Consider the following 99794-nt stretch of genomic DNA (forward strand, 5'->3'; position numbering starts at 1 on the left):
ACGTGCTGTACGGCAACAAGGCGGCGGACACGCTGTTCGGCGGGCAGGCGGACGACACGCTGTTCGGCGGCCAGGACGGCGACCTCCTCTATGGCGGCCGGGGCGACGACGTGCTGGACGGCAACCAGGGGGCCGACACCCTCTGGGGCGGCGCCGGCGCCGACCTGTTCGTCGTCCGCCATCCCGGCGAGGGCGGCGACACCGTCGCCGACTTCGAGAGCGGGGCCGACCGCGTCGCGGTCGTCGGGCCCAACTTCGGCCTCGTCGGGACGGGCACGCTGTCGGCCGGCCACTTCGCGCTCGGCGCGCCGGGCGACGCCGACGACTGGTTCGTCTTCGACACCGCCACCGGGGTGCTCTCCTTCGACGCCGACGGCAGCGGCGCCGGCACCGCGGTCACCGTCGCCACGCTGAACGTCAGGTCCCTGTCGGCCTCCGACATCGCCGTGCTGGCGGGGTAGACGGCAAGGCCGGGCCCCGGTCGCCCTGTCGGTCGGCGTCTCCGCGGCCCCGTCCACCGTGGGCGCTTGACCAACGCATATCTCGTCGGTTATGAGTAACGCATAGCCGACGAGTTATCTGTCGTTGGCGCCGCCCGTGCAGCGAACGCAGCCGAAGGATCCGCAGATGAAGATCAAGCTTGCGACCGTTTATGTGGACGACCAGGAAAGGGCCTTGCGCTTCTACACGGAAGGGTTGGGCTTCCTGAAGAAGGCTGACGTCACCAACGGCCCCTTCCGCTGGCTGACCGTGGTGTCCCCGGAGGAGCCGGACGGCACGGAACTGCAACTGGCGATGAACGACACCCCGGCGGCCGAGGCGTACCAGCGGGCGTTGTTCCAGCAGGACCGGCCGGCCGTGAATTTGTTCACGGACGACGTCGAGGGCGATCACGAACGTATCTCCGCACGCGGCTTCGCCTTCACCATGCCGCCGACCGACGTGCCCGGCTCGACCATCGCCCGGCTGAACGACACCTGCGGAAATCTCGTCCAGATCACCCAGCTTGCGCGCCGGTAGAACGGCACGACGGACCGGTCACCCTTGCAGGCCGCTCGACGACCCACCGACACGGACGTCCCGATGAACGACTCAGCAGCCGAGGCCCGGTCCGTGGTGGTCGAGCGGGATCTGCCCCATCCGCCGGCGCGGGTGTGGCGGGCCATCACGCAGCCGCACCTGATCGAGGAGTGGTTGATGGCGAACGACTTCGAGCCCGTCGTCGGCCATCGCTTCCAGCTGCGCACGGAATGGGGCGTGATCGACTGCCGCGTGCTCGAGGTCGAGGAGAACCGGACGCTCTCCTACACCTGGGCCGCCCGGGGCCTCGACAGCGTCGTCACCTGGACCCTCACCCCGACGTCGACGGGGACCCGCGTGCGCATGGAGCAGTCGGGCTTCCCGCCGGATCATCCTCAGTATCACCAGGGCGCCCGGGCCGGGTGGCCCAAATTCCTGGCGTCCCTCGAGCAGGCGTTGGCGCGGATGGAACAGGGCGGCCGGTCCCGAAACGGCTGAGGCGCCGGCGGCCGGCGCGTTTGTCACCGGCGGACGTCGTGCGGTAGCATCCCTTCCCCGCCCCCGTCACGCCAAGGGAATCCGCCGATGTTCGATCTGGTCCTGCGCCGCGCCACCCTGCCCGACGGGCGCACCGGCGTCGACATCGGTGTGCGCGCCGGCCGCATCGCCGCCGTCGAGGCGAACCTGCCCGGCGACGCCGGGACCGAGATCGACGCCACCGGCCGTCTGGTGACGCCGCCCTTCGTCGACGCCCATTTCCACATGGACTCGACGCTCAGCTACGGGCTGCCGCGGGTCAACCGGTCGGGCACGCTGCTGGAGGGCATCGCCCTGTGGGGCGAGCTGAAGCCCCAGCTCACCCAGGACGCCATCGTCGAGCGGGCGCTGGCCTACTGCGACTGGGCGGTGGCGCGCGGCCTGCTGGCGATCCGCAGCCACGTCGACGTGTGCGACCCGCGCCTCTTGGCGGTGGAGGCGCTGCTCGACGTCAGGCGGCGGGTCGCCCCCTATCTCGACCTGCAGCTCGTCGCCTTCCCGCAGGACGGGGTGCTGCGCGCGCCCGGCGCCGTCGACCTGCTGAAGCGGGCGCTCGACATGGGGGTCGACGTGGTCGGCGGCATCCCGCACTTCGAGCGCACCATGGCCGACGGGGCCGCCTCGGTGCGGCTCTTGTGCGAGATCGCCGCCGAGCGCGGGCTGCTGGTCGACATGCACTGCGACGAGAGCGACGACCCGCTGTCGCGCCACGTCGAGACCCTGGCGTACGAGACCCAGCGCCTCGGCCTGCACGGGCGGGTGACCGGCTCGCACCTCACCTCCATGCATTCCATGGACAACTACTACGTCTCCAAGCTGATCCCGCTGATGGCCGAGGCGCGCCTCGGCGTGGTCGCCAACCCGCTGATCAACATCACCCTCCAGGGCCGCCACGACACCTACCCCAAGCGCCGCGGCATGACCCGCGTGCCCGAGCTGATGGCCGCCGGGCTGACGGTGGCGTTCGGCCACGACTGCGTCATGGACCCCTGGTACCCGCTGGGCTCGGCCGACCTCCTGGAGGCGGCGCACATGGGCCTGCACGTCGGCCAGATGACCGGCCACGACGCCATGAAGGCCTGCTTCACCGCGGTGACCGCGAATCCGGCGAGGCTGCTGCACCTCGACGGCTACGGCCTGGAGCCCGGCTGCCACGCCGACCTCGTGATGCTGCAGGCGGCCGACCCGGTGGAGGCCCTGCGCACCCGCGCCGCCCGGCTCTACGTGCTGCGGCGCGGCGCCGTGGTGTCGCGCTGCGCCCCCGTCGAGGCGCACCTGTCCCTGCCCGGACGGCCGGAGCGGGTGGACTTCAGTCTGCCGCCGCGGCGGTGAGGCTCGGCGCCGGGTGATACCGTCGAGCGGAATGGCTGACACACCTGCTGCCTCCACCCTCCCCATGGCTCCGCCGCGGGTCGCCTCCCTCCCCTGCGAAGCGGGGGAGGGGCGGGGTGGGGGCACTCGTGGTCAGGGGTTCGGCTCGGGGTATGACATAAAGAGGACATTCCGCCCCGGCGCGGAACCGGGTCCGACGGCGGGCCGTTGTCCGGCTGTCTGGAAGCAGCGGGCACACTCGGCAGAGCGGGTCCGGGGCGGCTTCACTGGCTTGGCATTCCACACTCGCGGCCGCCCCACCGGCGGCCGCTTTTTCTTGCCCCACCCGGCCGTCCGCCCACCGCTGCGTCACCGTCCGACGTCACGGCCGTCGCCGCGCAGCGGGTGCCAGACCTGCACCGCCCGGGGCTCGCGCAGGAGCTCCGGCAGGCGCGCCTCGTAGGCGGCCCGGTAGGGACGCGCCATCTGCACCTCGACCACCTCCGTCAGGTCGGTCCAGGTCTCGTACAGCATGAAGCGGCCGGGGTCGGCGGGATCGCGGTGGAGCACCGCGTTGACGAAGCCCGTCTCGTGGCGCATGGCGTCGAGCAGCGGGTGGAGAAGGCCGAGGAAGGCCTCCTCGCAGCCGGGGCGGACGGTCAGGGAGACGACGAACACGACGGGACCGGTGGCGGGCATGGCTGGGCTCCGTTGGCGGGTGGGGACGGCGGTCAGGGCGGCGGTCAGGCGGCGGGCACCGCCGTCCGGCGGACGCACAGCCACTCGGCCTCGGCGAAGGCCAGGACGAGCACCGCCTGGGCCAGCACGAAGGCGGTCCCCAGCCCCGTCGGCTGCACCCAGCCGGACAGCAGCAACGCCACGCTGTCGGCCGCCCACAGGGCGTTGAGGGCGATCACCGCTCCCACCGCCGGCCGCGGCATCGCCGGCCGGGTGGCGAGGAGCAGCACGGCGGCGGCGCAGGCCAGCAGGACGGCGCCGGCCCCGCCCAGCAGGGCTACCGGCAGGCCCAGCGGGCCGGACAGACCGCCGGCGCCGGCCAGCAGCACCGTGCCGGCCACCGCGCAGGTGGCGGCATCGGCCAGCAGGACGCGGCGCAGCCGGGAGGGGGAAAAGCGGATCGTCATCGCACGCTCCATCGTTCATGGGGAACCAACGGTGCGCAGCATGGCCGCGGCGCGGCGGGGACGCGATTACGTCGGGGGTAATGGAGCGGCGGCGGCCGGCGGGCTATCCTCGGCGCCATGACGATCCTCGACGACGGCCGCACGGTGGGGGAGCTCCTGCGCACCTGGCGCCAGCGGCGGCGGCTCAGCCAGCTCGACCTGGCCTGCGACGCCAACATCTCCACCCGCCATCTCAGCTTCCTGGAGACCGGACGCTCGCGGCCCAGCCGCGACATGGTCCTGCATCTGGCGGAGCACCTGGAGCTGCCCTTGCGCGAACGCAACGCGCTGCTGGTGGCGGCCGGCTTCGCGCCGGTGTTCGCCGAGCGCCCGCTCGCCGACCCGGCGCTGGCGGCGGCGCGGCGCGCCGTCGACCTGGTGCTGGCCGGCCACGAGCCCTACCCGGCCCTGGCGGTGGACCGGCACTGGCACCTCGTCGCCGCCAACCGGGCGACCGGGCGGCTGATGGCGGGCCTGGCACCGGCGCTGCTGGAGGCGCCGGTCAACGTGCTGCGCCTCAGCCTCCACCCCGACGGGCTGGCGCCGCGCATCGCCAACCTGTCGGAATGGCGCGCCCATCTGCTGGCCCGCCTGGCCTCGCAGCACGCCGCCACCGCCGACCCGGCGCTGGCCGCCCTGCTCGACGAGCTGAATGCCTACCCGGTCCCGGCGACGGAGCGGCCGCACGGCGACTACGGCGGCATCGTCGTGCCCTTCCGCCTGGTCGCCGACGGGCGCGTGCTGTCCTTCTTCAGCACCACCACCGTGTTCGGCACGCCCCTCGACGTGACCCTGGCCGAGCTGGCGATCGAGGCCTTCTTCCCCGCCGATCCCGAAACGGCGGAGGCGATGGCGGCGGCGGCGCGGTGAGCGCCGCTCGGAGCAAGATCGCTTTTGGCCGATCCGGCCAAAAGCGTGAATCTTGCTCCAAACATTTGAATTGAGAGCGGGATCACTCCAGGTGATTCCGCTCTCAGGTCACCCGCCCCCGCTCGGCCAGGAAGTCGAGCAGCGCGCGGACGCGCGACGGCAGCGGCCCGCCCTGGCCGACGAAGACGGCGTGGAAGTCCTCGCGGTCGCCGGGATTGAGGTGCTCCAGCACCGGCACCAGCCGCCCCGCCGCCAGGTCGGCGCGCACCGTGAACGCCGCCATGCGGGCCAGCCCGGCGCCGCCCAGCGCCAGGTGGCGCAGGGCCTCGCCGTCGCTCGCCTGGACCGGCCCGGCGACGGGAACGGTGACGACGGCCCCGCCGTCGCGCAGCGGCCAGCCCTCCACCGCCCGCGCGTAGCCGAGCCCGAGGCGGTGGTGCCGCTCCAGGTCGGCACGGCTCTCCGGCTCGCCGAAACGGGCGAGGTAGGCGGGGGCGGCGACGATCACCATGGGCGTCGCGCCGAGCTTGCGGGCGATCAGGCTGGAGCTCTTCAAGGGTCCGGCCCGCACCGCCACGTCGGCGCGCTCGGCCAGCAGGTCGACCACGGCGTCGGTCTGCACCAGGTCGACGGTGACGCCGGGATGGCGGGACAGGAACTCGGGCAGCGCCGGCGCCAGGACGTGGGCGGCATAGGAGGCGCTGGTGTTGAGCCGGACCCGGCCGACGGCCGCCTCGCCGGTGGCGGCGCCGCGCTCGGCGTCCTCCAGGTCGGCAAGGATGCGCGTCGCCCGCTCGTAGAAGGCGCAGCCCTCGGGGGTCATCCGCAGCGCCCGGGTCGAGCGGTTGAGCAGGCGCGCGCCGAGACGGCTCTCCAGCCGGGCGATCAGCTTGCTCACCGCCGACGGGGTCATGCGGCAGGCGCGGGCGGCCGGCGAGAAGCCGCCGCGCTCGACGACCCGCACGAACACCTCCATCTCCGCGAACCGGTTGACCTCGCGGCCCGCCATCCTTGACCTCAGCTCACAGATGATGGTCGTTCCCGCAGTCTATCTCATCACCGGCCGGCCTCCTACTGTCCCCCCGACGCGCCGCCTCGGGCGGCGCCACGGACACGGGGAGAAACCGTCATGGACCACCGTCAACTCGGCGCCTCCGGGCTCAAAGTGCCGGTCCTGAGCTTTGGCACCGGCACCTTCGGCGGCTCCGGCCCGCTGTTCGGCGCCTGGGGGGCCACCGACGCCAAGGAGGCGCGCCGCCTCGTCGACATCTGCCTCGACGCCGGCGTCACCCTGTTCGACACCGCCGACGTCTACTCCGACGGCGCGTCGGAGGAGGTGCTGGGCCAGGCCATCCGCGGCCGGCGCGGCGACGTCCTGATCTCGACCAAGACCGGCCTGCCCATGGGCGACGGGCCGAACGACGCCGGCACGTCGCGCCGCCGCCTCGTCGGCGCCGTGGAGGACGCGCTGCGCCGGCTCGACACCGATCACATCGACCTGCTGCAACTCCACGCCTTCGACGCCGCCACGCCGGTGGAGGAGGTCCTGTCGACCCTGGACACGCTGGTGCGCGCCGGCAAGCTGCGCTACGTCGGCGTCTCCAACTTCTCCGGCTGGCAGATCATGAAGTCGCTGGCGGTGGCTGAGCGGCACGGCTGGCCGCGCTACGTCGCCCACCAGGTCTATTATTCGCTGGTCGGGCGCGACTACGAGTGGGACCTCATGCCGCTCAGCCGCGACCAGGGGCTCGGCGCCCTGGTGTGGAGCCCGCTGGGTTGGGGCCGCCTCACCGGCCGCGTCCGGCGCGGCCAGCCCCTGCCCGCCGGCAGCCGCCTGCACGCGACGGCCGGCTTCGGCCCGCCGGTCGAGGAGGAGCGCCTGTTCCGGGTGACCGACGCGCTCGACACGGTGGCCGCGGAGACCGGCCGCAGCGTGCCGCAGGTCGCCATCAACTGGCTGCTCGGGCGCCCGACGGTCGCCTCGGTCATCCTCGGCGCCCGCGACGAGGCGCAGTTGCGCCAGAACCTGGGCGCCGTCGGCTGGACCCTGACGGCCGAGCAGAGCGCCCGGCTCGACGAGGCCAGCGCCGTCACCGCGCCCTATCCGCACTTCCCCTACCGCCGCCAGGAGGGCTTCGCCCGGCTCGACCCGCCGATGGCGTAGCCTCCCAGCGCCCCTGTCATCGCCGCCCCCGTCGCCGCCGCGAAGTCCGGCGGTGCGATTCCCGTTGCCGTGCACTGCAAAACGATATATCGTTTGATCCACTCTTACATAGGAGACGATCATGCGCATCCATATGGGACACTGGGACTTCTGGCATCATGCGGCGCACGCCGGGCGCGGCGGCGGCGGGCGCGGCCACCGGCCCGGCGGCCGCGGCGGTTTCGGCCAGGGCGGGCCGGAGGGATTCGGGCGCGGCGGGCGGGTCTTCGGACCGGGCGACCTGCGCCTGGTGCTGCTGGCGCTGATCGCCGAGCAGCCGCGCCACGGCTACGAGCTGATCAAGGAGATCGAGCAGCGCTTCGGCGGCGCCTACGCGCCCAGCCCGGGGTCGGTCTATCCCACGCTCACCCTGCTGGAGGAGCTGGGCTACGTGCGGGCGACGGTCAGCGAAGGCGCCAAGCGCCTGTTCGAGATCACCGAGGAGGGCGGCGCCTACCTCGCGGAGAACCGGCCCACCGTCGACGGCGTGATGGCCCGCATGGAGCTGGCGGCCCGCGCCATGACCGGCGACGCCGCGCCCGACGTCATCCGCGAGGCGATGCACACGCTGCGCGCCGCCCTGCACTTCCACCGCGCCGGCTGGAGCGACGCCGAGACGGAGCGGGTGCGGACGATCCTGGAGCGGGCGACCCGGGCCATCACCGGCGGGGAGCGGGCGGATGAGTAGCCCCCGCCCGGCGCCGCCCGCCGACCCGGCCGGCGGTGTCCTGGGGCTGCGGCCGAGCCGGGCCCGCCGCGCCATCGGCGAGGCGCTGCGGCGGGCCGGCGCCCCGTGCGACGCGGCGACGCTGCTGTCCCACGCCCGGGCGGTGGCGCCCCGCACCAGCCTGGCGTCGGTCTACCGGACGCTGAAGCGCCTGGAGGACAGCGGCGCCGTGATCCGCCACGACATCGGCTGCGGCCGCTCGCTCTGGGCGCTCGCGGCGGACGACCGGCCGCTGCATCTGGTCGACGCCGGAACCGGGCGCATCCTCGACGCCGATCTGCCCGGCCTGCAGCGCCTGCGCCGTGCCGCGGCGGCGGCCCTCGGCTACGGGCCCGCCGACGCGCGGATCGACGTCGTGGTCCGCGCGACGCCGCCGCGGCCTCACGCCGGTTCGTCGTAACCGAGGCTCCAGTCCGAGCCGACGAACCAGCAGCGGCCGGGGAGCGCGGGCTGCCGCCAGCGCAGGCTGCGGACGAACTCGACACCGCCCGCCTCGAACGCGGCCCGCAACGCCCGGGCGTCCTCCGGGCGGTCGGCCAGGGCGCCTTCGGCGCACACGAAACAGGCGGGCCCGAGCCAGCGGACGGCGAAGCCGTCCGGCCGCCGCTCGACCCGCAGGCCGGCCCCATGCAGGGCGTAGCGGCCGCCCGACGGGTCGGGCCGGGGCGACGGCACGCCCAGGGGAAAGACGAGGCGTCCGCCGGGCGCCAGGGCCGCCAGCCAGGCGTCCGCCGGACGCGACACGTGGGCGCTGACGTAGACGACGTCGGCCGCGTCCTGCGGCCAGAGCGCGCCGTCTCCGTGGACGACGGTGACGTTGCCGTAGGGCGCCAGCGCGTCCCGCGCCCGTGCGGCCAGCGCCGCGTCGACCTCGACGGCGAGGACGCGGCCGGAGTCGCCGACCAGCCGGCCCAGCAGGGCGCTGTAGTAGCCGGTGCCGGCGCCGATGTGCACGACCCGGTCGCCCGGGCGGGGGCCGGCGGCGTGCAGCCACGCCGCGTGCAGGGACGGCGAGCCGTTGTTGACCCCGCGCCCGGGGTCGAGCGCCACGTTGACGTCCTGGTAGAGCAGGACGGGATCCGCGCCCGCCAACACGCCGTGGACGCCGGACGCGGCGAAAACGCGCCACGGCGGCGGTCCCAGGAAGCGCTCGCGCGGCACGGCCGCGAAGGCGTCCTCCAGGGCGCTGCCCGGTCCGAGGCCGGCGCCGGCGGTCATCTGCCGGGCGTAGGCGCGGCGGACCACCGCCAGCGCCGCCGCGTCGAACGGGACGGCGTCGCTCATCGGCTCCTCCCGCATCGCCGGGCCCGGCCGCCCGCGCCGGCGGCGGCCGGGTCTACTCGTCGGAACACAGCTTGCCGCCCGACGCCCAGTCGCTCTTCTTCACGTCGTGGAAGATGATGTCGACGGCGTCGGCCGAGCAGCCCAGGACCTGCACCGTGGTGTCGGTCAGGGCCTTGGCGTAGGCCCGCTTCTGTTCGACCGTGCGGCCTTCGAAGAGCTGGATGTTGATGGTCGGCATGGGCTCGTCCTTTCGTCGGGATCTTCGGTTCACAAGGCGTAGTCGGGGCACAGCCGGTCGAGCCGCCGCAGCAGCGCCGGCCATTCGTCGGCGCCCTCCGGCTCGGGGTCGGCGGTCAGCTGGCGGTAGGTCGTCTCGCACACCTGCGGGTCGGGCATCACCAGCGGGACGCCGGCCGCCTGGGCGGCGAGCTGCATGCGGCACGCCTTGTCCAGCGTGTCCATCAGCACGAAGGCCTCCGCCACCGTGCGCCCGGCCACCAGGCTGCCATGGTTGTGCAGCAGCAGGGCGCGCCGCTCCCCCAGCGCGGCGATCAGCCGGCCGGTCTCCGCGACGTCCAGCGCCAGCCCCTCGTACCGGTGGTAGCCGAGGTCGCGGTAGAAGCGCAGGGCATGCTGCGACAGCGGCAGCAGCCCGCCCTCCAGCATCGACACGGCGACCGCCGCCTCGTTGTGCAGGTGCATGACGCAGCGCGCGTCGGGCCGCGCCCGGTGGACGGCGGCGTGGATGACGAAGCCCGTCACGTTCACCCGGTGCGGCGTGTCGCCGACGACGGTGCCGTCGCGGTCGATCTTCACCAGGTTCGACGCCGTCACCTCGTCGAAGGTCAGGCCGAACGGGTTGATGAGGAAACGGCCGGGCTCGCCCGGCACCGCCGCCGAGACGTGGGTGTAGATCAGGTCGCCCCAACCGCGGTCCTGCGCCAGCCGGTAGGCGGCGGCGAGGTCGACGCGCACCCGCCATTCGGCGGCGCTCACGGCATCGCGGCAGGACGTGGCGGCGGTGGTCGGCACGGCGACGGCACTCCGGCGGGTTGCGGCGGCGCGAGTGTGGCATTCCGGATACCGGGCGTCCACCCTCGATCCGCCCCGTCCCTGCAGGCCCGGGCACGCCGCCTGCCGCCCGACGCTCAGCCCGGCGGCGGCACCACGCCGGCACGCACGAGGGCGTCGGCCCACCCGTCGTCGCCGCCGCCGGCGGCGCGGCGCCGGCGGGCGAGCTCGGCGAGCCGGTCGCCGTCCGCCGCCAGCCGTTCCACCAGAACCCAGCGGTTCCAGTCCGCCGCCGGGCTCCAGCCGGGCTCGCCGACGCGGGCCAGCGGCAGGCGGTAGTGGAAGGCCGGCCGGGCGCTGATCTTCTCCCGCGGCAGCCGGGCCCGCACCCGCTCCGGCTCCAGGTGCAGCAGCAGCGGCAGCAGGTCCAGGCCACGGTCGCGGCTCGGGTTGGCGTCGAGATAGTCGTCGACGAAGGTGGCGGCGTCCGGCCGGTAGGCCGGGTCGAGGAGGCGGTCGACGTAGGCGGCGGGATGGCGCGCCGGCAGCGAGGCGCGGGCCCGCGTCGCACCGCCGAAGGCGTCCAGGGCGGCCCGGCGCAGCCAGGGCTCCAGCAGCACGAACGCCCGGAGATGGGCGGTCAGCGCCGCGGCCTCGCAGCTCGGGACGTCGACGTTGAAGTGGAGGCCGGGGACCTCGACCAGGGGCAATCGCGTCGTCCTGGCGCCGGCACCGGCCAGCACGGCGACGGCGCGTTCGAACTCGTGCAGCCGGTCCAGCGGCAAGGGCCGCGTGATCAGCTCCTGCGGCACGACGCGGCGGGCCAGGGTGCCGAGCAGGCCGGCCCCCCGCCGGCCGAGGCGCCAGCGCAGAGCGCCCGCGTGGCGCTGCGGGTGGGCGTGGCGCAGGTCGAGCTCGACGGCGAGGTCGCCCAGCGCGCTGTCCAGCACGGCGTAGGCGTGCGGATCCTCGCCCACCACCCGGCCGCCGAGCGCCGCCGCGAGGGCCTGCGCCGCCCGCGCCGTGGCGACGCCCATGAACTCCAGCTCAAGGCCGACCCGCCGCGGCGCGCCGTCGGCGGTGTGCAGTCGGGGCGGCGTCGCGTAGGGGTCGGGCAGAACGGCGGCGGGGCACGCGCTCACGACGTCGGCTCCTGCGTGGCGGAGCCCAACATCTTGGCGGTGCCCCCCGCCGCTTCAAGGAGACGTCACGCGGCGTCGGTCGCCGCCGCCGTCCAGTGCGTCAGGTCCGGGGTCCGCATCTCGAAGCGGTCGCGGGTCGTCGAGCAGACGTCGCCGCCGAGCCGCGCGATGGCGTCGAGGCCGGCGGGGTCGACCAGCAGGCGCTCGGGGTCGACGACGCCGGCGCGGTAATGGGCGTGCACGATCTCGCCGAGGATGATCTGCCGCGACCGGCCCAGCTCCAGGGTCATGGTCCGCCGGCATTCGAACGCCGCGGGCGCCTCGCGGATCCACGGCGACGCCACCGCCGTCCCCGGCACCGCCGTCAGCCCGGCCTGACGCAGCTCGTCGGTCCCCGGCGGGAACCCGACGGCGCAGACGTGCATCGCCTCGGCGATGGCCATGGAGACGATGTTGACGGTGAACACCTCGGTCAGCCGGATGTTGCGGGCGGTGTCCTTGAAGCTCATGTCGGGATGGTTTTCCACCCCGAGGGCGAGGATCGGCGGGTCCGCCGACAGGCAGTTGAAGAAGCTGAAGGGAGCGGCGTTGACGCGGCCGTCGGGATCGACGGTGGTCACCAGCGCGATCGGCCGCGGCACCACGGTGCCGATCATCAGCTTGTACCGCTCGCGCGCCGACAGGGCACGGAAATCGAAGTCGACCGTATCGGTCCGGTCGGTGGAGGCGTCGGCCATGTCAGAGACCCTTGATGCGGGAGGCGTAGGGCGCGAGGACGTCGCGGATGTCCCGGCTGACCCGGGCTTCCAGAAAGGCGCGGCTGGCCACGTGCTCGAGGTGGTGGTCCATCAGCCGGCCCGCCTCCACGGCGTCGCCGGCGATCAGCGCGGCGACGATCGCCGCGTGCTCGGAGACGCCGCACTCCGCCGAATGGGGGCGGCCGTACATGGCCAGCACCAGCGAGCAGCGGGACACCACCTCGGTGACGTAGCGGATCAGCAGGCCGTTGCCGGTGAGGCGGGCGAGCAGCAGATGGAACTCGCCGGCCAAGCGGATCGACTCCACCGCGTCGGCGCCGGCGACCGCCGTCTCGCGGGCGACGAAGTCCCGCAGTTCGCTCACCTCGTCCGGCCGCAGGCGGCCGGCCAGGGTCTCGGCGACGGTGCGCTCCAGACTGCGGCGCACGACGAAGGCGTCGCGCCCCTCCTCCAGGGAGGGATTCGCGACGAAGGCGCCGCGGTTCGGCTTCAGCTCCACCAGCCCCTCCACGGCGAGGCGGCCGAGCGCTTCGCGGGCGATGGTGCGGCTGGTGCCGAAGGTCTCGCCGATGGCATCCTCCGGCAGCCGCGCCCCCGGCACGAGGCGCTGCTCGATGATCGCCTGGCGCAGCGCCTCGTGCACGGCTTCCGTGCGCGACACCGGGGCGGGCGGCCCCTTCCCCTTGGCGGTGGGGTCGTTGACGGTCCGGCCGGTGCCGCCGGGGGTGGCCTTGCGCGTCATCGTCAGCCGGCCTTCCGCATCGCCGCCCAGTCCCGCAGCACCGCCACCGCGTCGGCGGCCAGCGCCTGCTCGGCCGGCAGGGTCCGCGCGTGCACCTCGGCCGCGCACTCCGCCCGCAGCCGGTCCGTGTCGATGGGATGGCGCTCGGCCGGGGTCAGGCCGGCGAAGGCGGCTCCGGCGTCGTCCATGGCGGCGGCGTAGTACAGCTTGGAAATGCCGGCGATTGCCATGGTTGCAACACACATCGCGCAGGGTTCGCACGAGGTGTAGAGCTCGCATCCCGCGAGGTCAACGGTGTCGAGCCGGCGGCAGGCGTCGCGGATCGCCTCGACCTCGCCGTGGGAGGTCGGGTCGCGGTGGGCGGCGGAATGGTTGAGACCTTCGCCGACGATCGCCCCGTCCTTGACGACGACGGCGCCGAACGGCTCGGTGCCGGGGACGGACAGGGCCTCGCGGGACAGGGCGATGGCGCGGTGCATGAATCGTTCTTCGTACATGGATGGGTCTCCCGATGGTGGTGGGGGATCAGGCCGCCTTGGGCAGCAGCCAGGCGTGCCGGGGGTCCCAGCTCAGCTCCACCGCGCGGCCGGGGTGGAGGTCGAGCTGCTCGATCTCGTGCTGTTGCTTCTGGACGCGGAACTCGCGCCCGTCGGCCGCCTCGACGAAGACGGTCTGGGTGGAGCCGACGAACTCGAGCCCCAGCACCGTCCCCGCCACGGTGGCGCGGCTGGCGTCGCCGGCGGTGCCGCCGGTCGATAGGGCGACGCGGTCGGCGGCGATGACGAAGGCGGCCGCGCCGCCGACCGCCAGCCCCACCGTGTCGGGCACGGTGAAGCGGCCGAGCCCGCAGGCGACGCGGGCGGTGCCGTCGCCCGCCGCCTCCACCGTGCCGCGGATCAGGTTGTTCATCCCCATGAACTCGGCGACGAACGGGTTCGCCGGGGCGCGGTAGACGTCCTGCGGCCGGCCGACCTGCTGGATGCGCCCGTCGCTCATGACGACGATGCGGTCGGCCAGCGCGAAGGCCTCGGACTGGGCGTGGGTGACGTAGACGAAGGTGATGCCGAGCTGCCTGTGCAGGCGCGACAGCTCGGTCTGCATGCGCACCCGGAGATGGGCGTCGAGCGCGCTCAGCGGCTCGTCGAGCAGCAGGATGGAGGGCTCGGTGACCAGGGCACGGGCGATGGCGACCCGTTGCCGCTGCCCGCCGGAGAGCTGCGACACCCGGCGGCCGGCCATGCCGGCGAGGCCGAGGCGGTCGAGCCACTCCAGCGCCCGCCGCGTCCGCTCCGCCGCCGCCACCTTCTTCATGCGCAAGGGGAAGGCGACGTTCTCCGCCACCGTCAGGAAGGGGAACAGGGCGAGGCTCTGCCACACCATCGGGGTGTCGCGCCGGGACGCCGGGATGCCCCGCATGCTCTGCCCGGCGATGCGGATGTCGCCGCCGGTCGGCTCGTCGAGGCCGGCGATGAGGCGCAAGGTCGTCGACTTGCCGCAGCCGGACGGCCCCATGATGGCGACGAACTCGCCCTCCTGGATCTCCAGGTCGATGCCGCGCACGGCGTGGTGTCCGGGAAAGCGCTTGTCGAGCGCGTCCAACGCGACGAAGGAACGGGACATGGAACGAGCCTCCGAATCAGGCCGAGGGGGACCGGCGCCCGGCGCGCACGCCGACGAAGCGCTGGGCGACCAGGACGAGGACCACGCTGATCGCCAGCACCGCGGTGCCGACGGCGTTGATCTTCGGGTTCACCTGCCCCTGCAGCAGGTTGAGGATGCGCACCGGCAGCGTCTCGTGGACACCGCCGACGAACCAGGCGACCATGAACTCGTCGAAGGAGACCGCCGCCGACAGGAAGAACGCGGCCACCAGCGCCGGCCGGCAGAAGGGGATCACGACGTGGAGCAGCGCCCCCAGGGGTGTCGCGCCGAGGTTCCAGGCGGCCGGCTCCAACTCGTCGCCCAGTTCGCCCAGGCGCAGCCGGACCAGCGCCATGGCGAAGGAGGTGGCGATGGCGACGTGGCAGGCGATCACCGCCCACAGCGTGCCGAACAGGCCGATGCGCGACAGGAAGGCCATCATCGCCATGCCGAGGATCGCCACCGGCACCGCCGGCGGAACGGCGACCATCAGCACGAACAGCCGCTTGCCCCGGAACCCGCAGCGGAAGTCGAGATAGGCCGCGGCGAAGCCCAGCACGGTGGCCAGGGCCGCCGTGGCGAGGCCGACGACGACGCTGTTGACGAAGGCGTCGCGGATCATCGGATCGGCGAGGACGGCGCGGTGCCACTCCAGGCTGAAGCCGCCCCAGGGGATGGTGGGAAAGCGGTTGGCGTCGAAGGAGAAGACGACAATCACCAGCATCGGCGCCGCGAGGAAGGCGAACAGCGCGGCGACGCCGAGATACTGGAGGGTGCGGGAGAGCCGCCGCGCCAGAGGAACGGACATCATGCCCTCCCGTTGCCGAGGCGCCGGCCGACGGCGAAGACCGCGGCGAGGATCGCCAGCATGGAAACGCCGACCACGGAGGCCCGCGGCCATTGGGCGCCCGACTTGACGGTGTCGACGACCAGGATGGACAGGGTCGGCGGCCGGCTGCCGGTCATGAACAGCGGGCTGACGTAGTCGCCGAAGGCGAGCAGGAAAGTGGTGGTGGCGGCGAGCGCCAGCGCCGGCCGGACCGCCGGGACCAGCACGTGGGCGATCACCCCGGCCGGACCGCAGCCGAGGTTCTCCGCCGCCTCGACCAGGCGGCGGTCGACGCCCGCCAGGGCGAACACCAGGATCAGCACCGCCACCGGCAGGGTCAGCGTCAGCAGGCCGATCTGCAGCGCGACGGCGCCGCCGAGCAGCGGCAGCGGCGCGATGCCGGCGGCGCCCAGCAGCGCGTTGACCACGCCGTCCGGGCTCAGCACGATCTGCCAGGCGTAGATGCGCAGGAGGTAGCTGGAGAAGACCGGAACGACGAGGAAGGCGACCGCCAGGTCGCGCAGCCGCGCCGGCAGGCGCAGGGCGATGGTGTAGGCGGCGGGAAAGGCGATCAGGAGGGCCAGCGCCGTGGTGGTGCAGGCCGTCGCGAGGGTGTGGCCGAGCGCGCGGTGGAAGACCGTCGAGGTCAGCATCCGCTCCCAGTTGTCGAGCACGAGGGCGGGCTGCAGGCGGAACGCCTTCACCTGCCACAGGGTGATCGCCAGCAGGAGCAGCAGGGGAGCCGCGAAGAACACCGCCTGCCAGACGAGCACCGGCAGGCCGAGCAGGGCCGGCAGCGGCACCGTCCGGCGGCGGCCGGCGGGCGGCGCCCGCAGACCCGGCGGCGCGGCGGAGGCGGATGGGATGGTGAGGTCGGACATGGTGCGGCGGCTCCCCCCGGGACGGACGCGATGCGGGATCACAGGCTCTTGAATTCGCTCCACGCCTCGTTCCAGTCCTCGATCTCCTGCCGCACCGGCAGACGGCGGAAGTCGATGCGGTTCTTCTTGTACTCGTCCATGACGTTGGGCCCGGCCAGGGTCATGCGCAGGATCTCGGCCTCGCGCGGCATCGTGTCGTTCAGCAGTTTCCAGCCGGCCATGGACGGGATGGACTTCTTGTTGTCGACCTTGGTGGCCTGGCGGACCTGGCCTTCGGGCGACGTCGTGTACTGGATGAACTTGCGCGCCAGGTCGCGCTTGGCCGTTCCCTTGACGATGGACAGCGATTCCGTCCACTGCAGGCCGCCCTCCTCGGGGATGACGGTGTCGACCGGCACACCGTTCATGCGCAGGCCGAGCGTGATCCATTCGCCGATGCCCGGCACCAGGTGCGCCTGACCGTTGGTCAGCGACGAGAAGATGTCGGCGATGGTGTAGAAGCCCGCGGCCTGCGGCTTCAGGGAGAACAGCTTCGTCCGCAGCGCGGCGAAGGCGTCGTCGGCGATGTCGAACGGCGGGCGGTTGCCGTCGGACAGGCTGACCGTGCCCATGGACGGCAGATACCAGTCGAAGAAGCCGACCTTGCCCTTTGCCTTGCCGGCCCACAGGGCGGCGTAGGAGGCGACCTCCTCGGGACGGTAGACGTCGGTGTTGTAGGACAGGCCGAGATAGCCGAAATCCGTCATCACCCCGTAAAGCTTGCCGTCGAACCAGTGCAGCGGAAACCGCCGGAATTCCGGCCAGAAGTCCTGGAGGGGGTAGTCGGCCGGGTCGAGCTCCTCGACGAAGTCCGCCGCATACAGCAAGTGCATGTACTCCGCATCGGCCAGCACCACGTCGAAGGAGCCGGGCGGCGCCTGGTTGATGACCGCCAGCATCTGGTCGCCGCCGACATACTCCTTGATGCGGATCTTGACGCCGTGCTCCTTCTCGAACGCCGCGACCAGGTAAGGGTCGGCGTTGCCCGGCCAGGAGAGATAATTCAGGACCGCCGGATCGGCGGCGGCCGCGGGCGACCAGCGGGTGGCGGCGGCGGCACCGACCGCGGCGGTCCCCTTGAGGAACGAACGGCGGCTGAGATCGGAACACGGGACGTTCGGCATGACACGCTCCTCGGCAGAAAGTATTGCATGCGCTCATCGCATGCAATAACGATCGCAGGAATCGTGCCAGGACGAGTCGCCGCAGGCCGTGGCGCGCAGCGGCCTCAAGGCAAAGGGAAAACGCCGACGGGTTGCAGAAGCCGGACGCCCGACGCGTCGTGTCGAGTGCATCTGGCGCACGCAATCGCATGCGATTTAATCAGGAGATTGCCTGCAAAGCAGAGGGCGACGCGTTCCACGGTCGCCCCGGCCGTCGCCGCCGGCGGGCGCGCCACGACGCGCGCGCCCCTCTCCGGGGACCGGAGAGGGGCGGCGGCAGGAGGATGTCGGGGGACCGGCGGTCAGTCGTGGGCCGCCAGGAACGCCTCCACCCGGTCGAGGCAGGCTTGCTTGGTCTCCACGTGCGGCATGTGGCTGGAGTCCGGGAAGACGCACCACTCGGCGCCGGGAATGCGATCGATGAAGGGCTGGATGCACGCCTGCGTCGCCTCGTCGAACTCGCCGCGGAAGACGAGGGTCGGGACGGCGATGGCCGGCAGGCGGTCGATGATGCTCCAGGTCCGCATCGTGCCGATGACGTGGAACTCGTTGGGACCGTTCATGGTGCGGTAGACGGTCGGATCGGCGTCGACGGCGGCGAAGGTGCGCGCCACCTCCTCCGGCCAGGGGGTGACCCGGCAGACGTGGCGGTCGTAGAAGACCCGGGTCGCCGCGAGATAGTCGGGATGATCGGTGGTCCCGGCCGCCTCGTGGCGGTTCAGCGTCTCCTGCACCTCGGGCGGCAGGGCGGCGCGCAGCTCCTGCGCCCCCCTCACCCACAGCTCCATCGAGGCCAGCGAGTTGGCCAGGACCAGGGACTTGAGCCCGGCCGGGCGGCGCACCGCGTGCTCGGAGCCGAGCATGCCGCCCCAGGACTGGCCGAGCAGGTGGTAGCGCCCGGCGATGCCGAGGTGCGCCAGCAGGTTGTCGAGCTCGGCGAGGAACAGGGCCACCGTCCAGAAATCGCCGCCCCGGTCGGGCAGGTGGGTCGACTTGCCGTTGCCGAGCTGGTCGTAGTGGACCACCGCCCGCCCCGTCCGGGCCAGTTCCTTGAAGGAATCGACGTAGTCGTGGGTGCAGCCGGGCCCGCCGTGCAGGACCACCAGCGGCGCCTTGGCGGCGGTGAGGTCTCCGGTCACGCGGTACCAGGTGCGGTGGCCGTCGAACGGGGCATACCCTTCGTGGCTGCTCAGCGTCATGCTCTCCTCGCGTGCGATCCATCGGCCGGCGGGCGGCGACTGCCGACGAGCCTAGAGCCGGCGCGCCGGCGCGGTAAGCTGGCAAATTTGATAGTGCGCCCCTGATGGTGCCGCTGCCGCCCGCCGCTCACGGCTCGGGGTCGAGCAGCCGGTAGTGGGCCGCCCGGGCGATCGCCTGCAAGCGGTTGCGGGCCCCCAGCTTGCGGATCGCCGCGTTGAGGTGGAAGGTGACCGTGGGGATCGAGCGGTCGATGCGGAAGGCGATCTCCTTGGCGGTCAGGCCCTCGGCGCACAGGCGCAGGCACTCGCGCTCGCGGCGCGTCAGGTGCACGTGGGGGCAGGTCCGCACGGCGGCGGCGAAGCCGGGAAACACCGCGTCGTGGAAGCGGTGGCCGAGCAGGGCGATCTCCGCCAGCGCCGGCGGGAGGCGCGCCTCCGCGCCGCGGGGCGGGTCGACCCGGATGGCGGTGAAGGTGGCGAGGTCGCCGCCCGCCAGCCGGATCGGCACGGTGATGCCGCAGGTCAGCTTGCGGTCCTGCAGATAGCGCACCACCGGCCCGTGGCTGTCGCGCAGCACCCGCGCCATGACGTCGCTCTGGGCGCCGGCGTGCGACCAGGTGAAGGGCGAGGACACGGCCAGGGCGGCGTCCTGCACCGGGTCGAGCTGATAGTAGCCCCGGTTGCACCAGAGGTCGGCCATGTCCGCCGGGACGTTGCGCATCTCCAGGACGCTGGGGTTGATCAGCCGGCCGTCGTGGGTGCGCGGCACCGGGGCGTAGTCGTAGATGAGGGCGTCGAACCCGAGCGCCTTGACCCTGTCGAAGGCGGCGTCCACCTGGGCGGCGAGGCGCGCGTCGGCTGCCATGCGGTTCCAAGCTCCCGTCGGCTCTGTCCCGGAGCCGCAAGGATAGGAACGAAGCCGACCGCCTGTCAAACGCCGCCGTTCCGGCCGTTTCGAGGCAACAGCCTAAGAAATAGGCAGATATTGCCCAAACCGCGGTCATCCAACCCGACGTCTTCGCCCCCGGGCGGCGCCGGCCGCGCCGGGAAGGTCTTGCCCCGCCGGCCCGGCGGGTGCGGCGTCCCTATCATTTCTCATAGCGTGGTCCACCGCTTGCACCCCTTCCGGCGTGTTCCAGCGGCGGCTGCCCGGCACGAAGGGCACCGCCGCGCGGTCCCCAGCGCACGGACACGATCGAAGCGTTCGGAGAGGTCCAACCCATGAAGACATACCCATCGGCGGTGCGCGGCGCCCTGCGCGCCCTGTCCTGTTCGGCGCTGGCGGCCGCGCTGCTGCTCGGCCCGCCGGGCGGGGCCCATGCGCAGGAGGGCAAGCGCGGCGGAACCCTGCGCCTGCTGGCGCGCGCCGCCGCCGGCACCATCGACCCGCACGTCAACTACACGCTGCAGTTCTTCCAGATCAACTACGTGCTCTACGACGGGCTGGTCACCTTCAAGAAGGTCGCCGGCAAGGAGGGCTTCTCGGTCGTCGCCGACCTGGCGGAGGCGCTGCCGCAGCCCGCCGACGGCGGCAAGACCTACGTCTTCAAGCTGCGCGACGGCATCTCCTTCGCCAACGGCAAGCCGGTGACCGTCGACGACGTGGTCGCCTCCTTCCAGCGCATCTTCAAGGTGCTGGGGCCGACCGCCGGGACCTTCTACAACGGCATCGTCGGCGCCGACGCCTGCCTGGCCGAGCCGGCGACCTGCACGCTCGCCGGCGGCGTCGTCGCCGACCCGGCGGCGCGCACGGTGACCATCAACCTGACCCAGCCCGACGGCGAGTTCCTGCAGAAGATCGCCATCCCGCACGCGGCCATCCTGCCGGCCGACGCGCCGCCCAAGGACGTCGGCACCGAGCCGATCCCCGGCACCGGCCCCTACATGATCGCCGGCTACGACCCCAACAGCCGCATGACCCTGGTGCGCAACCCCCACTTCAAGGAGTGGAGCAAGGACGCCCAGCCCGACGGCTACGCCGACGAGATCCACTACGATTTCGGCCTGACCGAGGAGGCCGCGGTCACCGCGATCCAGAACGGCCAGGCCGACTGGATGTTCGACCCGCCGCCGCCCGACCGCCTGCCGGAGATCGGCAGCAAGTACGCCAAGCAGGTCGCGGTGAACCTGCTGACCGCCATGTGGTACGCGCCGATGAACACCAACCTGGCGCCGTTCGACGACGTGCGCGTGCGCCAGGCGGTCAACTACGCCATCGACCGCGCCGCCATCGTCAAGCTGTTCGGCGGCGCCAACCTGGCCGCCCCGACCTGCCAGATCCTGCCGCAGGGCTTCCCCTCCTACGAGCCCTACTGCCCCTACACCCAGAACCCCGGCGCCAAGTGGAGCAAGCCGGATCTGGCCAAGGCCAAGGCGCTGGTCAAGGAGTCCGGCACCGCCGGCCAGAAGGTGACGATCATCACCGAGGACACCGTCGTCTCCCGCAACATCGGCGTCTATCTCCAGGGCGTGCTGCAGGAGCTGGGCTACGACGCCGGCGTCAAGCCGATCTCGCAGAACATCCAGTTCACCTACATCCAGAACACCAACAACAACGTGCAGATCAGCGTCAGCCAGTGGTTCCAGGACTACCCCTCGCCGTCGAACTTCCTGAACGTGCTGTTCAGCTGCGCCTCCTTCCATCCCGGCTCCGACGCCTCGGTGAACATCGCCGGCTTCTGCGACAAGGCGGTCGACGCCCGCATGGAGGAGGCGTTCGCGGCCTCGGTGAGCGACCCGGCCACGGCGGCGAAGATCTGGACCGAGGTCGACCGCATGGTCACCGACAAGGCGCCGGCCGCCGTCCTGTTCACGCCCAAGCGCGTCGACTTCGTGTCGAGCCGCGTCAAGAACTTCACCTTCAGCCCGCAGTTCTACTGGATCGTCAGCCAGTCATGGGTCAACTGACCGTGCCCGACGGGTCGCCGGCCGACGGCGACCCGCCGCTTGCCACCGCCGCCGTCCCCATCCCCGGGGACGCGGCGCACGCCATGCCGGAAGGGCCGTGGCGCAGCGCGCTCCGCAAGCTCGCGCGCGACCGCGCCGCGGTCGCCGCGCTGGCGACCCTGGTGCTGGTGCTCGCCCTCTGCCTGCTGGCGCCGCTCTACGCCGCCCACGTCTCCGGCACCGACCCCTTCGCCACCAACCTCAACGGCGAGGTGGCGATCGACGGCGAGACGCGGCCGGTGCTGGAGCCCTCGACCGAAGGGCTCGGCCTCGGCCTGACGCCGATCGGGCCGACCTGGCGCCTCGGCCCCTACCTGCTGGGCGCCGACAACCAGGGCCGCGACGTCGCCGCCCGCCTCCTCTACGGCGGCCGCAACTCGCTGCTGATCGCCGGGGCGGCGACCGCCATCGGCCTCGTCCTCGCCACCGTGCTGGGGGTGGTCTCCGGCTTCTTCGGCGGGGTGGTGGACGCCGTGCTGTCGCGCCTGCTCGACATCCTCTGGGCCTTCCCCGTCTACCTCCTCGCCATCTCCCTCTCCATCGTGCTGATCAGCAAGGGCTTCGACATCGGGCCGATCTCCATCACCGCGGGCAGCCTGTGGCTGCCCATCATGATCATCGGCATCGTCTACGTGCCCTACATGGCGCGGCCGATCCGCGGCCAGGTGCTGTCGCTCATGTCGGCGGAGTTCGTGCTGGCGGCGGTCGGGCTGGGGGTGCCGGCCTGGCGCATCCTGGTGCGCGACATCCTGCCCAACGTGATGACCCGGGTCATCGTCTTCGTCCCGCTCATGATGGCGCTCAACATGATGACGGAATCGGCGCTCTCCTTCCTGTCGATCGGCGTGCAGCCGCCCGACGCGAGCTGGGGCACCATCATCCAGGACGGCCAGGGGCTGCTCTACAGCCGGCCCCTGGTGGCGGTCGCCCCCGGCGTCGCCATCGCCGTGACGGTGCTGGCCCTCAACATCCTGGGCGACGGGGTGCGCGACGCGCTCGACCCCAAGTCCAAGCTGCGGATCGGGTGAGCGGCGATGCTGGGCGCCCTCCTCCGCCGCTTCGCGCAGATGCTGTTCGTCATGGTCGGCATCAGCGTGGTCGCCTTCCTCATCTTCTTCGCCACCCCCGGCGCCGATCCGGCGGCGCGCATCGCCGGCCGCAACGCCTCCCAGGAGACCTTGCAGCAGGTGCGCCGGGACTTCGGGCTCGACCGCCCGCTGCCCGTGCAGTACGGGCTGATGATGAAGCGCCTGTTCGTGACCGGCGACCTCACCTCCTTCGTCAACCGCGGCCAGAAGGTGGTGCCGACGGTGCTGAACGCCTTCCCCGTCACCCTGTCGCTGGTGCTGGGGGCGGCCGTGCTGTGGCTGATCGGCGGGCTGGTGGTGGGTGTGGCGGCCGCCGCGGCGCGCGGCCGCTGGCTCGACCGCACGCTCATGCTGCTGAGCCTGCTCGGCGTGTCGATCCCCGTGTTCTGGCTGGGCGAGGTCGCCAACCTGATCACCCAGAGCCGCTTCCACGACACGGTGCTGTTCTCCTGGGTGCCGGCGCTCGGCTACAAGCCGCTCGGCGAGGATCCCTGGGGCTGGTTCAAGACCCTGGTCATCCCCTGGTTCACGCTGGCCACCCTCTATGTCGGGCTGTACGGCCGGGTGCTGCGCGCCAGCCTGATCGAGGTGATGCAGGAGGACTTCATCCGCACCGCCCGCGCCAAGGGCCTCAGCGAGACGCGGGTGCTGTGGTGGCACGGCGTGCGCTCCTCGCTGGTCGCCTTCGTCACCATGTTCGGCCTCGACTTCGGGGCGCTGGTCGGCGGCGGCGCCCTGCTGACCGAGGTGGTGTTCGGCCTGCAGGGAGTCGGCAAGCTGACCTACGACGCGCTGCAGAACCTCGACCTGCCGATCATCATGGCGACCGTGCTCTATTCCGCCTTCTTCGTGGTCGCCGCCAACTTCGTGGTGGACATGCTCTACGCCCTTCTCGACCCGCGGGTGCGCGATGCCGTCTGACGCCCCTCCGCTGCTGGAGGTCCGCGACCTCCGCGTCTCCTTCCGCACCGAGCGCGGCGTCGTGCGCGCCGTCGACGGCGTCTCCTTCACCGTCGGCCAGCGCGAGATCCTCGGCCTCGTCGGCGAGTCCGGCTCGGGCAAGACGCAGACGCTGCTGAGCGTGATGGGGCTGATCGACGACCCCAACGCGGCGATCGAGGGCTCGATCCGCTTCCAGGGGCAGGAGCTGGTGGGGCTGTCGCGCCGCGCGCTGCGGGCGATCCGCGGCCGGCGGATCGCCATGATCTTCCAGGATCCCATGACCTCGCTGACGCCGGTCCACACGGTGGGCGGCCAGATCGTCGAGCAGCTCCGCGCCCACACCGACCTGTCGCGCGCGGCGGCGCGGACGCGGGCGGTGGAGCTGCTGGACGCCGTCGGCATCCGCGCCGCCGCCGCGGTGGCCGGGCGCTACCCGCACGAGCTGTCCGGCGGCATGCGCCAGCGCGTGGTCATCGCCATGGCCCTGTCGTGCCACCCGGCGCTGCTGATCGCCGACGAGCCGACCACCGCGCTCGACGTGACGGTGCAGGCGCAGATCCTCGACCTGATCGGCCGGCTGCGCGACGATTTCGGCTCCTCGGTGGTGCTGGTCACCCACGACCTCGGCGTGGTGGCGGAGGTCGCCGACCGGGTGCTGGTGATGTACGCCGGCCGGATCGCCGAGGAGGGCGGCAAGGAGGCGGTGTTCCGCCGCCCGCTCCACCCCTACACCTGGGGCCTGTTCGACTCCATCCCGCCGCTGGAGGGCGAGCGGCCGGCCCGCCTGCGCTCGATTCCCGGGGCGCCGCCGTCGCTGCTGGCGCTGCCGCGCGGCTGCGCCTTCGCGCCGCGCTGCCGCCACCGCTTCGACGCCTGCGCCGAGCGGCCGCCGCTGGCGGGCGCCGGCGGCCACCGCGCCGCCTGCTTCCACACCGCCGCCGCGGAGGCCCGCCCATGACCGCCGTCTCCGCCGCCCCCACCGCCCCCGCCGTGCCGCTGCTGCGCGCCAGCGAACTGACCAAGCGCTACGCCACGCGCGCCTCCCTGTTCGGCCGGCCGGCGCGGTCGGTGACGGCGGTCGACGCGGTGTCGCTCGACGTGTGGCCCGGCGAGACCTTGGGCCTGGTGGGCGAGTCCGGCTGCGGCAAGTCGACGCTCGGCCGCTGCCTGGTCCGCCTCTACGAGATCACGTCGGGCGCGCTGGAGTTCGACGGGCGCGACATCTCCCGGGCCTCGCTGCGCCAGCTGCGGCCGGTGCGGCGGGAGATGCAGATGGTCTTCCAGGACCCCTACGCCTCGCTCAACCCGCGCCGCCGGGTCGGCGACATCGTCGCCGAGCCGCTGCGCGTCCACGGCCGCCACGGAGCGGCGGAGATCGCCGACCGGGTGGCGGAGCTGCTGCGCCAGGTCGAGCTGCTGCCCGACCACGCCAACCGCTTCCCCCACGAGTTCTCCGGCGGGCAGCGCCAGCGCATCGGCATCGCCCGGGCGCTCGCCCTGGAGCCGCGCCTGATCGTCGCCGACGAGCCGGTTTCGGCGCTCGACGTGTCGGTCCAGGCGCAGATCGTCAACCTGCTGGTGGAGCTGCGCGAGCGGCTCGGCCTGACCTACGTCTTCATCGCCCACGACCTCAGCGTGGTGCGCCACATCTCGACGCGGGTGGCGGTGATGTATCTCGGCTCGATCGTCGAGACCGCGCCGACCGACGCCCTCTTCCGCTCGCCCCGGCATCCCTACACGGCGGCGCTGCTGGCGGCGGTGCCGGTGCCCGACCTCGACCGCGTGCGGCGCCGGCGGATCGTGCCGCAGGGCGAGGCCGGCGACGGCGCCGCCACGGCGACCGGCTGCCGCTTCCGCCCCCGCTGCCCCGCCGCGACCGCGCTCTGCGCCGAACGCCGGCCGCCGCTGACCGCCGTGGCGCCGCAGCACCTCGTCGCCTGCCACCACCCGCTGACGCCGTGAGCACACCGGCGCCGGGTCCGCTCGGCCCCGGCGGCCCGGGCGCCGGTCAGCGCTCCGGCCGCGGCGGCGCGAGTCCGGGGATGGTGCCGATCCGCTCGGCGAGGAACTCGATCAGCAGGCGGACGCGGGCGATGCCCGCCCGCTCCGGGACGATGAGCATGTTCAGCGGCACCGCGGGCAAGGTGTGGTCGGGCAGCAGGACCTCGAGCCGGCCCGCCGCGAGCAGGTCGTCGACCAGCCACTGGTGGGCGGGGCCGAGGCCGCGGCCGGCGGCGAAGGCTTCGCGGGCGGCCAGCCCATGGTCGACCCGCAGCCGTCCGCCGAAGCGGACCGCGTGGTGCCGCCCGTCGGGCCCGCGCACGGTGAGCAGGTCGCTGCCGGCCACGTTCGCCATGCGGATGCCCTCGTGCGCCGACAGGTCCTCGGGAGCGGCGGGCCGGCCGCGTTCGGCCAGATAGCGCGGCGCGGCGACGAGCAGGCGGCGGCTCCGGCCGAGCGGCCGGAGCTTCAGCGAGCTGTCGGTCAGCGGCCCGAGGCGGAGTGCCACGTCGACGCCCTCCCGGACGAGGTCGACCCGCTCGTCGGTCAGGCCGAGATCCACGCGGATGTCGGGATGGCGGTCCTGGAACGCGAAGATCAGGCGGCTCACGTGCAGGACCCCGAGGGCCGCCGTGCAGGACAGCCGCACCGTGCCGGCGGGCGCCCCGCGCATGCCCCGCGCCTCCTCGCCGGCCTGCTCCACCAGGCGGAGGATGTGCACGGCGTCGGCGTAGTAGCGGCTGCCTTCGTCGGTCAGCGTGACTCGACGGGTCGTCCGGCTCAGCAGCGCCACGCCGACGGCCTCCTCGAGGTCCCGCAACTGCCGGGAGACGGTCGACTGCCCGACGCCGAACTCGCGCGCCACCGCCGACAGGCTCGCGCGCTCGGCCACGCGGATGAAGACGCGCATGCGCTCGAGCGTGACGTCCGATTTATCCATAGTACGGCAAAATCCTATCCATTTCCCCTGTGTAGCGGATTGCCGATACCCAGGCTAGCGTCGGGGCACCATCCACCCTTCGTTCGGTGTCCCCCATGAACGTCCTGTTCGTCTTCGCCCATCCCGAGCCGCGCTCGCTCAACGGCGCCCTGCGCGACGTCGCCGTCCGGGAGCTCGAATCCCGAGGCCACACGGTGCTGGTGTCCGACCTCTACGCCATGGGCTGGAAGGCGGCGGTGGATCGCGCCGACTTTCCGGCGCTGGCGCCCGACGCCCGGCTGCGGGTGCCCGCCGCCTCGGGCGACGCCTTCGCCGCCGGAACCCTGACCGACGACGTCGCGGCGGAGCAGCGCAAGCTGCTCTGGGCCGATCTGCTGATCCTCCAGTTCCCACTGTGGTGGTACTCGATGCCGGCGATCCTCAAGGGCTGGGTCGACCGCGTCTACGCCTACGGCTTCGCCTACGGCGTCGGCGAGCACAGCGACCGGCGCTGGGGCGACCGTTTCGGCGAAGGCACCCTGGTCGGCAGGCGGGCCATGCTGATCGTGACGGCCGGCGGCTGGGCCGAGCACTACGCCGAGCGCGGCATCAACGGGCCGATCGCCGACCTGCTGTTCCCGATCAACCATGGCATCCTCCATTATCCCGGCTACGACGTGCTGCCGCCGTTCGTCGCCTACCGGGTCGACCGCCTCGACGCGGCGGGCTTCGAGCATGTCGCCGACGGCCTTCGCGACCGGATGCGGACGGTGGACACCACGCCCCCCATCCCCTATCGGCGGCAGAACGGCGGGGACTATTTGATTCCGAGCCTGCAACTCCGCCCTGGTCTGGAAGACACGGGCGCCACCGGATTCGCGCTCCACCGGACCGGCGCTCCCCGCGGCCGGTGAAACGGACGGCCCCACTCCTACGTCCATCGCCCGCTGGCCGCGGCGCCCCTCGGCTTGGTAGACTGCCGCCGGTGTCGCAAGCGGCGGTGACGGGCGTGCGGGAATTCGGGCCGGGCGGCGGGTTCGCCGCGTTTCTCGACGAAGGGGTCAGCGTCGTCGTGTCGTCCAGCGACCGCGCCAACCGGCCGGTGCTGAGCCGGGCGCTGGCCTGCCGGGTCGAGCCCGACGGGCGGCGCGTCGGCCTGCTGCTGTCGGCGTCGGCGTCGGCGGCGCTGCTCGACGCGGTCGCCGAGACGGGGCGGCTGGCCGTGGTGGTGACGCGGCCCAGCACGCACCGCTCGGTGCAGCTCAAGGGCGAAGACGCACGGGTGGTGCCGCCCACGGCCGGGGCCCTCGACGCCGTCGCCCACCATGTCGGCCCCTTCGTCCGCGACCTCGAGAGCATCGGCTTCGAGGAGCCCTTCGTGCGCACCCTGATGGCCTGCGACCCGGCCGACCTCGCCGCGCTCGTCTTCACCCCCAGCGCCGGGTTCGACCAGACGCCGGGGCCGAAGGCGGGGGACGCGCTCGCCCCATGACCCTGTCCCTCGACGCCATCCGCCCCTGTCTGGAAGGCGTGATCCCCGCGGCGATCGCCACCAGCGCCGCCGACGGCACGCCCAACGTCTCCCTGCTCTCCCAGGTCCATTACGTGGACGAGGGGCACGTCGCCCTGTCCTACCAGTTCTTCAACAAGACGCGGCGGAACATCCTGGAGAACCCGCTCGCCACCCTGCTGCTGGTCGACCCGGCGACGGCCGCCCAGTACCGGGTGTCGCTGCTCTACCGCCACACGGAAACGGCAGGCCCGCTGTTCGAGATCATGAAAGCGAAGCTGGCCGGCATCGCCTCCCACGTCGGCATGGTCGGGGTGTACCGGCTGATGGGCGCCGATCTCTACCGGGTGCTGTCCATCGAGGCGGTGCCGGGCGCCGCCCTGCCCGCCCCGCCCCGCCGCCGCGCGCTGCTGCCGGCACTGCGGCGCGCCTGCGAGGGGCTGGCCGCCTGTTCCGACCTGACGGAGCTGCTGGACCGCGTGCTGGCCGACCTCAAGAACGGCTTCGGTGTCGAGCACGCGCTGGTGCTGCTGCTGGACGAGGCGGGGGAGCGGCTCTACACCGTCGCCGCGCTGGGCTATCCGGAATCCGGCGTCGGCTCGGAGGTGGCACTGGGCGAGGGGGTGATCGGCGTGGCGGCGCGCGAGCGCACGCCCATCCGCATCACCCACATGACCAGCGAGTACAGCTACGGCTGCGCCGTGCGCGACCGCGCCGCCGACGCCGGCCTGATCGGCGCCACCGAGATCCCCTTCCCCGGGCTGGCGCAGCCGCACAGCCAACTCGCCGTGCCGATCCTCGCCGGGTCGCGGCTGCTCGGCGTGCTGTTCGCGGAAAGCACGCAGGAGCTGCGCTTCCGCTACGACGAGGAGGACGCCCTGGCCACCCTGGCGCTCCAGCTCGGCGGCGCCATGCAGGCGCTGAGGCAGGCCGCGCCGGCGCCGGAGCCGGCCGCCACGGGGCCGGCCGCCACGCCGTCCGGACCGGGCGTGGTGGTCCGCCACTACGCCGCCGACGACAGCGTCTTCCTCGACAACGACTATCTCATCAAGGGCGTCGCCGGCGCGATCCTGTGGAAGCTGGCGCGCGACCATGTGGAGCACGGCCGCACCGAGTTCACCAACCGCGAGTTGCGCCTCGCCCCCGACATCCGTCTTCCCGACGCCGCGGAGAACCTGGAGGCGCGCCTGATCCTGCTGCAGCGGCGCCTCGCCGAGCGCTGCGACGCGCTGCGGATCGAGAAGACCGGCCGCGGCCGCTTCCGCCTCGCCGTCGTCCGGCCGCTGGCGCTGGAGGCGATGCCCTGACGGGGCCGCTTACGATCCTTTTAGCATTCGGTGAGGCAAGACTTAGCAACCGTCCTGACGATTGCCCGCCTAGCGTCCCGGCCATCCTGGAACCGACAGTCATGGAGACGGACGCGATGACCGCCCAAGCCCCCCGTTACGAGATCTACCGCCTGATCCACAAGGGCCTGCGCGCCTTCATGGCCGACACGCTGCTGGCCGTCGGCTCGCTGGACGGCGACGACGAGGCGGCGGTGGCCGACGCGCTGGGCCGCGTGCGCGGCCTGGCCGACTTCTGCCGCCGGCACCTGGAGCACGAGAACGGCTTCGTCCACCCGGCCATGGAGGCGCGGGCTCCCGGCTCGACCCGCGACACCGCCGGCGACCACGAGCACCACGAAGCCGACATCGAAGCGCTGGAGAGCGCCGTCGCCGAGGTCGCGAGCCGCCGCGGCGCGGAGCGTGCGGCCGCCGCCCAGGCGTTGTACCGCCGGCTCTGCGTGTTCGTCGGCGAAAACCTCGTCCACATGGAGCAGGAGGAGGGCCGCAACACCGCCGTCCTCTGGCGCACCCACAGCGACGAGGAGCTGATGGCGCTCGAACGCGCCATCGTCGCCGCCCAGCCGCCGGAGGAGCAGATGCTGGGCCTGCGCTGGATGGTCGCCGCCGCCACGCCGGCCGAGCGGGCCGAGCTGCTTGGCGGCGTCCGCGCCGCCGTCCCGCCGGAGGTGTTCGGCGGCATCCTGGACACGGTGATGCGGCCCCTCGCCGCGGCCGACCGCGCCAAGCTGCAGCGGGCGCTGGCGACGCCCGCATTGGCGGCGTGAGGGCACGCGCCGATCGCCGCGCGGCCCTCCCAGGGAGCCCTCCCTCGCCCCCGGCTCTCGGCGAATGAAGGCATTCGCCTGACGCCGTCAGCGGGACCTTTGGTTCCGCGAGAGGCGGGGGAGGGAGGGACCCGGCCGAAGGCCGGGAGGGCGGGGGCGGGGCTTTTCCCCGCCGCGCCCTCAGCGTTCCTCGAAGCGCAGCTCGACCCGGCCGAGGCCCGGCATCTCGGCGACCACGTGGGCGGACGGGCCGACCGGCACCAGGCCGGTCATGGTGCCGGTGGTGACGATGGTGCCGGCGTCGATGCCGACGCCGCGGGCCGACAGCGTGTTGGCCAGCCACACCAGCAGGGCGAAGGGATCGCCGGCCGGATTGCCGCCGCGGCCGGCCGCCCGTTCCTCGCCGTCGACCGTCAGCCGAACCGCCTGGGTCAGCGGGTCGACGCCGTGCCATTCGGTCACCGGCGTGCCGGCGACGAAGTGGCCGTTGGACTGGAAGTCGGCAAGCTGCGACAGGGGCGAGGCCGCGGTGCGCTCGGCGTAGCGGGTGTCGACCACCTCGAGCGCCGGCATCAGGGCGTCGACGGCGTCCAGCACCTCGTGGCGGCCGTAGGCGGCGGCGCGCGGCGGCAGGGCGCGGCCGAAGCGGACGGCGATCTCCGCCTCGATGCCGCGCATGGAGAAGGCGTTGCCGTTCAGCACCGCCGGCCCCTCGCTGACCGCCGAGGCGACGAGGGGGGCGCAGTTGGGCTCGGCGTCGGGGGCGCGGGCGCCCACCTTCCAGCCCTCCACAGTCTCGCCCAGGCGCGCCACCACCGCGTCCTGGATGGCGTAGGCGTCGGTGGCCGACGCCGGGCGCAGATCGTCGGGCAGGTCGGCGGGACGGGCGCCGCCGCGACGGACGGCGACCAGCAGGTCGGCGGCGAGATCGATGCAGGATGCGGTGTCCATGAATGCGCGTCCATTCCTTTTCTTGCGGGTGCCCCCTCTTACCCGATGGCCCCCTCCTCGGCCAAGCGGTCGAGGGTTGCGTCGTCGAATCCGTACTCGGACAGGACCGAGCGCGTGTGCTCGCCGAGCCGCGGCGCGGCGCGGCGGACGCCGCCCGGGGTGCGCGAGAACTTGACCGGCAGGCCCAGCGTCTTCACCGCACCGGCGGCCCCGTGCTCGACCTCCACCACCATCTCGCGGGCGAGCGTGTGCGGGTGCTCGTGCATCTCGGCGACGCTCAGCACCGGCCCGGCCGGCACCCCGGCCGCCGCCAGCCGGTCCAGCCACTCGGCGGTGGTGTGGCGCCGGAAGACCGCGCCCAGCAGCGGCTCCAGCGCGTCGAGGTGGGCCATGCGGCCGGCGTTGTCGGCGAAGCGCGGGTCTTCCGCCAGCTCCGGCGCCGCGATGGCGGCCAGCAGGCGCAGCCAGTTCGCCTGGGTCGCGGCGCCCACGTTGATCCAGCCGTCGGCGGTGGGGAACGCCTGATAGGGCGCGTTCAGCGGGTGGGCCGAGCCGAGCGGCCCCGGGCTGACCCCGGTGGCGAAGCGGATCGCCGACTGCCAGTAGGTGTGGACGATGCCGGCCTCGAACAGCGAGGTGTCGACCCGCTGGCCGCGTCCGGTGCGCCGGCACTCCAGCAGGGCCGCCAGCACCCCCATGGCGGCGAGGATGCCGGCGGTGATGTCGGTCACCGGCGCCCCCAGCTTGACCGGCGGCCGCCCCGGCCCCTCGCCGGTGATGCTCATCAGCCCGCTCATCCCCTGGGCGATCAGGTCGAAGCCGCCCTGCTCGGCGAGCGGCCCGCTGCGCCCGAAGCCGGAGATCTCGCACACCACCAGGCGCGGGTTGAGGGCCTCCAGCGCCTCCGGCCCGAAGCCCAGCTTCTCCAGGGTGCCGCGGCGGTAGTTCTCGATCAGCACGTCGGCGTCGCGCAGCAGCCGGCGCAGCGCCTCGCGCCCGCCCTCGCTCTTCAGGTTCAACGCGATGCCGCGCTTGTTGCGGTTCATCATCATGTAGGCGGCGGACTCGCCGGCGACGGTGGGCGGCACCATGCGGCGGCTGTCGTCGCCGCCCGGCAGCTTCTCCACCTTCAGCACGTCGGCGCCCATGTCGGCCAGCATCAGCCCGCACACCGGGCCCGCCATGATGTGCGCCAGTTCCACCACCTTCACGCCGGCCAGCGGCCCGGCGGTCCGTCCGTCGGTCATCGGTCCTCCCATGGTCGCGCTTGCGCGGGGCGCTCGGCTCAGTAGACCAGATTGACGAGCGCCAGCGAGAGCGCCGGCACGTAGGTGCAGATCGCCAGCACGAACAGCAGCGCGGCGATGAAGGGCAGGTTGACCTTGGTGGTCTCCCAGATGTCGGAGCGGGCGATCGAGCAGGCGGCGATCAGCACGCTGGCCACCGGCGGCGTCTGCTGGCCGATGGCGAGGTTCAGGGTCACCACCAGACCGAAATGAACGGGGTCGATGCCGACCTCGGTCACCAGCGGCATGACGATGGGCACCACCAGGATGATGGCGGCGGCCGAGTGCAGGAACATGCCGAGCACCAGGAAGGCCACGTTCATCAGCGCCAGCACCGCGTACTTGTCGGTGGTCAGGGCGGCGATGGCGCGCGCCAGCTTCTGCGGCAGCTGCGCCTCGGTGAGGAAGGTGCCGATCAGCGCCGAGGCCGCCACCAGCAGCATCACCACCGCGGTCTGGACGCCGCCGTCGAGGCAGGCGCGGTAGAGCTCGCGCAGGTTCAGCTCGCGGTAGATGACGACGCTGATGAACAGCGCCGCCGCCACCGCCAGCCCGGCCCCCTCGGTCGCCGTGACGAAGCCGCCGAAGATGCCGCCGAGGATGATGACCGGCAAGAGGAAGGCCCAGGCCGCGTCCTTGAACGTCTGCACCAGGCGCGACACCTGGAAGCGTTCCTCGACCGGGAAATCGTAGCGCACCGCCTGGATGTAGGCGGCGACCGCCAGGCCGATGGCGCCGAGGATGCCCGGCAGGATGCCGGCGACGAACATCTTGACGACCGACGTCTCCGCCATGACGGCGTAGAGGATCATCGGGATCGACGGCGGGATGATGATGGCGAGGCTGGCGGCCGAGGAGCAGATGGCGGCCGCGAACTCCTTGGAATAGCCGCGCTGGCGCATCGCCGGGATGAGGATGGTGCCGAGCGCCGCCACCCCGGCGACGGCGGAGCCGGAGATCTCTGCGAAGAACATGGAGGCGGCGATCGCCACCATGGACAGCCCGCCACGCACGAAGCCCAGGAGCGCCGAGGCGAAGGCCACCAGCCGGCGCGAGATCGAGGAGGCGTTCATCACGGCGCCGGCCAGGATGAACAGCGGGATCGCCAGCAGCGGGAAGTTGGTGGCGCCGTCGAACATGACCAGCGCCACGTTGGGCAGCATGTCGGTGCCCTGGATCAGCACGATCGCCGTCATGGCGACCAGGCCGAGCGCCACGGCGATGGGCACGTTGAGGAGAACCAGGGCGAACAGGCCGCCCAGCATGTAGCCGATGGTCATGGCCGCTGTCCCCCCTGCACCATGGTGCCGCGCAGCGGCGCCGCGGCGGCCCGCGCCGGCCTGGCGGCCAGCCGGGCGGCGTCGGCGCCCAGCGCCTCCTCGATCTCGTGGTCGGCGAAGCCGGCGCCGCGGGCGTCGCGCAGCACCTTGGGCAGGCGCATCGCCTCGGCCAGCATGAACAGCACGGCGCCGACCGGGATCACCGACTGGGAGAGCTGCAGCGGCACCCAGGGCAGGCTGACCAGGGTGTCGCCCTCGAGGATCACCACCACCTCCCAGCCGGTCCAGGCGAGCACGCCGAAGAACAGGAAGACGCAGCCCTCGGCGAAGACGGTGGCGGCCAGCCGCAGCCCCGGCGGGAAGGCGTTGACGATGCCGGGAAAGCCGATGTGCGCCCCCTTCAGCGCCGCCAGCGCGGCGCCGTAGTAGGTGAGCCAGGCCAGCCCCACCGAGGCGACCTCGTCGTACCAGACGAGCGAGCTGCCGAGATAGCGGAAGACGAAGCCGGCGATGATGAGCAGGGTGAGCAGGGCGACGAGCAGGACGACGATGACTTCCAGCAGCCGCTCGAAGCCGAGACGCAGGGACTCGAAGGTCACGGGCGCGATCCTCTCGGGAAGGGGCAATTCGGGGTGACCGAGGAACGGCCTCATCGATCCCCCACCCAACCCTCCCCCACGTCGCGGGGGAGGGCTCATTCCTCCCCCCACGAGGTGGGGGGAGGTCGGGAGGGGGGACCGGCGCGACCGCGTCGCGCGGTCGTCACGATTTCTTGGCGAGGCCCAACGCCTTGTCGATCAGTTCCTTGCCGTTCGGCACCTCGGCGGCGAAGTCCTTGTAGATGCCGGCGCTGGCGTCGATGAAGGCCTGCTTGTCCACCTCGTTGACCTGCATGCCGCCCTCCTTGAGCTTGGCCAGCAGCTCCTCGTCCAGCGCGGCGGCGATCTCGTAGACCTTCGGCTGCACCGCCTTGGCGGCCTCGCCGAGCGCCGCCTGCACCGCCGGGTCGAAACGGCTCCAGCTCCGTCCGGCGGTCAGGTAGGCCGGGGTGTAGACGTGGCCGGACAGCGACAGGTACTTCTGCACCTCGTGGAAGCGCGAGGGGTAGATCTGCGCGAACGGGTTCTCCTGGCCGTCCATGACGCCGGTCTGCAGGGCCACGAAGACCTCCGACAGCGCCAGCGGGCTGGGGTTGGCGCCGTAGGCCTGGAACATCTTGACCCGCCACACCCCCTGGGGCGTGCGCAGCTTGATGCCCTGCAGGTCGGCCGGCTTGACGATGGGACGCTTGCTGTTGGTGATGTGGCGGAAGCCGTTCTCCCACACGCCGAGGATGCGGTAGCCGTCCTTCTCCGCCAGCGGCGCCAGGGTCGGCATGACGATCTCGTCGCGGATGCGCGCCATGTGCTCGCGGTCCTGGACGAGGTAGGGCATCTCGAACAGGCCGAAGGCCGGCACCTCGGAGGACATGACGGTCGACGGCAGCGCCAGGTCGATGGTGCCGAGCTTCAGCTTCTTCAGCATCTCCGAATCGCCGCCGAGCTGGCTGGAGCCGTAGACCACCACCTTGGCTTTGTCGCCGAGCTTCTCGTTGGCGACGCGGGCGAACTCCTGGGCGGAGCGGTCGAACAGGGAACCGGGCTCGCCGACGTGGCCGAGCTTGATCTCCGTCTGGGCGGCGGCGCTCGCCGCCGCCAGCGTGCCGGCGACCAACACCGACGCGAACAGGTTCAGGCCGATACGCATGGTCTCTTCCTCCCTTTATGGTTCGTGTCCGGAACTCACTCCGCGGCCGCGGCCGCGGCCTGGCGGTTGCCGTGTTCGAGGTACTGGAGCGCCGCCTGCAGGCCGCCGGCGCGGTGGGGCACGCCGGCCGCGGCCAGTCCCATCTCGACGCCGGCGAGCGTGCCGGCCAGGGTCAGGTCGTTGAAGTCGCCGAGGTGGCCGATGCGGAACACCCGCCCGGCCAGCCGGCCGAGCCCGGCGCCCAGCGACATGTCGAAGCGCTCCAGCACGGTGCGCCGGAGATGGTCGGCGTCGTGCCCGTCGGGCACCAGCACGGCGGTGAGCGCGCTGGAATACTCCTCGGGCTCGGCGGCCAGCACCTCCAGGCCCCAGGCCCGCACGGCGCGCCGCGTCGCCTCGGCGTGGCGGTCGTGGCGGGCGAAGACGTTCGCCAACCCCTCCTCCATCAGCATGGCGACGGCTTCCTGCAGGCCGTAGAGCAGGTTGGTGGCCGGGGTGTAGGGGAAGAAGCCGCTGGCGTTGGCCTTCAGCATGTCCTCCCAGTCCCAGTAGGAGCGCGGCAGCCGGTTGCCGCGGCTGGCCGTCAGCGCCTTCTCCGAGACGGCGTTGAAGCCGAGCCCCGGCGGCAGCATCAGCCCCTTCTGCGAGCCCGACACCGTGACGTCCACCCCCCACTCGTCGTGGCGGTAGTCGATGGAGGCGAGCGAGGAGATGGTGTCCACCAGCAGGAGCGCGGGATGGCCGGCGCGGTCGATGGCGCGGCGCACCTGGGGGACGCGGCTGGTGACGCCGGTCGAGGTCTCGTTGTGCACCACCATCACCGCCTTAATGGCGTGCTCGCGGTCCTCGGCCAGCCGGCTCTCGACGGCGTCCGGATCGACGCCGTGGCGCCAGTCGCCCGGCACGAACTCGCAGACCACGCCGAACTTGGCCGCCAGGTTGCGCCACAGGGTGGCGAAGTGGCCGGTCTCGAACATCAGCACCCGGTCGCCGGGGGACAGCGTGTTGACGATGCACGCCTCCCACGCCCCGGTGCCGGAGGAGGGATAGATCACCACCGGCCCCGCGGTGCCGAAGACCGGGCGCACCCCCTCCAGCACGGCGCGGCCGAGGCGCTGGAACTCGGGACCGCGGTGGTCGATGGTCGGCCGGTCCATGGCCCGCAGCACGCGGTCGGGCACGTTGGTCGGGCCGGGGATCTGCAGGAAATGCCGTCCGCTGCGATGCGCCATCGCGGTGGGTCCTCCCCTCGGTCATTGTTCGTGATGCCAACCTAATTTTGCATGCAAAACGCAAAGCGGCAATCGGGAAATGCCTCACCGATACGCGAAAACGGCCTATGCCCATCGGGCAGGCCGCCGGGTCGACGCGTCCACTTTGCATCTTGCATGCAAATTGATAGGCTGGCTGGCCCGCTCCACCGGCCCGGAGACGCCCCATGCCGCTCGACGCCAGCGCCACCCCGCGCTTCACCGCCGCCGCCGCCCGCATCGGCGACAGCGCGCTCGCCGCACGGCTGCGCGCCGCGGTCAAGGGCGAGGTGCTGTTCGACCCGTTCTCCCGCGGCCGCTACAGCACCGACGCCTCGATCTACCAGGTCGAGCCGGTCGGCGTGCTGATCCCCCGCGACGACGCCGACGTGGCGGCGGCGCTGGCGATCGCCGCGGAGGAGGAGGTGCCGGTCCTGCCGCGCGGCGGTGGCTCGTCGCAGTGCGGCCAGACGGTGGGCACCGCACTGGTCGTCGACTGCTCGCGCCACCTGAACGGGGTGCTGTCGGTGGACGCGGAAGGCCGCACCGCGGTGGTGCAGCCCGGCATCGTGCTCGACGCGCTGAACCGCCGGCTGAAGCCGCTGGGCCTGTGGTACCCGGTGGACGTCTCGACCTCGGCGCAGGCCACCATCGGCGGCATGACCGGCAACAACTCCTGCGGCACGCGCTCGCTGCGCTACGGCAACATGGTCGACAACGTGCGCGCCGTCGACGCGCTGCTGGCCGACGGGACGGCCCTGCGCCTGGACGGCGGGGCCGCCGCCCCCGGCCGCCACGCCGAACTGGAGGAGCGCATGCGCGCCCTCCACGCCCGCGAGGCGGACGAGATCGCCACCCGCTTCCCCGGCGTGCGCCGGCGGGTCGGCGGCTACAACCTCGACCGGCTGGGCGGCGGGCGCCCCGACCTCGCCAGGCTGCTGGTGGGCTCCGAGGGCACGCTCGCCTTCTTCCGGCGCATCGAGCTGGCACTGGCGCCGCTGCCCCGCCACAAGGTGCTCGGCGTCTGCCACTTCCCCACCTTCCGCAAGGCCATGGAGTCGGCGCAGCACATCGTGGCGCTGAAGCCGGCGGCGGTGGAGCTGGTGGACGCCACCATGATCCGCCTCGGGCGCGACATCCCGCTGTTCCGCGCCACCATGGACCGCGCCGTGCGCGGCGAGCCCGAAGCCCTGCTGCTGGTCGAGTTCGCCGGCGAGGACCGCGAGCGGGAGATCGCCAACCTGCGGGGCCTGGTCGAGCTGATGGGCGACCTCGGCCTGCCGGACTCCGTGGTGGAGGCGGTGGACCCCGCCTTCCAGTCGGCCGTCTGGGAGGTCCGCAAGGCCGGCCTCAACATCATGATGTCGATGAAGACGGAGGGAAAGCCGGTCTCCTTCATCGAGGACTGCGCGGTGCCGCTGGAGCACCTCGCCGACTACACCGAGCGGCTGAGCGCGGTGTTCGCCCGGCACGGCACCGAGGGCACCTGGTACGCCCACGCCTCGGAGGGCTGCCTGCACGTGCGCCCGGTGCTCAACCTCAAGCTGGAGCTCGGGGCGCGGACCATGCGCGCCATCGCCGAGGAGGCCTTCGCCATGGTGCGGGAGTACAAGGGCTCCCATTCCGGCGAGCACGGCGACGGGCTGGTCCGCTCGGAGTTCCACGAACCCATGTACGGGCCGCGCCTGGTCGCCGCCTTCCGCGAGGTCAAGGCGGCCTTCGACCCGGCCGGCCTGTTCAACCCCGGCAAGATTGTCGACCCGCCGCGCATGGACGACCGCAGCCTGTTCCGCTTCAAGCCGGGCTACGCGGCCCTGCCGCTGGAGACGGCGCTGGACTGGTCGGACTGGCGGACCGGCCTGCTGGGAGCGGCGGAGATGTGCAACAACAACGGCACCTGCCGCAAGGCCGACCCCGGGGTGATGTGCCCGTCCTACCGCGCCACCGGCGACGAGACCCACGTCACCCGCGGCCGCGCCAACTCCCTGCGGCTGGCGCTGAGCGGCCAGCTCGGGCCGGACGCCTTCACCTCCGACGCCATGCACGCCACCCTGGACCTCTGCCTGAGCTGCAAGGGCTGCCGGCGGGAATGCCCGACCGGCGTCGACATGGCGAAGATGAAGGTAGAGTTCCTGCACCACTACCGCCGCCGCCACGGCCTGCCGCTGCGCGAACGGCTGGTCGCCCACCTCCCCCGCTACGCCCCCTGGGCGTCCCGGCTGGGCGCGCTGCTCGGCCTGCGCGACCGCGTGCCGGGCGCCGCCGCCCTGGCGGAGCGGCTGACCGGCTTCACCCGCCGCCGCCCCCTGCCGCGCTGGCACCGGCACCCGCTGCGCGACGGCGAGGCGACGACGGCGACGATGGGGGCGGGGACGGCGGGCGAGGTCGTGCTGCTCGCCGACTGCTTCAACCGGTGGTTCGAGGCCGACAACGCCCGCGCCGCCCTCGCCGTGCTGGCCGCCGGTGGCTACGGCGTGCGCCTCGCCGCCCCGGCCGACGGCGGCCGGCCGCTCTGCTGCGGCCGCACTTACCTGTCGGCCGGGATGGTGGACGAGGCGCGGACCGAGCAGCGCCGCCTGCTCGACGCCGTGCTGCCCGCCGTCCGGCGCGGCGTCCCGGTGGTCGGGCTGGAGCCCTCCTGCCTGCTGACCTTGCGCGACGAGGTCAAGGCCGTGCTGCCCGGCGCCGAGGCCGACGCGGTGGCGGCCAACGCCCTGCTGTTCGAGGAGTTCCTCGACCGCGAGCGCGCCGCCGGGCGGCTGGCGCTGCCGCTGAAGGCCCTTCCGTACCGCCGCGCCTTGCTGCATGGTCACTGCCACCAGAAGGCCTTCGGCGCGATGGGGGCGGTGGAGCGGGTGTTGGGTCTGGTGCCGGGGCTGGCGGTCGAGTCGGTCAAGTCCACCTGCTGCGGCATGGCCGGCGCCTTCGGCTACCAAGCGGAGCATTACGACGTCTCGATGGCGGTGGGCGAGCTGGACCTGCTGCCGGCGGTGCGTGCCGCCGGGCCGGACGACGTGGTGGTGGCCGACGGCACGAGCTGCCGCCACCAGATCGCCCACGGCGCGGCGCGGGACGCCGTGCACGTCGCGGTGGTTCTGGCCCAGGCGCTCGATGGGGCGCTCGATGGCGGGTCCGGCAGGGGGATGGAGGAGGGAACGCGGTGAACAAGATCGTCCGGCCGAGCCTGCACGAGGAGGCCGTGGCGCGCCTGCGCGACCTCATCATCGAGGGCGCCCTGCGCCCCGGCGAGCGCCTCAACGAGCGCGAGCTGTGCGAGCAGTTCGGCATCTCCCGCACGCCGCTGCGCGAAGCCCTCAAGGTCATGGCCAACGAGGGGCTGGTGGTGCTGCTGCCCAACCGGGGCGCCCGCGTCACCCGTCTCACCCGCCGCGACATCCAGGACATGTTCCACGTCATGGGGGCGCTGGAGGCGCTGTCGGGCGAACTGGCCTGCCGGCGCGTGTCCGAGGACGCCGTCGCCGAGATCCGCGCCTTGCACTACGAGATGCTGGCCGCCTACGCGCGGCGCGACCGGCGGGAGTATTTCCGCCTGAACCAGGCGATCCACGCCGCCATCCTGGCGGCCGCCGACAACCCGGTGCTGACCACCATGTACGCCAGCCTGGCCGCGCGCATCCGCCGCGTGCGCTACATGGCGAACATGGAGCAGGAGCGCTGGGATCAGGCGGTGCGCGAGCACGAGCAGATCCTGGACGCGCTGACCCGGCGCGACGCGACGCGCCTGGCCGCCGAGCTGCGCGCCCACCTGGAGCACAAGTGCGCCGTGGTGCTGGCGTCCGGCGCCATCGAGGCGGAGGAGGAACGGGCGACGGCGGCGGAGTGACGCGGCCGTCCGACGGGCACGGTCAGCGAGCGCCAAGAGGCCGCTTACCGGTTGCGGGCCGGACAGGACCCCCGTGGCTCAGGTGGCCGCGTCCTCGGGCGGGCGGGATGTCGTCCCCGAACCGTGGCAAAGACGTCCGCGTCTGGCACGGCACGGGTCGCGTCCCGCGGCATCGCCCATGGCCGCTATCCCCGTCCGAAGCCAGCGCTCTACCGCCGCATCATAATCCTGCGCAGTCCGCAAACCAGACGGCCACGTTAGCAATGTTGTACGCGATCTCCTCAGCGACGGAATGGGACAATGAAGGCTCTGGGAGGCAGATTTTTTCTGCGCGTGGAACCGCGCGACAGTGGGCTGAGGGCATATCACTTAGGACGAAATGATGCTAAAATTCGACATTTGGGGCGCAAGAAAGGACCATGTGACCTTCCCCGATGCTATTGGAGAGGGTATCTTGCATCCTCAGTGGAGTCGCAACCAACCCGCTTGGGGATGTTGGCTTACTTCATAATGCTTGTTATTTATGGTAGAGAATGACCCAGTGAACTAACGCGATTCCAGAAACAACTTCACTTACTCACGTTTTGGGGGATTAGATGTTTACAAAAATTGAGATAGATGGCTTCAAGACATTTGAAAATTTTTCGCTTGATTTGCGTCCGTTTTCCGCAATTGTGGGGCCGAATGCAAGCGGGAAATCAAACCTGTTTGATGCCCTTAGGTTTATGTCTCTTCTTGCCAGACACGATGTTCGTACCGCAATGCAAGATCTGCGCGGCGAACCCCAGGAACTGTTCCGCCGAACAGAATCGTGCCAATATGAGAAAATGAAATTTTCAGTTGAGGTTCTAATAGACAAAAAAGGTATAGATTCTTTTGGGACGCGCTACAATATTACGTCGCAGCGAATTCGATATGATCTAGAACTATCAATGAAAGTCGATTCTTACGGAAATCCTAGAGGTATATTTGTTACTCGGGAAGAATGCCGCGCAATACCGAAAAAGAATGATGATGCCAAGTTCCTGAAGCTCTCAAATATTTCTTATTCACGACGGGAGAATCCATTTATTGGAATGAAAATGTCAAATGAAGGCGAAGCAATTGCATTTGAGATCAGGCAAGATGGGCCAGCAGGAGAGAGTGGAGCGACTAAGCGGGGCCGCCCCATCACTCTTCCTGCAGTAGAAGCATCACGCACAGCTCTTTCTACTATTACGACAGCAGAGTTTCCGCACCTATATGCTCTGCGCGATCTATTTATGTCGACTCGCTTTTTGGAAATTAATCCGCAAGCGGCGCGGCGGCCAAACGATCGCTTCGAAAGCAAAGATTTGAGGCCGGACGCGTCAAATTTATCTGCTGTTCTTGCTCACTTGATGGAGAGCACAAAGCATGAAGATAGGCCGAATGGCGTCATTTCTGACATATCTCTAGACTTGGCTACTCTTATTCCTTCGGTCCGATCTGTCAATGTTTTCAACGACGCCAGCGCAAAAGAATACTCGTTTGGAGTTGCCACTTCAGAGCACCTTGAGTTTAGCTCAAGAGTAATCTCGGATGGCACAATCAGGCTTCTTGCTCTGCTTGCTGTATTAGACGACCCCAATCGCAAAGGCGTTCTTTGCTTTGAGGAGCCGGAAAACGGTGTACATGAAGGGCGAATCCCGGCTCTTGTGGAATTCCTCCGGTCCGCTGTTTCTGCGACAGAGACTATAGGGGTAGATCCTTTATTCCAGATTTTGGTCAACACCCACTCTCCAGCGGTTATGCACGCCTTGGAGGACAGCGAGATTGTTGCGGCCGATTCAGTCGTAAATATAGACAAAGAAAAAAATAGACGATCCGTGAGAACTAGAATGCGAGTTGGGGTCGAGCAGAAATTTAACCTTAACCCGGAGACCGATCTAACCCGGCTGGAGGTCGAAAGGCTGTTGCGTCGACCGGGATTAGAAGCATGACCTATATATCATGGGCAGCTCATTACGAAGGGAGCGCCGACCGATCTTATTTTGACATTTTGATACCCAGGGTTATGGAAGACATTACGCTTCGAGAGGGAGTTCGAAGTGTCATTATTCCAACAGCCCCAGCCATCATTTTAGGCCGCAGCGGCAGGCAAGTTGCCAATGTCGCTAGAGAATTGTGCGAAAATTCACAGGCCTTCTTTCTAGTATTTATCCATGCAGATACTGGCGGGCGAGCCGTATCGGAAACCCTGCCTAGACGTGGACGATCGTATTGCGATGCTGCGCACGACGCTTGTGGCTGGAATCCAGATCGATGCGTCGCGCTGGAACCACGGCATGAAATGGAGGCTTGGGCGCTGGCCGATCCGGTGGCCGTTGCCCTGGCTCTAGGATACAGCCGCGATCCAGCCAACCTCGGATTGCCGCGTAATGCCACTGAAGCAGAACGGCTAGGCGATCCTAAAGCAGCTTTGGAGCGAGCAGCTCGCACTGTACAAAGGCGCCGGAACAGCAGGGGATCCTCCCAGCTATTTCCGATGATTGCTCAAACCCAATCACTAAATGCTTTACGCGATTCGGATTCATTCCGCAGATTTGAAGAACAATTGCGAATTGGTTTGAGAAGTCTTGGATGCTTGTGAGTAGGAAAGCACCTATGTGAAAGCCCCGTTTCCCCCGATTCGGCCAGCATTGTCGAGATAGCACCTGCACCAGAAACCACGATCATACCGCGGTGCAGTGAACAACCATTCGCGCAAGCGGGCTGACCCGCTGGAGCAAACGAAAAGGCAGCCACGGACAACGTCCGGATTAATAGGCAGAAGTGCCAGAGTGATGTTCCTGCTCATCTTGCTATCATCATAATAATAATGACTTGGTCTCGCCGGCAATTTCGGATTTGGCGCTGATCCAGAAATAATCGTACCCCCTGACCCCGGTGTGACTGACGGTTGACAGCCCGACGTGTGCTGCATCATAGACGGGCTACGGCGTTATCCGAGCTGCACAGTTCATCGATGCGGCCCGGCTCACGCCGCATCGGCGACCAGGCCCGCCGCCGCTCCCGCGTCGCGGCCGAAGAGGGCGGAGACCTGGTCGGCGAGGCGCAGGGCCAGCGCCACGATGTTGATGGTGGGATGGTCGCTTCCCATGGTCGGGAACACCGAGCTTCCGCCGACGAAGAGGTTGCCGACGCCGTGCACGCGGCACTGGGCGTCGACCACCCCGTGGCGCGGGTCGCGGTGCATGCGCGTCGTGCCCATGTGGTGCCAGCACCAGCTCAGGTGTCCGTCCCACAGTGCCCCGGGATCGTCGGGGAGCGCGCTGGAGCGGACCAGGCCGAGGCGGACGAGCGCGCCGTCGACGATGCGGTGGGTGCGCAGGAAGTTGTCGCGGTCCTGGGCGGTCAGCCGCCAGTCCAGCCGGGCGACGTTGAGGCCGAGCGCGTCGCGCGCCGTGCCGAGGGTGACCCGGCTCTCCGGGTTGGGAACCGGCTCCAGGACCGTCTCCAGCGCGAACCGCCGCTCCACCCAGGCGGGATTGACGACGTTGTCGAACAGGGCGTAGGCGACCTCGTGCAGATGGGGCAGGATCTGCGGCAGCGTGTCCCGGAGCACGGCGGCGGCGCTGTCGACCGGGGTCCCGAACTTGTGGCGCTGCCTGAGGCGCACGCGCAGGTCGCGGATCGCCTTGACGGCGGCCGACGCCTCGCCGTGGTACTGGGCGACGAGGTAGGTGCGCGAGTTGAGCAGCCGTTCCCTCTCCTGGAGCGCCGGGGCCGGCGACAGCGCGGCGTGGATGGGCGGCCGCGGCAGATGCAGGCGGTGGCGCGCCAGACACAGGGTCTCGTCGTAGGCGCTGCGGTGCCGCCGCTGGTCGGCGAGGCGGACCACCGACGAGCGCACGCGCGGGTGGTCGGCGAAATAGCGGCCGACGAGGCCGTGCCGGTTGCCGAGCCCGGCCGCCTCCACCGCGTTGGACAGGAGGAGCAGCCGGGCGTTCTCGATGCCGCCGCAGCACAGCACGAAGACCTTGGCGCTCACCGAGAAGGCGTTGCCGCCGAGCGTCGCGACGCGGACGCGTTCGACGAGCGAGGCGTCGGCGTTGGCCTCGAACGCCGTCACGTTGGCGTTCAGCAGGCAGGTGACGTTGGCGGCCGACCGGATGCTCTCGCGGTGGACGTCGCCCAGGCGCTTGGCGCCGGCGAACAGGGCGACGCGGTTCTCCAGCCCCTCCTCCTCGACCGGCAGGAATCCCGTCCCGCCCGCCCGCAGGCGCGCGGCCCACGTCGCGACGTCGTCGAAGGGCCCCAGGCCGAGGACGTCGCGGGCGCGCTCGACGAACGGCCGCATCTCGTCCCGGGTGATCGGCCAGCCGCTGTTGGGCACCCAGGGGCGCGCCAGGAAGTCGCTGTCCTCCATCGGCCGGCACGACCCGCCCCAGCAGTTGGTGCTGCCGCCGAAGTAGCGGCTGCGCGCGGTGGCCAGCGGCTCGTAGGGGCGCCCGACGTTGTCGCCCGCGTACAGGGCCTGCGTGGGCCCGTCGGCGTCCAGCCCGCCGGCCTCCAGGAGCGCGACGCGCCACGGCCGGTCCCGCATCTCGAGGGCGATGGTGAGTCCCGCGGCGCCGGCGCCGACGATGCAGACATCGTACTGGTGGTCCTTGCCCGAAGGCATTTTACGGGCGTCGATGAACATGCACGTTCCACTCCCGCGGGAAAGCCGATGGCGGTGGGCCCATATTGCCAAGCTTGCCCGTCGCACCGGCCATGGAACTGCGGCGTAATCCGCCGGCAGGAGGATGCTCCCGGGTTGCGCAGGCGGCCGCACGATCGCCCGAAGGACGCGGCGTTGCCGTTACCCAGATTGCGCCGGCCGGCACCAAAGCCTTATTCCTACGGAGCCCGACGGCGTCGCTCCGGCCCGCCGGGAACGTCGGCGCCGACCGGAACCCGCACGGCGGGTCGACGTTGCCCCGGCGCACCTCCCGCCAACAGCCCTACGGTCCCCGGCATGTGCCTGCACCACCCGCCCCGCCCCCCGCCGCCGGCCGGCCGCCGCCCCGGCCTCGACCGGCGCGCCGTTCTCGGGCTGCTCTCCGGTGCCGCCGCCGCCCCGCTGCTGGGCGGCTGCGACGACGTCTCCCTGCCCTTCCACCTCGTCTCCGACGAGACGGTGCAACGGCTGGGGCTGGAGAGCTGGGAGCGCATCCGCGCCGACACCCCGGCATCGGGCAACGGCGCCTACCAGCGGGCGGTGCGGAGCGTCGGCCGGCGGCTGCTGGCGGCGGCCGGCGAGGACCCCGCGCGCTGGGAGATGGTGGTGTTCGCCGGACCGGAGGTGAACGCCTTCGCCCTGCCCGGCGGCAAGATCGGCGTCTACGAGGGCATGTTCCAGGTGGCGGCCGACCCCGACCAGCTCGCCGCGGTGATCGGCCACGAGATCGGCCACAACCAGGCCGAACACTCCCAGGAGCGGCTCAGCGTCGCCACCCTGAAGCAGTTCGGCCTGCGCCTGGTCAGCGCCGCCCTGCAGATCGGCGACGTCCAGTACGCCAACGAGATCGCCGCCCTGCTCGGCATCGGCGTCGAGTTCGGGCTGGTGCTGCCCTACTCCCGCGGCCAGGAACTGGAGGCCGACCGCCTCGGCCTGCACACCATGGCGCGCGCCGGCTTCGACCCGCGCGCGGCGGTCGCCCTGTGGCGGCGCATGGAGCGGATGGCCGGTCGGGGAGCGCCGGCCTTCCTGTCCACCCATCCCGCCGCCGGCGACCGCGTCGCGGCGCTCGAGGCCCTGTTGCCGGAGGTGACCGGCGGCGGCAATACCCGGTCCTGAGGCGGCCGGGATCGACCCGGCCCCCGAGCCGGACCGCCGTCGGGACGGCGAACCGTGGAGCGCACGCTCACGCCGACGCCAGCACCGTGATGTCGTTGGCCGAGAGCGTGCGGACGTTCAGGGTCGCGATGGCCACCGCGGCGCCGGCGCCCGAGCCGTCGGCGTCGAAGGACAGCGTGCCGGTGGCGGTGTCGAAGACGAACCAGTCGTCGCCGTCCGCCGGGTTGCCGAGCGCGAAGTGGGCCGCCGACAGGGTGCCGGCGGCGATGGCGCCGAAGTTCGGCCCCACCACCTCGATGCGGTCGGCGCCGGCCGTGAAGTCGGCGATGGTGTCGGCCCCCTGGTCCGGGGCGACGATGCGGAAGGCGTCGTTGCCGAGGCCGCCCGTCAGGGTGTCGCCGCCGAGGTTGCCGACCAGCAGGTCGTCGCCCTCGCCGCCGTCGAGCCGGTCCCCGTCCTGGCCGCCGAACAGCGTGTCGGCGCCGGCGTCGCCGTGCAGCACGTCGGCCCCCTGGTTGCCCGACAGCAGGTCGGCGCCGGCCCCGCCGATCAGGGTGTCCGCCCCGGCGTCGCCCATCAGGGTGTCCGCGCCGCCGCCGGCGCTCAGCCGGTCGCCGCCGCCGGCGCCGTGGATCAGGTTGTCCCAGTCGGCGTTGCCGGCCAGCGTGTCGTCACCCTGGCCGCCCCACACGGGCATCCCCTCGATCTGCCCCGCCAGCGACCCGTCGCCGCTCCAGCCGATCTGGTGGTAGGTGTTGTCGGCGCTGTCGCGGAAGACGAGGTAGTGGTAGGTGCCGTCCGCCCCCTCGGCCGGGTCGAGGATCAGGTCCTGCGACAGGTACCGCACCTCCTTCGTCCAGCCCTCCGGCAGGACGGCGGCCTCGAAGGCCGCGCGCACCTGGCTCTGGTCGGTCTGGCCGGAGGCGTGCATGATGTACTCGTTGCCCCACTCGTCGGTCACGAAGTAGCGCTCCAGCAACGCCCCGGTGGTGGCGTCGGCGGCGTAGAACTTCATGCGCTGGCCCTTGAAGTTCGCCGTCACCTTGACGACGCCCTCGTCCGGCGTGACCACCAGGTTGCCGGCGGCGTAGGCGTTGGTGATGGGAGGACGCGAGCCGGCGTAGTCGGCCGCTTCGAACGGCCACATGGCGTTGATCGCCTCCGACATGGCGGCCCAGGTGTAGCCGTCGGACGTCGTGATGTAGGTGGTGGTGCCGAGCGGCTCGCCCGGCGAGGCGAGGAACCAGGATTCGTTGAACTGCAGGTTCCGCGTGGTGTTGACGATGTAGGGCGAGGGCGCGTCGTAGCCGGCCCGCCAGACCTCCTCCGGCACCGGGTTGTCGCCGCCGCTCTTGTAGGTCGCCAGCGGCAGCGACGGGTCGACCACGAGGTTCCCGCCGTCGATGATCTCGAAGGCCTCCTCCAGCACGGCCCACTGGCCGCCGCTCTCGGTGTCCTCGGCCGCCGGGGTGAAGCTGGCGGCGTACCAGGCCACACCCTCGTAGCGGTAGCCGGCGGCCAGCGCCTCGGCGGCGTCCGTCGTGTAGAAGTGGTCGCCGCTCTCCGGCGCGTAGAACCGCTGGACGGCCGTCGCCCCTTGCGTCGGCGCGCCGTAGGCCTGGAAGGCGATGCCCTCGTCGGCGTGGAGGCCGCCCGCCAGCAGGGCGTCGCGCTCGGCCGCGTCGGTGGTGTAGAGATGGTCGCCCGTCTCGGTCTGGTAGAGGCGGTAGACGTCCACCAGGTCGACGGCGCCGCTCTCCGCCGAGAACGGCACCCCCTCCTCGCGATAGCCGCTCGACGCGGCCGCCGCCGCCTCGATCGAGCTGTTGGTGTAGAAATGGTCGCCGGAGTTCGGGTTGTAGAGGCGGAACACCACCGGCAGCCCGTCGGCGGCGTCGTAGTCGGCGATGGTCTGGGCGGCGTAGCTCACCGTGCCGAGGTCGTCGAGGCTGACGGTGATGGGAAAGGTCTGCGGTCGCGCCGGCTCGGTGTAGGTGACCCCCTCGACCGGCGTGCGTCCGGGGCCGCCGGGGTTGTAGATGTCGCTGTAGCCCTCTTCGGCGCTGGTCGGGATCTCGACCGCGGTCAGCCGGGCGATGGCGGCCTCGTCGCCGGCCAGGACGATGTCGAAGTAGTTGTCGTGGTCCTCCTGGTAGTTCGGCCCGTCGGTGACGGCGGAGCCGTCCTCCTTCTGGCCGAGCTCGGCCAGCCCGACCACCCGCACGGTGCCGACGCCGAGGTCGTAGTCGACGCCGGCCTGGTCGATGACCACCGTCTCGCCGGCGGCGTCGGTCGCCGTCAGGCGGAAGTAGCGGGCGAACTCGGTGGGCAGGAAGCCGCTGACCCCGTCCGGCGAGAAACCGCCCGAGGTGAACAGGCGCAGCCGGTACTGCGCCTCCTCGCCGTAGAGGGCGACGCCGTCGTTGGGCACCTGGTTGTCCAGCGCCGGCGGCGCGAAGTCGCCGACGCTCGACATGCGGGTGAGGCGCGCGCCCACCAGCGAGGGGCCGGCCTCGTAGGGATTGGAACTCGCCGACGACAGGCCGACGATGCTGACCGGCCCGTCGGGGCCGATCGCCATCAGCGGGGTGTCGTCGGCGACGAAGGCGACCGACACCGGGTAGACCGCCCCTTCGGTGCCGGGGGTGAGGCGGTTGCCGAACTCGCCGAACACGACGATGACGTGGCGTTCGTTGTAGTCGTAGTTCGGGTTCAGCGCCGCCACCGCCGGCGTCACCACCTCGCCCGTGTTCAGGGTGATGGCGATGTCGGTGGGATCGACCGTGCCCGGCAGCAGCGGCCAGCTCACCTCGATCGGCATCGCGTCGGCGTAGGTCGGCGCGCCGCCGAACCCCGCCCCGACGATGCCCAGCGGCGACCCCGCCGAGGTGAGGTTGCGCAGCGGCGGCACCGGGTCGAGCGACGCGTAGTCCAGGTTCACGCCGGCCCCGGCGGCGATCGCCAGGGCGAGGTCGTCGGCCGTCTGCAGGCCGGGGACCCCCATGATGCCTTCGAAGCCGAAGCCGGCCGCGAGGATCTGCGGCGTCGCCGTCCACAGGTCGGCGTTGATCACCACGTTGCGGTGGAGTTCGACGTAGGCCGGGGCGGCCGTGGCGGGGCTGGCGGCGGCCGGATCGGTCGTCGCCATGGTTCAGCGCACGCCGACGCGGTTGACCGGGCCGCCCAGGTTGGGCGAGCCGACGCCCACGCCGGGCGCCACGCCGACGCCCGGAGCGCCGACGCCGACACCCGGAGCCACGCCGACGCCGGGCGCGCCGACGCCCGGAACCACGACCGCCGGAGCGGCCGGCGTGACCACCACCGGCGCCGCCGGGGTGACGATGACGCCGCCGGGACGCACCACCGCGCCGGGGGCGACGACGCAGCCCTTGGGGATGCCGACGGCGCGGCAATAGACCACCGCCGACGACGGGAACGCGCCCGTCAGGATCGTCAGGGCGGCGGGGAGCGCCAGCAGAATGCGTGTCCGTTCCATGGGTGTCCTCCCTTTGTCCGGCCGTCGGCCGGTGGTTACTGCACGATCATCGCCAGGCACTTGCCGGCGGCTTCGGCCGCCGGGCGGGCGTCGGACCGGCTGAGCTTGCCGCCCATCACCAGGGGGCGGGTCGCCGCGCGGATCTCGTCGGCGATCTTGACGCCGGGCGCGATGCTGGGGCGCGTGGCGTCGTAGATCATCTTCGCGTCGGCCGGCAGCGCCGCCGCGCAGTTGTCCGCGGCGGCCGCGTCGGCGAGCGCCGGCGCCGGCACGAACGCCAGCAACGTCAGAAGATAGCGTGCTTTCATGGTGAGGTTCCGTCCAGCGTTTGCGTCCGCCGCCGTGCGGCCCATCCCGGGTGGCGGCGCTGGATGAACGGTAGCCAGGCATCCGGATGCGGAAAATCCCATGGATATGGGAGGCGGCGGTACCCGTCAGACCAGCAGAGCCAGGACGACCGACGCCAGCAGCGTCGCGGCGAAGGCGACGTTGACGATCCGGCTCGCGCGCGGATCGCGCAGGACGTGCGTGAGCGCCGCGCCGGCGGCCAGCCACGCCAAGTTGACGGCGACGATGATCGCCGTCAGCAGCGCCGTCTTCGCCGCGGCGTCGAGGGCCAGCCGGTCGGGCAGCAGGACGAAGCCGGAGAACAGCGCCGCCATCGCGGCATAGCCCTTCGGGTTGAGGAGCGACAGGGCGACCCCCGCCGGGAACGACGGCCGTCCCTGTCCGGCACCGGGCTCGCCCAGCGGCGGCGCCGTGGCGATGCGCAGGGCGAGATAGACGACGTACGCCGCCGCCAGGCCGATGACGGCCGGCGTCGCCCCCGGCAGCGCCAGCAGGACGCCGACGACGCCGGCGGCGGTCAGCCCCATGACCGCGACCATGCCGGCGACGATTCCCGCGAGGTAGGCGAGGCCGCCGCGGGCGCCGAACGCCGCCCCGGTCGCCGCCAGACTGAGGGTCGCGGGACCGGGGCTGCCGGCCAGCGCGCATCCCGCCAGAACGAAGCCGAGCCACCCGTCCATGCCACCGCCCCCGCCGCGCATCCCGGCATCAACATCGCATCATCCCCGGGGGCGGCGTCTTGAACGATCGTGCGCCGCCTTGGCAGCGTCCGGCCCGGGTGCGACAGTGGCACCGAGAAGAAACGATCCGCTGCGGGAGGATGCGCATGAAGGGACGACGACGCCTCTGGGCCACGCTCTGCCTGGCCGCCACGCTGGCGTCCGGGCCGGCCTTCGCCGACACGACGCTCGCCGACCCGCCGCCGAGCGTCGACCAGCCGCGGCGGATCCTCCTCCAGCTGACCAGCGACGACCCGCGGGAGATGAACAACCTGCTCCACAACGTGGTGAACCTGCAGAAGTTCTACGAGCAGGACCGGGTCCGCATCGTCGTCGTCGCCTTCGGCGCCGGCATGCAGGCGTTCTACAGGGACAGCTCGCCGGTGGCCGACCGGGTGCGCAGCCTGCTGCACTACGACGTCGCCTTCGTCGGCTGCGGCAACACCATGGCGGCGACCCACCGCACGCCGGACGAGCTGATCGAGGGCGTGCAGGTCGTCACCGCCGGCGTCGCCGAGATCGTCGAGCGCCAGCTCCAGGGCTGGGTCTACGTCCGGCCCTGAGCCGGTCCGCTCAGCCGATGCGCCCGAGCGTGGGAAAGACGTCCAGCAGGCCGTTGGCCAGGTCCGCCATGCCGCCGGTGACGAACAGCACGCCGGTCGCCACCAGCAGCACGCCCAGGATGCGCTCCACCGCGCGGGCGTGGCGGCGGAAGCGGGTCATGGCGGCGAGGAACGGGCGCGCCGCCAGGGCGGCGGCGAGGAAGGGCACGCCCAGCCCGGCGGCGTACGTCCCCAGGAGCAGCGCGCCGTGGGCGGCCCGGTCGGCGCTGCCGGCGACCATCAGGATGGTCGCCAGAACCGGTCCGACGCAGGGCGTCCAGCCGAAGGCGAAGGCCAGCCCCACCGCGTAGGCGCCGAGCGGCCCGGCCGGCCGGGCCGCGGGATGGACGCGCAGGTCCCGGTACAGCCAGCCGATCGGCAGCAGCCCCAGGAAATGCAGCCCGAGCCCGACGATGACGAGGCCGGCGAGCAGCGCCAGGCGGTCGAGGTTCATGGCCAGCCACTGGCCGGCCGCCGAGGCGCCCGCCCCCAGCGTGACGAACACCGTGGCGAAGCCCAGCACGAAGGCCAGCGCCGCCACGAACACCCGCCCGCCGCCGCGGTGCTCCCGCAGCTCGTCGAGCGACACCCCGCCGAGGAAGCAGAGATAGGGGGGCACCAGCGGCAGCACGCACGGCGACAGGAAGCTCAGGACGCCCGCCGCGAAGGCGGCGGCGAAGGGAACGTCGAATCCGTTCATTCCGTCGGCCGGGCTCCAGCGCCCTCAGGGAGCGACGAAGGCGGCGACGGCGTCGGCCGCGTCGTCGGCCGCGAAGTCGCGGAAGAAATGGTCGGAATCCCCGATCACCTGGAAGCGGACCGCCGGCGTCCCCTGCAACGCGGCCATCCGCTCCGCCAGGTCGGGCACGACCGTGTCGTCGCTGGCCGCCAGTACGAGCACCGGCACGCCGATGGCCGCCAGCAGCGCCGGCGTGTCGTGGCGCGGGTCCGCGCCGTGATAGGAGCGGACGGCGCCGGCGGTGGCCCGGCCGGGGCCGCAGTGGAGAAAGGCCGGCACATCGATCCACGCATCGTCCGCCCGGTCCCCGGCGAGGGCCAGCAGGTCGTCGGCACCGGCCGGCCGGCCGCCGGTGGGCGGCGCCAGCAGCACGGCGCGCGCCACCGGCGCCGTGCGGTCGCCGGCGAGATAGCGCGCCACCTGGTTGGCGCCGCGGGAATGGCCGAGCAGGGTGACCGGCCCGGCGCCGCGCTCCGTCAGCCAGCGCACCCAGCCGTCGATCTCCGCCACCGCATCCTCATGGCGATGGCGGTGCGGCACGCCGCAGTCGTACATCCCGCGGCGCGCGTCGAGCCCCAGGGACAGGGTCACGGCCAGCGACGACAGGCCGCGCTCCGCCAGGCGCTCCTGCAGCCCGCGGATCAGCTCCATCCCGTGATGGGCCAGCGTGCCATGCAGCAGGAGGACCGTCCCGGCGCCGAGGCCGCCGCCCGCCTCCACCAGCTCGCCGGTGACCGTCAGCCCGCCGGCGTCGCGACGCACCGCCTCCCCGAACGCCGGGACCGGCAGGAGGGGCGCCAGCACCGCCAGGACCACGGCCCACCACGCGCATCGCATCCTTGTCCTCCCGACCGCTTTCCGGCACAGTATATTAGCAACACGAACAGTAGCATCCACGAAAGTTCGGGAAAGGGGAAGGGCGATGATGAGCCGCCGGGGATTCGCGTCGGCCGCGCTGGCGCTCTGTGTCCTGGCGCCGGCGCGCGCGGGCCGTGCCGAGGCGGTGACGACGGCGGTGACGACGGCGGACGGGCTCTACACCCAGCCGTGGTTCCTGCAGAGCTTCCTCACCCTGGCGGACGATCTCGCCGAGGCGACGGCGGCCGGCAAGCGCTTCGTCATCGTCTGGGAGCAGCGCGGCTGTTCCTACTGCCGCGATCTGCACCTGGTGGCCTTCGCCGACCCGGTGCTCGCCGCCTATGTGCGCGACAACTTCGCGGTGCTGTCGCTCAACCTGCACGGCTCGCGCGTCGTCACCGACTTCGACGGCGAGGCGCTGGAGGAACGGGCGCTGGCCCGCAAGTACGGCATCGTCTTCACGCCGACCTTCCAGTTCTTTCCCGAGGACCCCGCCGCCATGGCCGGCAAGCGGGTGGCCGACGCCGAGGTGAACCGCACGCGCGGCCTGCTGGCGCCCCCCGACCTCCTCTACCTGTTCCGCCACGTCCGCGAGCGCGGCTACGAGCGCCAGAGCGGCTAAGACGCGTTCGTGCTCGGCCGGTCCGGCCGGGGGTCTGCCCGGGTCGTCACCGCGGTTCGCGTCTCTCCGACAAGCCAGTCGACGAAGCCGGCAACCAAGTTTCCGGCATCGGCCTGACGTGAAACGAGCGCGACGTAACCGGTCCTCGGAACCCGGATCTCCGGCAGCGGCGTCATCAGCCTTCCGCTGGCGATGTCGATCTCCAGCATTGGCAACGGGCCGATCCCAATGCCAAGCCCATCTTCTACCGCCTGGCGGGTCACAAAAAAGTGATCAAATATCTGGCGGGGACGCCCGGCAAGGTGTTGGAGGCCTGCCGCCTCAAGCCAGTTCGCCCAGTCGCCGGCACGGGTTTCGCTTGCGAGCAGCGTATGTCCCTCGATGTCGGCGGGCTTCAGGATCGGTCGTTGCGCGAACAGTGCCGGGCTCATGATCAGCGTATCCACATCATGCAGCACCGGAACGACGCGATGCTGAGGCCACACATGCTCCCGAGCGACGCCGCGCCGGATCGCCACGTCGACGCCGCCGCGTAATTCCTCAAGCACGGTCGAGACCGTCGAAACCGCGACTTCGACATGCGGATGGTCGGCGTGGTACCGATTGAGCCGCGGGATTAGCCAGCGCATCGCGAAGCTGGTCGGGGCGCTTACGCGCAAGATGCGGCGCGCGTTGGGCCGGCCACACGCTTCCGCCGCGACAGCCAGGCGATCGAAGGAAAGGCCGACCTCGGCGGCGAAGATTCTCGCCATCGGGGTCGCGACCATGCGGCGCCCGTCCTTCATGAAGAGCCTCTGCCCGAGCCAGCTTTCGAGCGCAGCGATCTGCCGGCTTACCGCGCCATGGGTGAGGCCGAGTTCGGTCCCGGCTTCGGCATAGCTGCCGGTCCGAGCCGCGACCTCGAAAATGCGCAAGGCATTCAAGGGGGGAAGGCGGCGCATGGGCGATCCGTGAGAAAAACGAACGGTATCCGTGATGCAAAGCATACTAGTCGATGAAATCTCACATGTATACCATGCCGTTGGAATGGCTCCAACCGAGCAATACCTGTGGCGCCCCCGAGAAAGCCATCGACTATGAAATCGCGATTTTGGCGGACTCAACAAAAGAAAAGCCTGGCGGGCGCATGCCTTGCGCACGCTCTGCACGACGGTTATACCGACGCCCTCTATGCCTTCCTGCCGGTGTGGCAGGCGGAGTTCGGTCTTTCCTATGCGGCGCTTGCCATCGTCCGCGCCCTCTATTCCGGAACGATGGGAGGACTGCAAATCCCGGCGGACCGGGTCCTCCGTGGCTTGTCGCCGCGAGCGGCGCTGATCCTGTCGACCGGCCTCGCGTCGACGGGCTTGCTGATCATGGCGTCGCCGTTCGGCTTTGCGGGTCTTTGCGTCGGCCTCGTCGTGGCCGGCATCGGATCGAGCATCCAGCACCCGTGTGGCTCGATGCTCGTCACCGCCAGTTATGGCGCGGCAACGCGACATCCGCTCGGCATCTACAACTTTTCGGGTGATCTTGGAAAGGCGGCGTTGCCGGCACTCGCCGCGGTGCTGTTGCCGATCCTCGCCTGGCAACCGGTTCTGGGGCTGATGGCGGTGCTTGGAATCGCTCTGTCGGTCGCCCTGGTGCCGCTGGTGCCGGCGGCCCCCATCACCAGGACCGCCACGACGAGGGCGGCTTCCGGCCAAGGCCGCGGCGGCTTCGGCATCCTGACGACGATCGGCGCGCTCGATACGGCGACCCGCATGGGCTATCTGCTCTTTCTGCCCTTCCTCATCCACGGACAGGGCGGGGACACGACGACGGTCGGACTCGCACTCGCCCTGCTGTTCATCGGCGGCGCGTTCGGAAAGGCGACGTGCAGCCGGCTCGGGGAGCGGCTGGGCGTCGTCGGCAGCGTCATGGCAACCGAAGCCGCCACCGCCTTGCTGATCGCGGCGACGCTGTTCACGTCGCTGACGCCAACGCTCATCCTGCTGCCGTTGCTCGGCATCGTGCTCAACGGCACCTCTTCGGTGCTCTACGGCACCGTGCCGGAGTTATCCGACGGCGATACGGGCCGGGCCTTCGCGGTCTTCTACACCAGTGTCATCGGTTCCGGCGGCTTGGCACCGATCCTCTACGGCACGATTGCCGATCACAGCACCCAGACGACCGGCGTGCTGGCCGCGGCGGCGACCGCCGCCCTGATCGTTCCGCTTGTCCTGACGCTGAAGCCCCATCTGAGCGCCTCCGCCGCGGGACCTTATGGGACAGCCGGCTTCTCCCGGCACCGGATGTTGAGGTGGATCGGCCAAGGCCGGCAATGAGCCGCCGGCGTTCCGCCGTTCCCGGACCTGCATGAACGTCTCGCCACCACATGACGGTTCTTCCAATGAACACCGTCCCCCAGGCGCCGCTGATTCTGACAACGGGTGGAGGGCGCGGCGGCCGCACGGCTGCCGCCGCCACCCGTCAGCGTGCCTCCGGGGCGTCGCTCCAAAGCGGTGATGAAGCATCCAGGCTACGCCGGCCGACCGGCGGGCGCCAGGTCGGGGAAGGCGTGCGGCAGGTCGACGACGACGCGGGTCCCGCCGGAGCCGGTCTCGATGGTGAGGTCGGCGCCGACCGACGCGGCGCGGCGGCGCATGTTGACGAGGCCATGGCCGCCCTGCCGCAGGGCGACCCCGCCGCGGCCGCGGTCGGCGACGACGATCCGCACGGAATGCTCCGGCCGCTCGGCCGGCGCCATGGCGATGGTCACCCGGCGGTCGCCGGAATGGCGCACGGCGTTGGTCACCGCCTCCTGGAGGATGCGGAAGAGGGACAGCGCGTGCTCCGAGCGCAGGCCGGCGACGTCCGGCAGCGGCGCCATCTGCCAGTCCAGCTCCATCCCCTGGGCTTCCAGTTGCGGGCCGATGCGCTCGCGGAACAGGGCGAGCATCATGGCGAGATCGCTGCCGACGTCGTCCAGCGACGCCACCACCAGGCGCAGATCGTCCAGCGCGCGGCGCGCCGACACGGCGATCTCCCGGTACTCGGCACCGCGCAGCTCGCACTGCGCCACCATGGAGACGAGTTGGCCGGCGAGCCCGTCGTGCAGGTCGCGGGTCAGGCGCAGCCGTTCGCTTTCCAGCGCGGTGGCGCGGATCTGCGCCTGCTCGCGGGCGAAACTGGCGCGCAACGCCTCCTCGGCCGCGGCCACCTCGCGGCGCAGCTTGGCGTTGAAGCGGCTGACCTCGTTGAGGGCCATGGCGTAGCGCCACATCAGGGTGCCGGCGATGGCGGTCATCACGAAGGGGGCGATGAAGCGGGAGAGGAACGCCCGCTGGTCCGGCAGCACCCCCGTGAACACCAGCACGTCATGGGCGACGACCGGCAGCACCGCCAGCAGGCTGCCGAGGATCACCCGCGCCGCGGCGTGGCCGCGCCGGAACGCCGCGTCGACCAGGATCCACACCGACAGGGCGAGCATGACGAAGCACCAGGGCAGCACCGCCGTCATCCACAGGAAGCGGAACCACGGCTGCAGTCCCGCCGGGTCGGTGGCCATGACGGCGAAGGCCGCCGTCAGCGCCGCCGGCAGCGCCAGCACCGCGGCGGCGGGCAGCGGCGGCGGCCGCCCCACCAGCGGCGCCAGCAGCAGCGGCAGCAGCGCCGCCATCCACAGCCCCGCCAGGTTCGTCACCCGCAGCAGCCACTCCGGCCACTCCGGCCCGACCAGGAAATGCGGCAGGCCCTGGAGCACGCTGAAACCGAGAACGATGCTCATCATCAGGTGCGCCCGTTCCTCGGGCCGGCCGATCCAGACGACCAGCAGCGCCAGCGCCAGCGCCGCCTGCCAGGCCACCAGCAGCCGCGGCAGCGTGCCCAACAGCGTCTCCCGGACGAGATAGGCTGGCCGCAGCGCGTCGTCCGGCCCGACATAGAGGCGATCGAGGAAGCCGCCGGGGCGGCTCCACGCCTCCAGGCGGATGTCCAGCCGGTTCTCGCCGGGCCTGAGGAGCGATCCGGGCAGCGAGGCGATCAGCGGTCCCGCGTGGTTGATGACGGCGCCGGTGCGGAAGCGCCGGGTGTCGGCGAGGAAGACGCCGTTGATCCACAGCTTGAGGCGGGTGCCGTAGGTGGGCACGTAGAGCGACCACTCCTCCCCCGCCACGGCGTCATAGCGGAAGGTGACGCGGTAGAGACCGGCGCAGGGCGCGGCCTCGGACCCGCTGAGGCAGCGGTGCGGCAGCGCCCGCATCGTGCCGTCCCCATCCGGCGCCGGCGCGTCGATGTCGGCGAGGCGGAAGAACTCCGCCTCGCCGATCGGCGCCACCGCGTCGGGTTCGGGCTGCGGGACGAGGACGAGGGCCAGCCCGGCCAGCAGCGCCGCGACGCAGGCGAGGATCAGCCCGAGCCGGCGCCGCGCCGATGCGGGTGCGCCCGGGGCCTCGGCGATCCGGCCGGCCATCGCCTCAGTCCGACAGCTTGATCAGCTTCAGCTCGACGGCCGTGAACACCGCCTCGCTGCGCGAATTGACCTCGAGCTTGCGGTAGATGTTCTTGATGTGGCTGGGCACCGTCTGCCGGCTGATCCCCAGGCGGTCGGCGATGTCGTTGTAGGTGAAGCCCTTGGCGATGCCCCAGAGGATGTCCATCTCGCGCGCCGTCAGCAGCGGCTTGGGATCTTCGGGCGGGGCCGCCGGGGCGCCGTGGACCTGGCGGATGATGTGGCGGGCGATCGAGGCGGAGATCGGCGAGCGCCCCTCCATCAGGTCGCGCACCGCGGCGATCAGGTCGATCGGCCGGGCGTCCTTGAGGATGTAGCCCGACGCGCCGGCGCGCACCGCCTCCATCACCGTGAGCTCGTCGCCGAGCACCGAGATCACCATGATCTCGGTGTCGGGATAGCGCCGGCGCACCTCGCGGATCAGCTCGGTGCCGTGGCCGTCCGGCAGCTTGAGGTCGGTGACCAGCACCGCCGGCCGCGCCCGGTCGAGGGCGTCGCGCGCCTCCGCCAGCGAGCCGGCGGAGGCCAGCAGGTCGATGCCCTCGCCGGCGGCGAGCGAGGCCGCGAGGAAGTCGCGGGTGGGAGCGTCGTCCTCCACCAGGATCACGGAAATGCCTCGCTCCACCGGCCCCCTCCCCTGCCCGGTCGCCGAACGACCGACTATAGGGGGGCCGGTCGCGGCGGCGCCATCCCATGAACAGGGGATGGCGGAGCCGGCACGCCGCTTCGGCACGGGATCAGCCGCAGCTCGTCCCGCCGCCGCAGGCGGGCTGGCCGGCGACGGTGCCGCTGGTCGGGGTCAGGCGCTTCTGGACGCACTGCTGCAGCAGCAGCGCCCGCAGCCGCGCCTCCATGACGTGGCCGGTGCCGGCGAGGTTGTTCAATTCCATCGGGTCCCCGGTCACGTCGTACATCTCGTACTCGTCGGGCGCCGGGCAGGTGGTCGTCCTGCGCTGGTAGAGCACCGGCTTGGTTCCCGCCACGTCGTCGGCCGGAACCAGGTTGCGGTCGACGACGTCGCGCACCCCGCTCTGGCCCGGCGTGCCGGGATCGCTCCAGCCCTGCGGGTTCTCGAAATAGCGGGCGTACTTCCACAGCCGCCCGTCGATCTCGGCGACCACCGCCTCGACGCTGCCGGGCTCCACCACCGAGGCGTAGTCGAGGCCGATGAAGTTGACCTGGTTCAGGCCACGGCTGGGGTCGTCGTCGGACATGTAGTAGATCGGCTCGTTCAGGGCGTCTTCCGACACCTCGCCGCGGATCAGCGGCGACAGGTCGCGCCCGACCAGCGGCAGGGCGTCGCTGAAGTCCGCGGCGATCTGCGCGCGCAGCGCCTCGGCGTCGAGGTTGGCGAGGCCCAGCAGGGTCGGCAGGAGGTCGACATGGCTGGTCGGCAGGGACAGCGTCCGCCCAGCCGGGACGAACCGCTCGTTGCGGACGACGAGCGGCACCCGCAGCGCCTCCTCGTACATCGTGTACCATTTCTGGAAGAGGCCGCCGTGCGAGCCGAGCAGGTCGCCGTGGTCGGAGGTGAAGACGACGATGGTGTCGTTCTTCTCCGGCGAGGCGTCGAGCCGGGCGATGACCTTGGCGATCTCCTGGTCGACCTTCTCGTGGAGCTGGTAGTACAGCCGGAAATAGTCCTCGGTGACGAGGGTGGGCTGCATGAAGCTGGAGTAGGAGGTGCGGTAGCTCTCCTGCACCGTCGGCTTGCGGCCGGCCAGGGTTTCCGCGCGGGACGCCGCGAACGCCTGCTCGAACAGGTCGGTGGGCACATGGTCGCCGACGGTGAAGTCGTAGGTGCCGGCGAGGTTGGCGGCGGCCCGGGCGAAGAAGCCCCACAGCGCGATGTCGTGCGGGTTGATGAACGACGCCATGATGAACCAGGGCTGGCCGGTCGGCTGGGCGTCCAGGGAGTCCAGAAGCTCGACCAACTGCTCGGCGATGCCGATGTCGCGCCCGCGCTTGCCCTGGGCGGCCGAACCGCCGCTGTTCAGCGGATTGGAGCCGTGCGGCTCCGGGCCGACCCAGCCGTCGAAACCGTAGCGGTCGAGCTGGTTGGCGACCTGATAGTACTTCTCCGCCTCCGGCAGGCGGTTGCCGTCGTCGTCGTAGGTGGCGACCTGGGTGCGCGTGCCGGGGACGTGCATGTCCTCCTCCGACACGTGCCACTTGCCCCGCCAGAAGGTGCGGTAGCCGGCGGCGCGGAAATAGTGGCCCATGGTCGGCACCGTGCTGGGGTGCAGCCAGAACATGTCGGGGTCGAAGGCCGACTTGGCGGCGCCGTCGGTCTGGCTGACGCCGTGCAGCGACGGGTAGTGCCCGGTGTAGAGCGTCGCCCGCCCCGGCACGCAGGCGATCGACCCGGCGTAGTGCCGCTGGAAGCTGGCGCCGCCCAGCGCCAAGTCGCGCTGGGTCGTCAGATAGGTGTTGCGGAACGAGCCGAGAGCCGCCGATTCATAGGGCATCGGCGCCCGCTGCTCGTCCACCATGATGAACAGGATGTTGGGGTGCGCGTTGGTCCGTGCCTGCGCCGGGCGGGCGATTCCCGGCAGCGCGCCGCTGCCGCCGCCGAGGCCGAGGGCGGCCGCCGCCGCCGCGCCGGCCTGGAGAAGGCGACGGCGGTCCGGCCGCGGCGCATCGGCGTCGGGAACGGGCGGGATCTCCGGATCCTTGGATGTCATTGCCATGCCTTTTTGACGAATGTAAACGTTGCCGCGACGGCACGGTTACTGCGAACCACCCCCGCTCTACTAGGGCTACCGGCGGCGATCCAACAGTATCTCGGCGCACAATCTGCCCTACACTTCGCCAGACGCTATCATCACTCGCCGAGTTCGGCAAGGCGGGTTGTTTTATGTGCGCTTCCAACAGCTTTCGGCTACAGTGGGGAACCCGGGCGGGCCGGGCCGAGGGGAAGGAGCGTCGCCATGGTCGAAGCGGGCAAGGCGGTCGGGGCCTTCTGGTCCTGGTGGACGCGCGAGCTCACCGACGCCGCCGCCGCCTGCGCCGGCCCGCTGCGCCGCGGCGGCGGCCGGCTGGTGCTGGAGCTGACCGGCGGCGCGGCGGCGCTGCACCGTGCCGACGGGACGCTGGTGGCGCAGGCGCCGCGCGACAGCGAGGCGGCGCTGGGGCGGCACGGCGGTTCCGTCGACGTCCGGCTGGGCGCCGACCTCGTCCTGCGCAAGACGATCGAGGTGCCGGCCGTCGCGGAATCCGACCTGCGCGGCCTGCTGGCCTACGAGATGGACCGCCAGACCCCCTTCGCACCCGACCAGATCCACTTCGACTTCGCCGTGGCCGGACGGTCGCCGGACGGCGGCCGGCTGCGCATCGACCTCGCCGTCGTGCTGCGCCGCGAGGTGGAGGCGGCCCTGGCGCTGGCCGAGCGGGCCGGGCTGCGGGTGCGCTCGCTCGGCGCCGCCGGCGACGGCGGGACGCCGGTCGGCTTCGACCTGCTGCCGCCGGAACGGCGCCGGCCGGGCGGCGGGCGGCGCGCCGGGGCGCTGGCCGCTGTGGCGGCGGCGGTGCTGGTCGCCGCGGCCGGCGCCGGGCTCTACCGGCAGGCGGCGGCGACCGAGGAGGCCCGGCGCGCGCTGGCGGCGCTGCGGGCCCAGGCCGAGAGCACGGCCGAACTGCGCGGCGGCGTGGAGCGGCTGGAGGCGCTCGACCGCCGCCTGCGCGCCCGCAAGGCGGCCGAGCCCCCCTTCCTGTCCGTCCTGCGCGAGCTGACCGACACGCTTCCCGACGACACCTGGCTGACCCGCCTCGCCCTGGCCGAAGGGCGGCTCGACCTCGTCGGCGCGTCGCGCACCGCCTCCGCGCTCGTCGGCGCGCTGGAGGACCGGCCGCTGTTCGCGGAGGTCCGCTTCCGGGCGCCGCTGACCCTCGACCCGGCGACCGGGGTCGAGCAGTTCCAGATCTCCCTGCAGGTGCCCAAGGACGCCGGCCGGCCATGACCCTGTCCCCCGTCGTCCGGCGCACGCTGGCGCTGGGGCTCCTCGGCCTGCTGCTGGCGACCGGCTGGCGGCTCGCCGGCGCGCCGCTGGTCGACGCGGCGCTGGCCGAGGCGGAGACGGCGCGCGACCTGCGCGACCGCGCCGACCGCTACCGCCGGCTGATCGCCGAACGGCCGGCGCTGGAGCAGCGTCTCGCGGCGCTGCAGCGGCGCCAGCGCGCCGAACCGACCTTCCTGCCGCAGGACACCCCGGCGGTGGCGGGCGCCGAGCTGCAGCAGTGGCTGCGCAACGCCGCGCAGGCGCACGGCACGGCGCTGACCAGCCTGCAGATCCTCGACCCGGTGGCGCAGGACGGCATGACCCGCATCGCCGTGCGCCTGCGCCTGGAGGGCCGGCTCGACGGCATCGTCGCCCTCCTGCACGCGGTCGAGACGGCGCGCCCGCTGCTCTTCGTCGAAGGCGCGGAGGTGTCGCAGCCGCGCGGCGCGGCCACCGCCCCGGGCGGCCCGCCGCTGCTGCTGGCGCTCGACGTCCATGGCTACGCGAGGCAGCCGTGACGGCCCGCGTCCTCGGCGGCGCGCTGGCGGCAGCCGCGGCGCTGGCCATGGTCCTGACCTGGGCGGCGGCGCCGTCGCCCTCCTCCTCCAGCCCGGCGCCGCCGGAGGCGGTGTCGCCGGCACCGCCCCCGCCGTCCCTGCCGTCGCCCGCGCTGGCCGACTTCGCCGCCATCCTCGACCGTCCCCTCTTCATCCCCGACCGCCGACCGCCGGCGGCGCCGCAGCCGGCCGCGGCACCGCCGGCGCGCACCCCGCCCTTCACCCTGCACGGCGTCATCCGTTCCGACCGCCGCCAGCTCGTCCTCCTCAAGCCGGCGACGCGCGGCGCGGTGGTCCGGGCGGAACCCGGCGACCGGGTGGCCGGCTGGGAGATCGTCGCCGTGGAGCCGCGCGCCGTCACCGTGCGCAACGGTCCCGTCGAGGTGTCGCTGCCCCTCACCGAACCGGGCGCCCGCGCCAAGCCATGACCCGCGCGTCCGCCCCCGCCCCCACAGGAATCTCTCCTTTGTCGTGCCTGCGCCTCCTCCGCCCGCTCGCCGTCTGGGCCGTCTGGCTCGCCCTCGCCGGCTGTGACACCACGCCCGCTCCGCCGCCGGCGGCGCCGACCGCTCCGCCGCCGACGGGCGCCGCCCCGACGGTGCTGGCGCCGGTGCCGACGGCCGGCTGGCCGGCCGGCATCCAGGCGGCGCCGGCGGCGGCGCGCGTCGCCGACCTGCGGCTGCCCGGGACGGGACGCCTCGTCCGCGACCCCGGCCCGGCGCCGACGCCGCCCGCCGGCGCGGCGGAGGAGCGCTACACCGTCAACTTCGTCAACTCCGACCTGCGCGAGGTGGTGCAGGCGGTGCTCGGCGACATCCTGAAGCTCAGCTACACGCTGCACCCCGACGTGAAGGGAGCGGTGACCTTGCAGACCGCCGATCCCGTGCCGCGCGGGGCGCTCTTGTCGCTGCTGGAAGACGCGCTGGCCCTCAACGGCGCGGCGCTCACCGCGACCGGGCAGGTCTACCAGGTGGTGCCGGCCGGCAAGGACTTCCGCCGCGCCGGCCGGGTGCGGCTGGTCCACAGCCCGGACGCGGCGGAGGCCGCCGAGATCGCCGTGGTGCCGCTGCAGTACGTCCCGGCGGCGGAGATGGCGCGCATCCTCGAACCCTTCGCCGACGCGGCCGACCTCCTGCGCGTCGACGCCGAGCGCAACCTGCTGATCCTCGGCGGCCCGCGCAGCAGCCAGCGCACCCTGCTCGACCTCGTCGCCATGTTCGACGTGGACTGGCTGGCCGGCAAGTCGTTCGGCCTGTTCCGCCTCGACACCGCGCGGGCCTCCCAGGTCGTCACCGAACTGCACGAGGTGTTCGCCATCCAGGGCGCCGACGCGACCGCCGCCGCCGTGCGGCTGGTGCCCGTCGAACGGCTCAACGCCGTGCTGGCGGTGACGCCCCAGCGCGCCTACCTGGCCAAGGTGGCGGAATGGGTGCAGCGCCTCGACGTCGCCGACCCGGACGAGGTGCAGAGCTACGTCTACCGCCTGCAGCACCAGCGCGCCGACGAGCTGGCCGCCGTGCTCAGCGAGATCTACGGCGGCCGGCGCCGGCCCGCGGCGCGGAGCGGCGCCGGCGGGGCGATCCCCGCGGTCGAGGCGGCGGCGCTGCCCGCCGAGGGCGCCGCGGCCGGTGCCGGGACCGCCCCCGGGGCCGCCCCCGGGATCGGCTCCGCGCTCGACGAGCGGACGGACGCCGACACCGCGTCCGCGCCGGACCGGCGGGACCGGGCGACCTTCGTTCCCGACATGTCGCGCAACGCCCTCGTCATCCGCGCCACCCCGTCGGTCTACCGCAAGATCCTGACCATGCTGTCGGAGCTCGACACGGCGTCGCTCCAGGTGGTGATCGAGGCGACCATCGTCGAGGTGGTGCTGAACGACAACCTCGCCTACGGGGTGGAGTGGTTCTTCCGCACCGGCGACGTCAAGCTGCAGTTCGCCACCGGCACCGACGGCGCCTTCGCGCCGCTGACCTCCGGCCTGTCGATCTTCACCGGCGGCGACACCAACAACGTCAACGTCATCGTCCGGGCGCTCAAAGACGTCTCCAACGTCCAGGTGATCTCGTCGCCGACCCTGGCGGTGCTCAACAACCGCACCGCCCGCATCCAGGTGGGCGACCAGGTGCCGGTGGTCACCCGCATCGCCCAGAGCGTCGAGAGCGCCGACGCGCCGCTGGTCAGCAGTGTCCAGCTCTACGACACCGGCGTCATCCTGGAGGTGACGCCGCGGGTGAACGACAGCGGCATGATCACCCTGGAGATCCAGCAGGAGGTCAGCGACGTCATCAAGACCACCAGCTCCGAGATCGATTCGCCGACCATCCAGCAGCGCCGCGTCAGCTCCGTCATCGCCGTGGCGGACGGCCAGACCATCGGCCTGGGCGGCCTGATCCGCGACCGCAAGGGCAACGGCACCACCGGCATCCCCATCCTCTCGGAGGTGCCGGTGGTCGGCAACATCTTCAAGTCGGTGGAGGACGTCAACGAGCGCACCGAGCTGCTGGTGCTGCTGACCCCCCGGGTGGTGCGCACGCCCGCCGACGCCCGCCTGATCACCGAGGAGCTGAGGGGCCGCCTGCGCCTCCTCCGCGACCTCGAGACGCGCATCCGCTAGGGGGCGGCCGATGGACGACCGCGGCTTCGCCCTGGTGCTGGCGGTGTGGGCCGTCACCCTGCTGGCGGCGCTCGCCGCGGCGCTCGGCGGCGAGACCCGCGCCGCGGCGCTCGCCACCCGCGGCCACGTCGGCGGCGCCGTCGCCGAGGCGCTGGCCGACGCCGGGGTGCACGCCGCCCTGTTCGACCTCGGCCGCGGCGCCGCGTCCCCCAGGGTGCGGCGGATCGACCTCGGCGCCGGCGCCGCCCTGGTCCGGATCGACGACGAGTATGGCCGCATCGATCTCAACGCCGCGCCGGAGGCGGTCCTGCGGGCGCTGTTCCGGCACGCCGGCCTCGCCGCCGCCGCGGCCTCCGCCATGGCCGCCCGCCTCGCCGACTACCGCGACGGCGACTCCCTGCGCCGCAACGGCGGCGCCGAGGCCGACGACTACCGCGCCGCCGGGCTGGCGCCGCCCAAGGACGGGCCGCTGGCCCAGCCCGACGAGGCGGCGGGGGTGCTCGGCATGACGCCGGACCTGCTCGCCGCCGTCGCGCCGTACGTCACCGTCTTCACCGGCGCCGAGCGGGTCGTCGCCGACGCCGCCCCGCCCGCCGTGGCCGCCGCCATGGCCGCCATCGTCGCCGACGCCGGGGCGCGGACCTGGGCCAGCCGGCCGGCCGCCGCCCGCGCCCTCTACCGCATCCGCAGCGAAGGCCGCCTGCCCGACGGCACGCGGTTCGTCCGCGAGGCGGTGGCGGCCGTCGCCGCCGACCGGCGTCCCGCGCTCCTGCTGTGGCGCCGCGCCGACGGCGGCGATACTTAGGAAACCGCCCGTGACGCCACTGCTCCGCCGCGACCGCGCCGTCCTCCTCGCCGCACCGCCGCTCGCCCTGTGGGCGTGGGCGGTGATGCCGGGAGGAGCCCTGCTGTGGGCGACGGTCGGGCTCGGCGCCGCCCTGCTGGCGCTGGCGGCGATCGACCTGCGCTGCTGGCTGCTGCCCGACGCGCTGACCCTGCCGCTGGTCGCCGCCGGCATCGCCGTCGCCGCCGTCGCCGGCGCCGACCCGCTCGACCACGCGCTGGGTGCCGCGGCCGGCTACGCGTCGCTCGCCGCGGTGCGCGCCCTCTACCGGCGGCTGCGCCGGCGCGACGGGCTGGGCGGCGGCGACGTCAAGCTGTTCGCGGCGGCCGGCGCCTGGGTGACCGCCGCCGGGCTGCCGACCGTCCTGCTCGTCGCCGGGCTGGCCGGTCTCGCCGTGGCGGCGGCCGCCGTGGCGGCGGGACGGCGCGCCGAGGCGGCCATGGCGATCCCCTTCGGACCGTGCCTGGCGCTCGGCACCTGGGTCGTCTGGCTCCACGGCCCGCTGCTGATCGGCTAGGCGGGACGCCGTCGGGAATGTTACGTTTCGCCCCCACCCCGCCCCTCCCCCGCGTCGCAGGCCACGGGATGCACACATGCCGGAGTACCACCATCCTCACCGCTCTGCTCCGGGGCACATGGTCCCTCCCCCGACCCTGCCGCTACGGTGTGCACACATCTTTCACGGTGCGACGCCACAGGCCCTCCCTCGCCCCCGGCGGGGGAGGGAGGGGCCCGGCCGCAGGCCGGGAGGGAGGGGGCACGGTGCTTACGGCGCCGCCGGCGCTCCTGTATTGCACAGTGGACGCGAGGAATTCTTGCGGAACCCCGCCCCCACCCGGCCGCCGCGCGGCCACCCTCCCCCGGCGGAGCCGAGGGAGGGTCAGGTCGGATCACCCAACGGTGGACATGTGCATACGGTAGCCGCCCCGCCGGGGGAGAACCGAGCCGCTTCGCTTTCCGAGACATGCGTCGCTCCGCCAACCCCTCCGGGGAGAGGACGCCACACCGCCCGGCTGCCGCCATGACCTCCCCCGACGACCGCCTCGCCGCGGTCCTGCTGGAGCGCGGGCTGCTCGATCCCGCAGCGCTCGACCGGGCGCGCCGGGCGGCGGCGGTGACCCGCGGCCGCTTGGCGCCGACCCTGGCCAGCCTCGGCCTGCTGGCCGACCGCCACGTCGCCGAGGCGCTGGCCGCCGTCGCCGGCCTGCCGCTGCTCGAGGCCGCCGACTACCCCGGCGCGCCGCTGTTCGCCGACACGCTGTCCGCCGACTTCCTGCGCGCCGGGGCGGTGCTGCCGGTGGCGGCGTCGGGCGACGCGGTGGTGCTGGCGATGGCCGACCCCTTCGACGGCTTCACCGCCCAGGCGGTGGCCTGGGCGGTGGGCCGCCGCGTCGACCGGCGCGTCGCCGTCGCCGGCGAGCTGGAGGCGGCGCTGGAGCGGCTGTACGCCCAGGGCGACGGCGCCGAGAGCGCGGTGCAGGCGGCCGAGGACGCCGCCGAGGACGCCGACGCCGAACGCCTGAAGGACCTCGCCGGCGAGGCGCCGGTCATCCGCTTCGTCAACCGGCTGATCGCCGACGCGGTGGCCGCCCGCGCCTCCGACATCCACCTGGAGCCCCAGCCCGAGGGGCTGCGCATCCGCATCCGCGTCGACGGGCTGCTGCGCCCGCTCGACCCGCCGCCGCCGGGCTGGGCCGCGGCGGTGGTGTCGCGCGTCAAGGTGATGGCCCGCCTCGACATCGCCGAGCGGCGGCTGCCCCAGGACGGGCGCATCCGCCTGGCGGTGCGCGGCCGCGACGTCGACATCCGCGTCTCCACCCTGCCGACCCTGCACGGCGAGAAGGTGGCGCTGCGGCTGCTCGACCGCAGCGCGGCGATCTTCGACCTGGCGGATCTCGGCTTCGGCGCCGACGCGCTCGGCCGCTACCTCGACCTGCTGGCGCGGCCCAACGGCATCCTGCTGGTGACCGGGCCGACCGGCAGCGGCAAGACCACCACCCTCTACGCCTCGCTGCTGCGCCTCAACGACGCCACCGGCAACATCGTCACCGTCGAAGACCCGGTCGAGTACCAGCTCGCCGGCATCTCCCAGGTGCCGGTGCGCCCGGGCATCGGCCTCGACTTCGCCAGGGTGCTGCGGGCGATCCTGCGCCAGGACCCCGACATCGTCATGGTCGGCGAGATCCGCGACGGCGAGACGGCGGAGATCGCCGCCCAGGCCGCGCTGACCGGCCACCTCGTGCTGTCGACGGTGCACACCACCTCGGCCGCCGGCACGGTGACCCGGCTTCGCGACATGGGCGTGCCCGACTACCTCATCGCCTCGACGGTCGTCGGCATCGCCGCGCAGCGCCTGGTCCGCCGCCTCTGCCCGCACTGCCGCGAGGCGATCGCCGTGCCGCCGGAGCTGGCCGAACGCCTCGCCCTCGACCGCTTGGCGCCGCCCGGCGCGGAGCGCCGGCTGTTCCGGCCGCGCGGCTGCCATGCTTGCGACGGCACCGGCTTCCACGGCCGCTGCGTGGTCGCCGAGGTGCTGGTGATGGACGAGGAGCTGCGCCGCGCCGTGCTGCGCCAGGCCGACAGCCACGAGTTGCAGCGCATCGCCGTGGCCGGCGGCCTGCGCCCCCTGCACGAGGACGGGCTGCTCAAGGCGCTGGCCGGCGAGACCACCCTGGAGGAGGTCCTCCGGGTGACGCGGGAGGCGTGAGGCGATGCCGACCTTCCGCTACCGGGCGGTCGGCGCCGGCGGCGAGCCGCGCCACGGCGTCGCCGAGGCGGCCGACGAGCCGGCCCTCGTGCAGCAGCTCCGCGCCGAGGGCTGGCTGCCGCTGGCGATCGAGCCGGCCGCCGCCGGCGCCGCCGCGGCCGCGGCCCGCCCGGGACCGCGCCTCGACCCGCGCGCCCTGGCGCTGGCGCTGCGCTCGCTGGCCATGCTGTCGAACGCCGGGCTGAGCCTCGACCAGGCGCTCGACACCGCCGCCGCGGCGCTCGCCGACCGCCGCGCCGCCGCCGTCCTGCGCCGGGCGCGCGAGCGGGTGCGCGCCGGCGCGACGCTGGCCGACGCGCTGACGGCGCAAGGGGCGCGGATCGACGGCTTCACGCTCGGCATGGTGCGCGCCGGCGAGCTCGCCGGGCGCCTCGCCGCCGCCGCCACCACCGCCGCCGACCACCTGGAGCGCGCCGAGGACGCGCGCGAACGGCTGCGCGCCGCGCTGGCCTACCCGGCGGTGCTGACGGTGACGGTGGCGCTGTCGCTCATGATCATCGTCACCGTCGTGCTGCCCGGCTTCCGCGACGTCTTCGACGGCGCCGGCGTCGCCCTGCCCTGGGCGACGGCGGCGCTGCTGGCGCTCGGCGACGCGGCCGCCCGGTTCTGGTGGCTGCCGGCGCTGGCGGCCGGCGCCGGCGGGCTGCTGCTGCTCCACCGCCGCCGCCGGCCCGCCGGGCGGCTGGCGCAGGACCGCCGGCTCCTCGCCCTGCCGGTGGTCGGCGGCATCCTGCGCCAGGCGGAGACGGCGCGCCTCGCCCACATGCTGGGGCCGCTGCTGGCCCAGGGCATCCCGATGACCCAGGCGCTGCCGATCGCCCGCTCCGCCCTGCGCAACGCCGCGCTGGCCGACGCCGTCGCCGCCGTCGAACGGGAGGTGGCGGCCGGCCGCGGCTTCGCCGCCCCGTTCGCCGCCACCGGCCGCTTCCCGCCCATGGCGGCGCAGATCGTCCGCATCGGCGAGGCGAGCGGCCGGCTCGGCCCGGCCCTGGCCGAGGTCGCCGCCATCGCCGACCGCGAGGTCGACCGCCGCACCCGCCGCCTGACGGCGCTGCTGGTGCCGCTGCTGACGGTCGTGCTGGCGCTGGTGGTCGGCGGCATCATCGTCGCCGTCCTGCTGCCGATCCTCAGCCTCGGAACATTGGCCGGATGATGCGCGGGTTTTCGAACACGAAGATCTGAAGATTGAAAGAACATAAGAAAGAATATTTTTTGTTCTCCCCATTTTTTGATCTTCAGATCTTTCAACCGGCATTTCAGAACCCGCCGGCGCACGAACACGCACAAAATCCGCTTGCGCCGCTGCGATGGCGCGGCTCACATACCTCCGAAGGGTAGGAACGGGAGTCCCATGACGGCACGACGGCGCAGGCGCGACGAGCGCGGGGTGACGCTTCTGGAGATGCTCCTGGTGCTGGTCATCCTCGGCATGGTGGTGGCGGTGCTGGCGGCGCCGCAGCTCTTCCGCCAGCTCGGCTCGGCCAAGCAGAAGATGGCGGCGGTGCAGTTGGAGACCCTGGCGGGGGCGCTCGACCTTTACCGGCTGGAGGTCGGCCGCTACCCGACCCAGCAGGAGGCGCTGACCGCGCTGGTCGAGCGGCCGTCGGGCGTATCGGGCTGGAACGGCCCCTATCTGAAGAAGCTCGACGCCCTGAAGGACCCGTGGGGCCAGTCCTTCGTCTACCGCATCCCCGGCCAGCACGGCGATTTCGACCTCTACACCCTGGGCGCCGACCAGACCGTGGGAGGCGACGGCGAGAACCGCGACGTCACGAGCTGGTAGGCGCGGCGCCGACGGCTTCACCCTGGTCGAGACGCTGCTCGTCCTGGTGCTGCTGGCGCTGCTGTCGGCCGGGATCGCCGGCGCCCTCGGCCTGGGCCGGCGCGGCGCCGATCCCGCCGCGGCGGCCGAGGACCTCGCCCGGGCGTTGCGCGCCGCCCGCGCCGCGGCGCTCGCCGGCAACCGGGACGCCGCCGTGACGCTGGACGGGACGGCACGCCGCTACCGCGCCGACGGCGGCGGCGCGACGACCCTGCCGGCCGGCCTGACGGTCACCGTGGACGGCGCGGCCGGAGGGGCGATACGCTTCCACGCCGACGGCAGCTCCGCCGGCGGCTCGGTGCTTCTGTCCGACGGGAGGAACGCGGTTCGTGTCCGGACGCTTTGGCCGACCGGGCTGGTGCGGGTGGAGGCGGGCGGTCCGCCGTGACCGCGCCGGCTTCACCCTGCTGGAGGCGGTGGTGGCGCTGACCCTGATCGCCGCGGTCTCGGTGCTGGTGTTCCGCGTCGCCGCCCTCGCCGCCCGCACCGCCGGGGCGGCGCCGGAGCGGGTGTTCGCGGTGGAGCGCGCGCGCTCCCTGCTGGCCGCCGTCGACGCCGCCCCGGCGCTGGCCGACGGCACGCACCGCAGCGGCGACGGCGACGGCGACGGCTTCGCCTGGACCCTGGCCGTGCAGGAGGTCGCTGCCGACGCCGGGGCCGGCCTCTTCCGCGTCACCGCCGAGGTGACCTGGGGCGACCCCCGCCGCTCGCTCGCCCTGACGACCCTGCGCGCCGCCGCCGTCGCCGCCGCTCCGGCCGACGCCGCGATTCCGGGGCTCCCGCCGTGACCGGTCACCGCGCCGCCGGCTTCACATTGCTCGAGGTGCTGCTCACCGTCACCCTGGTGGGGGCCGCGGTGGCGATGGCGGCGGGCGGGCTGCATCTCGGCCGGCGCGCCTGGGAGGCCGGCGACCGCCGGCTCGACCGCCTGGAGCGCACCGCCACCGCCCACGCGCTGATCCGCCAGGCCCTGATGCAGGCGCTGCCGGCGCGCCTGGTGGCGGTCGGCGGCCCGGTGCCCGCCGTCTTCGCCGGCGGGCCGTCGGCGGTCTCCTTCCTCGCCACCCGGCCGGTGGACGCCATCGTCGGCGGGCCCCTCCGGGTGACGGTGTCGGCCGCGGGGCCGCCCGGGGCACTGCGCCTCGACCTGTCCGTCGCCCCGCCGGGCGGCGGGCCGGAGCGCCGGACGGCGCTCCTGGACGGGCTGACGGGCGTGTCCTTCGCCTATTTCGGAGCGGGCGTGGACGACGACGGGCCGCGCTGGTCGCCGCGCTGGGAGCGGACGAACCGGCTGCCGGACCTGGTGCGGGTGACGGCGACCCTGGCCGACGGTGCGCCCTGGCCGGACCTCGTGGTCGCCCTGCCGCTGCGGTAGCCCGGCGCATCGAGGCAGGGTGCTGGGCACACCATGGCCTCCGCGTGCCGGCCCCCCGGGTGATCGCCGGGCGGGCCGCCAACCCCGCGCCGGCGTGTCAGCGGCCGTCCGACGCCCTCATTCCGCCGGCGCCACCGCGCGGCGCCGGGCCAGCCGCGCCGCCCCGACCCCGGCGGCGACGGTCAGGACCGCGGCGGCGAGCAGCGGCCAGCGCGCCCCGCCCCAGTCGCCGCCGGCCGCGGCCACCGCGGCGGCGATGACCGGCGGGCCGGGGAATTGGCCGAGGGCCGAGCCCTGCATGAGGATGCCGTTGGCGGCGCCCATGTGGCCGGGCGACGGGGCGTGGCCGGGGGCGCCGGCGAACAGGCTGGAGGGGATCATGCCGGCGGTGAAGGAGAACACCAGGCACAGGCCGTAGCGCGCCACGTCCGGCACGGCGTGGCTGAAGATGCCCAGCGCCGCCAGCGCCATGCCGGCGGAGCCGGCGGCGATCAGCCGGCCCGGCGCCACGCCGCGCCGCAGGTTCCAGCCGCCGGACAGGTTTCCCGGCACGTTGACGACGATGACCAGCGCCGTCAGCAGCGCCGCCGTCGCCGGCGCGGCGCCGAGGTCGGCCGCCAGGAAGGTCGGCAGCCACACCATCAGGGACACCCATTGGAAGGCGTAGGCGGCGAAGGCGAGGCCGAGGAGCAGCAGGCCCGGCCGGGCCACCGTCTCGACCAGCACCCGCAGCGGCGTGCCGGCCGGGCGCTGCGGCAGCGCCACCCGCGCCACCGCCCGGTCGACCAGCAGCAGCGCCAGCAGCGACAGGCCGGCGATCGCCCACCACAGGCCGCGCCAGCCGCCGGCCGTCAGGATGCCGGGCGCCAGCACCAGGGCCAGCGCCATGCCCGCCGGCATGAAGACGCTCCACAGGGACAGCGCGAAGGGGCGGTCCCGCTCCGACGCCGACGCCATCACCACGGCCGGCAGGGCGACGACCGCGGCGATGAAGCCGATGCCCTCGACGAAGCGGCTGAACAGCAGGGCCGCCAGCCCGTGGCTCAGCGCGCCGACCGCGCCGCCGGCGGCGAGGCACAGCAGGCCGGCGGCGATCAGGCGGCGGCGTCCCACCCGGTCGGCGGTGACTCCGACCACCAGGGCCAGCAGCATGCCCAGCACGTTGAAGGTCGAGACGACGAAGCCGACCTCCACCAGGTCGAGGCCCAGCTCGCCGCGCAGGAAGGGCACCGCCGGCGGCACCTTGCCGAGGTGGAGCGACGCGACGATGCCGCCGGCCAGGGCGGTCAGGACCACCGGCCAGCGGGTCCGCTGCGGACCGCTCACGCGCCGGCGCCCGGCGTCCGGTCCGCCCGGCTGCGCAGGATGTGGTCGCGGTAGCGCATGTCCTCGGTCTGCACGTGCTCCACCAGCCAGCGGCCGAGGAAGTCGTTGACCGTGGCGCCGATCTCGAAGGGCGTCTCGGCCGAGCGCTCGTAGGCCATCTTCACCGCGTTCAGCCATTCCGCGAACAGGCGGTGGCGCCTCATGTGGTCGTCCAGGCCGGGGTAGGCCCAGCGCCGCATCAGCGCCTCCTCGTGGGCGAAGTGGTCGCGCGCGTAATGTTCGAGATGGTCGATGATGTCGGACAGCACCGCCTCCGAGACGTCGGCGGCCTCCAGCCGGTGCAGCAGGCGGAACAGCTCCTGGTGCTCGGCGTCGATGTCCGGCGCGCCGACGCTCAGCTCGGGACGCCACTCGTAGGTGCTCATGACGGGCTCCTTTCCGATCCTCAGAGCAGGGCCAGCGCCAGGCTCGGGAACAGGATCAGCAGCGCCAGCCGGACGATGTCCGACACGACGAAGGGCATGACCCCGCGGAAGATGTCGGCGATCGGCACCTCCGGGGCCACCGACTTGATGACGAACACGTTCATGCCGACGGGCGGGGTGATCAGCCCCATCTCCACCGTGATCACCGTGACGATGCCGAACCAGACGGGGTCGAAGCCGGCCGCCTGGGCCAGGGGATAGACCACCGGCACCGTCAGCAGCAGCATGGCGATGCTGTCCATGACGCAGCCCAGCACGCCGTAGAGCGCAAGGATGCACAGCAGCACGGCCAGCGGCGGCAGGTTCCAGCCCTGGACGATCTCGACGAGCGAGAAGGAGATGCGCGAGACCGACAGGAAATAGCCGAAGATCTCCGCGCCGATGATCATGAAGAAGATCATCGCCGACAGGGTCAGGGTCTCCTCGACGGCCTCGCCGAACTGCTGGAAGGTCATGCCGCGCACCAGGGCGATGACGAGGGCGCCGGCGGCGCCGACCGCCGCCGCCTCGGTCGGCGTGAACAGGCCGGTGTAGATGCCGCCGATGATGAACACGAAGATCCCGCCGAACGGCACCAGCCCCTTGAGGCCGGCGACCTTCTCGCGCCAGCTCGTCGGCTCGCCCGGCTGCGCCAGCGACGGCTTCAGCGCCACCACGACGGCGATGGTGCAGCAGTAGAGGACCAGCCCCAAGAGGCCAGGGATGATGCCGGCGATGAACATGTCGCCGACGCTCTGCTCGGTGACCAGCGCGTAAAGCAGGAGCGCGATGGAGGGCGGGATCATGATGCCGAGCGTGCCGCCGGCCGCCAGCGTGCCGGTGGCGAGCGCGTCGGAATAGCCGTTCTTCTTCATCTCCGGCAGGGCGACGCGGGCCATGCTGGCGGCGGTCGCCAGGGACGAGCCGGAGATCGCCGAGAAGACGCCGCACGAGCTCATCGCCGCCAGCGCCATGCCGCCGCGCCAGCCGCCGAACAGCGTCTTGGCGCCGGTGAACAGCTCGGCCGACATGCGCGCCTTGGAGGCGAAGACCCCCATCAGGATGAACATGGGGATGGGGCTGAAGGAGTAGTTGGACAGCGTCTCGAAGGGGCCGCTGTCGAGGATCGCCATGGCGGGGTCGAAGGCGACGATCCAGGCGAAGCCGAAGAAGCCGGCCGTCGCCATGGCGAGCGCCACCGGGCAGCGCAGCGCGATCAGCACCAGCATGCCGGCGACGCAGATGTATCCGATCAGGGGGGCGCTCATGATGGCTTGACGCTTTCCACGATCTGCTGGAGGGCCACGAGCACGCCGCGGGCCGCCAGGACGGCGGTGGCGAAGGCGGTCACGCCGTAGATGTAGGTCATGGGGATGAGGAGGTCCTGGGTGGTGTCGCCGGTCACCGCCACCCGTTCCGCCGATTCGACGAAGCGGATGGTCATGCCGATGCCCATCAACCCGAAGCCGAGGGTGTAGACCCCGGCCAGCACGCCCTTCGTCCGCTCGCTCAGGCCGTTGGTGAACAGGTCGACGATGACCTGCCCGCGCGCCACCGCATAGGGCAAGGTGAAGAGCACCATGAACAACAGGACGTAGCTGACGATCTCGATGCCGCCGGTGAAGGTGACGTCGACGGCCCCGCCGGTGAAGCCGAAGGCGCTCCGGCTCACCACGTCGGCGAGGATGACCAGCATCATGACGATCAGCAGCACGCCGGCGATGAAGTACAACGCCTGAGCCACGCGGAAGGCCGCGTCCACGAGCAGCTTCACAGGAATCCCCTCTCCTAGGGTGTCGACGTGCCGGGCCGGCCGGTGGGGAACGCCGCCGCGTCGTTCCCCCCGCGCCGGTCCCGTCCCGCCTCAGCTCTTGCAGGTCTGGGCCAGTTCCTTGGCGCGGCTGTAGACCTTGCGGGCCGGCAGGCCCTGGCCTTCCAGCTCCTTCAGGTAGGCCTCGGTGGCGCGCTCGACGATCGGCTTCCAGGCGGGGTCCTCGATGCCGTCCTTGACGGTGACGATGTCGTGCCCTTCCTTGACCGCCACCGAGCGGCCGAGATCGTCGAGGTGGTCGAACACCACGCCGGCCTTCTCCGCCCACTTCATGCCGGAGTTGTTGTCGATGACCTTCTTCAGGTCGGCCGGCATGCCCTCGTAGACGTCCTTGTTCATGGTGATGATGAAGGACAGGGTGTAGAGGCCGATCTCGGTGTGGTGCTTGGCCAGCTCGTTCAGGCGGAAGGAGTGCACGCCCTCCCACGGCAGCGACACGCCGTCGATGGTGCCGCGCTGCATCGCCTGGTAGGACTCCGGCGCCGGCATGCCGACCGGCTGGGCCTTGGCCTCCTCCAGGATCTTGGCGACCACGGCGGTCGGCCGGCGGATGCGCAGGCCGGCGAGGTCGTCGGGGGTGCGGATCTGCTTGGAGGTGGTGTGGAGATGGCCCGGGCCGTGGGTGAACAGGAAGAGCGGCCGGGTGTCCTTGTACTCGTCGGCGATCAGGCCCTCCTCGTAGAGGGACTGGATGACGCACGAGCCGTGCACCGCGTTCTTGACGATGCCCGGCAGCTCGACGACCTGGGTGAGCGGGAAGCGGTTGGCGGTGTAGCCCTGCACCGTCGCCGTCATGTCGGCGATCCGGTTCTTCACCGCCTCGTACTGCGCCGGCGGCTTGGCCAGGGTCTGCGAGGGGTAGATGTCGACGGCGATGCGGCCGTCCGACTCCTTCTTCACCGTGTCGGCCCAGGCCTGGAACAGGTCCTTGTGGGCCTCGGCGACGGCCGGCCAGAAGTGGGCGAAGCGCAGGGTGACGTCGGCGGCCTGGGTTGGCGCGGCGATGCCGCAGGCGATGGTGCCGGCGAGCGCGGCGGCGGCGAATGTCCTCAGCATGGTGGGCAACCTCCCGAGTTGTCGTTGTCGATTCAGGCGAACTCTTCGGTGTCGATCTCCACCTGGGTGGAGGCGGGGTAGCGCGGCCCCCGCACGGTCTCGCGGTTGATCAGCGCGTCGAGGCGCGCCACCGCCGCCGCCTCCAGCGCGACCGTCGCCGCGCCGGCGTTCTCGCGCAGATGCTCGCGCCGCGTCGTGCCCGGGATGGGCACGACGTGGGGCGCCTTGGCGAGCAGCCAGGCGAGCGCCAGCTGGGCCATGGTGCAGCCGGCATCCTCCGCCACCTCGGCCATGCCGTCCAGCAGCGCGAGATTCTGCGCGTAGGTCTCCGGCTGGAAGCGCGGCATGCCGCGCCGCAGGTCCTTGGGGGCCAGGGCCGAGACGTCGCGCAACGCCCCGGTGAGGAAGGCGCGGGCCAGCGGCGAGAAGGCGACGAACCCGGCCCCCAGCTCGGCGCAGGCGTCGAGCACGGCGATCTCCGGGTTGCGGGTCCACAGCGAGTACTCGGTCTGCACGGCGGCGACGGGGTGCACCGCGTGGGCCCGGCGCAGGGTGGCGGCCGACACCTCGGACAGGCCGATGGCGCGGATCTTGCCCTCGCGGACCAGGTCGGCCAGCGCGCCCACGCTCTCCTCGATGGGGATGCGCTTGTCCCAGCGGTGCAGGTAGTAGAGGTCGATGACGTCGGTGCGCAGCCGCTTCAGCCCGTCCTCGCAGGTCTTGCGCAGCATCTCCGGCCGGCCGTCGATCTCGCGCTGCCCCTGCGCGTTGGGGCCGATGCCGCCCTTGCTGGCCAGCAGGTACTCGCCGCGGCGGTGCCCCACCGCCTCGCCGAGCAGCCGCTCGTTCGCCCCCATGCCGTAGAGCGCCGCCGTGTCGAGCATGGTGTAGCCGAGGTCGAGCGCCTCGTTGAGCAGCCGCCCGGCCTCGGCGGCGTCGGGCGGCTGGCCGTAGGCGTGGGAGAGGTTCATGCAGCCCAGCCCGACCGCCGACACGGTGAACGGGCCGAGCCGCCGCTCCGGCATGCGGGTCACCTCAGGCATCGGCGTTCAGGCACTGTTCCAGACGGTCCAGGGTCTCCATGGCCGGCAGGCACTGGGCGACGCTGGCGTTGGGCTCGCGGCCCTCCTTGATGGCGCTGAAGAACTCGCGGTCGATCAGCTCGATGCCGTTCGTCGAGACGGCGACGCCGGAGAGGTCGATGGGGTTGCCCTCGCCGTCCTCGAGATCGTCGTAGCGGGCGACGTAGGTGCCGTTGTCGCAGATGTAGCGGAAGAAGGTGCCGAGCGGCCCCTTGTTGTTGAAGGAGAGCGACAGCGTGCAGACGGCGCCGGACGGCACCTTCAGGCCGATGCTCATGTCCATGGCGATGCCGAGATCCGGATGCATCGGCCCCTGCAGGGCGAACACCCGCGAGGCGGTCTGGCCGGTCTGGTACTGGAACAGGTCCACGGTATGGCAGGCGTGGTGCCACAGCAGATGGTCGGTCCAGGTCCGCGGCTTGCCCAGCGCGTTCATGTTGGTGCGGCGGAAGAAGTAGGTCTGCACGTCCATCTGCTGGATCGTCAGCTCGCCCGCCTTGATCTTGTTGTGCACCCACTGGTGGCTGGGGTTGAAGCGGCGGGTGTGGCCGGCCATGGCGACCAGCCCGGTCCTCTTCTGCACCTCGACCAGGCGGCGGGCGTCGGCGATGGTGTCCGCCATCGGGATCTCGACCAGCACATGCTTGCCGGCCTCCAGGCACTGGATCGCCTGGGCGGCGTGCACCGGCGTCGGCGTGGCGAGGATCACCGCCTCGACGTCGCTGCGCGCCAGGCTCTCGGCCAGGTCCTTGGTGGCGTGGGGAATGCCGCGCTCCTTGGCGAAGCCTTCGACGTCGTCCGGCGCGCCGCCCACCACGGACGCCACCTCGATGCCGTCGATCTTGGCGATGGCGTCGAGATGCTTCATGCCGAAGGCGCCGACGGCGCCGGCAACACAGATCTTCATGGTGTGGAACTCCTACTCACGCTCGCATTCGAGGACCAGGTGCCCGACCGCCGTGTTCGACGCCGGCACGTGGTAGTGGCGGTGGATCTGCCGCACCTTGGGGCTCAGCGCACCGCGCATGACCAGCCACATGACCAGCTCGATGCCCTCCGACCCGGCCTCGCGCAGATACTCCACGTGCTTGATCGCCGCCGCCGCCTCGGGATCGTCGACGATGAGGTCGAGGAAGCGGTTGTCGAACTCCGGGTTGATCAGGCCGGCGCGCTGGGCCTGGAGCTGGTGGGACATGCCGCCGGTGCCGAAGATCACGACCTTGAGGTCGCGGTCGAAGCTCTCCACCGCGCGGCGGATGGCGCGGCCGAGCTGCAGGCAGCGGTTGCCGGTGGGCGGCGGGTACTGGACCACGTTGACGGCCAGCGGGATGACCGGGCACGGCCATTCCTCGGGCTGGCCGAACAGCAGCGACAGCGGCACCGTCAGCCCGTGGTCGACCTCCATCCGGTTGACGATGGTCAGGTCGAACTCGTCGAGGATGACCGACTGGGCGATGTGCCAGGCCAGCTCCGGATGGCCCTTGACCACCGGCACCGGCCGCGCCCCCCAGCCCTCGTCGGCCGGCATGTACTCCGCCGCGCAGCCCAGCGCGAAGGTCGGGATGACCTCCAGCGAGAAGGCGGTGGCGTGGTCGTTGTAGACGACGATGGCGACGTCGGGCTTGAGGTCGGCGATCCACTTGCGCGACGGCTCGAAGCCGGCGAACAGCGGCTTCCAGTAGGGCTCCTCGGTCTTCCCCTGGTCCATGGCCACGCCGATGGCGGGCACGTGGGACGTCGCGACGCCGGCGACGATCTCAGCCATGGCCCCACTCCTTCTTGCTGCGGTTGCCGGCGATGGGGCGGCCGCCGCCCATCATCATCTGCCGGTAGTCGTCCTCGCTGACGCCGGTCATGCGCGCCGCGAGCTGCTGGAAATTGACGCCGTCGGTCGCCGCCAGCTTGGACGTGTAGTAGATGTTGCCGCCGAGGCGCAGCATCTCGTTCCAGTCGCGCTGCAGCACCGCCCGCTTCTGCGCCTCGGTCATGGCGAAGCGGCCGAGATAGCCCTCCTCGTCGGCCTTGAAGGCCTCGCGGTTGGCGGCGTGGCGCAGCGACATGCAGAACATGTTGAGGTGGTAGCCCTGGCGCGACTGCTCGGCGTCGAAGACGAAGGTGCCGGGGATGTCGGCGTATTCGGGCGGCGGCACCTCGCGGCGCGCCGGGGCGTGGCCAAGCCCCGCCAGCACCCGGTCGGCGCGCGCCTGGTAGCCCTCGCCCTCGGCGGCGGCCACCTTCATCTCGCCGATGCGCTGCTGCCAGTCCACGGTCGCCGCCGCCATGCCGTTGGGCAGGCCCAGCTCGGCCACCGTCAGCGCCACCTCGCGCATCTCGGCGGCGCGGCGCACCCCGTGGGTCATCACCCGCTCCAGGTTGTAGGCGGCCTTGGCCTTGAAGTCGAAGCCGGGGAAGGTGGCGTCCAGCGAGTCCAGCACGACCTCGTCGACCCCCGCCTTGCGGCCGGCCAGCACGCATTCGGCGAACAGCGCCTCCATCCCCTTCATCATGATCGAGCGGATCATCTTGATGGAGGAGGCGGTGCCGACCGCCCCTTCGGCGATCTTGGCGTCCATCTCCAGGGCGGCCAGCGCCGCGGCCGCGGCCTGGGCGTGCTCGCCGCTCAGCAGCAGCGGCGCCTTGTGCCGCTTGGGGTACACCGGCGCCATCACCGCGACGTCGACGTAGCGGCCGCGGCCGCGCGCCACCGCCTCGGCCGAACGCCGCTTGGTGCCGGGCGCGCAGGAGTTGCCGTCGAGGAACAGCGCCCCCTCGCCCAGCAGCGGGGCGGCGGCGGCGGCGGCGCGCCCCGCCTGGTCGGCGGTGACCAGCGAGAAGACGAGCGACGCCCCCGCCAGCGCCTCGGCCAAGGTGGCGCAGCCGACCACCCCGGCGCGCTCGTAGTCGGCCGCCTTGGCGGCGCGGACCGCCTCGTCGGCGTGGTCGGTCTTGATGTCGTACGCCTTGACGGCGGGGGCGCGCCCCGTGTCCCGCAGGGCATCCCCCCAGCCGGAGACGAAGGCCGAAGCCGCCTCGCCGAAGCCGATGCAGGCGATGTGCAACGTGTCGGGCATGAGCTTGCGTGTCCGTTTCCCTGTGGCGGGGCGCTTGACCGCACCCCGCTTCCCTTGCGTCCGGTGTACCATCGGACTGCATGATCGTGATATTGATTGCCTTTCCCTGCTATTCATTTTTCGCATAAGAGCATGCGAATTTACGTCGCATGGATGACCCGGCCGGCCTCCCGCAGCAGGGCGATGAAGCGGGCCTGGGCGGCGGTCGGGCGCCAGTCGCGGCGCACCGTCAGGCCGATCGGCCGGGCGGTGTGCGGCAGCCGGTAGGGCAGCGGCGCCAGCAGCCCCCACTGCATCTCGTGGCGGATCAGGTGCAGCGAGATCAGGGTCAGGCGGTCGCTGGCGGTCAGCAGGCCGCGGATCAGGTTGATGGCGCCGGTCTCCACCAGGCTGCGCGGCGGCGCCACGCCGGCCTCGGCGAAGAGCTGGTCGAAATGGGCGCGGCTCGGCGTGCCGCGGCGCGACACCACCCAGCCGCAGCGCGCCAGGTCGGCGATGTCGATCCGCCCCTTGGCCGCCAGCGGATGGCCGGCCCGGCCGACGATCGCCAGCGGGTCGTCGAACAGCCGCTCCTGCACCACGTCGTCGATCGGCACGGGGTTGCGCAGGGCCCCCACCAGCAGGTCGATGTCGCCCTGGCGCAGGCCGTGCAGCAGGTCCTCGTAGGGGCCGTCGACCACCTCCACCCGCGCCTCCGGACGCTCGCGCATCAGCGCGTTGATGGCGGTCGGCAGCAGGAAGGTGCGGGCCAGCGGCATGGCGCCGATCACCAGCCGGCCGGAATCGGCGGTCTTCCAGTCCGCCAGCTCCTCCAGCCCCTTGCCGTATTCCACCAGGGCCAGCTTGGCCTGCACCGCCAGCACCTCGGCCGGCCGGGTCAGGGCGATGCCGCCGCTCGCCTTCTCGAACAGCGGCACCTCGGCGAGGTGCTCGAGGTCGCGGGCGGCGCGGTGCAGGGCCGGCTGCGACACGCCGATGGCGCGCGCCGCCAGGCTGAAGTTGTGGGCGTCGGCGATGGCGATGAGGGCGCGCAGCTGCACGCCCGTCAGCATCGGCTCGAGGTTCTGCGGCCGCGCCCCGCGGCGCGCGGCGGCGCGCACGATCTCGGCGACGCCGGCCTGGAGATGGCGCAGCATCCGCTCCACCCGGTCGTGGAAGAGGCGCCCCGCCTCGGTCAGGAAGACGCCGTCGGGCCGCCGCTCGAACAGGGTCACGCCGAGCGCCTTCTCCATCTTGGCGATGGCCTGGGTGATCGCCGGCTGGGAGATGAAGACCTGCCGCGAGGCGGCGCTGATGCTCTGGCTCTGGGCCACCGCCTGGAAGGCCCGAAGATGGCGGAGGTTCGGGACCGGGTTATTCATTCCATCGTCTCGCTGCAGCGCAACAAACGCGCTTATAGCAAAATCTTATACGAGCGACGGGAGTTTGAAATAGAAAACCGCTCCGGCATGCGGAATGCTGGAGCCATAGACGGCCACACCCGCCGGCTTGGCGCCGGATCGGCTCCGGCCCCCGCGCCGGACCCCGCCGGCGGGACGCGTTAGGAGGGATTTGCAGTCCATGAGCGATAAGAAAACCGCCCTGGTGATCAGCGCCCACGCCGCCGACTTCGTGTGGCGGTGCGGCGGCGCCATCGCCCTGCACCAGAAGCTGGGCTACGAGGTCACCATCGTCTGCCTGTCCTACGGCGAGCGCGGCGAGTCCGCCAAGCTGTGGAAGCAGAACGCGACGCTCGACCAAGTGAAGGCGGCCCGCCGGGCCGAGGCGGAGAAGGCGGCGGCCGCGCTCTCGGCCCACGACATCCGCTTCATGGACCTCGGCGACTACCCGCTCGACGTCGACCGCGACGCCAAGTTCGAGCTGGTCGACATCATCCGCGCGGTGCAGCCCCGGTTCATGATGAGCCACTCGCTCTGGGACCCCTACAACACCGACCACATGGGCGCCACGAAGATCGCCCTGGAGTGCCGGATGATCGCCCAGGCCTGGGGCCACAATCCCGGCCAGAAGGTGCTCGGTGCCCCGCAGCTCTACCTGTTCGAGCCGCACCAGACCGAGCAGATGGGCTGGAAGCCGGACGTCTTCCTCGACATCTCCGAGGTGTGGGAGCAGAAGCGCGCCGCCATCGAGTGCATGGAGGGGCAGCAGCACCTCTGGGACTACTACACCAACCTGGCGCAGAACCGCGCCAACCACTTCCGCCGCAACTCCGGCGGCCAGGCGGGCGGCCGTCCCGCCAAGTACGCCGAGGGCTTCCAGTCCGTCTTCCCCCGCACCGTGGATGAGCTGTGATGAACGTCGTCGTCCAGAACATCGAGCGGCCGGATCCGGCCGTCATCGCCGGCCTCGGCGAGGCCGGCGTCGCCACCGTCCACGAGGCGCAGGGCCGCAAGGGCCTGCTCGCCTCCCACATGCGGCCGATCTATGCCGGCGCCCGCATTGCCGGCCCGGCGGTCACCATCTCCGCCCCGCCCGGCGACAACTGGATGTTCCACGTCGCCATCGAGCAGGTGAAGAAGGGCGACGTCGTCGTCATGGCCCCGACCTCGCCCTGCGAGGACGGCTATTTCGGCGACCTGCTGGCGACCTCGCTGCAGGCGCGCGGCGGCGCCGGGCTGGTCATCGAGGCGGGGGTGCGCGACGTGCGCGACCTCACCGAGATGAAGTTCCCGGTGTGGTCCAAGGCGATCTACGCCGCCGGCACGGTGAAGGAGACGCTCGGCTCGATCAACGTCCCGATCGTCTGCGCCGGCCAGCTCGTCAACCCCGGCGACGTGGTGATCGCCGACGACGACGGCGTCTGCGTGGTGCGCCGCGAGGAGGCCGCCGAGGTGCTGGAGAAGGCGCGCGCCCGCATGGCGGCGGAGGAGAGCAAGCGCCAGCGCCTGGCCGCCGGCGAGCTCGGCCTCGACATCTACGACATGCGCGGCCGGCTCGAAGCCAAGGGCCTCAAGTATGTCTGAAGCCCGCTGCATGTGGATGCGCGGCGGCACCTCCAAGGGCGGGTTCTTCCTGGCCGACGACCTGCCCGCGGACGCCGCCGAGCGCGACGCCTTCCTGCTGCGGGTCATGGGCTCCCCCGATCCGCGGCAGATCGACGGGATGGGCGGCGCCCACCCGCTGACGTCGAAGATCGCCGTGGTCCGCCGGTCGGCGCGCGACGGCGTCGACGTCGACTACCTGTTCCTGCAGGCCTTCGTCGACAAGCCCATCGTCACCGACGCGCAGAACTGCGGCAACATGCTGGCCGGCGTCGGCCCGTTCGCCATCGAGCGCGGGCTGGTCGCGGCGCGCGACGGCGAGACGCCGGTGCGCATCCACATGGAGAACACCGGTCAGGTGGCGGTGGCCACGGTGCAGACGCCGGGCGGCCGGGTGACCTACGCCGGCGACGCGCGCATCGACGGCGTCCCCGGCACCGCCGCCCCCATCCCGCTGGAGTTCAAGGACACCGCGGGGTCGAGCTGCGGCGCCCTGCTGCCCACCGGCAACCCGGTCGACGTCATCGACGGGGTCGAGGTCACCTGCATCGACAACGGCATGCCGGTGGTGGTGCTGCGCGCCGGGGATCTCGGCATCACCGGGCAGGAGACGCGCGAGCAGCTCGACGCCGACACGGCGCTCAAGGCGAGGCTGGAGAGCATCCGCCTGAAGGCCGGGCCGCTGATGAACCTCGGCGACGTGGCGAAGAAGTCGGTGCCGAAGATGACGCTGGTCAGCCCGCCGAGCCACGGCGGCGCCATCTCCACGCGCACCTTCATCCCGCACGACTGCCACGCCTCCATCGGCGTGCTGGGCGCCGTCAGCGTCGCCACCGCCTGCGCGCTCGAGGGCTCGCCCGCCGCCGCCATGGCGGTGATGCCGGACGGCCGGCGGCGCACCGTGTCGGTGGAGCACCCGACGGGCGAGACGACGGTGGTGCTGACGATGGCCGAGGACGGCTCGGTCGCCACGGCGGCGATGCTGCGCACCGCGCGCAAGCTGTTCGACGGCACCGTGTACGCCGACTGACACCGAACGAAGGACCCTTCCCATGGACGCCGACTACCTGCCGTTCCACCCCAACCCGTCGAAGCCGGCCTACACGCCGCCGCCGGGAGCCGTGGACGCCCATTGCCACGTGTTCGGCCCGGCCGAAATCTTCCCCTACGCGCCGGAGCGCAAGTACACGCCCTGCGACGCCCCCAAGGAGAAGCTGTTCGCGCTCCGCGACTTCCTGGGGTTCGAGCGCAACGTCATCGTCCAGGCGACCTGCCACGGCCGCGACAACCGGGCGCTGGTCGACGCGCTGAAGGCCGCCGACGGCAAGGCGCGCGGCGTCGCCTCGGTGGGCCCCAACGTCAGCGACGCCGAGCTGGCGGAGATGGACGCCGCCGGCGTGCGCGGCGTGCGCTTCAACTTCGTCAAGCGGCTGGTGGACGCCACCCCGCGCGAGGTGTTCCTCGGCATCGCCGAGCGCATCAAGGCGCTGGGCTGGCACACGGTGGTCTATTTCGAGGCTCCCGACCTGGAAGGGCTGACCCCCTTCCTCAAGGAGCTGCCGACCACCGTGGTGGTCGACCACATGGGCCGGCCCGACATCGCCGCCGGCGTCGACTCCCCCGGCTTCCACCGCTTCCTGGGGCTGATGGAGGACCCCAAGTTCTGGAGCAAGGTGAGCTGCCCCGAGCGCCTCAGCGTCCAGGGCCCGCCCACCTACGACGACGTCGTGCCCTTCGCCCGCACCCTGGTCGAGCGCTTCCCCGACCGCGTGCTGTGGGGGACCGACTGGCCGCACCCCAACATGACGTCGCACATGCCCGACGACGGCCGGCTGGTCGACGTCATCCCCCGCATCGCCCCGACCCCGGAGCTGCAGAAAGCCCTGCTGGTCGACAACCCGATGCGGCTATACTGGTCCTGAAGAAGAAAAACCTCTCACGGGGAGCGCGTTAGAGACGACGCCAATAATCCTGTGAGGAGGAACACCCATGTCGAACCCTGGTCTGACACACCCGGGGAAAGACGCCGGCCCGCCCATCCCCGGCACGACCATCTTCGATGGCCGCATGGCGATGAAGGGCTACGCGCTCAACAAGATGTGCTACTCGTTCAACGAGAAGAAGAACCGGGACGCCTTCCTCGCCGACGAGGAAGGCTACCTCGAGAGGTACGGCCTGAGCGAGGAGCAGAAGGCGGCGGTGCGCAGCCGCGAGGTGCTGCGGATGATCGCCGCCGGCGGCAACATCTACTATCTGGCGAAGCTGGCCGGCATCTTCGGCCTGACGGTCCAGGACGTCGGCGCCCAGCAGACCGGCATGAGCGTCGAGGACTTCAAGCGGATGCTCGCGGACGCGGGGAGGAACTGACATGGCACGGATCATCGGCGGCCTCACCACCTCGCACATCCCGGCGATCGGCAACGCCATTTCCAAGGAACTGTTCGAGGACCCGTACTGGAAGCCGTTCTTCGCCGGCTATCCGCCCGTCCGCGACTGGCTGGACAAGGAGAAGCCGGACGTGGCGATCGTGATCTACAACGATCACGGCTTGAACTTCTTCCTCGACAAGATGCCGACCTTCTCCATCGGCGCGGCCGCGCAGTACGAGAACGCCGACGAGGGCTGGGGCCTGAAGCCGCTGCCGCCCTTCCAGGGCGCGCCGGAGCTGTCGTGGCACATCATCGAGCGGCTGGTGGCCGAGGAGTTCGACGTCACGAGCTGCCAGGAGATGCTGGTGGACCACGGCTTCGCCGTGCCGATCTCGCTGTTCTGGCCGGACCGGACGACGACCGAGCCGGCGCGGCAGATCAGGACCATCCCGGTCTGCATCAACACGGTGCAGCACCCGCTGCCGAGCCCGAAGCGCTGCTACAAGCTGGGCCAGGCCATCGGCCGCGCCGTCGCCTCCTACCCCGAGGACCTCAAGGTGGTGGTGCTCGGCACCGGCGGCCTGTCGCACCAGCTGGACGGCGAGCGGGCGGGCTTCATCAACAAGACGTTCGACCTGATGTGCATGGAGAAGATCGTCGACGAGGTGGACAGCCTGACCGAGCTGACGATCCACGACCTCGTCCGCGAGGCCGGCGCCCAGGGAGCCGAGTTCATCCTCTGGCTGGCGATGCGCGGCGCGCTGCAGGGCCACGTCAAGAAGCTGCACAGCAACTACCACATCCCGATCTCCAACACGGCCGCCGGCCTCCTGCTGTTGGAGAACGCCGCCTGACGCCGCGGGCCCTCTCCCGCGCGTGGCGTCGGCCTGGCCGACGCCCCCTTGGCGGGACCGCGGCGGTGCGAGCCGCCGTGGTCCCGCGTTTCTTTCACAGGAGGAATGTCCGGCGATGGACGATTGGTCCACTCCCGCTCGCTGGGCCTCGGCACCGCCCGTCGCCTTGCCGACGCCGCGATCGCCAAGGCCGAGGCCATGGGCCTGCGCGTCCACGTCCATGTCGTCGATCCCGCCGGCAACGCGCTGGTCTATCTGCGCATGCCCGGCGCGCCCCTGCCCGCGCGCCTGATCGCCGAGCGCAAGGCGATGACCGCCGCCGGCTACCGGCAGCCCACGGCCCACTGGAAGGACAAGCTGGCGGACAAGCCCCACGTCGCGCAGGGCCTGTCCACCCACCCGCAGATCGCGCTGATCGGCGGCGGCGTCCCGGTCGTCCACGACGGCGAGGTGGTGGGCGCCGTCGGCGTCGCCGGCGCCCTGGAGGAGCAGGACGTGGCGATCGCCGCGGCTGCCGTGGCCGCCGTGTGCGGATGAACGGCCGGGGCGCCGCGGCGTGGCGCGGAGCGCCCCGCCGCCGATGGCGGAACGACCCCAACCACCGGTGGCGCCGCACCTTGCAATGCCGGTCCGCCATGGCCTATATACGACCTGTTCTCAGGGCGGGGTGAAATTCCCCACCGGCGGTATCGGGAGCGATCCCGGAGCCCGCGAGCGCTTCCGGTCCGTCCGGAAGGTCAGCAGATCCGGTGCGAGGCCGGAGCCGACGGTACAGTCCGGATGAAAGAGAGCAATATGATCCGTGCCCTCTCCGGCAATCGTGGGGGGTGCGCGGTCGTTGTTCGCCCAAGGGAAACCGTTCAACCGCAAGGTGCATGAACGGCGTGCTCAATACCGGGACACCCGGTGGGACCCTTGAAAGGCTTGCAGGACATGATTTCCAGAATCGAAGATGCCATCGCCGCCATTGCCCGCGGCGACATGGTCGTCGTCGTCGACGACGAGGATCGCGAGAACGAGGGCGACATCGTCATCGCCTCGGACGCCATCACGCCCGAGGCGGTCGCGTTCATGATGAACCACGCCCGCGGGCTGATCTGCGTGGCGATGGAAGGGGAGCGGCTCGACGAGCTCGACATCCCGCTGATGGTCCCCAACAACACGGAATCGCAGAAGACGGCGTTCACCGTCTCGGTGGACTGCATCCACGGCACCACCACCGGCATCTCCGCCGGCGACCGGGCGGCCACCGTCCGTGCCCTGGTCGACGCCCGCTCCCGGCCCGACGACTTCGCCCGGCCGGGACACGTCTTTCCGCTGCGCGCCAACGCCGACGGCGTCCTCGGGCGCCCCGGCCACACCGAGGCGGCGGTCGACCTCAGCCGTCTGGCCGGGCGCGTCCCCTCGGGCGTCATCTGCGAGGTCGCCAGCGACGACGGCCGCATGGCGCGGCTGCCGGAACTGGAACTGTTCGCCGAGCGGCACGGCCTGCTGCTCGTGACGATCCGCGATCTCGTCGCCTACCGCGGCCGTGAGGGCGGGCGGGACGCCGCGGCCTTCGGGCGCGGCCGGTCCGAGGCGGCGCACGCCGCGCCGGCCCTGGCCGGCCTGTCCTGAGCGGCGGCGGACCGCCGATTGCCGACCGCCCGCCGGGGGGCCCGTTCCCCGGCGGGCGGCGCGCTCACCAGCAGCAGAAGCCGCCGTCCACCAGGAGGTCGACCCCGGTGCAGTAGGACGAGGCGTCGCTGGCCAGGAAGATGGCCGGCCCCACCATCTCGTCGACGCCGGCCATCCGGCCCATCGGCGTCTGGCGCTCGAATTCCTTGGTCTGGTGGACCATTTCCGGACGCGTGTTCATCGGCGTCGCGGTGTAGCCGGGGCTGATCGAGTTCACGCGCAGGCCGCGCCCGACCCATTCCATGGCCATGCTCTTGGTCATGTGGATGACCCCGGCCTTGGACGCGTTGTAGTGCACCTGCTCCAGACCGCGGTTGACGATGACGCCCGACATCGAGGCGATGTTGACGATGCTGCCCCTGCCGTGGCGCAGCATGGCGTTCGCCTCGGCCTGGCAGGAGAAGAAGACGCCCTTCATGTTGATGTCCATGAGCGTCTGGTACTGCTCCTCGCCCATCGTCTCGCAGGGGTTGGCGTTGGCGATGCCGGCGGAATTGACGGCGATGGCCAGCGCGCCCAGCTCCGTCTCCGTCCGCGCCACCGCGTCGTCCAGCGCCGCGCGCGAGGTCACGTCGGCGGCGATGGCGATCGCCTTGCGGCCGTAGCGGCCGATGGTCTCGACGGTCGCCGCCGTGCCGCCGTCGTCGCGGCGGTCGAGGCAGGCCACGTCGGCACCGCACTGCGCCAGACCGATGGCGATGCGCTGGCCGATGCCGCTGCCGGCGCCGGTCACCAGGGCGACCCGGCCGGCGAGATCGAAGAGGGCGGGGGCGTCGAGACGGATGTCGAGCATGAGATCCTCCATGTCCGCAGAGGTCGGGACCGGACCCCTGCACGCGTGTGTTTCCGGGGGTGGGCCGGGTGATCGGATCACCCCAAGGGGGCTAGCTCGTGGCGAGCTCCATGACGGACACGTCGTTGGCCTCGCCGCGGTCGAGGATGCCGGCCCGCCGGCCCGCCGCCATGACCATGATCCGGTTGGAGACCCCGAGGACCTCCTCCAGGTCGGAACTGACCACGACGACGGCGACGCCCTGCTCGGCCAGCCCGACGATGATGTCGTAGATCGCCGAGCGGGCGCCGACGTCGATGCCGCGGGTCGGCTCGTCGAGCAGCACGACCTGCGGGTTGCGCGCGAGCCACTTGGCCAGGACCGCCTTCTGCTGGTTGCCGCCCGACAGTTCGTTGGCCGCCTGGTGCGCCTCGCCCTTCACGCCGAAGCGGCGGATCTGCCGCGCGGCGAAGGCGGTCACCCGGCCCTTCGTCACGCAGCCGTTCCAGGAGACCGCGTCCCGGTTCGCGTAGCCGATGTTCTCGGCGATGCTGTGGGTCTGGACGAGGCCTTGCGTCTTGCGGTCCTCCGGCACGAGGACGACACCCATCCGGATGGCTTGCCGGGGGTTTCCCGGCGGGACGTCGCGGCCGTGAACGGCGATCCGGCCGCGCGCGACCGGATCGGCCCCGGCGATCGCCCGGACGAGTTCGGTCCGCCCCGCGCCGACGAGCCCGGCGATGCCGAAGATCTCCCCTTTCCGGACCGAGAAGCTGATGTCCCGGAAGGACCCGTGGGGCGACGCCAGGCCCTCGACCTCCAGCACGACCTCCTCGGCCGGCGTCGGGATCGCCGGGAACATCCGGCCCAGGCTCCGCCCCACCATGGCCTCGACGATGGTGCGGACGGGAACGTCGGCGCTGTCGAACTCCTTCACCTTCTCGCCGTCGCGCATCACGACGATGCGGTCGGCGATGCGCTTGATCTCCTCCAGCCGGTGGGAAATGTAGATGATGCCCACCCCGTCGGCCTTGAGGCGCTCGATCTGCTCGAACAGAAGCGCCGTCTCGTTGGTGCCGAGGGCGGCGGTGGGTTCGTCGAGAATGAGCAGCCGCGCGTTCAGCGCCAGCGCCTTGGCGATCTCGACGAGCTGCTGGTTGGCGGTCGACAGGCCCTTGACGAGACGGTTGGCCGGGATGGTCAGGCCGAGGCGCCGGAGCTGGCTGTGCGCCCGCTCCTCCATCGCCTTGCGGTCGATCCGTCCGCCCCTGGTCGGATAACGGCCGACGAAGACGTTCTCGGCGATCGACAGGTGTTCGAGGAGGCGCAGCTCCTGGTGGATCAGCCCGACCCCCTGGTCGATGGCCTGCCGCGGATCGGCGGGGGCGTAGGGCGTCCCCCGCCAGGTCATCTCTCCCGAACTCGGCTGGATGGCGCCGGCGACGATGTTGGACAGGGTCGACTTGCCGGCGCCATTCTCGCCGAGAAGCGCCACGACCTCTCCCGCGTGGATATCGAGATCGATTCCGTGCAGGACCTCCAGGGGACCGAAGCTCTTCCGGATGCGACGGAGGGAGAGGATGGGAGGATCGGCCTCCGGGATCATGGCGCGGCCTCCCTCGGCTTACGGGTGGTTCTCGATGAACGGCCCGACGTTCTCCTTCGTCGTGAGGGTCGCTTCCAGCAGTTGCTCGGCGGGAACCTTCTCCCCGGCGACCAGCTTGATCGCGCTGTCGACGGCGAGGCGCCCCATGTACTGGGTGCGCTGGGTCGCCGTGACGTCGAACACGCCGTCGCGCAACGCCTCCAGCGCGGCCGTGTCGCCGTCGAAGCCGGCGACCCAGATCCGCTGCGGCAGGTTGGCGACCTTCACCGCCTGGGCCGCGCCCAGGGCCAGCGCGTCGGCCTGCCCCCAGACGATGGTCACGTCGGGATGCGCCTGCAGCATGTTCTGGGTCATCTGGAACCCCTCGTCCTGCGACCAGATCTGGCTCCACTGTTCGGCCACGACCGTGATCCCCGGATTCTCCTTCATGGCCTGGGCGCATCCCTTGGAGCGGTCGACCTCCGGGGTGGTGCCCTTCTGGCCGTGGACGATGATCATCTTCCCGGAGCCGCCGGCCTTCTCGAAGATGTACTTGCAGACGTTGTAGGCCGATTTCACGCTGTCGGAGGCGATGAAGGTGTCGCCGGGCTCGCCGTCGGCGTTGCGGTCGACGTTGATCACCGGAACGCCCTGCGCCCGGGCGAGGCGGGCCGGCACGGTGGCGGCCGCGGCGCCGGCGGGGATGTAGATGAAGGCGTCGATGTTCTGGGTCAGCAGGTCCTGGACCTGGCTGACCTGGGTGGCGCTGTCGCCCTTGGCGTCGACGGTGATCACCTTGATGCCCTTCTCGGCCCCGTAGGCCTCGACGGACTGCTTGATCTGGTTGAAGAAGTTCGCTTGCAGGTTGGCGACCGCGAGGCCGATCCGCTGGACGTCCGCGGCGGAGGCGCCGACCGGCACGAGGGCGGTGGTCAGGACGGCGGCCAGAAGAGCGTTCTTGAGGTTCATTGGGACGGTCTCCTCCATGTGATTGTCCCGCCGCGGGAAGCCGCGGTGGTGTCAGGCGATGCCCCGCGTCGCGCCGGGCGGTAGGCCGGCGGCGCGGGCCGCCGGTGTGCGTTTGCCGCTATTTCTTCTTCAGGGCCTCGGCGGCGACCGCCAGGGCGATCACCACCCCGATCACCACCTGCTGGGTGAAGGGGGACACGCCGAGAAGATTGAGGCCATTGCGCAGGACGCCGATGATGAGGACGCCGATGGCCGTGCCCGCGATTCCGCCGGTCCCGCCCGACAGGCTGGTCCCGCCGATGACCACGGCCGCGATGGTGTCCAGCTCGTAGGTGAAGCCCGAGCTCGGTTGCACCGAGTCGAGGCGGGCGGCGAGGACGATCCCGGCCAGCCCCGCGAGAAGGCCGGAGACGACGTAGACGCCGATCGTCGTCGACTTCACCGTGATGCCGGCGAGGCGGGCGACCTCGGCGTTGCCGCCGATGGCGTAGAGGCTGCGGCCGCCGAAGGTGTAGCGCAGGAAGAGCCAGCCGGCCAGGAAGACGACCAGCATGAGCGCCACGGTCACGGTGAGGAATCCGCCGTGCCGGACGATCGCCAGCAGATTGAACCAGCCGGGAAAGCCGACGATCTGCTGGCCGTCGGTGATCATGTTGGCGAGGCCCCGCGCCACCGACATCATGGCCAGGGTGGCGATGAAGGCGGGCACGCCGAAACCGGTGATCAGCACGCCCGAAACGGCCCCCGTGAGGGCCGCCGCGGCCAGGGCCACGACCATCGCCGCCCCCAGGGGAAGACCCGCCTCGTTGGACAGGTAGCCCATGATCATCATGGCCAGCGCCAGCACCGAGCCGACGGCCAGATCGATCCCGCCGATCAGAATGACGAAGGTCATGCCCACCGCCATGATCCCCAGCACGGTGATCTGGTCGAGCACGTTCAGAAGGTTCCGCACCGACAGGAACGAATCCGTCGCGAAACTCAGGAAGACGCAGAGCGCCAGAAGCCCGATGAGCGGTCCCGTCGCCCCCCCAAGGGCGAAAAGCCCCCCGAGGCCGCGCGCGCCGGACCCGACCGCTGTCGTCGCCGTTGTCGACACTTCAATCCTCCCGGCCTTGGAATATTTATTCCTTATTGATATTTGATGCATACACCGCGGGCCACGCCTTGTCAAGGCGCGCCACGGATGCCCGCCACCCCGCGACAAACGGCGCAGGACCCCGGTAGGCCCTTGACAGGGCCGCCTCTCTGAATAAGAATTGTTATGTGAATAAATATGCAAGTTGGTGACCCCATGGAGCCGCAGACCCCCCAGGACCTCCGCGTCATCGCGAACCGGATCCGGCGCCGGGACCTGCAAGCCGTTTTCGAGGCGGGGGCCGGTCACATCGGCGGCGAGATGTCGGTGATCGACCTGCTCACGGCCCTCTACTTCAACGTTCTGAACGTCGATCCCCGCGCGCCGCTGGACCCGCTGCGGGACCGCCTGGTGCTGAGCAAGGGCCACACGGCGTGCGCCCTCTACGTCACCCTGGCCGAGCGCGGGTTCCTTCCGAAGGAGGAGATCGCGACCTTCCTGAAGCCGCTGTCCCGGCTGAACGGCCATCCCAACCGCACGAAGGTCCCCGGCGTGGAAACCAACACGGGGCCGCTCGGGCACGGCCTTCCCGTGGCCGTCGGCATGGCCAAGGCCGCCAAGCTCGACGGCGCGTCCTGGCGCGTCTTCGTCATCACCGGCGACGGCGAGATGCAGGAGGGGAGCAACTGGGAAGCCATCATGGCGGCGGCACAGTTCAAGCTCGACAACCTGACCCTGATCATCGACCACAACCGCCTCCAGCAGGGCGCGCGCCTGGCGGACACCAACGACGTCGCGCCCCTGGCGCCCAAGCTGGAGGCGTTCGGCTGGGCGGCCGAGGACATCGACGGGCACGACATGGAGCAGATCGTCAAGGCGCTGTCCCGCGACACCATGTCGCCGGGCCGCCCGAAATGCGTCGTGGCGCACACCAACAAGGGCCACGGCATTTCCTTCATGTCCGACCGGGTGGAGTGGCACCACAAGGTGCCCAACGAAGCGCAATACAGGCAGGCCATGGCCGAACTCGAGGAGGCGGCCCGATGACCGTCCAGACCAGCACGCCCACGCTCCACGACTGCCGGGACGCCTTCACCGCCACGCTCGAGGCGCTGGCCGAGGCCAACGCCGCCATCGTCGCGGTGTGCAACGATTCGGTCGGCTCCTCCAAGCTCGGCGGCTTCCGGGACAGGTTTCCCGAGCGCCTGATCAATGTGGGCATCGCTGAACAGAGCCTGGTGGGCACCGCGGCCGGCCTCGCCAACGGCGGCAAGATTCCCTTCGTCTGCGGCGCGTCCTGCTTCCTCACGGGCCGCGCGCTGGAGCAGATCAAGGCGGACGTCGCCTATTCCCTCGCCAACGTGAAGCTGTGCGGCATCAGTTCGGGCATGGCCTATGGCGAGCTCGGCCCCACCCACCATTCGATCGAGGACTTCGCCTGGATCCGGGCGCTGCCCAACATCCCCGTCATCGCGCCGGCCGACCGCATCGAGACGGCGGCGGCGACGGCATGGGCGGCCCGGCACGACGGCCCGGTCTTCCTGCGCCTGAGCCGTGTCGGCGTGCCGGACCTCCTGCCCGAGGGGCACGTGTTCGAACCGGGGCGGGCGAACACCCTGCGCGACGGCCGGGACGTCACGATCATCGCCAACGGCGTGCTCAGCCACCGGGCCATGCGCGCCGCCGCGATCCTCGACGGCCAGGGCGTGTCGGCGCGGGTCCTGAACATGGCGACGGTCCGGCCGATCGACGTCGACGCGGTGGTCAAGGCGGCCGGGGAGACCCGCGGCATCGTCACCTGCGAGGAGCACACGGTCTATGGCGGCCTCGGCAGCGCCGTCGCCGAGGTCGTGGTCCAGCATCGGCCGGCGCCGATGACGCTTCTCGGCGTGCCCGGGGAGTTCGCCCCGACGGGGTCGGCCAACTTCCTCCTCGATCATTTCGGCATGTCGCCCGAAGGCATCGCGGACAGCGCCCTGCGGCTCCTCGAACGGAAGGGGTAAGTGCGATGGTCGAGCGCGGAATGCTGGCCGTTGACCAGGGCACGACCAACAGCAAGGCCGTGCTCATCGCCGAAAGCGGGGCCATTCTCGCCACCGGCTCCTCGCCGGTCGAGATCCGCCACCCGCGGTCCGGCTGGGTGGAGCAGGACGCCGGGCAGATCTGGACCAGCATCGTCGCCGCCATCCGCGCCTGTCTCGACGGCGCCGCCGGGGCCGGGATCGCCGCCATCGGCATCTCGAACCAGAGGGAATCGGTGCTGGCCTGGGACCGCCGGACGGGCACGCCGCTCGGCCCCGTGGTCACCTGGCAATGCCGGCGCACCGCCCCGGCCTGCGCCGCGCTGAAGGCGGCCGGCGAGGAGGACGGGATCATCGCCCGCACCGGCCTGCCGCTCGACCCGCTGTTCCCGGCCACCAAGGCGCGGTGGCTGCTCGACAACCACTGCCAGGGACGGGCGCCGGCCGACGTCTGTCTGGGGACGGTCGATTCCTGGCTGATCTGGAACCTCACGGGTGGTGCGATCCATGCCACCGACAGCTCCAACGCCGCGCGCACCCAGCTCTACGACATTGGCCGGGGCCGCTGGGACGACGCCCTCCGCGAGGTCTTCGGGGTGCCGCGGGAGGTGCTGCCCGAGGTCCGCGACTCTTCCCATGTGTTCGGCGTGACCAGGGGCGTGCCGGGCGTTCCCGACGGCGTGCCCGTCGCCGCGGCCATCGGCGATTCCCACGCCGCGCTGTTCGGCCACGGCGCCTTCGCGGCCGGCGACGGCAAGGTGACCTTCGGCACCGGATCCTCGGTCATGACCACGCTCCGGGACTTCGTCGTCCCGCCCAAGGGCATCACGACGACGATCGCCTGGTCGCTCGGCGGCAGGCCGACCTACGCCTTCGAGGGCAACATCCTGGTCAGCGCCTCGATCCTGCCCTGGACCGCCGAGCTGCTCGGGGTCGACGGCGTGGCCGCCCTGCTGGACCTCGCCCGGAGCGTCGATGACGCCGGCGGCGTCTACCTCGTTCCCGCCCATGTGGGGCTGGGATCGCCGCACTGGAACGCCTCGGCCCGCGGCCTCGTCTGCGGCCTGTCCTTCGCGTCCACGCGCGCCCACGTCGCCCGCGCGGCGGCGGAAAGCATCGCCCTGCAGGTCCAGGACGTCTTCGAGATCGTCCAGGCGAACGCCGGGCACCCGATCGGCCATCTCTTCGTCGACGGTGGGCCGAGCCGCAATCCCTTCCTGATGGGGATGGTGGCGGACGTCATCGGCCATCCCGTCGTCACCTGCGAGAGCACCGAGGCGTCGGCCCGCGGCGCCGCCTATCTCGCGGGGATCGCGGTGGGCTTCTGGCCCGACCTCGCAACGGTCGGCGCGCTCGAACGGCACGGCGCCACCCTGGCGCCGGCGATCGACCCGGAGGTGCGCGCGACCCTGCTCGCCGGCTGGCGGGCCGCCGTCGCCCGCTCGACCCTCGGCCCCGGTTGAATATATATTCACACCGGTGCCGCATGGGGAGGGAGACCGCGCGTGTCGCGATTGAACGAGTTGAGAATGATGGCCCGCGTTGCCCAGATGTACCACAGCGAGGGGCGCAGGCAGGCGGACATCGCGCAGCACTTGCGGATTTCCCAGGCCAGCGTCTCCCGCATGCTCAAGCGGGCGCTGGAGGAGGAGATCGTGCGCACCACGGTCGTCTCCCCGCCGGGGACCTATGGCGACCTCGAGACGGCGCTGCGCGAGCGGTACGCCTTGCCGGAGGCGATCGTGGTCGAGTGTTCCGAGGACCGCGACGGGGCGATCATGGCGCGGATCGGCGAGGCCGCCGCCCATCTCCTCGAGACGACGATGCAGCCCGGCGAGATCATCGGCGTGTCGAGCTGGAGCGAGACCATCCTGAAGATGGTCGAGAACATCCACCCGATGAAAGGGGGGAAGGCGAAATACGTCGTCCAGACCCTCGGCGGCATGGGCGATCCCACCGTCCAGACCCACGCCACGCTGCTCACCACCCGGCTCGCCAAGCTGACCGGCGCGACGCCGCGGCTTCTCACCACCCCGGGGGTGGCGCCGTCGCGCGAGGCCAAGCTGATCATGCTGGGCGACCAGTACGTCCGGGAAACCATGGACATGTTCGGCCGCATCACCCTCGCCTTCATGGGCATCGGCGCCATCGAACCCTCGCGCATGCTGTCGCGGAGCGGCAACGTCTTCTCGCCCAAGGAACTCGCCGAGGCGGCGGAGGCCGGCGCCATCGGCGACATGAGCCTGCGGTTCTTCGACATCCAGGGCCGGGCCGTCAAGACGCCCCTCGACGAGCGCGTGATCGGCATGACGCTCGACGAACTCGCCCGTGTCGACCGGGTCATCGCCCTGGCCGGCGGGCGATCGAAAACGGACGCCATCCGCGGGGCGCTGCGGACCGGCGTTCTCGACATGCTCATCACCGACCGGTTCACGGCGTGCCGGCTGCTGGACATGGCGGACAGCGGCGCCGGCCGGACGGGCCCGTGAGGGGGCGTGTCAAACGAAGGGGAAACACCATGAAGCGTTTCGAAGGGAAGACCGTGGTCGTCAGCGGCGCCAACAAAGGCATCGGCTACGCGATGGCCGAGCGGTTCGCCGCCGAGGGGGCCAACCTCGTGATCTCCTCCATCGAGGAGCAGATCTTCGAGGCCGCGGACACGCTGCGGGCCAGCGGCGCCGCCGTCGTCCCCGTGGTCTGCGACGTGACCGACGCCAGGGCCGTGCAGGCCCTCTACGACAAGGCCGAGGACGCCTTCGGCGGTGTCGACGTGTCGCTCCAGAACGCCGGCATCATCACCATCGCCAGGGTCGGCGACCTGACGGAGAAGGACTGGGACGCGGTGATGGCGGTGAACACCAAGGGCGTGTTCCTGTGCTGCCGCGAAGCCATCCTGCGCATGCGCAAGACCGGCCGGGGCGGCCGCCTCGTCAACACCGCGTCGGGCCAGGCCCGGCAGGGGTTCATCTACACGCCGCACTACGCCGCGTCGAAGATGGGCGTGGTCGGCATCACGCAGAGCCTCGCCAAGGAGGTGGCGCTCGAGGGGATCACCGTCAACGCCATCTGCCCGGGCATCATCGAGACCGACATGTGGGACTACAACGACCGCGTGTGGGGGCAGATGCTCGGCAACTACAAGCCGGGCGAGCTGATGGCCGAATGGGTGCGGAACATTCCGATGCAGCGCGCGGGCACGGGCCGGGACGTCGCCGGGCTGGTCGCCTTCCTCGCGAGCGACGACGCGGCCTACATCACCGGCCAGACGATCAACGTGGACGGCGGCCTGATCATGTCGTGACGGATCGCCGGGGCTCCGGCGGCGGCGACATCACCCGCCCAGCACGAGGATGTCGGAGCTGGCGAGGGTGCGCACGTCCAGGGTGGCGATCGCCACCGCCGCCCCGCCCCCGGAGCCGTCCGCGTCGAACGACAGCATGCCGGTCGCGGTGTCGAAGACGAACCAGTCGTCGGCGTCCCCCGGCCGGTCGAGCGCGAAACGGGAGGCCGCCAGGACGCCCGCCGGCAGCGCGCCGAAGTTGGCGCCGACGATCTCGATGCGGTCGACGCCGGACTCGAAGTCGGCGATGGTGTCGGCCGCTCCCTCCGGAGCAACGATCCGGAAGGCGTCCGCACCCGCCGCGCCGTACAGCGTGTCGGCCCCCAGACTGCCCTCCAGGACGGCCTCGCCGAGCCCGCCGTAGAGCAGGTCGGCACCGAAGTCGCCATACAGCACGTCGGCGCCGCCGGCGGTGCGCCGGGACCGACCGGATCCCGGACGCGCACGGACACGGCCGGAGCCGTGCCAGTGTCGCCGCCGCCTCGGCATGCGCTGGTCAAACGAACAATTACCGCGTCACTATGACGCGGATCGCCCGGGCGTCCACGAAAAAGCGTTGTTCTCAGCGCCAATTCGTTCAATCAGCGCAAATGCAATATGATCCTATTTCGTCGTATTCAGAATCACACCACCGCGACAAAGGACTATAAGGCGTCGGAAAAATTTTATTTCTGATTTGGACGCAACAAATCTGGCTTTGCACTTGCCCCGATCGATCGGGTTTTGCGGGTGATCCGGAGTCCCGGGCGGGAAGCGGTCACGCTCCCGCCCGGGTCCATCCCGCGCACGTCCAGAACCGCCCTCGTCAGCCGGCGAGCACGGTGATGTCGGACGCCGACAGCGTGCGTACGTTCAGGGTGGCGACGGTGACCGCCGCGCCGGCGCCGCTGCCGTCGGCGTCGAACGACAGCGTGCCCGTCGCCGTGTCGAACACGAACGCCGCACCGCCGCCGGCCGGATTGTCCAGCGCGAAGTTCGCCGCCGACAGCGGGCCCGCCGGGATGCTCCCGAAGTTCGGCCCGACCACCGCGATCCGGTCCTCGCCGGCCGTGAAGTCGGCGATCGCGTCGCCGCCCTCGCTCGGCCCCTCGATGCGGAACACGTCCGCGCCCTCCCCGCCGTACAGCGTGTCCGTCCCCAGGTTCCCCGCCAGGACGTCGTCGCCCCGGCCGCCGTACAGAAGGTCGCCGTCCTGGCCGCCGAACAGCGTGTCGTCCGCCTGCCCGCCGAACAGCGTGTCCGCCGCCTTGTTGCCGTACAGCACGT

Annotated in this window: 99 protein-coding genes, 1 pseudogene and 1 riboswitch; of the genes and pseudogenes, 50 read left to right on the forward strand and 50 right to left on the reverse strand. The window is 71.7% G+C overall.

Going from position 1 to position 99794, the window contains the following annotated elements:
• The 4 genes from ACSBPG_RS23485 to ACSBPG_RS23500 form a co-directional block, all read left to right on the forward strand.
• On the forward strand, nucleotides 1-461 hold a 461-nt coding region (locus ACSBPG_RS23485), incomplete at its 5' end, for a calcium-binding protein (protein ID WP_435539655.1).
• Nucleotides 462-627: 166 nt separating this feature from the next.
• Nucleotides 628-1020 (forward strand): VOC family protein, encoded by a 393-nt coding sequence (locus ACSBPG_RS23490; protein WP_435539656.1) that lies wholly within the window; start codon nucleotides 628-630, stop codon nucleotides 1018-1020.
• A gap of 63 nt (nucleotides 1021-1083) precedes the next feature.
• Nucleotides 1084-1518 (forward strand): SRPBCC family protein, encoded by a 435-nt coding sequence (locus ACSBPG_RS23495; RefSeq protein WP_435539657.1) that lies wholly within the window; start codon nucleotides 1084-1086, stop codon nucleotides 1516-1518.
• A gap of 87 nt (nucleotides 1519-1605) precedes the next feature.
• Complete coding sequence (locus tag ACSBPG_RS23500; protein WP_435539658.1) at nucleotides 1606-2889, forward strand: amidohydrolase family protein; 1284 nt, start codon at nucleotides 1606-1608, stop codon at nucleotides 2887-2889.
• A gap of 348 nt (nucleotides 2890-3237) precedes the next feature.
• Here the strand turns inward: ACSBPG_RS23500 and ACSBPG_RS23505 are convergent, their stop codons facing one another.
• Nucleotides 3238-3567 (reverse strand): putative quinol monooxygenase, encoded by a 330-nt coding sequence (locus ACSBPG_RS23505; RefSeq protein WP_435539659.1) that lies wholly within the window; start codon nucleotides 3565-3567, stop codon nucleotides 3238-3240.
• 44 nt (nucleotides 3568-3611) lie between these two features.
• Nucleotides 3612-4013: a hypothetical protein gene (locus ACSBPG_RS23510; protein WP_435539660.1), complete on the reverse strand. Its 402-nt coding sequence runs from the start codon at nucleotides 4011-4013 to the stop codon at nucleotides 3612-3614.
• A gap of 117 nt (nucleotides 4014-4130) precedes the next feature.
• Here ACSBPG_RS23510 and ACSBPG_RS23515 point away from each other — a divergent pair, with 117 nt between their 5' ends.
• Nucleotides 4131-4922 carry a helix-turn-helix domain-containing protein gene (locus ACSBPG_RS23515; protein WP_435539661.1) on the forward strand — a complete coding sequence of 264 codons (792 nt, stop codon included), beginning with the start codon at nucleotides 4131-4133 and terminating at the stop codon, nucleotides 4920-4922.
• Between the two features lie 103 nt (nucleotides 4923-5025).
• Here ACSBPG_RS23515 and ACSBPG_RS23520 read toward each other — a convergent pair whose 3' ends face one another.
• Nucleotides 5026-5931, reverse strand: a complete 906-nt coding sequence (locus ACSBPG_RS23520; protein WP_435539662.1) for a LysR substrate-binding domain-containing protein — start codon at nucleotides 5929-5931, stop codon at nucleotides 5026-5028.
• A 120-nt stretch (nucleotides 5932-6051) separates the two neighbouring features.
• On the opposite strand from ACSBPG_RS23520, the gene ACSBPG_RS23525 reads away from it, so the two are divergent.
• The 3 genes from ACSBPG_RS23525 to ACSBPG_RS23535 all read left to right on the forward strand — a co-directional run bounded on the left by ACSBPG_RS23525 (nucleotide 6052) and on the right by ACSBPG_RS23535 (nucleotide 8252).
• A complete protein-coding gene (locus tag ACSBPG_RS23525) occupies nucleotides 6052-7086 on the forward strand; it encodes an aldo/keto reductase (RefSeq protein WP_435539663.1) in 1035 nt (344 codons plus the stop codon).
• 121 nt (nucleotides 7087-7207) lie between these two features.
• Nucleotides 7208-7813 (forward strand): PadR family transcriptional regulator, encoded by a 606-nt coding sequence (locus tag ACSBPG_RS23530; protein ID WP_435539664.1) that lies wholly within the window; start codon nucleotides 7208-7210, stop codon nucleotides 7811-7813.
• Nucleotides 7806-8252 carry a Fur family transcriptional regulator gene (locus ACSBPG_RS23535; RefSeq protein WP_435539665.1) on the forward strand — a complete coding sequence of 149 codons (447 nt, stop codon included), beginning with the start codon at nucleotides 7806-7808 and terminating at the stop codon, nucleotides 8250-8252. Before ACSBPG_RS23530 ends, ACSBPG_RS23535 begins: the two co-directional genes overlap by 8 nt.
• Here the strand turns inward: ACSBPG_RS23535 and ACSBPG_RS23540 are convergent.
• The 13 genes from ACSBPG_RS23540 to ACSBPG_RS23600 all read right to left on the reverse strand — a co-directional run bounded on the left by ACSBPG_RS23540 (nucleotide 8234) and on the right by ACSBPG_RS23600 (nucleotide 19406).
• Nucleotides 8234-9136 carry a protein-L-isoaspartate O-methyltransferase family protein gene (locus tag ACSBPG_RS23540; RefSeq protein ID WP_435539666.1) on the reverse strand — a complete coding sequence of 301 codons (903 nt, stop codon included), beginning with the start codon at nucleotides 9134-9136 and terminating at the stop codon, nucleotides 8234-8236. The two genes, ACSBPG_RS23535 and ACSBPG_RS23540, sit on opposite strands and share 19 nt — an antisense overlap.
• A gap of 52 nt (nucleotides 9137-9188) precedes the next feature.
• Nucleotides 9189-9374, reverse strand: a complete 186-nt coding sequence (locus ACSBPG_RS23545) for a 4-oxalocrotonate tautomerase (protein WP_435539667.1) — start codon at nucleotides 9372-9374, stop codon at nucleotides 9189-9191.
• 29 nt (nucleotides 9375-9403) lie between these two features.
• On the reverse strand, nucleotides 9404-10168 hold the full coding sequence (locus tag ACSBPG_RS23550; protein WP_435539668.1) for a class II aldolase/adducin family protein: 765 nt from the start codon (nucleotides 10166-10168) through the stop codon (nucleotides 9404-9406).
• 116 nt (nucleotides 10169-10284) lie between these two features.
• Complete coding sequence (locus ACSBPG_RS23555; RefSeq protein ID WP_435539669.1) at nucleotides 10285-11289, reverse strand: amidoligase family protein; 1005 nt, start codon at nucleotides 11287-11289, stop codon at nucleotides 10285-10287.
• 65 nt (nucleotides 11290-11354) lie between these two features.
• Nucleotides 11355-12026, reverse strand: coding sequence for a flavin reductase family protein (locus ACSBPG_RS23560; protein WP_435539670.1), 672 nt, complete (start codon nucleotides 12024-12026; stop codon nucleotides 11355-11357).
• Nucleotide 12027: 1 nt separating this feature from the next.
• Nucleotides 12028-12789: a GntR family transcriptional regulator gene (locus ACSBPG_RS23565; protein ID WP_435539671.1), complete on the reverse strand. Its 762-nt coding sequence runs from the start codon at nucleotides 12787-12789 to the stop codon at nucleotides 12028-12030.
• A 2-nt stretch (nucleotides 12790-12791) separates the two neighbouring features.
• Nucleotides 12792-13286 (reverse strand): nucleoside deaminase, encoded by a 495-nt coding sequence (locus ACSBPG_RS23570; RefSeq protein WP_435539672.1) that lies wholly within the window; start codon nucleotides 13284-13286, stop codon nucleotides 12792-12794.
• A gap of 28 nt (nucleotides 13287-13314) precedes the next feature.
• Complete coding sequence (locus ACSBPG_RS23575; protein ID WP_435539673.1) at nucleotides 13315-14409, reverse strand: ABC transporter ATP-binding protein; 1095 nt, start codon at nucleotides 14407-14409, stop codon at nucleotides 13315-13317.
• A 16-nt stretch (nucleotides 14410-14425) separates the two neighbouring features.
• Complete coding sequence (locus ACSBPG_RS23580) at nucleotides 14426-15238, reverse strand: ABC transporter permease (RefSeq protein WP_435539674.1); 813 nt, start codon at nucleotides 15236-15238, stop codon at nucleotides 14426-14428.
• On the reverse strand, nucleotides 15238-16140 hold the full coding sequence (locus tag ACSBPG_RS23585) for an ABC transporter permease (protein ID WP_435539675.1): 903 nt from the start codon (nucleotides 16138-16140) through the stop codon (nucleotides 15238-15240). Before ACSBPG_RS23585 ends, ACSBPG_RS23580 begins: the two co-directional genes overlap by 1 nt.
• Nucleotides 16141-16178: 38 nt before the next feature.
• Nucleotides 16179-17303, reverse strand: a complete 1125-nt coding sequence (locus ACSBPG_RS23590) for an ABC transporter substrate-binding protein (RefSeq protein WP_435539676.1) — start codon at nucleotides 17301-17303, stop codon at nucleotides 16179-16181.
• A 341-nt stretch (nucleotides 17304-17644) separates the two neighbouring features.
• Nucleotides 17645-18541, reverse strand: a complete 897-nt coding sequence (locus ACSBPG_RS23595) for a proline iminopeptidase-family hydrolase (protein WP_435539677.1) — start codon at nucleotides 18539-18541, stop codon at nucleotides 17645-17647.
• Nucleotides 18542-18668: 127 nt separating this feature from the next.
• Nucleotides 18669-19406 carry an autoinducer binding domain-containing protein gene (locus ACSBPG_RS23600; protein ID WP_435539678.1) on the reverse strand — a complete coding sequence of 246 codons (738 nt, stop codon included), beginning with the start codon at nucleotides 19404-19406 and terminating at the stop codon, nucleotides 18669-18671.
• 356 nt (nucleotides 19407-19762) lie between these two features.
• Between ACSBPG_RS23600 and ACSBPG_RS23605 the strand changes: the two genes are divergently transcribed.
• The 5 genes from ACSBPG_RS23605 to ACSBPG_RS23625 are packed head-to-tail and all read left to right on the forward strand — an operon-like array spanning nucleotide 19763 to nucleotide 25479.
• Nucleotides 19763-21448, forward strand: a complete 1686-nt coding sequence (locus ACSBPG_RS23605; RefSeq protein ID WP_435539679.1) for an ABC transporter substrate-binding protein — start codon at nucleotides 19763-19765, stop codon at nucleotides 21446-21448.
• The gene (locus ACSBPG_RS23610; RefSeq protein WP_435539680.1) at nucleotides 21436-22515 is read left to right on the forward strand and encodes an ABC transporter permease; all 1080 of its coding nucleotides are present in this window, start codon (nucleotides 21436-21438) and stop codon (nucleotides 22513-22515) included. The genes ACSBPG_RS23605 and ACSBPG_RS23610 overlap by 13 nt, the downstream gene beginning before the upstream one ends.
• Before the next feature lie 6 nt (nucleotides 22516-22521).
• Entirely contained in the window at nucleotides 22522-23496 is a 975-nt protein-coding gene (locus tag ACSBPG_RS23615; protein ID WP_435539681.1) for an ABC transporter permease, read from the forward strand.
• Nucleotides 23486-24475, forward strand: a complete 990-nt coding sequence (locus ACSBPG_RS23620) for an ABC transporter ATP-binding protein (RefSeq protein ID WP_435539682.1) — start codon at nucleotides 23486-23488, stop codon at nucleotides 24473-24475. Before ACSBPG_RS23615 ends, ACSBPG_RS23620 begins: the two co-directional genes overlap by 11 nt.
• Nucleotides 24472-25479, forward strand: coding sequence for an ABC transporter ATP-binding protein (locus tag ACSBPG_RS23625; protein WP_435539683.1), 1008 nt, complete (start codon nucleotides 24472-24474; stop codon nucleotides 25477-25479). The genes ACSBPG_RS23620 and ACSBPG_RS23625 overlap by 4 nt, the downstream gene beginning before the upstream one ends.
• Nucleotides 25480-25525: 46 nt before the next feature.
• Here ACSBPG_RS23625 and ACSBPG_RS23630 read toward each other — a convergent pair whose 3' ends face one another.
• A complete protein-coding gene (locus ACSBPG_RS23630) occupies nucleotides 25526-26458 on the reverse strand; it encodes a LysR family transcriptional regulator (protein ID WP_435539684.1) in 933 nt (310 codons plus the stop codon).
• Nucleotides 26459-26553: 95 nt separating this feature from the next.
• Here ACSBPG_RS23630 and ACSBPG_RS23635 point away from each other — a divergent pair, with 95 nt between their 5' ends.
• From ACSBPG_RS23635 to ACSBPG_RS23650, 4 genes are all read left to right on the forward strand, one after another.
• On the forward strand, nucleotides 26554-27351 hold the full coding sequence (locus ACSBPG_RS23635; RefSeq protein ID WP_435539685.1) for an NAD(P)H-dependent oxidoreductase: 798 nt from the start codon (nucleotides 26554-26556) through the stop codon (nucleotides 27349-27351).
• A gap of 95 nt (nucleotides 27352-27446) precedes the next feature.
• Entirely contained in the window at nucleotides 27447-27929 is a 483-nt protein-coding gene (locus ACSBPG_RS23640; protein ID WP_435539686.1) for a hypothetical protein, read from the forward strand.
• Nucleotides 27926-29254: a GAF domain-containing protein gene (locus tag ACSBPG_RS23645; protein ID WP_435539687.1), complete on the forward strand. Its 1329-nt coding sequence runs from the start codon at nucleotides 27926-27928 to the stop codon at nucleotides 29252-29254. Before ACSBPG_RS23640 ends, ACSBPG_RS23645 begins: the two co-directional genes overlap by 4 nt.
• 116 nt (nucleotides 29255-29370) lie before the next feature.
• On the forward strand, nucleotides 29371-30060 hold the full coding sequence (locus ACSBPG_RS23650) for a hemerythrin domain-containing protein (RefSeq protein ID WP_435539688.1): 690 nt from the start codon (nucleotides 29371-29373) through the stop codon (nucleotides 30058-30060).
• Between the two features lie 180 nt (nucleotides 30061-30240).
• Here the strand turns inward: ACSBPG_RS23650 and ACSBPG_RS23655 are convergent, their stop codons facing one another.
• The 6 genes from ACSBPG_RS23655 to ACSBPG_RS23680 form a co-directional block, all read right to left on the reverse strand.
• The gene (locus ACSBPG_RS23655; protein ID WP_435539689.1) at nucleotides 30241-31011 is read right to left on the reverse strand and encodes a 2-keto-4-pentenoate hydratase; all 771 of its coding nucleotides are present in this window, start codon (nucleotides 31009-31011) and stop codon (nucleotides 30241-30243) included.
• A 38-nt stretch (nucleotides 31012-31049) separates the two neighbouring features.
• On the reverse strand, nucleotides 31050-32258 hold the full coding sequence (locus ACSBPG_RS23660) for a CaiB/BaiF CoA transferase family protein (RefSeq protein WP_435539690.1): 1209 nt from the start codon (nucleotides 32256-32258) through the stop codon (nucleotides 31050-31052).
• A 38-nt stretch (nucleotides 32259-32296) separates the two neighbouring features.
• The gene (locus ACSBPG_RS23665; RefSeq protein ID WP_435539691.1) at nucleotides 32297-33577 is read right to left on the reverse strand and encodes a TRAP transporter large permease; all 1281 of its coding nucleotides are present in this window, start codon (nucleotides 33575-33577) and stop codon (nucleotides 32297-32299) included.
• Complete coding sequence (locus ACSBPG_RS23670) at nucleotides 33574-34176, reverse strand: TRAP transporter small permease (protein ID WP_435539692.1); 603 nt, start codon at nucleotides 34174-34176, stop codon at nucleotides 33574-33576. The genes ACSBPG_RS23665 and ACSBPG_RS23670 overlap by 4 nt, the downstream gene beginning before the upstream one ends.
• A 163-nt stretch (nucleotides 34177-34339) precedes the next feature.
• Nucleotides 34340-35323 carry a TRAP transporter substrate-binding protein gene (locus ACSBPG_RS23675; RefSeq protein ID WP_435539693.1) on the reverse strand — a complete coding sequence of 328 codons (984 nt, stop codon included), beginning with the start codon at nucleotides 35321-35323 and terminating at the stop codon, nucleotides 34340-34342.
• A 35-nt stretch (nucleotides 35324-35358) separates the two neighbouring features.
• Nucleotides 35359-36555 (reverse strand): pyridoxal-phosphate-dependent aminotransferase family protein, encoded by a 1197-nt coding sequence (locus ACSBPG_RS23680; RefSeq protein WP_435539694.1) that lies wholly within the window; start codon nucleotides 36553-36555, stop codon nucleotides 35359-35361.
• A gap of 206 nt (nucleotides 36556-36761) precedes the next feature.
• On the opposite strand from ACSBPG_RS23680, the gene ACSBPG_RS23685 reads away from it, so the two are divergent.
• From ACSBPG_RS23685 to ACSBPG_RS23700, 4 genes are all read left to right on the forward strand, one after another.
• Nucleotides 36762-39737, forward strand: a complete 2976-nt coding sequence (locus tag ACSBPG_RS23685) for an FAD-binding and (Fe-S)-binding domain-containing protein (protein WP_435539695.1) — start codon at nucleotides 36762-36764, stop codon at nucleotides 39735-39737.
• Complete coding sequence (locus ACSBPG_RS23690; protein WP_435539696.1) at nucleotides 39734-40417, forward strand: GntR family transcriptional regulator; 684 nt, start codon at nucleotides 39734-39736, stop codon at nucleotides 40415-40417. The genes ACSBPG_RS23685 and ACSBPG_RS23690 overlap by 4 nt, the downstream gene beginning before the upstream one ends.
• A 596-nt stretch (nucleotides 40418-41013) precedes the next feature.
• A complete protein-coding gene (locus tag ACSBPG_RS23695; RefSeq protein WP_435539697.1) occupies nucleotides 41014-42378 on the forward strand; it encodes an AAA family ATPase in 1365 nt (454 codons plus the stop codon).
• Nucleotides 42375-43028, forward strand: a complete 654-nt coding sequence (locus ACSBPG_RS23700; protein ID WP_435539698.1) for a hypothetical protein — start codon at nucleotides 42375-42377, stop codon at nucleotides 43026-43028. The genes ACSBPG_RS23695 and ACSBPG_RS23700 overlap by 4 nt, the downstream gene beginning before the upstream one ends.
• A 387-nt stretch (nucleotides 43029-43415) precedes the next feature.
• Here the strand turns inward: ACSBPG_RS23700 and ACSBPG_RS23705 are convergent, their stop codons facing one another.
• Complete coding sequence (locus ACSBPG_RS23705) at nucleotides 43416-45083, reverse strand: GMC oxidoreductase (protein WP_435539699.1); 1668 nt, start codon at nucleotides 45081-45083, stop codon at nucleotides 43416-43418.
• A gap of 315 nt (nucleotides 45084-45398) precedes the next feature.
• Here ACSBPG_RS23705 and ACSBPG_RS23710 point away from each other — a divergent pair, with 315 nt between their 5' ends.
• Entirely contained in the window at nucleotides 45399-46220 is an 822-nt protein-coding gene (locus ACSBPG_RS23710; RefSeq protein WP_435539700.1) for a M48 family metallopeptidase, read from the forward strand.
• 67 nt (nucleotides 46221-46287) lie between these two features.
• Here the strand turns inward: ACSBPG_RS23710 and ACSBPG_RS23715 are convergent, their stop codons facing one another.
• The 4 genes from ACSBPG_RS23715 to ACSBPG_RS23730 form a co-directional block, all read right to left on the reverse strand.
• Complete coding sequence (locus ACSBPG_RS23715; protein ID WP_435539701.1) at nucleotides 46288-49368, reverse strand: hypothetical protein; 3081 nt, start codon at nucleotides 49366-49368, stop codon at nucleotides 46288-46290.
• 3 nt (nucleotides 49369-49371) lie between these two features.
• Nucleotides 49372-49716, reverse strand: coding sequence for a hypothetical protein (locus ACSBPG_RS23720; protein ID WP_435539702.1), 345 nt, complete (start codon nucleotides 49714-49716; stop codon nucleotides 49372-49374).
• Nucleotides 49717-49751: 35 nt separating this feature from the next.
• A complete protein-coding gene (locus ACSBPG_RS23725) occupies nucleotides 49752-50024 on the reverse strand; it encodes a hypothetical protein (protein ID WP_435539703.1) in 273 nt (90 codons plus the stop codon).
• 126 nt (nucleotides 50025-50150) lie between these two features.
• The gene (locus tag ACSBPG_RS23730) at nucleotides 50151-50744 is read right to left on the reverse strand and encodes a LysE family translocator (RefSeq protein WP_435539704.1); all 594 of its coding nucleotides are present in this window, start codon (nucleotides 50742-50744) and stop codon (nucleotides 50151-50153) included.
• A 146-nt stretch (nucleotides 50745-50890) separates the two neighbouring features.
• Here ACSBPG_RS23730 and ACSBPG_RS23735 point away from each other — a divergent pair, with 146 nt between their 5' ends.
• The gene (locus ACSBPG_RS23735) at nucleotides 50891-51346 is read left to right on the forward strand and encodes a DsrE family protein (RefSeq protein WP_435539705.1); all 456 of its coding nucleotides are present in this window, start codon (nucleotides 50891-50893) and stop codon (nucleotides 51344-51346) included.
• Between the two features lie 10 nt (nucleotides 51347-51356).
• Here ACSBPG_RS23735 and ACSBPG_RS23740 read toward each other — a convergent pair whose 3' ends face one another.
• Together ACSBPG_RS23740 and ACSBPG_RS23745 are read right to left on the reverse strand one after the other, a co-directional pair.
• Nucleotides 51357-52085, reverse strand: a complete 729-nt coding sequence (locus tag ACSBPG_RS23740) for a cytochrome c biogenesis CcdA family protein (RefSeq protein WP_435539706.1) — start codon at nucleotides 52083-52085, stop codon at nucleotides 51357-51359.
• Between the two features lie 24 nt (nucleotides 52086-52109).
• Complete coding sequence (locus tag ACSBPG_RS23745; protein ID WP_435539707.1) at nucleotides 52110-52961, reverse strand: alpha/beta hydrolase; 852 nt, start codon at nucleotides 52959-52961, stop codon at nucleotides 52110-52112.
• A gap of 88 nt (nucleotides 52962-53049) precedes the next feature.
• On the opposite strand from ACSBPG_RS23745, the gene ACSBPG_RS23750 reads away from it, so the two are divergent.
• The gene (locus tag ACSBPG_RS23750; protein WP_435539708.1) at nucleotides 53050-53604 is read left to right on the forward strand and encodes a SoxW family protein; all 555 of its coding nucleotides are present in this window, start codon (nucleotides 53050-53052) and stop codon (nucleotides 53602-53604) included.
• Here ACSBPG_RS23750 and ACSBPG_RS23755 read toward each other — a convergent pair.
• Complete coding sequence (locus ACSBPG_RS23755; protein ID WP_435539709.1) at nucleotides 53601-54545, reverse strand: LysR substrate-binding domain-containing protein; 945 nt, start codon at nucleotides 54543-54545, stop codon at nucleotides 53601-53603. The two genes, ACSBPG_RS23750 and ACSBPG_RS23755, sit on opposite strands and share 4 nt — an antisense overlap.
• Before the next feature lie 135 nt (nucleotides 54546-54680).
• On the opposite strand from ACSBPG_RS23755, the gene ACSBPG_RS23760 reads away from it, so the two are divergent.
• The gene (locus ACSBPG_RS23760) at nucleotides 54681-55910 is read left to right on the forward strand and encodes an MFS transporter (protein ID WP_435539710.1); all 1230 of its coding nucleotides are present in this window, start codon (nucleotides 54681-54683) and stop codon (nucleotides 55908-55910) included.
• A gap of 194 nt (nucleotides 55911-56104) precedes the next feature.
• Here the strand turns inward: ACSBPG_RS23760 and ACSBPG_RS23765 are convergent, their stop codons facing one another.
• The 3 genes from ACSBPG_RS23765 to ACSBPG_RS23775 form a co-directional block, all read right to left on the reverse strand.
• On the reverse strand, nucleotides 56105-58036 hold the full coding sequence (locus ACSBPG_RS23765; RefSeq protein WP_435539711.1) for a sensor histidine kinase: 1932 nt from the start codon (nucleotides 58034-58036) through the stop codon (nucleotides 56105-56107).
• A 4-nt stretch (nucleotides 58037-58040) separates the two neighbouring features.
• The gene (locus tag ACSBPG_RS23770) at nucleotides 58041-58700 is read right to left on the reverse strand and encodes a response regulator (protein ID WP_435539712.1); all 660 of its coding nucleotides are present in this window, start codon (nucleotides 58698-58700) and stop codon (nucleotides 58041-58043) included.
• Nucleotides 58701-58812: 112 nt separating this feature from the next.
• Complete coding sequence (locus ACSBPG_RS23775; protein WP_435539713.1) at nucleotides 58813-60759, reverse strand: sulfatase-like hydrolase/transferase; 1947 nt, start codon at nucleotides 60757-60759, stop codon at nucleotides 58813-58815.
• A gap of 246 nt (nucleotides 60760-61005) precedes the next feature.
• Between ACSBPG_RS23775 and ACSBPG_RS23780 the strand changes: the two genes are divergently transcribed.
• The 12 genes from ACSBPG_RS23780 to ACSBPG_RS23835 all read left to right on the forward strand — a co-directional run bounded on the left by ACSBPG_RS23780 (nucleotide 61006) and on the right by ACSBPG_RS23835 (nucleotide 72052).
• The gene (locus tag ACSBPG_RS23780) at nucleotides 61006-62034 is read left to right on the forward strand and encodes a PilN domain-containing protein (RefSeq protein ID WP_435539714.1); all 1029 of its coding nucleotides are present in this window, start codon (nucleotides 61006-61008) and stop codon (nucleotides 62032-62034) included.
• Nucleotides 62031-62591 (forward strand): type II secretion system protein GspM, encoded by a 561-nt coding sequence (gene gspM, locus ACSBPG_RS23785; protein WP_435539715.1) that lies wholly within the window; start codon nucleotides 62031-62033, stop codon nucleotides 62589-62591. The genes ACSBPG_RS23780 and gspM overlap by 4 nt, the downstream gene beginning before the upstream one ends.
• Entirely contained in the window at nucleotides 62588-63058 is a 471-nt protein-coding gene (locus ACSBPG_RS23790) for a hypothetical protein (protein WP_435539716.1), read from the forward strand. Before gspM ends, ACSBPG_RS23790 begins: the two co-directional genes overlap by 4 nt.
• Before the next feature lie 38 nt (nucleotides 63059-63096).
• Nucleotides 63097-65244 (forward strand): type II secretion system secretin GspD, encoded by a 2148-nt coding sequence (gene gspD / locus ACSBPG_RS23795; RefSeq protein ID WP_435539717.1) that lies wholly within the window; start codon nucleotides 63097-63099, stop codon nucleotides 65242-65244.
• 10 nt (nucleotides 65245-65254) lie between these two features.
• Nucleotides 65255-66049 (forward strand): general secretion pathway protein GspK, encoded by a 795-nt coding sequence (locus tag ACSBPG_RS23800; RefSeq protein ID WP_435539718.1) that lies wholly within the window; start codon nucleotides 65255-65257, stop codon nucleotides 66047-66049.
• A 10-nt stretch (nucleotides 66050-66059) separates the two neighbouring features.
• The gene (locus ACSBPG_RS23805) at nucleotides 66060-66605 is read left to right on the forward strand and encodes a prepilin peptidase (RefSeq protein ID WP_435539719.1); all 546 of its coding nucleotides are present in this window, start codon (nucleotides 66060-66062) and stop codon (nucleotides 66603-66605) included.
• A gap of 504 nt (nucleotides 66606-67109) precedes the next feature.
• Nucleotides 67110-68795: a GspE/PulE family protein gene (locus ACSBPG_RS23810; RefSeq protein ID WP_435539720.1), complete on the forward strand. Its 1686-nt coding sequence runs from the start codon at nucleotides 67110-67112 to the stop codon at nucleotides 68793-68795.
• Nucleotides 68796-68799: 4 nt separating this feature from the next.
• A complete protein-coding gene (locus ACSBPG_RS23815) occupies nucleotides 68800-70008 on the forward strand; it encodes a type II secretion system F family protein (protein WP_435539721.1) in 1209 nt (402 codons plus the stop codon).
• A gap of 198 nt (nucleotides 70009-70206) precedes the next feature.
• Nucleotides 70207-70638, forward strand: a complete 432-nt coding sequence (gene gspG, locus ACSBPG_RS23820; protein ID WP_435539722.1) for a type II secretion system major pseudopilin GspG — start codon at nucleotides 70207-70209, stop codon at nucleotides 70636-70638.
• A complete protein-coding gene (locus ACSBPG_RS23825) occupies nucleotides 70562-71065 on the forward strand; it encodes a GspH/FimT family pseudopilin (protein WP_435539753.1) in 504 nt (167 codons plus the stop codon). The genes gspG and ACSBPG_RS23825 overlap by 77 nt, the downstream gene beginning before the upstream one ends.
• Nucleotides 71007-71465 carry a prepilin-type N-terminal cleavage/methylation domain-containing protein gene (locus tag ACSBPG_RS23830; RefSeq protein WP_435539723.1) on the forward strand — a complete coding sequence of 153 codons (459 nt, stop codon included), beginning with the start codon at nucleotides 71007-71009 and terminating at the stop codon, nucleotides 71463-71465. Before ACSBPG_RS23825 ends, ACSBPG_RS23830 begins: the two co-directional genes overlap by 59 nt.
• Complete coding sequence (locus tag ACSBPG_RS23835) at nucleotides 71462-72052, forward strand: prepilin-type N-terminal cleavage/methylation domain-containing protein (RefSeq protein WP_435539724.1); 591 nt, start codon at nucleotides 71462-71464, stop codon at nucleotides 72050-72052. Before ACSBPG_RS23830 ends, ACSBPG_RS23835 begins: the two co-directional genes overlap by 4 nt.
• A 117-nt stretch (nucleotides 72053-72169) precedes the next feature.
• Here the strand turns inward: ACSBPG_RS23835 and ACSBPG_RS23840 are convergent, their stop codons facing one another.
• The 10 genes from ACSBPG_RS23840 to ACSBPG_RS23885 all read right to left on the reverse strand — a co-directional run bounded on the left by ACSBPG_RS23840 (nucleotide 72170) and on the right by ACSBPG_RS23885 (nucleotide 82243).
• Entirely contained in the window at nucleotides 72170-73378 is a 1209-nt protein-coding gene (locus tag ACSBPG_RS23840) for an MFS transporter (protein WP_435539725.1), read from the reverse strand.
• On the reverse strand, nucleotides 73375-73803 hold the full coding sequence (locus tag ACSBPG_RS23845; protein WP_435539726.1) for a bacteriohemerythrin: 429 nt from the start codon (nucleotides 73801-73803) through the stop codon (nucleotides 73375-73377). The genes ACSBPG_RS23840 and ACSBPG_RS23845 overlap by 4 nt, the downstream gene beginning before the upstream one ends.
• A gap of 20 nt (nucleotides 73804-73823) precedes the next feature.
• Nucleotides 73824-75110: a TRAP transporter large permease gene (locus tag ACSBPG_RS23850; RefSeq protein ID WP_435539727.1), complete on the reverse strand. Its 1287-nt coding sequence runs from the start codon at nucleotides 75108-75110 to the stop codon at nucleotides 73824-73826.
• Nucleotides 75107-75616 (reverse strand): TRAP transporter small permease, encoded by a 510-nt coding sequence (locus ACSBPG_RS23855; RefSeq protein ID WP_435539728.1) that lies wholly within the window; start codon nucleotides 75614-75616, stop codon nucleotides 75107-75109. The genes ACSBPG_RS23850 and ACSBPG_RS23855 overlap by 4 nt, the downstream gene beginning before the upstream one ends.
• A 90-nt stretch (nucleotides 75617-75706) precedes the next feature.
• Entirely contained in the window at nucleotides 75707-76729 is a 1023-nt protein-coding gene (locus ACSBPG_RS23860; protein WP_435539729.1) for a TRAP transporter substrate-binding protein, read from the reverse strand.
• A gap of 32 nt (nucleotides 76730-76761) precedes the next feature.
• A complete protein-coding gene (locus ACSBPG_RS23865; RefSeq protein ID WP_435539730.1) occupies nucleotides 76762-77772 on the reverse strand; it encodes an aldo/keto reductase in 1011 nt (336 codons plus the stop codon).
• Complete coding sequence (locus ACSBPG_RS23870) at nucleotides 77765-78718, reverse strand: Gfo/Idh/MocA family oxidoreductase (protein WP_435539731.1); 954 nt, start codon at nucleotides 78716-78718, stop codon at nucleotides 77765-77767. Before ACSBPG_RS23870 ends, ACSBPG_RS23865 begins: the two co-directional genes overlap by 8 nt.
• A 12-nt stretch (nucleotides 78719-78730) precedes the next feature.
• The gene (locus tag ACSBPG_RS23875) at nucleotides 78731-79576 is read right to left on the reverse strand and encodes a class III extradiol dioxygenase subunit beta (protein WP_435539732.1); all 846 of its coding nucleotides are present in this window, start codon (nucleotides 79574-79576) and stop codon (nucleotides 78731-78733) included.
• Entirely contained in the window at nucleotides 79569-80882 is a 1314-nt protein-coding gene (gene ligA / locus ACSBPG_RS23880) for a protocatechuate 4,5-dioxygenase subunit alpha (RefSeq protein ID WP_435539733.1), read from the reverse strand. Before ligA ends, ACSBPG_RS23875 begins: the two co-directional genes overlap by 8 nt.
• A 140-nt stretch (nucleotides 80883-81022) precedes the next feature.
• On the reverse strand, nucleotides 81023-82243 hold the full coding sequence (locus ACSBPG_RS23885; RefSeq protein ID WP_435539734.1) for a LysR family transcriptional regulator: 1221 nt from the start codon (nucleotides 82241-82243) through the stop codon (nucleotides 81023-81025).
• A 199-nt stretch (nucleotides 82244-82442) separates the two neighbouring features.
• Here ACSBPG_RS23885 and ACSBPG_RS23890 point away from each other — a divergent pair, with 199 nt between their 5' ends.
• From ACSBPG_RS23890 to ribB, 8 genes are all read left to right on the forward strand, one after another.
• Entirely contained in the window at nucleotides 82443-83174 is a 732-nt protein-coding gene (locus ACSBPG_RS23890; RefSeq protein ID WP_435539735.1) for a PIG-L deacetylase family protein, read from the forward strand.
• The gene (locus ACSBPG_RS23895; protein ID WP_435539736.1) at nucleotides 83174-83845 is read left to right on the forward strand and encodes a 4-carboxy-4-hydroxy-2-oxoadipate aldolase/oxaloacetate decarboxylase; all 672 of its coding nucleotides are present in this window, start codon (nucleotides 83174-83176) and stop codon (nucleotides 83843-83845) included. The genes ACSBPG_RS23890 and ACSBPG_RS23895 overlap by 1 nt, the downstream gene beginning before the upstream one ends.
• A complete protein-coding gene (locus ACSBPG_RS23900; protein ID WP_435539737.1) occupies nucleotides 83838-84893 on the forward strand; it encodes a 4-oxalomesaconate tautomerase in 1056 nt (351 codons plus the stop codon). The genes ACSBPG_RS23895 and ACSBPG_RS23900 overlap by 8 nt, the downstream gene beginning before the upstream one ends.
• Before the next feature lie 22 nt (nucleotides 84894-84915).
• Entirely contained in the window at nucleotides 84916-85785 is an 870-nt protein-coding gene (locus tag ACSBPG_RS23905) for an amidohydrolase family protein (protein ID WP_435539738.1), read from the forward strand.
• Between the two features lie 67 nt (nucleotides 85786-85852).
• A complete protein-coding gene (locus ACSBPG_RS23910; protein ID WP_435539739.1) occupies nucleotides 85853-86230 on the forward strand; it encodes a protocatechuate 4,5-dioxygenase subunit alpha in 378 nt (125 codons plus the stop codon).
• Between the two features lies 1 nt (nucleotide 86231).
• Nucleotides 86232-87086 carry a class III extradiol dioxygenase family protein gene (locus tag ACSBPG_RS23915; protein ID WP_435539740.1) on the forward strand — a complete coding sequence of 285 codons (855 nt, stop codon included), beginning with the start codon at nucleotides 86232-86234 and terminating at the stop codon, nucleotides 87084-87086.
• Between the two features lie 123 nt (nucleotides 87087-87209).
• A complete protein-coding gene (locus ACSBPG_RS23920) occupies nucleotides 87210-87623 on the forward strand; it encodes a GlcG/HbpS family heme-binding protein (RefSeq protein WP_435539741.1) in 414 nt (137 codons plus the stop codon).
• A gap of 112 nt (nucleotides 87624-87735) precedes the next feature.
• A riboswitch (FMN riboswitch) is annotated at nucleotides 87736-87882 on the forward strand.
• A 137-nt stretch (nucleotides 87883-88019) separates the two neighbouring features.
• A complete protein-coding gene (gene ribB / locus ACSBPG_RS23925; protein WP_435539742.1) occupies nucleotides 88020-88703 on the forward strand; it encodes a 3,4-dihydroxy-2-butanone-4-phosphate synthase in 684 nt (227 codons plus the stop codon).
• A gap of 64 nt (nucleotides 88704-88767) precedes the next feature.
• Here ribB and ACSBPG_RS23930 read toward each other — a convergent pair whose 3' ends face one another.
• From ACSBPG_RS23930 to ACSBPG_RS23945, 4 genes are all read right to left on the reverse strand, one after another.
• Entirely contained in the window at nucleotides 88768-89556 is a 789-nt protein-coding gene (locus tag ACSBPG_RS23930; RefSeq protein ID WP_435539743.1) for an SDR family oxidoreductase, read from the reverse strand.
• 91 nt (nucleotides 89557-89647) lie between these two features.
• Entirely contained in the window at nucleotides 89648-91141 is a 1494-nt protein-coding gene (locus ACSBPG_RS23935; protein WP_435539744.1) for a sugar ABC transporter ATP-binding protein, read from the reverse strand.
• Between the two features lie 18 nt (nucleotides 91142-91159).
• A complete protein-coding gene (locus ACSBPG_RS23940) occupies nucleotides 91160-92089 on the reverse strand; it encodes a sugar ABC transporter substrate-binding protein (RefSeq protein WP_435539745.1) in 930 nt (309 codons plus the stop codon).
• 118 nt (nucleotides 92090-92207) lie between these two features.
• Nucleotides 92208-93044, reverse strand: a complete 837-nt coding sequence (locus tag ACSBPG_RS23945; protein ID WP_435539746.1) for an ABC transporter permease — start codon at nucleotides 93042-93044, stop codon at nucleotides 92208-92210.
• A gap of 339 nt (nucleotides 93045-93383) precedes the next feature.
• On the opposite strand from ACSBPG_RS23945, the gene ACSBPG_RS23950 reads away from it, so the two are divergent.
• From ACSBPG_RS23950 to ACSBPG_RS23970, 5 genes are all read left to right on the forward strand, one after another.
• Nucleotides 93384-94214 (forward strand): transketolase, encoded by an 831-nt coding sequence (locus tag ACSBPG_RS23950; protein WP_435539747.1) that lies wholly within the window; start codon nucleotides 93384-93386, stop codon nucleotides 94212-94214.
• Entirely contained in the window at nucleotides 94211-95170 is a 960-nt protein-coding gene (locus ACSBPG_RS23955; RefSeq protein WP_435539748.1) for a transketolase family protein, read from the forward strand. Before ACSBPG_RS23950 ends, ACSBPG_RS23955 begins: the two co-directional genes overlap by 4 nt.
• A gap of 20 nt (nucleotides 95171-95190) precedes the next feature.
• Complete coding sequence (locus ACSBPG_RS23960; RefSeq protein ID WP_435539749.1) at nucleotides 95191-96651, forward strand: FGGY family carbohydrate kinase; 1461 nt, start codon at nucleotides 95191-95193, stop codon at nucleotides 96649-96651.
• 66 nt (nucleotides 96652-96717) lie between these two features.
• Nucleotides 96718-97677 (forward strand): sugar-binding transcriptional regulator, encoded by a 960-nt coding sequence (locus ACSBPG_RS23965; RefSeq protein WP_435539750.1) that lies wholly within the window; start codon nucleotides 96718-96720, stop codon nucleotides 97675-97677.
• Nucleotides 97678-97706: 29 nt separating this feature from the next.
• A complete protein-coding gene (locus ACSBPG_RS23970; RefSeq protein ID WP_435539751.1) occupies nucleotides 97707-98489 on the forward strand; it encodes an SDR family oxidoreductase in 783 nt (260 codons plus the stop codon).
• A 30-nt stretch (nucleotides 98490-98519) separates the two neighbouring features.
• On the opposite strand, the gene ACSBPG_RS23975 is transcribed toward ACSBPG_RS23970, so the two are convergent.
• Nucleotides 98520-99017, reverse strand: a complete 498-nt coding sequence (locus ACSBPG_RS23975; RefSeq protein ID WP_435539752.1) for a hypothetical protein — start codon at nucleotides 99015-99017, stop codon at nucleotides 98520-98522.
• A 316-nt stretch (nucleotides 99018-99333) separates the two neighbouring features.
• A pseudogene (locus ACSBPG_RS23980) lies at nucleotides 99334-99794 on the reverse strand (calcium-binding protein); the annotation flags it as partial.

The organism is Azospirillum sp. ST 5-10, from assembly GCF_051225715.1.
Taxonomy (GTDB): Bacteria; Pseudomonadota; Alphaproteobacteria; order Azospirillales; family Azospirillaceae; genus Azospirillum.

Coding starts and splice junctions, on each gene's coding strand:
- ACSBPG_RS23780 (WP_435539714.1), top strand. CDS start 61,006: ATGGTCGAAGCGGGCAAGGCGGTCGGGGCCTTCTGGTCCTGGTGGACG.
- ACSBPG_RS23665 (WP_435539691.1), bottom strand. CDS start 33,577: ATGACCATCGGCTACATGCTGGGCGGCCTGTTCGCCCTGGTTCTCCTC.
- ACSBPG_RS23715 (WP_435539701.1), bottom strand. CDS start 49,368: ATGGCGACGACCGATCCGGCCGCCGCCAGCCCCGCCACGGCCGCCCCG.
- ACSBPG_RS23810 (WP_435539720.1), top strand. CDS start 67,110: ATGACCTCCCCCGACGACCGCCTCGCCGCGGTCCTGCTGGAGCGCGGG.
- ACSBPG_RS23495 (WP_435539657.1), top strand. CDS start 1,084: ATGAACGACTCAGCAGCCGAGGCCCGGTCCGTGGTGGTCGAGCGGGAT.
- ACSBPG_RS23975 (WP_435539752.1), bottom strand. CDS start 99,017: ATGCCGAGGCGGCGGCGACACTGGCACGGCTCCGGCCGTGTCCGTGCG.
- ribB (WP_435539742.1), top strand. CDS start 88,020: ATGATTTCCAGAATCGAAGATGCCATCGCCGCCATTGCCCGCGGCGAC.
- ACSBPG_RS23940 (WP_435539745.1), bottom strand. CDS start 92,089: ATGAACCTCAAGAACGCTCTTCTGGCCGCCGTCCTGACCACCGCCCTC.
- ACSBPG_RS23650 (WP_435539688.1), top strand. CDS start 29,371: ATGACCGCCCAAGCCCCCCGTTACGAGATCTACCGCCTGATCCACAAG.
- ACSBPG_RS23535 (WP_435539665.1), top strand. CDS start 7,806: ATGAGTAGCCCCCGCCCGGCGCCGCCCGCCGACCCGGCCGGCGGTGTC.
- ACSBPG_RS23500 (WP_435539658.1), top strand. CDS start 1,606: ATGTTCGATCTGGTCCTGCGCCGCGCCACCCTGCCCGACGGGCGCACC.
- ACSBPG_RS23645 (WP_435539687.1), top strand. CDS start 27,926: ATGACCCTGTCCCTCGACGCCATCCGCCCCTGTCTGGAAGGCGTGATC.
- ACSBPG_RS23570 (WP_435539672.1), bottom strand. CDS start 13,286: ATGTACGAAGAACGATTCATGCACCGCGCCATCGCCCTGTCCCGCGAG.
- ACSBPG_RS23860 (WP_435539729.1), bottom strand. CDS start 76,729: ATGCTGAGGACATTCGCCGCCGCCGCGCTCGCCGGCACCATCGCCTGC.
- ACSBPG_RS23685 (WP_435539695.1), top strand. CDS start 36,762: ATGCCGCTCGACGCCAGCGCCACCCCGCGCTTCACCGCCGCCGCCGCC.
- ACSBPG_RS23905 (WP_435539738.1), top strand. CDS start 84,916: ATGGACGCCGACTACCTGCCGTTCCACCCCAACCCGTCGAAGCCGGCC.
- ACSBPG_RS23660 (WP_435539690.1), bottom strand. CDS start 32,258: ATGACCGACGGACGGACCGCCGGGCCGCTGGCCGGCGTGAAGGTGGTG.
- ACSBPG_RS23775 (WP_435539713.1), bottom strand. CDS start 60,759: ATGACATCCAAGGATCCGGAGATCCCGCCCGTTCCCGACGCCGATGCG.
- ACSBPG_RS23865 (WP_435539730.1), bottom strand. CDS start 77,772: ATGCCTGAGGTGACCCGCATGCCGGAGCGGCGGCTCGGCCCGTTCACC.
- ACSBPG_RS23600 (WP_435539678.1), bottom strand. CDS start 19,406: ATGGCAGCCGACGCGCGCCTCGCCGCCCAGGTGGACGCCGCCTTCGAC.
- ACSBPG_RS23710 (WP_435539700.1), top strand. CDS start 45,399: ATGTGCCTGCACCACCCGCCCCGCCCCCCGCCGCCGGCCGGCCGCCGC.
- ACSBPG_RS23895 (WP_435539736.1), top strand. CDS start 83,174: ATGAACGTCGTCGTCCAGAACATCGAGCGGCCGGATCCGGCCGTCATC.
- ACSBPG_RS23630 (WP_435539684.1), bottom strand. CDS start 26,458: ATGGATAAATCGGACGTCACGCTCGAGCGCATGCGCGTCTTCATCCGC.
- ACSBPG_RS23930 (WP_435539743.1), bottom strand. CDS start 89,556: ATGCTCGACATCCGTCTCGACGCCCCCGCCCTCTTCGATCTCGCCGGC.
- ACSBPG_RS23625 (WP_435539683.1), top strand. CDS start 24,472: ATGACCGCCGTCTCCGCCGCCCCCACCGCCCCCGCCGTGCCGCTGCTG.
- ACSBPG_RS23900 (WP_435539737.1), top strand. CDS start 83,838: ATGTCTGAAGCCCGCTGCATGTGGATGCGCGGCGGCACCTCCAAGGGC.
- ACSBPG_RS23910 (WP_435539739.1), top strand. CDS start 85,853: ATGTCGAACCCTGGTCTGACACACCCGGGGAAAGACGCCGGCCCGCCC.
- ACSBPG_RS23950 (WP_435539747.1), top strand. CDS start 93,384: ATGGAGCCGCAGACCCCCCAGGACCTCCGCGTCATCGCGAACCGGATC.
- ligA (WP_435539733.1), bottom strand. CDS start 80,882: ATGCCCGACACGTTGCACATCGCCTGCATCGGCTTCGGCGAGGCGGCT.
- gspG (WP_435539722.1), top strand. CDS start 70,207: ATGACGGCACGACGGCGCAGGCGCGACGAGCGCGGGGTGACGCTTCTG.
- ACSBPG_RS23700 (WP_435539698.1), top strand. CDS start 42,375: ATGACCTATATATCATGGGCAGCTCATTACGAAGGGAGCGCCGACCGA.
- ACSBPG_RS23525 (WP_435539663.1), top strand. CDS start 6,052: ATGGACCACCGTCAACTCGGCGCCTCCGGGCTCAAAGTGCCGGTCCTG.
- ACSBPG_RS23850 (WP_435539727.1), bottom strand. CDS start 75,110: ATGAGCGCCCCCCTGATCGGATACATCTGCGTCGCCGGCATGCTGGTG.
- ACSBPG_RS23800 (WP_435539718.1), top strand. CDS start 65,255: ATGGACGACCGCGGCTTCGCCCTGGTGCTGGCGGTGTGGGCCGTCACC.
- ACSBPG_RS23955 (WP_435539748.1), top strand. CDS start 94,211: ATGACCGTCCAGACCAGCACGCCCACGCTCCACGACTGCCGGGACGCC.
- gspM (WP_435539715.1), top strand. CDS start 62,031: ATGACCCTGTCCCCCGTCGTCCGGCGCACGCTGGCGCTGGGGCTCCTC.
- ACSBPG_RS23595 (WP_435539677.1), bottom strand. CDS start 18,541: ATGACGCTGAGCAGCCACGAAGGGTATGCCCCGTTCGACGGCCACCGC.
- ACSBPG_RS23740 (WP_435539706.1), bottom strand. CDS start 52,085: ATGAACGGATTCGACGTTCCCTTCGCCGCCGCCTTCGCGGCGGGCGTC.
- ACSBPG_RS23490 (WP_435539656.1), top strand. CDS start 628: ATGAAGATCAAGCTTGCGACCGTTTATGTGGACGACCAGGAAAGGGCC.
- ACSBPG_RS23520 (WP_435539662.1), bottom strand. CDS start 5,931: ATGGCGGGCCGCGAGGTCAACCGGTTCGCGGAGATGGAGGTGTTCGTG.
- ACSBPG_RS23885 (WP_435539734.1), bottom strand. CDS start 82,243: ATGAATAACCCGGTCCCGAACCTCCGCCATCTTCGGGCCTTCCAGGCG.
- ACSBPG_RS23675 (WP_435539693.1), bottom strand. CDS start 35,323: ATGCGTATCGGCCTGAACCTGTTCGCGTCGGTGTTGGTCGCCGGCACG.
- ACSBPG_RS23875 (WP_435539732.1), bottom strand. CDS start 79,576: ATGGCTGAGATCGTCGCCGGCGTCGCGACGTCCCACGTGCCCGCCATC.
- ACSBPG_RS23870 (WP_435539731.1), bottom strand. CDS start 78,718: ATGAAGATCTGTGTTGCCGGCGCCGTCGGCGCCTTCGGCATGAAGCAT.
- ACSBPG_RS23510 (WP_435539660.1), bottom strand. CDS start 4,013: ATGACGATCCGCTTTTCCCCCTCCCGGCTGCGCCGCGTCCTGCTGGCC.
- ACSBPG_RS23575 (WP_435539673.1), bottom strand. CDS start 14,409: ATGTCCCGTTCCTTCGTCGCGTTGGACGCGCTCGACAAGCGCTTTCCC.
- ACSBPG_RS23960 (WP_435539749.1), top strand. CDS start 95,191: ATGCTGGCCGTTGACCAGGGCACGACCAACAGCAAGGCCGTGCTCATC.
- ACSBPG_RS23720 (WP_435539702.1), bottom strand. CDS start 49,716: ATGGAACGGACACGCATTCTGCTGGCGCTCCCCGCCGCCCTGACGATC.
- ACSBPG_RS23730 (WP_435539704.1), bottom strand. CDS start 50,744: ATGGACGGGTGGCTCGGCTTCGTTCTGGCGGGATGCGCGCTGGCCGGC.
- ACSBPG_RS23725 (WP_435539703.1), bottom strand. CDS start 50,024: ATGAAAGCACGCTATCTTCTGACGTTGCTGGCGTTCGTGCCGGCGCCG.
- ACSBPG_RS23545 (WP_435539667.1), bottom strand. CDS start 9,374: ATGCCGACCATCAACATCCAGCTCTTCGAAGGCCGCACGGTCGAACAG.
- ACSBPG_RS23590 (WP_435539676.1), bottom strand. CDS start 17,303: ATGCCGAACGTCCCGTGTTCCGATCTCAGCCGCCGTTCGTTCCTCAAG.
- ACSBPG_RS23815 (WP_435539721.1), top strand. CDS start 68,800: ATGCCGACCTTCCGCTACCGGGCGGTCGGCGCCGGCGGCGAGCCGCGC.
- ACSBPG_RS23680 (WP_435539694.1), bottom strand. CDS start 36,555: ATGGCGCATCGCAGCGGACGGCATTTCCTGCAGATCCCCGGCCCGACC.
- ACSBPG_RS23765 (WP_435539711.1), bottom strand. CDS start 58,036: ATGGCCGGCCGGATCGCCGAGGCCCCGGGCGCACCCGCATCGGCGCGG.
- ACSBPG_RS23585 (WP_435539675.1), bottom strand. CDS start 16,140: ATGTCCGACCTCACCATCCCATCCGCCTCCGCCGCGCCGCCGGGTCTG.
- ACSBPG_RS23760 (WP_435539710.1), top strand. CDS start 54,681: ATGAAATCGCGATTTTGGCGGACTCAACAAAAGAAAAGCCTGGCGGGC.
- ACSBPG_RS23735 (WP_435539705.1), top strand. CDS start 50,891: ATGAAGGGACGACGACGCCTCTGGGCCACGCTCTGCCTGGCCGCCACG.
- ACSBPG_RS23620 (WP_435539682.1), top strand. CDS start 23,486: ATGCCGTCTGACGCCCCTCCGCTGCTGGAGGTCCGCGACCTCCGCGTC.
- ACSBPG_RS23515 (WP_435539661.1), top strand. CDS start 4,131: ATGACGATCCTCGACGACGGCCGCACGGTGGGGGAGCTCCTGCGCACC.
- ACSBPG_RS23845 (WP_435539726.1), bottom strand. CDS start 73,803: ATGAGCACCTACGAGTGGCGTCCCGAGCTGAGCGTCGGCGCGCCGGAC.
- ACSBPG_RS23635 (WP_435539685.1), top strand. CDS start 26,554: ATGAACGTCCTGTTCGTCTTCGCCCATCCCGAGCCGCGCTCGCTCAAC.
- ACSBPG_RS23890 (WP_435539735.1), top strand. CDS start 82,443: ATGAGCGATAAGAAAACCGCCCTGGTGATCAGCGCCCACGCCGCCGAC.
- ACSBPG_RS23610 (WP_435539680.1), top strand. CDS start 21,436: ATGGGTCAACTGACCGTGCCCGACGGGTCGCCGGCCGACGGCGACCCG.
- ACSBPG_RS23915 (WP_435539740.1), top strand. CDS start 86,232: ATGGCACGGATCATCGGCGGCCTCACCACCTCGCACATCCCGGCGATC.
- ACSBPG_RS23745 (WP_435539707.1), bottom strand. CDS start 52,961: ATGCGATGCGCGTGGTGGGCCGTGGTCCTGGCGGTGCTGGCGCCCCTC.
- ACSBPG_RS23530 (WP_435539664.1), top strand. CDS start 7,208: ATGCGCATCCATATGGGACACTGGGACTTCTGGCATCATGCGGCGCAC.
- ACSBPG_RS23580 (WP_435539674.1), bottom strand. CDS start 15,238: ATGTCCGTTCCTCTGGCGCGGCGGCTCTCCCGCACCCTCCAGTATCTC.
- ACSBPG_RS23605 (WP_435539679.1), top strand. CDS start 19,763: ATGAAGACATACCCATCGGCGGTGCGCGGCGCCCTGCGCGCCCTGTCC.
- ACSBPG_RS23705 (WP_435539699.1), bottom strand. CDS start 45,083: ATGTTCATCGACGCCCGTAAAATGCCTTCGGGCAAGGACCACCAGTAC.
- ACSBPG_RS23755 (WP_435539709.1), bottom strand. CDS start 54,545: ATGCGCCGCCTTCCCCCCTTGAATGCCTTGCGCATTTTCGAGGTCGCG.
- ACSBPG_RS23560 (WP_435539670.1), bottom strand. CDS start 12,026: ATGGCCGACGCCTCCACCGACCGGACCGATACGGTCGACTTCGATTTC.
- ACSBPG_RS23965 (WP_435539750.1), top strand. CDS start 96,718: ATGATGGCCCGCGTTGCCCAGATGTACCACAGCGAGGGGCGCAGGCAG.
- ACSBPG_RS23565 (WP_435539671.1), bottom strand. CDS start 12,789: ATGACGCGCAAGGCCACCCCCGGCGGCACCGGCCGGACCGTCAACGAC.
- ACSBPG_RS23540 (WP_435539666.1), bottom strand. CDS start 9,136: ATGAGCGACGCCGTCCCGTTCGACGCGGCGGCGCTGGCGGTGGTCCGC.
- ACSBPG_RS23505 (WP_435539659.1), bottom strand. CDS start 3,567: ATGCCCGCCACCGGTCCCGTCGTGTTCGTCGTCTCCCTGACCGTCCGC.
- ACSBPG_RS23615 (WP_435539681.1), top strand. CDS start 22,522: ATGCTGGGCGCCCTCCTCCGCCGCTTCGCGCAGATGCTGTTCGTCATG.
- ACSBPG_RS23695 (WP_435539697.1), top strand. CDS start 41,014: ATGTTTACAAAAATTGAGATAGATGGCTTCAAGACATTTGAAAATTTT.
- ACSBPG_RS23970 (WP_435539751.1), top strand. CDS start 97,707: ATGAAGCGTTTCGAAGGGAAGACCGTGGTCGTCAGCGGCGCCAACAAA.
- ACSBPG_RS23750 (WP_435539708.1), top strand. CDS start 53,050: ATGAGCCGCCGGGGATTCGCGTCGGCCGCGCTGGCGCTCTGTGTCCTG.
- ACSBPG_RS23935 (WP_435539744.1), bottom strand. CDS start 91,141: ATGATCCCGGAGGCCGATCCTCCCATCCTCTCCCTCCGTCGCATCCGG.
- ACSBPG_RS23655 (WP_435539689.1), bottom strand. CDS start 31,011: ATGGACACCGCATCCTGCATCGATCTCGCCGCCGACCTGCTGGTCGCC.